This is a genomic window from Nocardia sp. NPDC051787, from assembly GCF_040681325.1.
Lineage (GTDB): Bacteria > Actinomycetota > Actinomycetes > Mycobacteriales > Mycobacteriaceae > Nocardia.
In genome coordinates this window covers 1-115,343 of record NZ_JBFAYO010000002.1, presented here as the reverse complement: position 1 = coordinate 115,343, position 115,343 = coordinate 1, and the positions used below count along the sequence as shown (strand labels likewise).

Genomic DNA, 115,343 nt, shown 5'->3' with positions numbered 1-115,343 from the left:
GGCGCGATCAACGCCCCGTACCTGATGCGCGACGTCGAGCCGTGGGGTGTGGTCACTCACCACGGCCGGTGGTACCTGGTCGGGCACGACCGGGCCCGCAACGCGGTGCGCAGCTTCCGGCTGTCCCGGATCGGCGACGAGGTGACCCCGTACGGGCCGCGCAACGCGGTCCGCAAGCCCGAGGGCGTCGACCTGCGCGCCATCGTCGACCAAGTCACCAGCACGGCGCCGGTCAGCGGAACAGCCACGGTGTGGGTGGCGGAGGGCCGCGGACGTGAGATTCGCAGGCTCGGTGAGGTGACCGGCGAGCGTGCCATCGGCGGCCGCCCGGGCTCCGTGGTGGAACTGCCGGTGCGTTCCCGTGATTGGCTGGCCCGGCTCATCACCGGTCTCGGCCCGGATGCGGTGGTGCTCGCCCCCGAGGCCCTCAGGTCGGACGTGATCGCCCGGCTGCGCTCGGTGTTCGACCACACGGAGGTGCGAGCTCGATGAGCGTGATGTCGTCATGAGTTCCCGGCTCTCGGTCCGGCTGTCGCGGCTGCTCAACATGATTCCGTACTTCATCGCCCATCCCGGCATCAGCGCCGCCGAGGCCGCCGCCGATCTGGGTGTGACCACCAAGCAGTTGATGAGCGACCTCAACCAGCTGTGGATGTGCGGGCTGCCCGGCTATGGCCCCGGCGACCTGATCGACCTGTCCTTCTCCGAGGAGAGCATCGAGGTCACCTTCTCCGCCGGCATCGATCGGCCGTTGCGGCTGACCTCGACCGAAGCGACCGCACTGCTGGTCGCGCTGCGCTCGATCGTGGACATGCCGGGCATGGTCGACCCCACCGCGGCGCACGCGGCCATCGCCAAGATCGAATCGGCCATCGCGGGCGGGTCGGCACCCGCCGAGGACGAGCGATCACGCATGCCGCCGCCCGAAGCGCCCGCCGTTGCCGCCGTGCGCTCGGCGCTGGCGGTCGGTCGCGTGGTGCGCCTGGTGTACTACTCCGCCAGCCGCGATGTGGTGTCCGAACGCATCGTCGACCCGATTCGCATCGTCCTCGTGGACGACAACAGCTATCTGCAAGGGTGGTGCAGGCAGGCCGAAGGTGTGCGGCTGTTCCGCTTCGACCGGATCGAGGCCGCGACCGAACTGGACGAGCCGGCCCGGCCGCCGAAACACGCCACCGATGCGACCGCGGGCCTCGATCTGTTCCAGGACGATCCGGCGGTTCCGCTGGCGCGGTTGCGCATCCACGCCGACTACGCTTGGGTACTCGATCAATACCCGATGCACCGGCTCGCGGTACACCCGGACGGCAGCCTGGAGGCGACCATGCGGTTCGCCACGCTGGACTGGATGGCACGGCTGCTGCTCGGTTTCGGCGCAGGTGTCACCGTTCTCGGTCCGCCGGAACTGGTCGCGGCCGTGCGCGAGCGGTCCAACGCCGCCCTGGCCGCCTACGAGGAAGCCGGATACCTGGAGGCCCGATGAGGGACAACCCAACAGCGCGCCGCCGAGCGGCGACGCACCGGAGGCTCGATGTGCGGTAGTTCGCCCGGCGCTTTACGCAGCGGTCGAGTGCCGGTCTTCCGCCGGACACGAGAGGCGGGAACGGCGTGAACAGTCGCGTGCTGGTGATCGGAGCGGGCAGCATCGGCAACTTCGTCGGCGGCAAGCTGGGCGTGGCCGGTGCGGACATCACCCTGGTCGGTCGCACGCGGATGCTCGACGAGATCACCGCGTCCGGGCTACGGCTCACCGACCTCGACGGAGGCGACGACGCGCTCACCGCGGACCGGTTCCACGTCGCCACCGAGCCAGATGACGCCGGATCGGCCGATCTGGTGCTCGTCACGGTGAAATCGGCGGCCACGGCGGACGCGGTGCGCGAACTCTGCGGGAAGATCCGGCCCGGCACCGTGGTGCTCAGCCTGCAGAACGGCATCGGCAACGACTCGGTGATCCGGGAGATCCTGCCGCAATGCGTGGTGCTGGCCGGCATGGTGATGTTCAACGTCGTGCACCACCCCGGCGGACGCTTCCACCGCGGCACCGAAGGCGGCCTAGCGGTCCAGGACGACCCGGCGCTAACGCCGTTCCTGGACGTGTTCGAGCGCGCGGGACTCGAATTGCGCCGGTATCCGGATCTGCGCCCGGTGCAGTGGGCGAAGCTGCTGCTCAACCTGAACAACCCGATCAACGCGCTGTCCGGGCGCCCGCTGCGCGAGGAACTCGCCGACCGCGACTATCGCCGCTGCCTCGCGCTGACCCAGCGCGAGGCGCTCGCGGTGATGAGCCGGGCGCGCATTCGCCCGGCGCGGTTGACCCCGCTGCCACCCCGTCTGATGGCCACGCTGCTGACGGTCCCCGACGCCCTGTTCCAGCGGGTGGCCGGGCAAGTGCTCGCCATCGATCCGGTGGCACGGTCGTCCATGGCGGACGATCTGGCACTGGGCCGCAAGACCGAAATCTCCTGGCTGTGCGGCGAAATCGTCGGGCTGGGCGCGATGGTCGGGATGCCGACGCCGGTGAATCAGCGGTTGATCGAATTGATCGTGGCCGCCGAACAGGGCGACCGGCGCGCCTGGAGCGGTCCGGAACTACTCCGGCAGTTGCGGGACGCCGCGGCGGGCGGGTCGGCCGAACACCGGGCGAACGAGCGGTGACGGCGGCGTTCGCGCACGTCACGGTCCGGTAGCATCGAGACATCACAGTCTTGGGAGGTAGATCATGGGCAGTCTGAGCATCTGGCACTGGCTGATCATTGCGGTCGTTTTCGTGATGTTCTTCGGCGCGAAGCGGATGCCGGACGCGGCCCGCAGCCTGGGCCGCTCGCTGCGCATCTTCAAGAGCGAGGTCAGCCAGATGCAGAACGAGAGCAACGCGCCGAACGCCGGCGCTGCGCAGCCCGCACCGCAGCTGCCCGCCGCGCAGCAGGCGACGCCGTCGGCGACCGAGCCCCGCAGCGAGCCGAAGTCGGTCTGAGCGGGTCCGCTCGTGCCGGAGTGAGGAAGAACTCACTCCGGTCGTAGTGCTGTTGCCGAGCCGAGCGAGGCACACCAACCCAGGGGCGATCACCAACCATGCGAATCCCGTTCGATCCGCGGCGCAGCAAGCGCAGGACCAATCCCGACGGCACCATGTCGTTGGTCGAGCATCTGCAGGAGTTGCGCTACCGCCTGCTGGTCTCGATCGCCGCGGTGATCGCCACCACCATGCTCGGCTTCCTCTGGTACGGGCATTCGTTCCTGGGCATCGAGAGCCTGGGTGAGATCCTGCGCGGGCCGTACTGTTCGCTGCCCGCCTCGGCGCGCGCGGCGCTGAGCCCGGACGGCGAATGCCGTCTGCTGGCCACCGCGCCGTTCGAACAGTTCACCTTGCGCCTGAAGGTCGGCATGACCGCCGGTGTCGTGCTCGCCGCGCCGATCTGGCTGTATCAGCTGTGGGCGTTCATCACCCCTGGCCTCTACGCCAAGGAACGCAAGTACGCGATCGCGTTCGTGTCCTCGGGCACCGTGCTGTTCACCGCTGGGGCTGTGCTGGCCTACATCATCATCGCGCACGCGTTGAGCTTCCTGCTCACCATCGGCGACAACGTGCAGATCACCGCGCTGAGCGGCTCGCAGTATTTCGGGTTCATCATCCAGTTGCTGATCATCTTCGGGGTCAGCTTCGAAACCCCGCTGCTGATCATCGGTTTGAACCTGATCGGGGTGCTGACCTATCAGAAGCTCAAGGCCTGGCGGCGCGGAATCACGTTCGGGCTGTTCGTCTTCGCCGCCATCGTGACCCCGCAGGACCCGTTCTCCATGCTGGCGCTGGCACTGGCGCTGACCGTCCTGTTCGAGGTCGCCATCCAGTTCTCCCGGATCAACGACCTGCGCCGGGCCCGCAAGGAGCGGGAAGGCTGGGGCGCGCTGTCCGACGAGGAAGCCTCGGAGTTGGGCGCGCCCGAGCCGATCGACCCGGCTGAGTCGGTCACAACTCCGCAGGAGAAATCCACACGACCAGTGTCGGACTACTCCGATACCCTCTGACAAGTGACAGATCACCGGTCGCAGACGGCCGAGTTGGCCGCATTTTCCGCCGAGCTGAAGTTCCGGCTGGATCCGTTTCAGCGCGACGCCTGTGTGGCGCTCGAGCAGGGCCACAGCGTTCTGGTCTGCGCCCCGACCGGGGCGGGCAAGACCGTCGTCGGCGAATTCGCCGTGCACCTGGCGCTGGTCGGGGGCGGAAAGTGTTTCTACACCACGCCGATCAAAGCGCTGTCGAACCAGAAGTTCGCCGACCTCACCGAGCGCCACGGCCGCGACAACGTCGGGCTGCTCACCGGCGACCAGTCGATCAATCCGGACGCGCCGGTGGTCGTGATGACCACCGAGGTGTTGCGCAACATGCTGTACGCCTCCTCGGACGCGCTGCGCGGCTTGTCGTATGTGGTGATGGACGAGGTGCACTACCTTGCCGACCGGTTCCGCGGCGCGGTGTGGGAGGAAGTCATCCTGCACCTGCCGCCGGACGTTCGGCTGGTCAGCCTGTCGGCCACGGTCAGCAACGCCGAGGAGTTCGGCGCCTGGATGGAGACCGTGCGCGGCGACACTGCGGTCGTGGTCGACGAAACCAGGCCGGTGCCGCTGTGGCAGCACGTCATGGTGGGGCGGCGGATGTTCGACCTGTTCGACACCAAGTCCACCGAACAGAAAGTGCTCGTGGACGAGGACCTGGTGCGCTTCATCCGTCATCGGGAAGCCGCCGACCGGATGAACGGATGGGGTGCCCCGCGCAACGGCCGCGGTGGACCACGGCGCGATTTTCGTCCGCTGCCGCGGCACGAGGTGCTGGCCAAGCTGGACGACGAGGGCCTGCTGCCGGCCATCACGTTCATCTTCAGCCGTGCGGGCTGCGACGGTGCGCTCGCGCAGTGCCTGCGGTCGCGCCTGGATCTGGGGCGCGCGGACGAGGCCGAGAGGATCGACGCGATCATCGAGCGGCACACCGGTGACCTGCCCAAGACCGATCTCGAGATACTCGGCTACTGGGAGTGGCGCGAAGCGCTGCATCGGGGCTTGGCCGCGCACCACGCCGGGATGTTGCCCGCGTTCCGGCACACCGTCGAGGAACTGTTCGTCAACGGCTTGGTTCGCGCCGTCTTCGCTACCGAGACGCTGGCTCTGGGCATCAACATGCCCGCGCGCACCGTCGTGCTGGAGCGGCTGGTCAAGTTCAACGGCGAGTCGCACGCGGAACTCACGCCGGGGGAATACACCCAGCTGACCGGGCGCGCGGGGCGGCGCGGCATCGATGTGGAAGGCCACGCGGTGGTGTTGTGGCAGCCCGAGGTGGACACCAGCGCGGTCGCGGGCCTGGCCTCCACCCGCACCTATCCGCTGCGCAGCTCGTTCCGGCCGGGCTACAACATGTCGATCAACCTCATCGATCGGATGGGCGCCGACGAGTCGCGTGCCCTGCTGGAACGATCGTTCGCGCAGTTCCAGGCGGACCGCTCGGTGGTCGGGCTGGTGCGCGGCATCGAGCGCAACGATGCCGCGCTGCGCAAGCTGCGTGATCAGCTCGGCGGCGCCGAAGGCGGTTTCCTGGATTACCTGGCCCTGCGCGAGCGGATCAAGCAGCGGGAACGGCAGCTGGCCCAGCAGAACCGCGCCGACCGGCGTGGCGCCGCGGTGGACGCGCTCGGCGCCTTGCGCCGCGGCGACGTGGTGGCCATTCCCTCCGGGCGCCGCGCCGGGCTGGCGGTGATCCTGGAACCGGACACGACGCCGGGCGATCCGCGCCCACTGGTGCTCACCGAGGACAAGTGGGCGGGGCGGGTGTCGGTGGCCGACTTCCCGGTGCCCGCCGAGGCGCTCGGACACATGCGGCTGCCACGCCGGGTGGACCACCGGACCGCGCGCATTCGCCGCGACCTGGCCTCGGCGCTGCGCAGCACCGGAATCTCGGTGCCGGGCAGGCCGCGGCGCGACAAGCGTTCCGCCGCGGCCGACGACCGCGAACTGGCCACGCTGCGTCGCAGCCTGCGCGCGCATCCGGCGCACACCCGGCCCGATCGCGAGCAGCTGGCCCGGATCGGCGAGCGCTACAGCCGGTTGCTCCGCGAAACCGAATCCATGCGCCAGAAGGTTGCCGCGACCACGAACTCGTTGGCGCGCACTTTCGATCGGATCCTCGGTCTGCTGGAGGAACGCGGGTTCGTCGGTGACAGCGAGGTGACCCCCGAGGGGCGCAGGCTGGCCCGCATCTACGCGGAGAGTGACCTGCTGGTCGCCGAATGCCTCCGGCAGGGACTGTGGCGCGGCCTCGGTCCGGCCGAGTTGGCCGGTGTCGTGTCGATCCTGGTGTACGAGTCCCGCCAGGAAGGCGGATATCTCGGCGCGAGCGGACCGACGGCGCCGATCCGGCGAGCCGTGGGCGCGACCATCGGCGTGTGGTCCGAACTGCGGACCGACGAGGCGCGGCACAAGCTGCCGCCGACCAGGGAACCGGATCTGGGCTTCGTCACCGGTGTCTACAAGTGGGCGCGCGGGGACGGGCTGGCCGAGTCGTTGCTCGCCAGTGGTGATCAGGGCGCACCGCTGGCGGCGGGCGACTTCGTGCGCTGGTGCAGGCAGGTGATCGATCTGCTCGATCAGATCCACAGCACCGCCGACGATCCCGAGGTCGCCGCCACGGCGGCCAAGGCGGTGCGGGCGATCCGGCGCGGTGTCGTCGCGGTGGACGCCGCCTGAGGGGTGTCGGCGACGGGTTCGGTGGCTCGCCTGACGACGGCGGACACCGCGAACGCCGCCAATGTCAACACGGCGGATTCGATTGTGATTTGATTTCTTTCGCGTACCGACCGTGGCGGAAGAGTCGTGTCATGCGACGAGGCCCGTGCGGGGGGCTACCGTGTGTACAACGATGCGAGTGGAGGCAAGCAGATGAGCGGCCCTTTCGGACCGAACGAACCCGGGGAGGGACGCAACGATCCCACCCAGCAGTGGAGTGGACAGCAGGCGCCCGGGGGCGCGGGTCCCACGCAGCAGTGGGGCGGTCAGCCGCAGACCCCGGCTTCGGCTCAGCCGACCCAGCACTGGGGTGAGCAGCAGCCGCAGCAGCAGTGGGGACAGCCGCAGCAGCAGTGGGGGCAGCAGCCGCAGCAACCACAGCAACCACAGCAACCACAGCAACCACAGCAACCACAGTGGGGTCAGCAGCCTGCCCAGGGTCAGCCGCAATGGGGTCAGCCGCAGCAGCAGGACTGGGGTCAGCAGGGGCAGCAGCAGTGGGGTCAGCAGCAGCCGCAGTGGGGCGCCCCCACGTCGCAACCGCCGCAGCAGGGCGGCAAAGGCAAGGGTTTGGTCATCGGCCTGTCGTTGCTCGGCGTCGTTGTCCTCGGTGCGATCGTCGCCCTCGTGCTCATGCTGACCGCCAAGGATCAACTGGATCAGGCGGCGGTGCAGGACGGCGTGAAGAAGGTGCTGTCGGACTCTTACGGCATCCAGGACGTCAGCGACGTATCCTGCCCCTCCGGCCAGGAGGTCAAGGTCGACGCCACGTTCGTGTGCGACGTGAAGGTCAGTGGTGAGGCCAAGAAGGTCAGCATCAAGATCACCAAGGACGACGGCACCTACGAGGTCGGTAGGCCGAGCTAGCTGTATTCGGATGGCTCGCGTCCGAGCTACCGCCGCCGGCGACTTCGTCACGGACGCGTCGGCCACTCGGCCGCGAGCCGGGCCGCGAACGGGCAGTGCTCGGTCTCGCTTCGCTCGAAAGCAGGGGTTCTTCGTATCGGGCTCAGGTGGTGCGTGCCCCGAGCGCGGTGATCAGCCGAGTCACGGGGCTTTCGGCGTTGTAGGCGGTGGCAAGGGCCCGCAGCCGGTCCGGGTCGGCGGGGTCGGTCGGGAGGACGTCGGAGCGGGAGAGCGCGACGTCGGCGTCGCGGACCACGCGGACTACCGGCGCGGCGGCCTTCAGGTAGTCCTCGGCGGCCCGGAGCCGGGCGCGTACGCCGTTGGACAGCTCGGCGTCGGGGTCCTCGACGGCCGCGCGCAGCGCGTCTAGCGAGCCGAAACGGGAGATCAGCGTGGCCGCGGACTTCTCGCCGATGCCGGCCACTCCGGGTAGGCCGTCGGAGGCGTCGCCGCGCAGCGTGGCCAGGTCGGCGTAGGCCGGGCCCGCGTTCCGCCGCGGCACACCGTATTTCGCCGCGACTTCGGCCGGGCCGAACAGTTCCGCCTTCGCCAGCCCGCGTCCGGCGTAGAGCACCCGCACGGGAGGCGCGGGCTCGTCCCGCACGAGCTGCAGCAGATCGCGGTCGCCACTGACCACGATCACCGCGTCGGTACGCTCCCGGGTGGCCAGGGTGCCGAGGACGTCGTCGGCCTCCAGACCCGCCGCCCCGCCGGTCGCGATGCCGGCCGCGTCGAGCACCTCGAGGATCATCTCGACCTGCGGTGTGAGGGTGTCGGGAACCATTTCCGCACCGGGGGCGGCCTCCGGGGACGTGTCAAGGCGGTGCGCCTTGTACGACGGCACCAGCTCCACCCGGTATGCGGGCCGCCAGTCCAGATCGAGACACACCACCAGCCTGACCGGCGCGTACTTGGTGATCAGTGCGGCCACCATGTCGGTGAAACCGCGCAGCGCGTTCACCGGCCGGCCATCGGGCGCGGTGATCTTCTCCGGGATCGCGTGAAAGGCGCGGAACCAGAGACTGGCACCGTCCAGCAGCAGCAGGGGCTCACCAGGAACAGAGGTCACCCGCTGAGGTTACTCGCCCGCACCGACACCGCCTGGCGAAGTTCGGCGTTCCTCCGGAACGCGTGGCGGGTAACGTCGGGCGAATGAGCTCGCATACGGATTCCAGGTTCGCGGCGGACGTCTACGGTGCTCGGCTGGAGCGGGCGGTGGAGCTGATCCGGGCCGCCCATCTGGATGCCCTGCTGATCACTCCCGGGCCGGACCTGCGCTACCTCATCGGGTCGGCGGCCGAATCGTTCGAGCGGCTGACCTGCCTGGTGATCCCCGCGGATGGGGCGACCCCGTCGGTGGTGATCCCGAAACTGGAGCTGGCTTCGCTGGACGCCTCGGCGGCCGGCGAATTGGATTTGCAGGTGCTGGACTGGGTGGATGGCACCAACCCATATGCCCTGGTGAAGTCCGCGCTGCACGTGGGTTCCCGGGTGGCCGTCGCCGACGCCATGCCCGCGCTGCACCTGCTGCCGCTGGCCGAATCCTTCACCGGCCTCCCGGTGTCCGCCACTCCGGTGCTGCGCGAACTGCGCATGATCAAGGACCCGGCCGAGGTGGACGCGCTGCGCCGGGCCGGCGCGGCGATCGACCGGGTGCACGCGCGGATGGGGGAGTTCCTGCAGGTGGGCCGCACGGAGGCGGAGGTCGGACGCAGTATCGCGGACGCGATCGTGGCGGAGGGGCACACCGAGGCGGCATTCGTCATCGTCGGCAGTGGCCCCCATGGCGCCGACCCGCACCACGGGGTCTCGGAGCGGCGCATCGAGTCCGGCGACGTGGTGGTCGTCGACATCGGCGGCCCGGTCGAACCCGGCTACTACTCGGACTCGACGCGCACCTACGCGCTCGGGGAACCCGATTCTGAGGTGGCCGCCCGGTACGCCGCACTCGAGCGCGCCCAAGCGGCGGCGGTCGCGGCCGTCCGACCCGGTGTGACGGCCGCCGCCGTGGACGCGGCAGCGCGAAACCCCTTGACCGAGGCGGGTTTCGGTCCCGCCTTCGTGCACCGCACCGGACACGGCATCGGACTTTCGGTGCACGAGGAGCCCTACATCGTGGCGGGCAACGACCTCGTTCTGCAGCCGGGTATGGCCTTCAGCGTCGAGCCCGGCATCTACTTCCGCGGCGAGTGGGGCGCGCGCATCGAGGACATCGTCGTCGTCACGGAGGACGGCAGCGAGTCGCTGAACAACCAGCCGCACGGCCTCACGGCACTGTGACGCACGGACGCGGTCGCCACCGTGCCGCTAAGCGGTGGCGCCGTTGCCTTCGGTAGCCGGTGCGACGAGGGTGCTGCTGGACAGGACGCGCCGGACCTGGATGGCGATCACCACCCGGGTCGGATTCTCCCTGGGCACCCGGTAGCGGCCCGCGTACCGCTCCACCGCGTCGGCGACACTGTCCGGGTCGTCGAGGACGGTCGCCGGGCCTTCCAGTGTGATCCACCTGATGCCGTCGACCTGGCTGACCGCCGCGTACCCCGAACGGCGCACGTTGCGCACCTTCACCGAGCCGTCGTTGGTGATCACGCGGGCGATCCCGGCGTCCTGGTCCCAGGTGAACCCGACCGCGACCACGTGCGGCGTCCCATCCGCCCGCAACGTCGTCAGCGTGGCCAGATGCCGCTCGGTGACGAACTCGAGGGCGGCGGTCGACAATTCAGCAGTGGTGGTCGGCATCCTCCGACCGTAGCCTCCGACCGCCTGATGGACGCAGCCGGAGGTGGTGCTGCATCGGATCGTCGAGCAGGCGGTGACAACAGGTCACCGTGGTGTACGACGCTGCGGCGGTGCAATGACAGACTGTGGCGCATGGGAACGCGTGGGTTGGTCGACGGGGCCGTGCTGCTCCTGGGCGGGCGTAGCGAGATCGGGCTGGAAGTGGCGCGGCGCTCGGCGCCGGGACGGGTGGTGATTCTCGGGGCGCGGCGCAGCGACGAGCTGGCCGAACAGTGCGCGGAGATCGCGGCTGCCGGTGCGAGCGCTGTGCACACGATCGAGTTCGACGCCGACGACACCGCGAGTCATCCCGCGCTGCTGGAGAAGGTCGCCGCTGAGCACGGGCGAATCGGTATCGCGGTGCTGGCGTTCGGCGTGCTCGGCGATCAGCGGCGTGCCGAGAAAGACCCCGCCCATGCTGTGGCGATTCTGCACACCGACTTCGTCGCGCAGGCCAGTGTCCTCACCGTCCTGGCGAACCTTCTGCGCGCGCAAGGCGAAGGGCAGCTCGTGGTGTTCAGCTCGGTAGCGGGCGCCCGAGTCCGGCGCGCCAACTACGTCTACGGGTCGGCCAAGGCCGGACTCGACGGATTCGTCAGCGGCCTCGCGGACGCGTTGCACGGCAGCGGTGTTCGACTGCTGTTGGTCCGTCCGGGCTTCGTCATCGGGCGGATGACCGAGGGCATGTCCCCGGCCCCGTTCTCCAGCACCCCCGGCCAGGTCGCCGACGCCGTGGTCAAGGGTCTGCACCGAGGCGCGGGCCGGATCTGGGTGCCCCGGGTCCTGCAGCCGGTGTTCTTCGCGATGCGCCTGCTGCCCCAACCGATCTGGCGCCGGATGCCGCGGTGAGTGCCGCAGCGCCCCTGCCGTGGACCGGGCCGCCGATCGCGGTGGTCGGGATCGGCGCCGATGGCTGGAACGGTCTCGGTCGCTCCGCCCGCGAAGCCGTCGGCGACGCCGAGATCTTGTTCGGCTCCACGCGGCAGCTCGCGCTGGTGCCCGAGGCGGTGACGGCGACGCGGGTGAACTGGCCTTCGCCGTTGCTGCCCGCACTACCCGAACTGCTCGAGCGGCACAGCGGGGCGCGGCTGTGCGTGCTGGCCAGCGGCGATCCGATGTTCCACGGAATCGGCGTGACCCTGGCCAGGCTGTTCGGAGCGCGGGCGCTGCGGGTCTTGCCGCAGCCGTCGTCCGCATCGCTGGCCTGCGCCCGCCTGGGCTGGGCACTCGCGGAAACGCCGGTGGTGAGCGTGGTGGCGCGGCCGTTGGTCACGGTTCTGCCCGAACTGGCCGACCGCAGGCGGCTGCTGGTGCTGAGCGCCGACGAGCACACGCCACCGGTGCTTGCGCGCTTGCTGGGGCGGCACGGTTACGGCGCCTCCGAGCTGACCGTCCTCGAACAGCTCGGCGGCCCGGCCGAACGTCTGCACACCGGTCTCGCGAAGCAGTGGGATCGCCCACCCGGCGACCCGCTGAACATCGTCGCGATCAGCTGCGTTGCCGACCCTGACCAGCCACGGGCCACGCGGCTGCCCGGCCTGCCGGACGAGTTGTTCGGCGGCGACGGCCAGCTGACCAAGCACGAGGTCCGCGCGCTGACGCTCGCGGCGCTGGCGCCCGCCCCGGGCGAGCTGCTCTGGGATGTCGGCGGCGGGTCCGGCAGCATCGCGATCGAATGGTGCCGCGCGCATCCGGCCAACCGCGCCGTCACGTTCGAGCGGCTCGAGCGCCGCCGGGGGCAGATCGCCGACAACGCCGCCGCTCTGGGGGTTCCGCACATCCTGATTCGCGGCGAGTTGCGCGCCGAACTCGCGCATGACACCGAAATCGCCTCGCCCGACGCGATTTTCGTCGGTGGTGGGCTGACCCAGGATGGCCTGCCCGAGACATGTTGGGCGCAGCTGCGTCCAGGCGGCAGGCTCGTCGCGAACGCGGTGACCGCCGAATCTGAATCACTGCTGCTCAGCTGGGCATCCGCCCACGGCGGCGCGTTGCGTAAGTTCCAGATCTACCGCGGCGAACCGCTGGGATCCTTCACCGCATGGCGGCCCCAGCTCCCGGTGGCGCAGTGGTCGGTGGTGAAAAAGCGCGATATCGCGCCGGGATTCCCCACCGATGGGTGAACACGTTACCGGTCACGGGGTATGGTCGGGGCCGAGTTCCGATCATGATCGGAAATCCGGTTCCTGTTGGGGAGATAGATGAAATACAAGAAGTTTGCCGCAACCGCATTGTTGGCTGTCGCCGCCACCGGAGTCACCGCCGGTACCGCCTACGCCGCGCCCGCGCCGCCCGCGGTGCAGGACCAGGCGGCCGCCGAGCCCACGGTCACCGGCACCGATCAGGGTGTCGGCTACGCGCTGCGGCTGGCCGACGCGGGTAAGTCGGTCGTCACCAGCGTGACCAGCGGTGCGTTCAGCGTGGACGCCGACAACCAGTCGGTCAGCCTGAAGAATTCCGCGGGGGAGACCGTCACCACGATCCCGCTCACCGCGACGGCCAAGGGCCAGGAGGTCCAGATCGCCGCGAACGTCGCCGACGAGGGCAGGCAGCTCACGCTGACCCCGCAGGTCGCCCCGACTGCGAACGCGCCGGTCGCCGCCGAATTCATCGGCGCACAGGAGTGGTTCTTCGCAGAGTTGCAGCGCGCCTCGCTCGGTGCCCTGGTCGGCGGCCTGATCGGCGCCGCTATCGGCATCGTCTTCTTCGGCATCGGCATCCTGCCCGGCGCCGTGCTCGGCGCGCTGATCGGTCTGGCCGTCGCGGGCGGACCGTCGCTGCTGAACGCGGGTATCGCCTACTTCAGCGGACAGCCCTGAGAATTCTGATTCTGGGCGGCACCCGGGAAGCCCGGGACCTGGCCCGCATCGCTTCCGGCGAGCGAGGATTCGAGATCGTGTCCTCGCTCGCCGGTCGTGTGCGTGCGCCCCTGTTGCCCGAGGGCGCGGTACGGGTCGGTGGCTTCGGTGGCGCCGAGGGATTGCGTGCCTGGGTCGCAGACAACGACGTGGCCGCTGTAGTGGACGCCACCCATCCATTCGCGGCGGCCATCAGTGCCAATGCCGCTGCGGCCGCGCGTGATTCGGGCGTTCCGCTGGTGCGCCTGTGGCGGCCGAACTGGCCGCAGCGGCCGGGTGATCAATGGGTACGGGTGCCTGATCTCGTCGCCGCGGCGGAGGCGGCCGCGACGCTCGGCGAGCGCGTGTTCCTGACTATCGGCCGGCAAGGCGTGGACACGTTCGCGGGGCAGGAGCGGCAGTGGTTCCTGATCCGAGCCATCGACCCGCCGGCGGGTCCGTTGCCTCCTCGACACGAAATCATCCTCGCCCGCGGGCCTTTCGCGCTCGCGGACGAATCCCGGCTGATCGCCGAGTACGGGATCGACGTGCTGGTCACCAAGGACAGCGGTGGAGATCAGACCGAAGCCAAGCTGGCCGCCGCCCGCGAGGCCGGAATTCCGGTCGTCGTGATCGACCGCCCGCCGCTACCCGAGGGCGTGGAGGCCGTGGAAACCGTTGCGCAAGTAATTGATTGGCTATCCGAGAAGCGAATCGATCGCGGGGGTTGATCCTGGCGTGCTCGTATCGGAAGAGCCGTCGCGACGCATGACGATCAACGGCCGAGAAGCTCGGGCAGGTGATCGAACCAATCCAGCACCGCCCGCTCGTAGCGGATGCCGAAATCCAGCGTGGCGCGGGCGAAGGCCGACATCGTCTCCGGATCCTCGGCGAGATACCGCGCGAGCCGCGCCTGATGGATCTCCCGGTTGGCCGCGACGATGCCGTCGAGCCGATCGCGGTCCAGATGTTCACCGAACGAGAGTGTGAGCAGCAGCGGCACCCGGATGGTCTCCCCGCCGGGATCACGAGCCACCCATTCCAGGAATGCCTCCCGCCCGGCGTCGGTGATGTGATAGGGGGTCCGTTCGCGCGCGCCGGTCTCGCCTTTCTCGACCAGTCCCGCGGCGTCCATCGCGGCGAGCTCCCGATAGACCTGACTCTGCGTGATCGTCCAGAAGTCGCCGATGCGGTCTTGCGCCGTGGCCACCAGATCCCACCCCGACATGGGGCCTTCGTGCAGAAATCCGAGCAACGACGCCGCCGTGGAGTTCAGCGACTTGCGCGTGGTCGTAGCGTTGGTCAACGACTGCTCCCTTCTGCCTAACACTCCATAGTGGAATGTTACCGGAACGGACTGGCTACGCGCTTCCGGCCATCCGGTCGAGCCGGGCAAGCACGGCGGTCATGCCCTCCTCCAGGCGCGCCTGGCCCTGTTCCAGTCGCGCCTGGCCCTGTTCCAGGCGGACCTGCCCCTTTTCGAGTACCGTGACCCGCCGGTTGAGCTCGCCGACAGTCTCGTGTAGTTCGCTGACATTCTCGCGCAGCTCGCCGACGGTCTCATGCAGTCCGCTGAAGTTTTCGCGCAGCTCGCCGACGTCCCCACGAAGCTCTGTGACAGCGTTCTCGAGGCTCTCCACGCGCTGATCGACCTTTTCCACGCGCTGATCGAGCTTTTCCACGCGCCGATCGACCCGATCGATGCCGTCCAGCGTTTTCCTGGTCAGCGCCGCGACTTCGCCCAGGACAACGCCCTGTTCATCGATTGCTTGCTCGGTCGCCGTCGCCCGTGCCTCCAAGGCTCGGGTGCGCAGCGTCAGCTCCGCCAGTGTCGCGGCCAAGTTCCCTCCCGATCTCCGGTGCGTCAGGCGATCTTACGCGTTGTCGGCCGCCGCGTCGCGTACCGTTCCATAGCGCCGGGAGGTGTAGACGCGCGTCCCGTGGCCGGTCCCGAACGCGGTCGTGGTCGACGCGCCGATGATCAGCAGTGTGCGCATGTCCACCTCGGTGGGGTCGAGATCGCCGAGCGTCACCACGCGGACCGATTCGGCCGGCCCGCCGACGTCACGCCCGACGACGACGGGCGTATCCGGCTTGCGGTGCTCCAGCAGCAGGTCCCGCATCGCGCCGACCTGCCAGGTGCGCTGCGAGGACGCCGGGTTGTAGACCGCGATGGCCATGTCGGCCGCCGCGACGGCGGAAAGGCGTTGTGCCACCATCTCCCATGGCTTGAGCCGATCGGAGAGCGAGATCATCGCGTAGTCGTGTCCGAGCGGCGCGCCGACCCGGCTCGCCACCGCGTTGGCCGCGGTGAGTCCAGGAAGCACGCGTACCGGGACCTCGCGCCACCGCGGGTCCGCTGCTTCCTCCAGCACGGCCGCCGCCATCGCGAAGACCCCTGGGTCACCCGAGGAGACCACCGCCACCCGCGCGCCCCGCTCGGCCAGATCCAAGGCCATGGCGGCGCGCTCGGACTCCACCCGGTTGTCGCTGACGTGGCGGCGCTGGCCAGGCCGTTGTGGCACCCGGTTCAAATAGGTGGTGTAGCCGACCAGGTCGGTGGCGTCGGCCAGCGCGGCGCGCACCTCGTCGGTGGTCCATTCCGGCGCGCCGGGACCCAGCCCCACGACGACGACCTCGCCGACTCGCCCGGTCGTTCCCGGGTCGGCAATCCGCTGCCGGGCAGCCGGATTCGTCTCGGCGCGGGGCAGCGGCGTGGTCGGTTCCGGGCCGGGAACGAGGGTGATGGAGAAGTAGGGGACCTCGGCGTCGTCCACCGCGTCGGCGTGCAGGACGCGCTGATCGGTCGTGCTCGCGCGCTCGACGTAGTACGCGCCGGAGAGCCGACCCGAATCCGAAAGGGCCTGGCGCACACCAGGATAGGTGCGGCCCAGTTTCATGATCGCGGCTGCGTCGGTCGCGCGCAGGCGCCGGGTGAGTTCGTCCACCGGCATGGTGCCCGGCAGTACCGTGAGCACCTGCTCGCCCTCGACCAGCGGCGTGCCCAACGCGGCCGACGCCGCACTCACCGAGGTGATGCCCGGGATGATCTCGGTCTCGAATCGGTCGGCCAGCCGGCGGTGCATGTGCATGTAGGAGCTGTAGAACAGCGGGTCGCCCGCGGCGAGCAACGCGACTGAACGGCCCGCGGCCAGGTGCGCGGCCAGCCGCTCAGCGGCCTGTTCGTAGAACTCGTCGATCGCGCCTTGGTAGCCGCCGGGATGGTCGGTGGTCTCGGTGGTCACGGGGTAGACGAGGTGCTCCTCGAGTTGGCCCTGGCGCATGTAGGGCGCGGCGGTTCGGCGCGAGATGCTGCGACCGTGGCGCGCGCTGTGGAACGCGATGACATCGGCTGTCCCGATCACCTTGGCCGCCTTGACCGTCACCAGCTCGGGATCGCCGGGGCCGAGTCCGACGCCCCACAGTTTGCCCGCGACGCTCATTCCTGCTCACTCGCAATCGCGTTCAACGCGGACGCGGTGATCGCGCTGCCGCCGCGCCTGCCGCGAACCGTGAGGTATTCGATGCCCCCGGTCGCGATCAGCGCGTCCTTGGATTCGGCGGCGCCGATGAATCCGACGGGAATGCCGAGGACCGCGGCCGGCCGGGGTGCGCCCGCGTCCAGTAGATCGAGCAGATGAAACAGCGCCGTCGGCGCGTTGCCGATCGCGACGACGGCGCCCTCGAGGCGGTCGCGCCACAGTTCCAGCGCGGCGGCGGAGCGGGTAGTGCCCATGGCCGAGGCCAATTCCGGTACGCGCGAATCGGCGAGGGTGCACACCACCTCGTTGTCGGCGGGCAGTCGTTTCCGGGTCACGCCGGAGGCGACCATGGTCGCGTCACACAGAATCGGTGCGCCAGCGCGCAGTGCCGCCCGCGCCGCCGCGACGACGCCGGGCGAGAAGGCGATGTCCTCGGCGAGATCGACCTGACCACAGCCGTGGATCATCCGCACCACCACGTGTGCCACATCCGCGGGGAACCCGCTCAGATCGGCCTCGGCGCGGATCGTCGCGAATGAGCGACGGTAGATCTCGGCCCCGTCGGTCAGGTAGCTGGCACGTACGTCGGACATACGGTCCACCCTATGGGTGCGGGTCCGGACCGGGCGGTCCGGGTTCGCGGCTACACCACCGCACCATGTTGAGCCCGGATGAGATGGCGATCAGGTTCGCGGACGCTCGAGGATCCGGGACATGACGATCGAACTCCGAGTGCGCCCGACGCGCGCGTTCTCCCGGATCCGCTCCACGGTCACCTCGATCTCGGCCATGTCGGTGGCCATTACGTGCACCAGTGCGTCGGCCTCGCCCGCGATGGTCCACACGCCGACCACCTGCGGGATCGGTTCCAGGCTCCGTTTCAATTCGGCGGGGGAGATGTTGTCGCGGTAGTAGACCTCGACGTATGCCTCCGTCTTCCAGCCCAGCGCGGCGGGGTTGACCAACGCGGTGAATCCGGTGATCTGCTTGTTCGCGACCAACCGGTCGACCCGCCGCTTCACCGCGGGCGCGGACAGCCCGACCGCGCTGCCGATTTCCTGGAACGAGGCGCGCGCGTGCCTCAGCAGTTGTTCGAGAATCCGCCGATCGAGGTCGTCCACATCACACTCCTTGGGCTTCACGCAATGATCTGTTGATTTCTGGCCTAGATAAGCAACAAATCGTTGTTTCTGCCGCAACACTAGTCAACTTAACTTCGTGTCAGCCGAAAGTCCCCGCTGACCTCAGGGAGTTCCGTTGACGTCTGTAGCCACCCTCGGAGTCGAGTCCGCCGCGCGGGGTTCGTCGCCGCGCCGGTTCATCATGTGCCGACCCGATTACTTCGACGTCACCTATTCGATCAACCCCTGGATGAATCCCGAGGAGCCCGTCGATCGTGAGCTGGCGATCGAGCAGTGGGAGACGCTGCGGGCCACCTACGAGGAATACGGCCACACGGTCGAGGTGGTGCCCGGCATCCCGGACCTGCCCGACATGGTGTTTGCCGCCAACGGCGGTCTGATCGTCGGCGACCGGGCGATGTCGGCCCGCTTCACGCATCCGGAACGCGCTGCCGAAGGCCCCGCCTACCACCAATGGTTCGCCGGGGCCGGGCTGCCGAATCTGGTGGCCGCCAGCGAATTGAACGAGGGGGAAGGTGATTTCCTGCTGGTCGGTGATCGGCTCCTCGCGGGGATGGGCTTCCGCAGTTCGCTCGAGGCGCACGCGGAGGTATCGCGCCACTTCGGTCTGCCCGTGGTGTCGCTGGAATTGATCGATCCGCGCTTCTATCACCTGGATACCGTGCTGCTTCCGCTGGACGCGCGCACCGTCGCCTATTACCCGCCCGCCTTCGCCCCGGCGGCCCGCGCGGTTCTCGCCGAGCTCTACCCCGACGCCATCGTGGCCACCGACGCGGACGCGGAGGTGCTCGGATTGAACGGTGTTTGCGACGGTGTCAACGTATTCCTCAGCAGCCGCGCGACCGATCTGAGCGAAGCCCTGCGCGACCGCGGCTTCCACCCGGTCGGGATCGAGATGTCCGAACTGCTCAAGGCGGGAGGAGCCGTCAAGTGCTGCACCCTCGAGATCCACGGAAGGTGACGCGGAAAGGCGATCATGTTCCGAGGCCGCAGACGACGATCAGTCGATGCGGTAACCCTTGTCTGTCGCGACGATATCGGTGACCTCGCCCCGGGGGCGGCCACAGCGGCGGTCGCAGCCGGACCAATGCTGACGCCCGGCCACCGAAATGTCCGTGGCGGCGATCGGCGGCCGCTCCGACACATGCTGGTGCGCAGAGTCTTCCGGCTCGGAATGCCGGTCATCCGCTCCATGCTCGATGGGGTATGCCGCGGGCAGCACACGGCCCGTGTCGACCGCGTCGGACACATCGGCCCGGACGTCGGTATGCGATTTCGCGCAACCGGGCTGCCCGGCGCAGGCGCTGACCAGAAGCCACGGCGAGTCGGCGTCGAAGATCAACCCCATCGGGGCCAGTACGCGCACGACCTGTTCGGCGGCCCACTCCTCCAGGTCGGTGACCACCAGGCCGCGCCACGGCGTGACGAAGATAGACCGCTCGACCGCGGCGAGGAATTCGGCGGTGCGGGCGGGCAGGCAGCCGAGGCGCACACCGGCGCCCAGGCTGACCAACCCGTCGTCCTGCTCCAGCCAGCCGATCGGAAGGCTGCGCGCCCCAGGTAACTCGAGCCGATCGGCGACAGGCGAGAGCCCGAGGAGATCGACCACGCGATCAGCGCCCTGTTCGATGTCGTCCAACCGCCACCGGCCCGCGTCCTCGCCGCGCAGCTCCAGGAATCCGTGCGCTGCGGCGAGCATGACGTCGACCGTGTCGGCGGCCGGGAGGCGGACACCGCTGTCGCGGCCCGCCAGCAGCAATGCGAACTCCTCGGCGCAGATCGCGTGCACACCGATGTCGGCGCCGAGCCCGCTGACGTCGCCGCGGCCGTCATCGAGGGTGAACAGCACCCGGCCGGGCAGGTCGGCCAACCGTGGCGCGGCGAGCAGACCGGCGTCCAGCGCGGGGACCAGTGCGCGCACGTCCGACAGGCCGCCGACGCGTCCGGACAGCGGCGAGGCGATGATATTGCGTACCCGCTCGTGGGTGCGGCTGGGCAGGAGACCCACGGCGGCGAGCCGGTCTGTCAGCTCCGCCGCGTCGCGAACCTGCCGCAATTGGACATTGCCGCGAGAGGTGAGTTCGATGTTTCCGTCCGCTAGGTCACGGGCGGACTCCGCCAGTGCCTGCAGCTGAGCGGAGTCCAGTCGCCCACCGGGCACCCGGATCCGCGCCAGCGGCCCGTCGGCTGCCTCGTGCAGCCGCAGCGCACCTGGACAGGAATCGGGAACACCTCGTGTCATAACGAGTCCAGCCTACGGACCTGCTGGCACGGCCCCGATGGCGCCCGCACGAGGAGCACCGAGGCACTCGTTGCGGGACGGCGGCCGGGCAGATCGGTCACTCGACGATGGAAGCCAGCCAGTCGATCACGGCGGACCGGTACTCGGCGGTGTTGCGTGCGAGATTGACCGAGTGGCCGCTACCGGGCAGCACGAAGGTGCGCAATCGTGCGGCCGGACCGAAGAACGGCGCTTCCGCGGCATGCAGCGTCTCGGCATTCGCGCAGACCGCGTAGCCAGGCCCGCAGGACAACCGGTCCGAGCTACCGTTGACGATCAGGACCGGGGCGCTGATGAAGTTGGTCATCGGCGGGAGGGTGGAGGTCAGCCCGTCGGGATATTCCGTCGGCGAGAAGACTTCCTTGGATGCTTCGTCGACCGCGAGAACCTCGGGGTCGGCGGTCTCGGGCGCGAAGAAATTGCGTGCCCGGGTTCCGGGCTGCGTGGTGAGGTAGCCGGGATCGTATCCGTGCCCGGCGAACTGGGGATCCCCGGCGGCTTGATGGTAGGTAGCGATCACGCCGAGGACTTCGGAAACGTTGAGGGCGTGGGAGAACCCGGTGAGCAAAACGCCGTCGACATCCTGGTAGGTGCTCGCCTCCAGTACGTCGATACCGGAGCTCAGCGAATGGCCACCCGTGATGACCTTGCCGAACGGGGGTGCGCCGTCCAGTCCCCGGCGCAGGGACTGCACGATGTCATGCAAGGCGCGCGCGGACACCGACGCCGTCAGCTGCGTGCTCGGCGGCCTGGTGCTCGCGCCGTTACCGAGCCGATCGACCACGAGGGTCGCGTAACCCGCGGCGTTCATCGCGCGCCGGAAGTTGTAAGTCTCCGGGGCGTAGGGAAAATCCCAGTACGTGTGGTTGTAGTTGGAACCCGCGATCAGCACCATGACGGTGTCGGTCGGCTGCGCTGCGGGAACGCATAAGGTGCCCACCATCACCCCGAGCGGTACCGGAATGGACATCGGTGCACAGCGATCCGGCGGCGTATCCTCCGCACGGCCCACCCCTGGCGTGAGGCAGAGGAGTATTGCCGCAGCGGACGCGAGAATCGACCGTACCGAGGTTCGCACGCGACGCAGGCTATGCGCGAACTATGTCAGGCGCAATACCGGCCTACTTGTCGGGCATTGGTTGCCCTTACCGGGGGGTCATCCGTAACGCACTCTCCACCAATGTCTTTCATCATGGGGCGGGACAAGTCCGTCAGATGCCACACCGGGTACATCTGCCGCAGAGGGGCCGGCTCGGCTGTATCCACCGCGGTCGTCTAGTAGGCGGCCCGTCTTGTGTCGAGGTATCCGGCGAACGCCCCTACCGCACATAATGATCCGTGGCTATCGCGGAGTAGATCCGCATGAGCGTCACCCGGCCGCCACCGACACCGCGTCGGCTGGATGCCCGGGAGGACCCGGTGAACTGAGGAGCGCGGGAACGTGGGTTCGATGGTGCAAGGGGCGGGCACGCGGGCGGTGCACTTCGTCGGAAGTTTTCCGGCCGAGAGCACGGATGTCGCGATGCGGGCGATGCTCGATGGCGCGGGTCCTCGGTTGCGTACCCTGCCGACGGGAGAGACTCGGCGGTACGAGTTCTACATCCAGCCGATAATCGCGGATCTGGTGTCCCAGGGCGTCTTGGAAGTGAAGAAACCCGGCGCGTGGCAGTCGAGCAGGGACCGCACGATCCATCGTGTCGCGCGCGGGACCGAATTGAGCGGCGCTGTCATGGATCTCGGGTATCTCCGAGAGGCCGAGGAGGCATGGCCGATCTTCCGAAAGCTGCGTGAGGAGCGGCAGTTACCCGATCTCGCCTTGCAGATCGGCATGCCGACCGATTTCACGCTGACGTTCATCGCCATGGGAGGGTCCGGGATACGGCGTTACCGGCAAGCGTTCATCGACGCCACCGTGCGCGACATCACCGCTATTCGCGAGCTGGCCGGTGACGACGTCGTTGTGCAACTCGAGGCCACCGCGGAACTGGTGCTGCTGGCCAAGGCGCAGCCGTTCCACCGCGTGGTGGACCGAATGCTGGGATTGAGCCGGGGTATCGCCGCGCTGGCCGCGGCCGCCCCTGCGGGGACTCGATTCGGGGTACACCTCTGCCTGGGCAGTCTGCGCAACAAAGCCCGCGGGAGGTTGCGTGACGCGCGGCCGTTCGTAGATCTGGCCAACTCCGTCGTCCGGCATTGGCCGCACGGGCGCGTTCTGGAATACCTGCACGGACCATTCGCGGCCGGAGACAGACCGCCCTCGTCGAGCACCGAATTCTATGCGCCGCTCGCCAATCTGTCCCTGTGCGAAGGCACCGACTTCTATGCCGGTTTGGTGCATGACATTCCGAGCGAGGCGCAACAATTGGAGACGTTGGCGGCTATCGAGCACGCACTCGGGCGCCCCGTCGACGGGGTCGCCAGCGCATGTGGACTCGGCCGCCGTCCCCGCCCGGTTGCTGACGTGCTCATGGCGCGAGCCGATGCGCTGGCGGGAGCAGCGGACGACTGAGTGCGGCAGCATTTTTCGCGTCATGATGCCAGTGCTCGCGCACTACGGCCGGGTCGCCGCCGATATCGGCTTCCTCGACATACCGCGTCACCTGTAGGTGACGGTTTGTTACGATTTGGCCGAGGATATCGGGGAGGTACGGTGTCGAGCATGGAGCGAGCACCGCGTGGCGTCGATCCGACCACGCCGAACTCCGCTCGGGTGTACGACTATCTGCTCGGCGGCAAGGACAACTACGAGGTGGACCGGGCGGTCGCCCGTCGAATGCTCTCGATCGCGCCCGACACCAGGACCTTGGCCTGGTTCAGCCGCCAATTCCTGGTGAACGCGGTCCAATTGGCGGCCGAGGCGGGCGTCCGGCAGTTCATCGATCTCGGCGCGGGTATTCCGACCTCGCCCAATGTTCACGAGGTCGCACGCAAGACCGATCCGTCGGCGCGGGTGGTGTACGTCGACTTCGACCCGGTCGTGCACGTGCACTGCAACGCTCTGCTGGCCGCTTCGGACGGTGTGGCGGCGATGCTGGGCGATGTTCGCCGTCCGGACGACATCCTGGACCGGCTGGCATCCGGGAAGCTGATCGACTTCGACGAGCCGGTTGCGATCATGCTGGTCGGCGTGCTGCACTTCGTGATGGACGATGAACACCCCGCCGAGATCGTCGCCCGATTCCGTGACGCGATGGCCCCGGGAAGCTATCTCGCGTTCACGCACGGCTCCGACAGCAGCGATCCGGATTTCATCAGTCAGTCCTCGGCGGACACCGCCAAGTCCTCGGCCCAGGTGCGGTATCGATCCGCGGACCGGGTCGCCTCGTTCTTCGAGGGCTTCGACATGCTCGATCCCGGCCTGGTTCCCTTGCAACGGTGGCTCGACGACGACCTGCCGGACACGCGGCTGGTGCTCCTGGGCGGGGTAGTCTGCAAAGCGTGACGTGCGCACGACGGCTAAGGTCGGCGTATGTCCGAAATCTCTTCTCTCGCCGACCGGATCGCCATCGTCGACGTGATCACCAAGATGTTCGTCTACACCGATCAGGGACGGTGGGAAGCGTTGGCGGGGGAGGTGTTCACGCCGAAGGTCGATTTCGACGGCGGGTTCGGCGGGCCGGTCGGGGAGCGGGCCGCGGCTGACATCGTCGAGGATTGGCGCACCGGGCTCGCGGACCTGGACGGCGTCCACCACCAGTCCGGTAACCACCTGATCGATCTGCACGGCGACACCGCGACAGTGCACGCCGACGCGATTGCCGTGCACGTGAAGAACGCCGCGGTCAACGGCAAGACGCGCACGTTCGTCGGCAGCTACTCGCTCGGCGCCGAGCGCACCGCGGAAGGATGGCGGGTCAACCGGTTCCGCTACCACCTCAAGGTGATCGACGGAAACGCCGACCTGACCTAGGTGCCCGTGCGGAATCATGGGTCCGGCCCGGCCGCCGAGCGGTGGTCGCTGCCGGGCGGCATGGCCGGGCCGGACACGCCGACGAGCCGGGCCCGGGCGGCAGGTAGCATCGGCATGCTCGGCGGGCGACGAGGAAACCGGTGGAAATCCGGTGCGGTCGCGCCACTGTAGAAAGCCAGACCCTCTCCGGCGAGCAGCGAACCCCCGATGGGCGCGTCACCCGAGGAAGGCTGCCAACCGTGATTGTGCTGTTGTCCACGTCCGACACCGATCTGCTGAGCGCCCGCGCCAGCAGCGCCGATTACCGGTGGGGAAATCCGGCCCGCCTGCTGGTCGACGACCTACCCGGTCTGCTCGACGGCGCCGATCTGGTGATCGTGCGCATCCTCGGCGGCAAGCGGGCGTGGGAGGACGGGCTGGAGGCGCTGCGCGCGAGCGGCGTTCCGCTGGTCGCGCTCGGTGGCGAGCTCGCACCGGATGCCGAGCTGATGGAATGCTCCACCGTGCCGGGCGGCGTCGCGGCCGACGCGCACAACTACCTCGCCGCCGGCGGTCCGGGGAACCTGCGCCAGCTGCACAACTTCCTGTCCGACACCGTGCTGCTCACCGGGCACGGCTTCGAGCCGCCGATCCAGCTGCCCAGCTGGGGCGAGCTGGACCGGGTCGCGGCAGTGCCGGTCGACGGCCCGACCGTCGCGGTGATCTACTACCGGGCCCAGCATCTCGCGGGCAACACCGCCTACGTCGACGCGCTGTGCACCGCGATCGAACAGGCGGGCGCGCGTCCGCTGCCGCTGTTCTGCGCGTCCCTGCGCACCGCCGAACCCGCGCTGCTCGCGACCCTGCGCCGGGCCGACGCGCTGGTGGTGACGGTGCTGGCCGCGGGCGGCACCAAACCGGCCATCGCCTCGGCGGGTGGCGAGGACGAGGCGTGGGACGTCGGCGCGCTCGCCGACCTGGACGTACCCATCCTGCAAGGTCTGTGCCTGACCACCGGCCGCGCCCAATGGGAGGCCAACGACGACGGCCTGTCGCCGCTGGACGTCGCGACCCAGGTCGCGGTGCCGGAGTTCGACGGCCGGATCATCACCGTCCCGTTCTCGTTCAAGGAATTCGACGCCGACGGGCTGTCCACCTACGCCCCCGACGCCGAGCGCGCGGCCCGCGTCGCGGGCATCGCGACCCGCTACGCCCGGCTGCGCCACATCCCCGCCGCGCGCAAACGCGTTGCGATCATGCTGTCGGCCTACCCGACCAAGCATGCCCGTATCGGCAACGCCGTCGGTCTGGACACCCCGGCCAGCGCGATCCGCCTGCTCACCGAAATGCGTGCCGCCGGTTATGACCTCGGCGCGCCCGGCGAGGTCCCCGGCCTGGACGAGCACGATGGCGACGCCCTCATCCACGCCCTGATCGCGGCCGGCGGCCAGGATCCGGACTGGCTGACCTCCGAGCAGTTGGCGGGCAACCCGATCCGCATCAGCGCCGCGGCCTACGCCGCCTGGTTCGGCACCCTGCCAGGCGACCTGCGCGACGCCGTCGTCGAGGCGTGGGGCCCGCCGCCCGGCGAACTCTACGTCGATCACTCGTCCGATCCGGACGGCGAGATCGTCATCGCCGCCTTGCGTTTCGGCAATGTGGTGCTCATGGTGCAGCCGCCACGCGGTTTCGGCGACAACCCCGTCGCGATCTACCATGATCCCGACCTGCCGCCCAGCCATCACTACCTGGCCGCGTACCGGTGGCTCAGCGCCCCCGAAGGGTTCGGCGCCGACGCGATGGTGCACCTGGGCAAGCACGGAAACCTGGAGTGGCTGCCTGGCAAGACGCTCGGCATGTCGGCCTCCTGTGGCACCGATGCGGCGCTCGGCGACCTGCCGCTGATCTATCCGTTCCTGGTGAACGACCCAGGTGAGGGCACCCAGGCCAAGCGGCGCGCGCACGCCACGCTGGTCGATCACTTGATCCCCCCGATGGCCCGCGCCGAAAGCTACGGCGATATCTCGCGGCTGGAGCAGCTGCTCGATGAGCACGCCAACATCTCCGCACTCGACCCGGGCAAGCTGCCCGCCATCCGCCAGCAGATCTGGACGCTGATGCGCGCCGCCAAGATGGACCACGACCTCGGCCTGACCGAGCGGCCGGACGAGGACTCCTTCGACGACATGCTGCTGCACGTCGACGGATGGCTGTGCGAGATCAAGGACGTCCAGATCCGCGACGGCCTGCACGTGCTCGGCCAGGCGCCCGCGGGGGAGGGCGAACTCGACCTCGTGCTGGCCATGCTCCGCGCGCGCCAGCTGTGGGGTGGTGAGCGCACCGTGCCAGGCCTGCGCGAAGCGCTCGGGCTCGACGAGTCGGGCAGCGAGGCGCGCGAGCGCGTCGACGCCGTGGAGGGCAGCGCGCGCGCCCTCGTCGCGGAATTGCAGGCGGCGGACTGGTCGCCGGACGCGGTCGACGGCATCACCGATAATCCCGAGGTCCGCCGGGTGCTGCGGTTCGCGGCCACCGAGGTGGTACCGCGCCTGCGGCAGACCGGCGTGGAGCTCGACCGGGTGCTGCACGCGCTGAACGGCGGGTTCATCCCGGCGGGCCCGAGCGGCTCGCCGTTGCGCGGGCTGATCAACGTCCTGCCGACCGGACGCAACTTCTACTCGGTCGACCCCAAGGCCGTACCGTCGCGGCTGGCCTGGGAGACCGGCCAGGCCATGGCGGAATCGCTGCTGGACCGGTACCGGGCCGACCATGGTGAATACCCGCGGTCGGTCGGCCTCTCGATCTGGGGCACCTCCGCCATGCGCACCTCGGGCGACGATATCGCCGAAGTCCTTGCGCTGCTGGGTGTCCGGCCGGTCTGGGACGAGGCGAGCCGCCGGGTCAGCACGCTCGAGGTGATCTCGCTCGAGGAACTGGGCCGTCCCCGCATCGATGTCACCGTGCGCATCAGCGGCTTCTTCCGCGACGCCTTCCCCCACGTACTGGCCTTGCTGGACGACGCGGTCCGCCTCGTCGCCGGCTTGGACGAGCCGGGCGAAGCGAACTATGTGCGCGCGCACGCCGAAGCCGATCTGGCCGAGCACGGCGACCAGCGGCGCGCCACCACCCGCATCTTCGGTTCCAAGCCGGGGACCTACGGCGCGGGCCTGCTGCAGCTGATCGACTCGAAGAGCTGGCGCACCGACGACGACCTCGCCGAGGTGTACACCACCTGGGGCGGCTACGCCTACGGCCGCGATCTGGACGGCGCGCCCGCCGCGGCGGACATGCGGGGCGCGTACCGTCGAATCGCGGTGGCCGCGAAGAACACCGACACCCGCGAGCACGATATCGCCGACTCCGACGACTATTTCCAGTTCCACGGCGGGATGGTCGCCACGGTTCGCGCGCTGACCGGCAAGAACCCGGAGGCCTACATCGGCGACAGCACCCGGCCCGACGCGGTGCGCACCCGGACGTTGTCCGAGGAGACCTCGCGGGTGTTCCGGGCCCGCGTGGTGAACCCGCGGTGGTTGGAGGCCATGCGCAGGCACGGGTACAAGGGCGCGTTCGAGATGGCGGCGACCGTCGACTACTTGTTCGGCTACGACGCCACGACCAACGTCGTGGCGGACTGGATGTACGAGAAGCTCACCGAGAGCTACGTATTCGACGACGTGAACCGTAAGTTCATGGAGCAGTCCAACCCGTGGGCGCTGCACGGCATTGCCGAGCGGCTGCTGGAGGCGGCCGAACGGAAACTGTGGGAGCATCCGGAACCGGACACGCTCGAGCGGTTGCGCCAGGTCTACCTGGAGACCGAAGGAGAACTGGAGTAGCGGGCATTTCCATCCCCTGATCGGCCGGATATGCCGCGAAATACTCGACCTTGCAAGACATTCCGGGCATCTGCAGCGTTCGGAAAATAGTCATGCGGAATGTCTATAATTGCTAGTATTTCACGGCTGTACCCAGGTAACGACAGATCGAATCTGCTGAGGATGGGATGGCTCATGAAGCTCAGAAAAGTGGTTGCGACCACGCTGCTGACCATTGCCGCCACCGGTGTCACGGCGGCGACCGCGTACGGCCAGGCCGAGGTCTCCGACCCCGCGATCAGCGGCGTCGACCGTGGTGTCGCCTATACCGCGACGGTTGCGCCGGATCGGTCGAGTGCGACGGTCACGCTCGCTTCCGGCACGTTCGCCCTGACGCCGGACGGTATTACGGTGCTGGCCCCGGATGGCGAGGTGGTCGCGTCGGTGCCGACGACCCTGCAGACCGCGATGGGCCGGCACGTCGAGGTGTCCCCGCAACTCGATGCGGCCGCCACGACCTTGACATTGACACCGGTCGGAGCCGCCATCCCGGCGCTGGGCGCGCCGCGGTTCATCGGTGACCCGCAGACCACGCTGGGGGGTTTGGCGATCGGCTGCGCCATCGGGGCGGCGGTGGGCCTCATCTTCTTCATCGTCGGGGTCTTCCCCGGTTGCGTGGTGGGCGGTCTGATCGGAGCGGCCGCGGGCGCGAGCCGGTAGGGGCTGAGCGAGAGTGTCGGCGTCGGCCGCGCTCGGTGTCCAGTTGCCGAGCGCGGCCGCTCGCGTGTCCGGCGAATGCGTTGGTACCGGCGCTATCCCTGTCCCGCGGCGCGCCGGAATCGTGCCGCGGTGGCGGCGAGGTGTTCAGCGAGGGCCGGCGCGTCCAAGACTTCGAAGTCGACGTCGGCGAGGCCCAGGTACAGCGTCAGTAGCTGGGGCGAGTCCGAACCCACGTGCACCACACAGTGCTGCGGACCGTCCGGCTCGACCTCCACCGCCGCGGGCAGGCGCGCCCGGATCGCCTGCGCCGGCGCGGCCATGCGCACACGCGCGCGATAGCGCCACGTAGCGGCGTCCACCCCGCGTTGCACCCGTTCGGCGATCTCCTTCTCGGGTACGGCACGCGGGGTGAACCGGGGACCGTTCGGAATCTTCGGCGTGATCCGGTCGACGCGGAAGGTGCGCCAGTCGTCGCGCGCGACGTCCCAGGCGACCAGATACCAGCGGCCACGCAAGTGCACCATCCGGTGCGGTTCCACATCCCGTCGCGACGAGGTCCCCGAATGGGTTTCGTAGTCGAACCGCAATCGTTCGCTCGCCCGGATCGCGCCCGCGACCGCGGTGAGCACCGCCGCGTCCACGGTCGGCTCTCCGCGACCGGGCACGTGCACGGTGGCGGAAGTCAGCGTCTCGACCCGGTGCCGCAATCGTGCGGGCAACACCTGCTGCAGTTTCGCCAGCGCGCGCAGCGATGTTTCCTCGATGCCGGTGACCGCGCCATTGGCGGCGGTGACCAGTCCGACCGCCACCGCAACGGCCTCCTCGTCATCGAGCAGCAGCGGCGGCAGCGCGGACCCGGCGCCGAGCCGGTACCCGCCCGCAACGCCGGGCGTTGCATGCACCGGGTAGCCCAGCGTCCGCAACCGCTCGATGTCGGTGCGCACCGTCCTGGTGGAGACGCCGAGCCGCTCGGCCAGCGCCGGCCCGGTCCAGTCGCGGCGGGTCTGCAAGAGCGACAGCAGCCGCAACAGGCGTGCGGAGGTTTCCAGCATTCTTCGATCATGACAGAACTCGCGGAAGAAACTCTTCCGTGATAAGGCCGGAAGCTAGCCGGTCTGTGTCATGCACGGCTCGACGGTGAAGTCGAGGCCGAAGTTGTTCAAGGTCACCGGTAGCGGCGCGTCCGGGTTCGGCCGCGGTGTGGACCGCAGCCGGAAGTCCGCTGCGGTCAGCAGGTGCGCGAGCAGCGTGCTCGTGACGAACATGACCAGGTTGCGGCCCGGGCAATCGGCCGGGCCCGCGCTGAACGGCACGAGTTGCGGGTACTGCTCGGCGCGGCCGTCGAGCCAGATATCCGGGACGAACGTGTCGGCGAAGGGGAGCAGTTCGGAGTCCCGGTGGAAGGCCGGCACCGCGATCATCAGCGCGGCGCCCGCCGCGATGGTGAAACGTTCGTCGCCGTCACGCCACTGCGTGTCGGCGGTGATGTCGCGCAGCAACATGGGCGTGGTCGGCCACAACCGCACCGACTCGAGCACGCAGGCACGCAGATAGGCACGCACCTCGACGCGCTCGGGATCGACGGCGTCGTCCAGCGCGCGGGCATGGTGCTCCGGGTGGGTGCTGAGCACCGCCAGCGCGCGGCTGAGCGCGATACCTGCCGCGTCGAAGGCGAACAGCCAGTGCGGAATCTGCCCGACCGGATCGACGGCGCCGCCGGCGGGGACCGCGGCCAGCGCACCGGCGAGACTGTCGGGTGGGGCGGATTCCACATGCCGGTAGAGGCGATTGGTGAACTGATCGCGCTGCCTGCGATGGGCCGGGGCCAGGAACGACCAGTTGCCCGCCGAGCGCAGCCGGGCGAGTTCGTCGGTGAGGACGGTGTCGTCGCGTCCCCGTTCGCCGAGCACGATTCGCCGGACAAGCCGCCACCACTGGGTGGTGAAGTGCCGCGCGTCCATGTGCCCGCGATGCAGCGCCGACACGATCATCTCCTGCGCCTCCTCCGCGATCCCCGCCGCGAAGGGGCCGGCGAGACGATGCAGCGGCTCGCCGCTGTCGAGCGCGGCCTCGTTCAACGCTCGGCGCTGCGCGCGGATCGGACCGTCGGAGAGCAGGACGCCGTGTGGCTGGAACTGCCGCAGTGCGGCGCGCTTCTCCCGATTGGCGGGGTGAAAGGGGGTCGGTGCGTCGGCGAGCACCCGGCCGACGTCTGCCGGGTCGAGAATCACCACGATGCGCCGTCCCGGCACCACCAGCTCGACCGGGCCGGAGCCGAATTCGCGGCGCAGCTGCCGCACGCGCTCGATCGCCCTGGCATCGGCGCCGGTGCGTTCCAGTAAGCCCAGCACCGGCCGCCGTCGGGCGATCACTCCGGACGCCACCGAGGCGAATCCGAGATCCGCCAATGCCGCTACCGCGGGCACCCCCACCAGTCGGTGTTCGCGGTTGTCTGCCATCCGGCCTCCTCCCGGCGTGCTCGAGTCGACACGGTGCCGACCTCCGGTCAGGTACCCGAGAATGCGTGGCTGAAACCGCAGGGATGTGTTCGCGGCGCCGCGAAGCTCAGCTCGGCGGGTGGGTCTCGTCGACTGCCAGCGCGTCCTCGACGCTGTCGAACACCGTGAGCAGCTGGTCCAACGCGGTCAGTTCGATCGGCCTGCGCGCCGCGTCGCTGGGGACGACGCGCAACCTGCCGGAACCGGCTGCTTCCGAGGCCGCCACCAGGACGCTCAAGCCCGCGGAGCCGAGGAATCCGACGTTCGACATATCCACCACGACGGCGGGCGGCGTATCACGCAGCGCCTCGTCGAGTGCCGATTGCAGGCGCGGAGCGGACGCCATGTCGATTTCGCCGTGCACGGTGACGATCACCACGTCGTCCGCGGATCGCACCTGGACCTCCAGCGCCCGGTGCGCGCTTTCGGAACTCACCATCCACCTCCCGTGCCGTGGCGTGTCCTGGAGAGTACGCCACGTCGACCTCCGCTGCGGTCGTGCCGTCGGCGTGCACACGGGCACGGCGCAGAGCGAGCATTCCGCCGGTCAACTTACCGCATCGTGTGGTTCGGTAGTCCCGTCACCGGATCGTTCGCTGAAAACGGTGACGTCGTCGTGGTCGGAGATCCGAACAATGCTGCCAACTCACCGCCGGTCGGCCAGCCGGATGGGCCGAGCGGCGCAACGTACCAGGATCAGCTGCTGCCCCTCCTGGCGATTCGGTCGAGCGATTCCTGCATGAGGCCGCGTTTCGGGCGCGGTCAAGGCGTCGGTCTGCGGCAGCACCGCGCGGAGCGTGCCGGCGGCGTTGTGAAGGGGATGAATCGCGGCACTTGGAGGAAGGTTTGCACAAACCCTTGTCCTGAACTCGCGGCGGGCTTGCGGGCATGCTACTCGGTACAACACCGGAGTCCGAGCTCGGACATACGCCCACAGAAAGCCCTGTGTAGCAGAGCTATTCGGGCCAAGTGCCCGTAAGCGAGCGGAAACCCGCCGCCCCCGCGCGATCGATCGCCGTTTTCACCAAACCGAAGACGGCGCCTTGCAGTGCTGCGGCGAACAGCACCTCGCGCCAGGAATAATTCCGCGCGGTCGCGGCGGGAGCCTTTTCCTCGCCGGTGCCCCGGGTCCACACCCGGGTGAACACCCCGCGTTCGCGACCAGGCCGCCGAGAACACTGATCAGCAGGCCGAGTGGTTTGTAGAGGGTCTTCATCGCCGCCAGCGCATGATTCGCCACACGAGCACCGCGGCTGCCGCCGCAGCGAGGGCGGCCGGGATCGGGTTCGCGCGCATCGTTCCGGCGGCGTGCTTGCCGCGCGCGAGCACCGGTGCGGGCGTCGCCGCCGCAACACGGTGGGCGAGATCCGCGGCGCTTGCCTTGGCATGCTCGGCTTTGTCCGAGACCGCGAGCGCCGCTTCGGATGCCGCGTGCTTCGTCGCCTCGACGGCGTCGTGCGCCTTGTCCTTGCTCCGCGCAGGCATATCGAGCTTGTGGCCGAGTTCTTCGACCGCCTTGACGAGTTCCTCCCTGGCGGTGTCGCGGGCGCGGCGCAGGGCCGCGCCGCCATCGGCGGGCGGCCGGGTGTTGCTCATCTTCATCTCCTGTCCTCGATGTCCTCGTGCACTCCTCGACCGACTCCGCGGTATCGGCGAAGCGGCGTTCTCCGCCTCGTCTTCCCGCACCCGCCGAGGACCGCCGGGACCGGGCGGCCTCAGCCGCGGCCGAGCGCCTTCTCCAGCTGACTCTTGGTCATCGTGGAGCGGCCCTTGATATTGCGTTTCTTCGCTTCGTTGTACAGCTGGTCCCTGGTCGGGCCCTTCGGCCCGCTGCGTCCGGAGCGCTGGCCGCCACGCTGCTGCGGGGACTTGTCGCGCGTCGAGGTCCGGCTCGCGGTCTTGGTCTTCCCCTCCTGCGCCCGGTTCTTGTTCACCGTGCGCGCGGCGATCTCCTTCGCGCGCTTCGTGCTCGCGCCCCGGCTCTTCGACGAGTCCTTGACGTGCTCGTACTGTCGCTCTTCCTTCTCCGTCCATTCCTTGGGCATGTCACACCTCCTGCATGGCGACTACCCGCGTGCAGGCGTTCCAATCGGACGGCATCCGCGCCTGCGTCTTCGGCGCTGCGGCGGTGGCGGCCCGGAGGTTCCCCGCGACACGAGTGGACGATATGCGGATTACCCAATGGCGGAGTGCTGGGCGGCGAAAGCATTGGGCCGCAGCCGAAGCCGGTGCTCGCGCTAGACGAAGTCGGCGAGCAGCGGCACCGCCTCGACCGGATGCCGCGCCCGCACACCCTTGCCGACGGTGTCGAAGTGCCAGACACCGTCGGAGCGCCGAACTCTGCCCAGTACCAAGCCGGTGTGGTCGCCGCCGCCGGTCAGGTCGTAACGGGCGATCTCCGTACCCGCGGCGCTGTCGATCACCCGGCAGTAGGCGTTGGTGATCTGCTCGAAGGTCTGCCCGGTGTAACAGGTGACGAGGAAGAGCACCGCCGTGACCTCGGCGGGAATCCGGGTGAGGTCGACGGTGATGATCTCGTCGTCGCCCTCGCCCTCACCGGTGATGCTGTCGCCGTGCAGCCGCACCGAGCCGTCCGTCGAGCTGAGCCGCTCGTGATAGACGACGTCGGCGAGCCGGTCGGCGGCGAACAGCAGCGCGGCGGCGTTGAGATCGATGTCCTTCCGTCGGCCGAACCAGCGCGATGGCGTGGCCGGGTCCCAGCCGAGCGTCACGGTGACATGGTCGAGCGGGGTGTCGCGCTCGTCGGGCAGCCTCGCGGACATCCGTGTTCCCCTCTGCATTGGCGACCGGGTCTTGCGGCGATCTCCGTGGTCCGGCGTACGGGCCGCTGAAGCCCCCCGCGACGCTCACCAGCGCACCCGACAGTGACGCATGATCGGCGCAGCCTACCCGAATCGCGGCGAATATCGCGAGGAATCCAATCCATGAGGCGGTGCGCCGCGAAGTCAAGGCATGCGGGTTGGCATAAAGCACGAGAGCCGACGCCATGGCGGGAGAGCCCGCGCCCGCGGTTCGTCGCCACCGATGTACCGGGTTCGCGAGGCAGCCGCGAAGGCGCGACCGGCGGCCGCGGATGCTCTTCTCGGCGAAGGTGGCGGATCATGACCGAGACCGAGCAGTCCCGCACCGACCTGCTCGACCTGGCCTACCCCTACGCGATGAACGCGGTGGCCGAGATCGAGCGCAGGCACATCGAAAACCGGGTGGCGAAGGCCGATTCCGGGACCGCTGCGGCATTCGCCGCCACGGTGCACCGGGCGCGGGAGACATTGGCGGCGCTGAGCGCGGTCGACGCGGTGAATCCGCCGCCGACGCTGGAGTCGAAGATCCTCCGAGCGATCGACGACTCGTGCCAGGGTGCGCGATCCCGGCGGCACGGTGCCCGATCGGTGTCAGGTCGCCTGCCGCGGGCGGCTCGCCTGGCCGTCGCCGTCGCCGTGATCATCGGCGCCGGTGCGGGCGCCGTGGTGGTCGCCGAGCGGGTCGCGGGGCATCATACCGCGCGGGTCACCGCCGAACAGATTCTGCAGCAACCGGATTCGCGGTCCCGCGTGGTCGAGCCGACGGTCGGGGGCACCCTCACGGTGAGCACGTCGGACCGGCTGCATGCCGTCGCGGTGACGTTCGACGCGGTGCCCGCGCCGCCACCGGGACGGGCCTATCAGCTGTGGGTGGTGTCCTCCACGGGTGCCGTGCGCTCGGCGGGTGTGCTGACCACGGTGCCGCAGGCCGGCGTGTCGACCCGGTTCGATCCGGCGGACGTCTTCGTTGTCACGATCGAACCGGCGAACGGTTCGCCGCGGCCGACGTCACCGCACTTGGCGACGGTCGCGCTCGGCTGAGCTGCACACCGATCCCACCGGGTCGAATTCCCGCCCGCACGACCCGCGAGCACGGGGAGCTCAGCACCCTTCGAGCGTTGCGCGAGCCACCTCTTCGACGACGTCATCGACCTCACCATGCTCCCGCAACGCTGTCAGTTGCCGGAAAGCACCGTTGCCGCGGGCGAGCAGACGGGCGAACGCCTCGTCGACGAACTCGCGGTCTCCCGCCTCCTCGAGGGCGGGGGCAGCGTAGTCGATCAGGCGGCGCAGCAGCGTGCGGATGGGCGCCACCTGGCCGTCGTGCGGGTCGACACCGTCTCCGACCAGTCCCGAACGCGCCGCCTTCCAGTACGCCGCTCGCAGCACCTCGGCGGGCACCGCGGGCGCGACCTGCCCCTCGGCCAAGGACTTCCGCGCCATGACGACGATCGCGCGCACCAGCGCGGCCAACAGCGCGGTCTCCTCGACCGTGGCGGGTATATCGCTCACCCGGATCTCGACGGTGGGGAACGACACCGACGGGCGGACATCCCAATAGACCATCTGCTTGTCCAGGATGCTGCCGCTGTTGAGCATCATCGCGACCATCGCCTCGTAGTCGCGGGCGGACTCGAAGTACGGCGGCGGTCCGGCGCTGGGCCAGCGTCGCCACAAGATGCTGCGCCAACTGGCGAATCCGGTCTCGGTGCCGCGGTAGATCGCCGAGTTCGCCGTCATCGCCAGCAGTTGCGGCAGCCACGGCCGCAGATAGTTGCTCACCTGGATCGCGGTCTCGCAATCGGGGATGCCGATGTGCACGTGGCACCCCGACAACCCCTGCTCATGTGCGAGGAGACCGTAGTTCTCCTCGATCCGCTTATAGCGCGGTGTCTGGGTGACCGGGAATTCATGCGGCACGGTCGGCGGAATGCCCACTGCCAGCAAGCGCGCGTCGTTCTGCTCGGCGCACGAGGAGACACCGCGCCGCAGCTCACGCAGTTGCCGGTGCAGCGCGGCGATATCGGTGTGGACCGCGGTGTTGACCTCCACCTGGCAACGAGTCAGCTCGAGTTGCAGGTCGATGCCGATGTCCTCGGCCGTACGCGCCACCTCGACATTGCGTGCCAACGGTGCGCCGGTACGCGGGTCGACCAGCAGGAACTCTTCTTCCACACCCACGGTCGCGCGGCCATCGTCCATGTCAATGACATACCCCAGGTCAGCATGCCTAGTCGGTGGATCGCGCGCGAAGTTGCCGTTCGGTCGCCGGTCGCGCCCGGGCTGGACCGTCGGTTTGAACGGCGTCGAGGCGGAAACTGCCGACGAGGGGGCTGCACCAATGACAGGGAGACATCGCATGTTTCGGATCGCTGTACGTTTTGTCGTGACAACCGGCTCCGCCGTGGTGGTCGCCGGGACCGGTGCGGGGCTCGCCGCCGCGGGGCCGACGCTGTCGGCGGACACCCAGGAAGAAGGCACCATCGCGGTGAGCAGCCAACCGGCGTCGGAGAGCTGGACCTGTGCGCTGGTCGGCTCAGGCGAACAGGCCGGTTTGCGGGCGGATGTCGCGCGCAACGGCGAGAGCCGCGGTGGGTTCGCGGCGGGCAGCACCGTCACCGCCGCCTGCGTCGGGCCACAGTTGCCGATGGTGGCCGTGACCACCGGGGTCACCTCACTCGACGACGAGGACTGACCTCCTCGGCCGCGTATCGAGCCCACCTCCCACGGCCGGCGCTGCGGAAACGTCACGCAAGCGGTGGAGCTCGATAGTCTCGCTCGCATGCGGATCGTTGTCCTCGGCTCGGGCATCTCGGGACTTTCCACCGCGGCGCAGTTGCTCAGGGACCGGCACGAGGTAACCGTCGTCAGCGCCACGCCGATTACGGCGACCACCTCTTTTCTCGCCGCCGCCGTGTGGTTTCCCACCGCGGCGGGCCCGGCGGACCGGGTCCGGGCGTGGAGCGACACCACCTTCGAGCATCTGGCCGCGCTGGCCGCCGCGGGCGCGCCGGGCGTGCGGATGTGCGAGTCGATGGCGCTCTATCGGGACGAGCCCGCGGTTCCGGACTGGTCACGGTCGGTGCGCTCGTTCCGGGACGCCGATCCGGGTGAACTGCCGCCCGGCTACGGCTTCGGCTTCCGTTTCGCGGTACCACTGGTGGAGATGCCGACCTACCTGCCGTTTCTCAGCGCGCAGGTGGACGCGGCAGGCGCGCGGCGCGTGCTGCGCACTGTCCACCGGCTCGACGACCTCGCCGACCTTTCGCCCGACGTCGTGGTCAACTGTGCAGGTCTGCGCGCCGCTGAACTCGTCGGCGACCCCGCCGTGTACCCGATCCGTGGCCAGATCGTACGGGTGACCAATCCGGGGCTTTCGTTGTCGATCCGGGACCAGGCCCATCCTCTCGGCCGCGCCTACGTCCACCCCAGGGCCTCGGACTGCGTTCTGGGCGGCTCACTGGAGCCGGGCGAGTGGGAGACCGCGCCGGATCCCGAGCTCACCCGGTCGATCCTGCGGCGTTGCCGCGATCTGGCTCCCGCGCTCGCCGAGAGCGAGGTGGTGGAGGCCTTGGTCGGACTGCGTCCTGGCCGCGGCGAAGTTCGCCTCGAACTCGACACCGCCGTGCTGCCGGGCATTCCCGTCGTCCACAATTACGGCCACGGCGGCTCCGGCATCACCATCGGATACGGCTGCGCGCTGGAAAGCGCCGCCCTTGTCGCCGGACTCTGAGCGTCGTCCGTTTCAGTTGGCGTAGCTGCGCGCCACGACCGAGTTCAGCGCCTCCAGGAATTCGCTGATCACGCCGGGCTCTACCCGCTCACGCTGCGCGTGGCGTTCGGGCGACTCGTTCGCGGGCAGGGCGAGGCCCGCGTCGACGCCGTCGCGCAGGACGGCGTGCACCGCTTCGATCGGGATACCGGCCTGGGCGCATCGGCTGGCGGCGTGCTCGAATCTGCCGAGGGCGAGGCTTCCGGCGGCCTCGGCCGCGTCCACTAGGACGAGGGCCAGTTCCAGACCCATTTTGATCAGCGCGTCGGGACCGGCATGGCGGGATTGACCACGATCGAAGCGCGCAGGCACCTCGGCGGTGTGCCGATCTTCTTCGTGCGGGCCGATAGTCATGGCCCTCCCTCCGCCCGACGACCCTGCTGGCACCGACGTTACGGCGGGGACCGAGAGATTTCGACCGCGCGAATGCGTGTTGTGAGCCTTCACAGACTCGGGCTGCCGATTTTCGGGCGGTATCCCCAACCCGGGGCGCGACACTCGGAAGGCCGAACCGGTCAAGTTACCGTGGAGTACTTTCCGCGATCGGGGAGGGAAGGAGTCACGATGTCCATCACCGATTCGGCAGGTCCGGATTTGACCCTGTCGGGCCGCCCGGCCAGTTCTTCGCTGCGGGATGTGCGGAATCTGTCGCGCAAAATGGTCGGCCACTTCATCGAAACCGTCGCGCACTGCCGGACGCTACCCGGCGAGGCACTCAACGGCGATATCACCAACATCACCCGCCTGTGCCTGGAACTGGCCGTCAGCATGCTCGACGGCAGCGACATCCCCGAGAAGACGATGCTGCTGCGCACCGCGGCGGCGGGCTGGGCGCGCGAGGGCATCCCGATCGACACCATCCATCACGCCGTGCACGAGGGATTCAAACTCGGCTTCGACCTGATCGTCGCGAACGCGACCGCCGCGGATTTCGACAGCCTCAAGGACATCAGCCGCCGCCTGCTGGAAATCTTGGACACCATCACCTCCACCGTGTCGCGCGCTTACGTCACCGAGTTGCGTGCCGTGGTCGGCGAACATCACACCGCGGCGCACACGCTGGCCTCCGCCCTGCTCGGCGGGCATCCCACCTTCACCATGGCGCGCGAATGCGGCATTCCGATCGCAGATTCGTATGCCGTTCTAGCGGTAGCAATTCCGCCACACCCCGAGGAGAGAAACCCGCGACTCGACGGCGCGGTGGTGGCGCGGCGAAAGCTGCGCCGCGTGCAATCCGAGCTCGCGACCCGCTGCGGCGACACGGTGTTGTCGCTGCTGAGCGTCGACGGTGGCACGATCCTGCTACCGTCCGCGTCACCGGAGGACAAAGCCCTCGACGAGCTGGTGGAGTACCTCGGCGGCGCCGCGCAGGTGCCGGTTGTCGCTACGGTGATCGCCGCGACGCCGGTCGAGGTGCCCACGGCCGCCGATCGCGCGCACGAACTGCTCGATATGGTGCAGCGGCTGCGCTGGATGCGCGGGCTGTACCGCTTCGACGACCTGGCGCTGGAGTACCAGCTCACCCGCCCCGGACCCGGACTGGAAACGCTGCGGACCCTCCTCGATCCGCTCGACGAGCACCCCGAACTCCTCGAAACGCTGAAGCGTCATATCGGCACGAACCTGAACCGCCAGCGCACCGCACGGTCGTTGCACATCCACACCAACACCGTCGACTACCGGCTCAAACGCATCGGCCAGCTCACCGGGTTCGACCCCGCCCAAGCCTCCGGGGTGTGGTACCTGCGCGCGGCACTCGTCGCGCGCAGCTATCGGGATTCCGAGGCCGAGTCCCCGGTCATCGGTGCCCGCCCGGGAGCGACGGGCGTCTCGTCGTAGACGTATCCACGCACAACGGAACTCAGCGACCGACTTCGTAGTCGCTCGTGACCCGCACGGGCTCAGTGGCCCGCCCGGAGCAGCGCATGGACGGAATCCGGGGTCCATCCGCGATCGGCGCCCGGGCGGGTGGCGAGATAGCCGGCGGTCGTCCGGATGGACCAGCCGTGCGCGGCGCGCAGACCCGCCGCCAGATACCGCAAGTAGGCCGCGGCGGGCGGGTTGCCCGGAACATCCCGGTAGCGCCAGGGCGCGGTAAAACTCAGGACCGGGTGGCCGTCGTAGGTTCCCGCGCAGACCAGCGTTTCGTACCGGCCGGTGCCCAGGGTGATCGTGCCGCGGTCGATCACCCCGGTGAGGTCGAGTTCCGCGCCGGGAGCGCGGTACATCTCCTGGGCCACGATGTCGGAGAACTGAGCGGTGGTGAGCAGATGGGCGTGCACGGCGATCTCGCCCCGGCAGCCCGGGTCGTAGAAGGCGCGGCCACCGGTCCAGGTCAGCGATTCGGTTGCGAAATACAACAGGCCGGGCAGCAGGAGAGGCGCCGATCGGATCGGGTCGGAGCGGTTCCGGCATCCAGGCAGGGTGAGCGCACCGCCGTCGGGATGCCCGCCGCGCAGGTAGGTGCGCAGCCTGGTCAAGCTCATGTTCGAGCCGTAAGCGGCATACCAGACCAAATCCGTGCGCCGGTCGCGCCGACGCGTGCCCGGATTCGCTCGGTAGGCCGCCGAGTCGGCGGCGGCACCCATTCGCCACGCCGTCATGGCACCCATTCTCGGCTCTTCGCAACGCCGTGCCCACCTCGGACGCGGCGCATGGTCGTCGTAGCGTGGACCGCTCAGGCGTCGAGATCGGCGGCGACCAGGGCGACGACCTTGTCCAAGACAGCTTGGTCGTCGCTGTCGACCACGACCGCGGTGCCCTGGGTGGCGCCGAGCGTCATGATCATCAGCGCCGAGCCCGCGTCGACTGGATCGCCGCCGACCACCGACAGGGTGACGGCGACGCCCGCCGCCTGAACGGCTTCGGCGATGATGTTGGCGGGGCGGGCGTGCAGGCCGATGGACGAGCCGACTTCGACGGTTGTCTGTGGCATGGTGGAACTCCTCGGTGGGAACGGGTTATCCGGCGGTGACGATTGCGGGGGCGGGCGCGGCGGCGCGCGGACGGACAAGTTCTTTGGCGACGGTGACGCAGAGCGCGCCGACAAGCGTGCCGGCGGCCAGCGCGGCGAGGAACCAGAGGATATGGCCGACCGCGAAGAAGACGAAGATTCCGCCGTGTGGTGCGCTGAGCGTGGTTCCGGTCGTCATGATCAGCGCCCCGGTGACGGCGCCGCCGGCCATCATGGACGGGATGACCCGCAGCGGATCGGCTGCGGCGAAGGGAATGGCGCCCTCGGAGATGAACGACGCCCCGAGCAGCCAGGCTGCCTTGCCGTTTTCACGTTCGGCGGTCGTGAACAGGCGGGGCCTGATCGCGGTGGCCACCGCCATGGCCAGGGGCGGCACCATCCCCGCGGCCATGACCGCGGCCATGATGCGCAGTGAGGCGCTGTCGGTGACGCTGAGCCCGGCGACGGCGAACGAGTAGGCGGCCTTGTTCACCGGCCCACCGAGGTCGAAGCACATCATCAGGCCGAGGATGACCCCGAGCGCTATCGCGGACGTGCCGGACAGCCCGTTGAGCCAGTTGGTGAGCCCGCTGGTGACGGCGGCAAGCGGCTTGCCGAGCACGATGAACATGGCCGCGCCGACGACCAGCGATGCGAACAGCGGGATCACCACCACCGGCATCAGGCCCCGAGCCCACTGGGGGACGGTGAGTCTCGCGATCCACAGTGCCGCGAACCCGGCGATCACACCGCCTGTGAGGCCGCCGAGGAATCCGGCGCCGACGAAGACCGCGACGGCTCCCGCGGTGAAACCCGGTGCCAGGCCGGGGCGGTCGGCGATGGCGAAGGCGATGTAGCCGGCCAGCGCGGGCACCAGGAAGCCGAACGCGAGCGAGCCGAGCTGGAACATCACCGCGCCGAGGTAGGTGGCCAGTCCGCCGTCGGGCAGCGCGCTGAGCGAGTTGTCCAGCACGATGGACTTGGCGTTGTCGGCGATCTCGTAGCCGCCCAGCAGGAAGCCGAGCGCGATGAGCAGGCCACCCGCCGCGACGAACGGGATCATGTAGCTGACGCCGGTCAGCAGGATCTGGCGCAATCGCGTGCCCCAGCCGAGGGTTTCCGATGCCCGTGCGGGAGCGGGTTCGTCGCCGGGTGCGCGGCCGCTGACCGTGGTGGCACCGGGATCGTTCGCGGCACGCAGCGCGTCGGCGATCATCGCATCGGGTTCGTTGATCGCGCGCTTGACCCCGGACGTCACGACGGGCTTGCCCGCGAACCGGTCGCGTCCGCGCACGCCGACGTCGGTGGCGAAGATGACCGCGGACGCCGCCGCGATGGTCTCGCCGCCGAGCGGAGTGCTGCCGCTGGACCCCTGCGTTTCCACGTGCACCGTGACACCGGCGCGTTTGCCTGCGGCGACCAGGGAGTCGGCGGCCATGTAGGTGTGCGCGATTCCGGTCGGGCAGGCGGTGACCGCGACGATCGTGCGCTCGGCGACCCGTGCCTCCTCGCTGGGCGGCGTGGTTGTCGCGGACGGTGCGGTCGCGCTCGGTGCCGGGACCGCATTGCTCGCAGTTGCCGTGGTCGCGCCGGCCGAGTCGGCATGAGCCTCTTTCGCCGGACTCGGCGCGTCGAGCACGCCCTCGACGAGGGCCACGACGTCCCCGGGCGTCGTCGCGGCGCGCAGGTCGGTGACGAATTCGGGTTTCACCAGCGCACGCGCCAGGCTCGACAGCAGCTTCATGTGCTCGGCGCCGGTGCCTTCCGGCGCCGCGATCAGGAAGACGAGGTCGGCGGGACCGTCCGGGGCGCCGAAATCGACCGGCGGAGCGAGCCGGCCGAACGCGAGTGAGGCTTCGGTGACGGTCGCGGCGCGGCAGTGCGGTATCGCGATGCCGCCCGGAAGCCCTGTCGCGGACTGGGCTTCCCGGGCCAGCGCCGCCTCGCTCAGTGCCGTCGCGTCCTGGGCGCGGCCGGTTTCGGCCAGGCGTTCGGCGAGAGCGGCGATCACGGACTCCTTGGCTGCGCCCAGATCGGTGTCGAGGGTGATCAGATACTCGGTGATGATCGAGTCGGCCATCTCGGCCTCCTTCAGCGGTTGTGCAGAGCGTTGAGTGCCGTGACGGAGACGGCGTCGAGATCGATGTCGTGCGGCCCGGGCACGCCGGTGCCGGGGAGCGCGGCGGCGGCGCTGCCGTAGGCGACGGCGCAGCGTAACCGTTCCGCGGGCCCGGCGCCGTCGAGGTCGGCGAGCAGATAACCGGCCAAGGCCGAGTCCCCGGCGCCCACGGTGCTGCGCGGCGCCACGGGCGGCGCGGCCGCGTACCAGGCGCCGTCCGGGGTGACCAGGACCGCGCCCGCCTCGCCCAGCGTCGCGAGTACCGTGCCGACCCCGTACCCGACCAGGGTCGCCGCCGCGTGTGCCGCGGCCAGCGGATCTTCCAGGTCGGCGGGGTCGTCGCCGGTGAGCTGTCCCAGTTCCTCGGTGTTCGGTTTCAGCAGTCTCGGTGTGACCGAGCCGAATTCGGTGGCCAGCGCCTGAAGTGGGGCATCGGAGGCGTCAACCGCGACCGGGACTCCGCGCAGCCTGCGCAGCAACGCGACATACCAGTCGGCGGGCACTCCGGGCGGCAGCGAGCCCGACAACACCACCCAGGACGCTGCGTTGGCGAGACCGTCGAGCACCCCGGCGAGGGAATCCGCACACGCGGTGGGCAATGCGGGGCCGGGCTCGTTGATCTTCGTCGTGGTTCCGTCGGCTTCCGCGACCGTCAGATTGGTCCGCGCGATCCCGGGGGTCGAGACGGCCCGGTAGCGGATGCCCGCGGCGCCGAGTTCCCGGAGCAGCGGGTCCCCAGCGTTGCCCGGCAGCACGGCGATCGTGGCGCGACCTGCCGCGGCGACTACCCGCGAGACGTTGACGCCCTTGCCGCCGGGATGCGAGCTCACGGTGGCGGCTCGGTGCACGGCCCCCCGGTGCAGCGGTTCGGTCAGGGTGACGGTGCGATCGATGCTGGGATTGGCGGTCAGCGTGACGATCATGCGGTGACCACTTCGAGTCCGGTCGCGGTGAGCTCGGCGCGCACCGACGCCAGCAAGTCGGTGTCGGTGACCAGCGCGTCGATCTCGTCGATGGCGGCGAATCGCACGAGATCCTCGCGCCCCACCTTGGTGGAGTCGGCCACCACGACGACGCGGTGCGCGCTGGCGACCATGGCCCGCTTGACCGCGGCTTCCTCGAAGTCCGGTGTGGACAGCCCGTGCGCGGGAGTCAGCGCGTTCGTTCCGAGGAACGCGACGTCGACGCGCAGTTCACCGAGCACGCGCTGGGTCTCCGATCCCACGGCCGCCTGGGTGACTCCGCGGACGCGCCCGCCGAGCAGATGCAACCGCACCGCGGCATTTCCGCTGAGCCGGGCCGCGATCGGCACCGAATTGGTCACCGCGACCAGTTCGCGGTCCGTCGGCAGGAGGGCGGCGATCCGCGCCGTGGTGGTGCCCGCGTCGAACAGCACACTGCCGCCGGTCGGCGGCAGGAAATCCAGGGCCGCCTTGGCGATGCGATCCTTTTCCGCCGCGCGGCTGTGCTCGCGTTCGCCGGTGCCGAGTTCGATCGCGGTCAGCGCCGCGGCGGGTACCGCGCCGCCGTGCACGCGTCGGATCAGCCCCATCCGATCGAGCACCGCCAGGTCGCGGCGGACCGTTTCGGTCGTGACGCCGTACTGATCGGACAGCTCGGTGACCGACACGCGCCCCCGCTGCCCGACCAGCGTGGCGATGGCCTGCTGGCGTTCCTCGGCGTACATCCGATCCTCCCGGCTTGGTGTTGGTTTATGTTGTTTTATATCTGAATGTGTTGCTTTGTCAACGGGTTGGCGTAGTCTGGATCACATCGGCAACGGGATGGGCATGGCGCCCATTCGCTCGGCACAGGCGCGGAGGTAGACGACGGATGACGGGGTCGCTGCAGGTGAAAGCGGGAACTGTGGTGCTGAACGGTACACCGGCGGTGTCCGGTGTCGCGTTCGCGCCTGCGGTCCGGCCGGTTGCCCGGCTGCGCGTCGAGGAATCGACGGATCTGGTTTCCGAGTCCGATCGGGCATCCGAGCGGGCGGCGCTACTGACGGCCGCGACCACTGTCTCGGACCGCTTGCGGGAACGTGCGGCGCGCGCAGGCGGCGCCGCGGCGGAGGTGCTCGCCGCCAACGCCGCGATGGCCACCGACCGCGGCTGGCTCGCCGCCGCCGAGAAGCTGATCGCGGCGGGCACACCCGCTCGGGCGGCGGCGGTCGCGGCCACCGACCAGTTCGCCGCGATGTTCACGAAACTCGGCGGACTGATGGCCGAGCGGGTGACGGACTTGCGGGACATCTGTGCTCGAGTCGTCGCCGAACTGGCCGGTGCGCCCGAGCCCGGCATCCCGGTACCGGCGCAGCCCGCGATCCTGCTCGCCGACGACTTGGCGCCCGCGGACGCGGCCGGGCTCGACCCGGAACTCATCGTCGGCTTGGCGACGTCATTCGGCGGGCCGACCAGCCATACCGCGATCATCGCGCGCCAACTCGGCATTCCCTGCGTTGTCGCGGTGGCCGAGCTCGACGGAGTCACGGCGGGGACAGAGGTCCTACTGGATGGCGCAACCGGGCAAATCGTGGTCGATCCCGACCCCTTGGTCGCGGCCCGGGCGATCGAGGAGTTCCGCTCCCGGGTCGCCCGCGACGCGGCGTGGACAGGTCCGGGTGCCACGGCGGACGGTCACCGGGTGGAAGTGCTGGTCAACGTCCAAGACGGCGCCGGTGCGCTGGCGGCGCGTCGGACACCGGCCGAGGGCGTGGGTCTGTTTCGCACCGAATTGTGTTTCCTGGACCGGGAATCCGAGCCGAGCGTGGCCGAGCAGGAGCGCGTCTACCGCGAGGTGCTCGACGCGTACGCGGGGGCGAAGGTGGTGATCCGGACCCTGGACGCCGGATCGGACAAGCCGCTGCGGTTCGCCCACCACCCCGATGAGGCGAATCCCGCGCTCGGCGTCCGTGGTATCCGCGTCGCCGCGCGCGACGCGGGCATCCTCGATCGGCAACTGGACGCCATCGCGCGCGCCGCGGTCGGCCGCGAGCCCGTGCCGTGGGTGATGGCGCCGATGATTTCGACCTCGGCGGAAGCGGAATCCTTCGCCTCGAAGGTCCGCGCGCGGGGGCTCATTCCGGGCGCGATGATCGAAGTGCCCGCCGCCGCGCTGACGGCGGAAGCGATTCTCCGGCACGTCGATTTCCTGTCCGTCGGCACCAACGACCTCGCCCAGTACACGATGGCGGCCGACCGCATGTCGCCCGAACTGGCCGCGCTCACCGACCCATGGCAACCGGCAGTGCTGTCCCTCGTGGCCCGCACTGCGGCGGCGGGCCTGCGCCTCGGCAAGCCCGTCGGAGTGTGCGGTGAAGCCGCGGCCGATCCAGCCTTGGCTTGCGTCCTGGTCGGTCTCGGCATCGGCTCTTTGTCCGCTGCCGCCAGCGCCGTCGCCGCCGTGGGTGCGGGCCTGGCGGAGGTCAGCCGGGAAAGCTGCGAGCGCGCCGCCGCCGCGGTACTCGAAGCCGCCGATCCGACCGCAGCTCGCGCCGCCGTCCGATCCATCCTGGGCTGGACTCCCGCCACTTGACGGCGTCCTCCCACGGGTAGGCCGGCATTCGGGCGGACGTGGGCAGTGCTCGTCGCGACGCCATGTCCACCGGCGACCGCTGGGTGCGCGGTCTCGCAGTTATACCGATCCCGTGGCTTTCTCGTACGCCACGCCCGCGTCGCGGACTTTGGTCGCGAGAAAACGCATCCGCTCAGGAGTGAGGTAGCCACCTCGAAAGGCGGTCTGGTCCAGCTCGGCCGCCACTTGGTCGAGCGCCAGCCGAGCAAACCGTGTCTGATCAGCCATGCTCAGGTTCTACCAGTGTCTGCCGGCAAATGCCGCCACGCAGACGTCGTGACGCGTGGCGGCATATCAGCGTGTGGGTACGGCGGACGCCGTACGATCCCCTGTTCATTACTCGATCGTCCTATTCGACGGTGATCAACCAGTCTTCCGGGTTGTTCAGCACATCTATATAGTGACCTTTCTCGGCAATTTGGGTGACTGTGGAGTCGTACTCGTCCCACAGCAGATCGAGCTGGCCGCCTGCACCCGGTGACTTGATGCTCAAGAACTTCTGGCCGCTCACAATGGGGTCGCCGACCTCGACGTAGACGTCCGAAACGATGAAACCCGACGGAGGGCCCTCTGCGAGACTCATTTGAACCTCCAATTCGGTGTGGTGCACATCGGAGAACTCTGCACATAAGGCGCGACGTATCCGGCGCGCATGGCGATCCGGTGACGACGCGGCCGGACCTATTTGAAGGAACTCACGTTGTTCACCTGGTTACCGCTCGTGTAGCCGCTGACGTGGTAGTACCACGTGATCGAGTCCCAACCGTTCCACGTGACCATCGTCCCCGCGCCGGATTCCGAGAACAGAATGTATATTTCGTGCCCGGCCTCGTACTGGTCGCTGGTGGCTCCGGGGGCCAGCCCGAACACGCACTTCGGCACATCCCACTCCTGCCGGTAGACCGAGACATGTCCGCTCGTATCGTTGTAGAGCTTGTACCAGCCGGGCGAGCTTCGCTCGGCGGGTTTCGGGGGCGTCGACGACGCGGACACGGTCTTTTTGCGCATTGCTATTTTGGTCGTTTCAGTCATTCGACCCCTCCTTCAGTCCGTGCGATGCGCATGCGAAGAGTCGGCGACACGAACCCGCAGCTGACGCTCGCACCGCTTTTTCGAGAAGCCCCGTCCATTCGGGTCGCGGGAAGCGACCAGCGGTGGCTTACAAGACTTTCATAGCAGTACGCAATAGTGGCCTGGTTCGCCTTTTTCGGGTGAATTGCCAAAGTTTGGTCGCTGCCGCCGAGTACAAAGGCTCCAGTTCACTACCGGAGTCCGACTGGGCCGGGGTCGCCCGATTGCGCATGGAGTGCGGCGATCGGGACCGCCACGCCGCATAGGGAAGCCCGACCTCGGCGGAGAATAAATGCGACAGGCGACTGGGTGACATCGCGACCAGGCGGGCCGCCTCACCCAGGGTGGGTGGCCCAACCGGGCTGGCATCGGCCAGTTCCATCGCCGCGAGCACCACCGGATGTGCGGCCCGCCGAGGCAACGGAAGCGCCGGAGCCCGGGACGGGGGACCGGGTGGCGTGGGGACCGCCGCCGCGATCCAGCTGTCCACGCGATCGGCAGGTCGCCCGGCGAGCCGCGCGACGGCGGCGCGTCCAGCCGTACTGGCTGGGTCGAGGTACGCCAGGAATCCGGCGGTCCCTGGCGTCGCACGAACTTCATGGCGGACGCCCGGCGGGATGATCGCGAGGTCCGCACGGCCGACAGCTCCGCTTCCATCGGTCAGCGTGAGTTCGCCACGGGTGACCAGCAATACCTGTACCGCGCCGTGCGAATGTGCCGCGGCGTCACCGATATCGCCAGTGAAGGCCATCAGACCGGGAGTGAACACGACACCGCCGAGCCATCGGTGGATCGGAGCGGTCATCGCGGGTTACCGCCGGTCGGCGGACACAGGGCGGTGTTCGACACGGTCTTCGTCTGGTTCGCCTGGATGGTAGGGATCGGGGGCGACCGCGATCGTAGTACCGGACGGATATTCCGAACATCCGCTCATGGTGTGGGCTGTCGTGATCGTGCGTGGCTATGAGGGCGTGTGCCATCGCGGGAACAGCCGACATGCAGAAAAGCCCGTCAATTCGAGATGCTCCCGACGAAAGTCCAAACAGAAGTAGCGACTACACTGCTGGCACTTGGCCTGGCGCCTCTCAAACCAAACCGAATGAGAAACGACGATTCGGCCGAGAAACCTCCAGGTCAACAAGTGTGCTCCCCGCGCCCGCGGGGATGATCCGTCCTCGCCGCGATCGAGCAGGGCCGCACGGTCGTGCTCCCCGCGCCCGCGGGGATGATCCGGTCTGTGCGGCAAACGATCGGGAACGGTGCTGGTGCTCCCCGCGCCCGCGGGGATGATCCGCCCTCGGCACCGACCCTGATGCCCTTATGCCGGTGCTCCCCGCGCCCGCGGGGATGATCCGGTGAATCCGCCGGAGTAGTTGCGGGCCTGGACGTGCTCCCCGCGCCCGCGGGGATGATCCGTACTTCTTGTGGAACTCCCGCAGCCCCAAGCCGTGCTCCCCGCGCCCGCGGGGATGATCCGCCGTCATGTTCGCCGAACTCGTCGACGAATTCGTGCTCCCCGCGCCCGCGGGGATGATCCGCGCGCTCCTGGCCCGGGTAGTGGCGGTCTTGAGAGCACACTGCTGTCTCGGCTGGTAGGGCGTTCGGGACGAACTTCGGAGGAATCCTCGCATCGCGGAAGAAACTCTTCCGCAATGGCCGACAGAGTGGTTCCCATGACGAATACGACGCAGATCCGCCCCTTCCGAATCGACATTCCGCAGAGCGAGATCGATGACTTGCGGCAGCGACTGAGCCGGGCGCGGCTTCCGCACGCGGTGCCCGGCACCGAGGGGGATTGGGAGCGGGGGATCGCGCCGCGATACCTGCGGGAGCTGGCGCAGTACTGGCGCGACGAGTTCGACTGGCGGGCGCAGGAGGCGCGGCTGAACGCTTACGACCAGTTCACCACCGAGATCGACGGGCAGACCATCCACTTCTTCCATGTCCGCTCCCCTGAGCCGGAGGCGATTCCGCTGGTGATCACCCACGGCTACCCGGGGTCGGTGGTGGAGTTCCTGGAGTTGATCGGCCCGCTGACCGATCCGCGGTCGCACGGCGGTGATCCGGCGGACGCGTTTCATGTGGTGATCCCGTCGCTACCAGGGTTCGGGTTCTCCACGCCGCTGGCTTCGGCGGGCTGGGAGCTGGCGCGCACGACAGAGGCGTTCGCGGAGTTGATGAGCAGGCTCGGCTACGAGAAATTCGTGGCGCAGGGCGGCGATGTCGGCGCCGGAGTCACCGGACGGCTGGCCGCGATGTATCCGGAACGGGTCATCGCGACGCATGTCAACAGCGATCAGGGCACGCTGGGGCTGCTGGGCGAGCAGCTTCCGATGCCGGATGGACTCACCGCCGACGAACTGGCCGAGATCGACGCCGCGCGGGCGGGCTGGGCACAGCAGAAGGGGTACCTGGTGTTGCAGAACACCCAGCCGAACGCGATCGCCGCCGCGCTCACCGATTCGCCGATCGCGCAACTGGGCTGGATCGCGGAGAAGTTCCAGGTGTGGACCGATCCGGCACGTCCGGAGGGCGCGGCGGTCGATCGTGACCTGCTGCTGACCAACATCAGCGTCTACTGGTTCACCCGCAGTGGCGCCTCCGCGGCTCAATTCCTCTGGGAGACTGCGCATTCCGGGATGGCCTGGACCGCGCCCTCGGGTGTGCCGCAGGGCTGGGCGGTGTTCAATACGCATCCGCTGATGCGCCGGGTGATGAACCCGGAGGGCCACATCGAGCACTTCACCGAATACGCCGAGGGCGGCCACTTCGCCGCTGCCGAGCAACCGGAACTTTTCCTGGCGGATGTGCGCACGTTCTTCCGCCGCTATCGCGGATAACGGCCGGAACGTGGCGGCGGCGCGGCTAGTCAGTGTCGCCGCCGCGTACCGACCGCGGCGGAGCGTCCTACGTCCGAACGCGTAATGGCGAACCGTTCCGCGGTCGGATGTTCCCGCGGGCGGACGCGCCTACCGTTCTCGATATGACGTGGAACGAGATGAGTCAGAGCAAGTTCGTCCTGCTGACGACCTTCAAGAAGGACGGAACGCCGGTCGGCACGCCTGTCTGGGTGGCGCCGGACGGCGACCGGACCGTCATCTGGACGAATTCGAAGGCCTGGAAGGTCAAGCGGATCCGCCGCAATCCGGACGTGACGCTGCAGGTCTGCGACGGGCGCGGCCGGCCGAAGTCGGAGGAGGTCTTGGCGGGCAACGCCCGGATGCTCGACGCGGACGGCACACAGCGGGTTCGCGACGTGGTCGCGGACAAGTACGGAGTCATCGGCAAGCTCGCCATTCGCGGGCACAAGCTGCTGCGCGGCGCGGACGCGTCCGTCGGCATCGCGATCGATCCGAAGACGCTGACCTAGGCCGATTCGGCCAGGCCCGCCGAGCGCCAGATATCCGCCAGGTCGTCGAGCGGGAGCGCGAGCACCTGGCTGAGCGACACGACGGTGCCGAAGGCGGGGGAGGGGAGTCGGCCGGTTTCGATCTTGCGCAGTGTCTCCGGTGAAATGCCTGCCGCCCGGGCCACTTCGCCGAGATCACGGTCGGCGCGCGCGCTGCGCAGGGCGGCGCCGAGGCGGCGGCCCGCGTCGATCTGCGCGGGAGTCAGCGGAAGACGGACCATGCGCCCAGGCTACGGCCGGTATTTAAATACCGCAAGCGGGCTGGCTGGTATTTAAATACCGATGCGGCTAAGGTGGTATTAAAATACCGGCGTAGTGGAGGAATGATGGTCGAGTTGAAGAGCCCCGCGGAGATCGCGCGGATGCGAGTGGCGGGGCGCTTCGTCGCCGATGTGCTGGGCGAACTGCGCGAACGCGCGCGGGTCGGGGTGAATCTGCTCGGGCTGGAGGCCTGTGTCCGGGAGCGCATTCGCGAGCGCGGAGCGCAGTCCTGTTATTGGGACTACGCGCCGTCGTTCGGGCGCGGGCCGTTCCGCAACACCGTGTGCCTGTCGGTGAACGATGCCGTCCTGCACGGGCTTCCGTTCGACTACGTCCTGCGTGACGGTGACGTGCTGAGCATGGACCTCGCCGTCGGGATCGACGGCTGGGTCGCCGATTCGGCGACTACCGTCGTGGTCGGCACCGCCGCGCCCGAGGACGTGCGGTTGGTTCGCGCCACCGAGGAGGCGCTCGCGGCAGCGATCGCGGTCGCCGTGCCGGGCAACCACATCGGAGACATCTCGGCCGCTGTCGCCACCGTGGCGCGGGACTACGGCTACCCGGTGAACACCGAGTTCGGTGGCCACGGCCTCGGCCGCACCATGCACGAGGACCCGCATGTGCCCAACACGGGCCGCCCGGGACGTGGCTACCGGTTGCGCCCTGGACTCACCATCGCGATCGAACCCTGGTTCGCGCGCACGACCGACCGCATCGTCACCGATCCCGACGGCTGGACCATTCGCTCGGCGGACGGTTCGCGCACCGCGCACTCCGAACACACTGTCGCGATCACGCCCGATGGTCCTGAGGTGCTGACAGCTGCGGCGTGACAGCGTGGTCATCGGCACCGCGCGGTACGTCGAACATGATGTCGCCGGCTACGTTCCGGACAGCCAGGCGGCGAGGTCGTCGGATGCGCGTAGCTCGTCGGCGACGGCGGCGCGTTCCGCGTCGGACAACTCCATCGCGCGTAGCTCGGCACGGAACTGTGCGGTGCGGTCGGGCTCGCCGGTGGCGACGGCCAGTTCGGTGAGCGCCGCCAGCGCCCGGGCCACATCCAGCCGCGGTGCCTCGAGCCGGAACCGGCCGAGACCGACCTCGAGCACGCGGAAAGCCGCTTTGTCGTCGTTCTTGAAATCGCGCAGGATCCGGGCGTTGTCCAGCACCTTGGCCAAGCCGTTCAACGCCTTCGACCCGCCGTACTCGAGCTTCATGGGTTCGTCGCGCTGGATATAGATCACCTGGTTGCCCGCCGGGTCCACCACCGTGAATCGGCTCTGCCCCGGCCGGAATCGGGTGATCCGCGGGAGACCTTTCGCGGGAACCTTGCCGTATCGGGCGCGCAGTGCCGTGGTGAACGCTTGGTGCCTGCTCGCGACGTCGTCGACCATCACCAGGCATCCGGAGCGTTCGGCGGGTATGTCGCCGTTGGGTGCGGTCACGAAATGCAGGGCGCAGCCATCGTTTTCTACGGCGCCGTAGACGTAGGGGTGGGTCTGCTCGTGGGTCACCGTATAGCCGAGCGTTGTGTAGAAATCCAGCGTGCCCGCCAGGTCGCCGGTCCAGAGCTGCGGTACCGCCGTGTCGGACATGAAGCCTCCCGAATACCGTGGTAGTCAATTTTGACTAGCTGACCGTATGGCCGTGCCCGGTGGGAAGTCAAACTTGACTACTATGGCGAGTTCCGACCGGAAGGAGTTCGCCATGTCGGCCGTACGCCTGTTGGTGCTGGGCGTGATGCGCCTGCGTCAGCCCACCCACGGCTATGCCGTGCGGCGGGAATTGCTGTCCTGGCGCGCCGAGACCTGGACGAACGTAAAGCCCGGGTCGATCTATCACGCGCTCAAACAGCTCACGCAGGAGGGCAAGCTGAGCGCGTTCGGCACCGAGAACAGCGAGCAGGGTCCCGGTCGCACGCTGTTCGGGATGACCGAGGCGGGCGAGGCCGAGTTCCGCAGGCTCATGGACGAGGCGCTGGTCAGCGTCGACATGGAGGAACTGGGCGCGGCCATCGCCTTCATGGACGCACTGCCAAGGGCACACGTGATCGAGAAACTGCGCGAACAGCGCCGCCGCAGTGAGGAAGTGCGCACCAGCCTGCTCGCCATGATCCCGAACTTCCCCGGGCGATACGAGGCGCCGCACGCGACGGATCTGCTCGAGATGTGGAGCGGCGTCTTCGAGAACCTGTCGGGGTGGACCGAGGGGGTGCTGGCGCGGCTCGAGGCGGGGGAGTACCGGATGTCGGACCAGGAGGAGACCCGATCCGGGTAGTAGCCGCGCATCCAGGACTCGGCAATGAGTTCGTTCGGTCGAACGTAGTATTCGCTGCATCTGATCCGGGCGGGCGCGACGGAGAAGCGGCCGCGGCGCTGCTCGACGCGCTCGACCACCTGATCGCCGATACGCTGGGCGTATGACGAATGCGCTGGGAGCCGTCGCTGCCGCCGACTACGTGCTGCTGACCACGTTCCGCAAGGACGGCACCCCGGTCGGCACCGCGGTGTGGGCGGTGTCCGAGAACGGCAAACTGTACGTCTGGACGGTGACCGACAGCTGGAAGGTCAAGCGGCTGCGCCGCAATCCCGCGGTCAGCCTGCAGCCCTGTAGTGCGACGGGCAAACCGCACGGCGAGGTGGTCGAAGGGACCGCCCGGATCCTCGACGCCGAAGGCACGGAACGGGTGCGCAAATTACTGCGGCGCAAGTACTGGCTCACCGGCCCGTTGATCATCCTCGGCAGCAACCTGCGCCGCGGCAAGTCCGGCACCATCGGCATCGAGATCACCCCTGCCGCCTGACCCGCCGCGGCGGACGACGCCACCGCGACAGTGTCAGGTCGCCTGGCTGACCGAGGACATGTGGAAGTCGGGGATGCGCAAGGGCGGCATGGCGGTCCGGGTGAACCAGTCCTTCCATTCGCGCGGCAGCGTGGTCTCGGTGGCGCCCGCTTCGGTCACCCGCCGGAGCAGATCCAGCGGGCTCTCGTTGAACCGGAAATTGTTCACCGCGGCGGTGACCTCGCCGTTCTCCACGAGGTACACCCCGTCCCGGGTGAGGCCGGTGAGCAGCAGCGTCGCCGGATCGACCTCGCGGATGTACCACAGCGTCGTCAGCAGCAGACCGCGCTCGGTGCGGGCGATCATCTCGTTGATGCTCGCGTCGGAACCACCGGTCAGCAGCAGGTTCTCGCCGGGAACCGTGGCGCTGGCGCCGAACTCGGCGGCCGTGGCGCGCGGGTAGATCAGCGCGGAGATCACCCCGTCGCGCAGCCAGTCGACGCGTTCGGCGGGCATGCCGTTGTCGAATACCGACATCGACTCCGATGACGCGGTCGTCGCAACGAACGGCCGGTATTCCAAGCCGGGCGCGTACGGGTCCGAGTAGAGGGTGAGCGGAAGGCCGGTCAGGCGCTCGCCGATCCGGGTCCCGCCCGCCCGCGCGAACGCCGTGTGACCCTCCTGCGCGCCGCGGCCTTCCATCGACCAGGCCAGGTAGATCATCAGGTCGGCAACGGTAGAGGGCGGCAGCAGGGTTTCGTAGCGGCCCGCGGGCAACTCGACCTTGCGCTTGGCCCAATCCAGGCGCCGGGAGAGCTCGGCGAGCAGGGCGGTCACGTCGACGTCGGTGAAGTCGGTGGTCCCCACCCCGGCCCACGCGCTGGCCAGATCCGCGTCCGCGCCGCGTTTGCCGTTGATCTCCACCGAACCCGTGGGTTGCACGAAGCGGCGGCGGACACCGGTCGAGGTGCCCAGCCAGGTGGTGTGCATCTGGTGGTGGGCGAAACCGTAGAGGCGATCGGCGCTGTCGAAACCGGCGGCCAAGTCGTGGGCGAGATCGGTGAACACGTCGATGCCGGTGCCGCTCGCCGGGGCGGACCAGCCGTCGTCGACGGCGTCCAGTTCGAGCAGTGGCATGGCGTCCTTGGCCGGCTCGGCGGTGCGCGCGGCCTCCTCGGCGGCCCGCACCACCGCGGCGATGTCATCGGGGTCCACGCTGGTCGAGGCGATCGTGCCGACCCGAGCGAGGGTGGGTCCCTCGCGGAATACCGAGATCACCGCCCAGTTGCGCGATACCGACGAACCATTGGTGGTCATCGAGTTCCCGGCCCAGCGCAGCGAGGCCTCGTGCTCGTCACGGACGATCACCATCGTTTCGTCGGCGGTCGACAGCGCGAGCGCCCGCTCCACGGTCGCGCTCGCGGGAAACAGATCGTCGGTCACTGGCCGGCCTCCGTCCAGGTGTTGAGAACGTTGATGCCGCGCACCAGGATCGACGGGCAGCCGTGGCTGACCGCCGCGACCTGACCGGGCTGCGCTTTGCCGCAGTTGAACGCACCGCCCAGCTGCCAGGTGGACGGCCCGCCGACCGCCTCCATCGCACCCCAGAAGTCGGTGGTGGTGGCCTGGTAGGCGACATCGCGCAGCTGGCCGTCCAGCTTGCCGCCGCGGATGCGGAAGAACCGCTGACCGGTGAACTGGAAGTTGTAGCGCTGCATGTCGATCGACCACGATTTGTCGCCGACGATGTAGATGCCGTCGTCCACCCGGGAGATCAGTTCCTCGGTGCTGGTGTCGCGGTCGGGGTCGGGTTGCAGCGAGACGTTGGCCATCCGCTGGATCGGGACGTGATGGGCCGAATCCGCGTACGAGCAGCCGTTGGATCGCTCCAGGCCCAGCCGCGGGGCGAACACCCGGTCCAGTTGATACCCGGCCAGGATGCCGTCGCGCACCAGATCCCACCGCTGCCCGGCGACACCTTCGTCGTCGTAGCCGACACTGGCCAAGCCGTGCGCTTCGGTGCGGTCGCCGGTCACCTGCATGATCGGGGTGCCGTAGCGCAGCGTGCCCAATTTGTCCGGCGTGGCGAACGAGGTGCCCGCGTAGGCGGATTCGTAGCCGATGGCGCGGTCGTACTCGGTGGCGTGGCCGATGGATTCGTGGATGGTCAGCCACAGGTTGGTCGGATCGATGACGAGGTCGGTCGGCCCGGCCTGCACGCTGGGCGCCTTCACCTTCTCGGCGAGCCACTCCGGGATCCGCGCGAGTTCGCCGTCCCAGTCCCAGATCCCGTCGGCGCCGGTGACGTACTCCCACCCGCGGCCCGCCGGTGCGGCCAGCGTGCGCATCGTCTCGAACACCCCCGCCGCGGAGTCCACCGTGATGGCTTCCAGACTCGGATGCAGCCGGACCCGCTGCTGGGTGATCGACGACCCCGCGGTGTCGGCGTAGAAAGTCTGCTCCTTGACCTGGAGCAGGCCGGCGGTGACGTGATCGACGCCGTCGGCGTGCGACAGCCGCTCCGAATAGTCCTGCAGCAGCGCTACCTTCTCGCCGGTCGGCACGGTGAACGGGTCGATGCCGTAGTCCGAGACCCAGCGCACGCCGGCATAGCGTGGCTCGGCGGCGAGTTCGACGCGCTCCCGATTGAGCGCGCGCAGCGTGGTGGCGACGGTGACCGCGGTGCGGGCCACTTCGGCGGCGATGTCGGGCGTGAGCGCGGCGTGCGACGCGAAACCCCAAGTGCCGTCCACGATCACGCGGACGGCGAAGCCCAGCTCGGTGCTGTCGGTGACCGCCTCCACGCGTCCGTCGCGCAATCGGATCGACTGGGTGACCAACCGGTGCACCCTCAGGTCGGCGTGCTCGGCGCCGGCCGCCGTCGCCGCGGTGAGCGCGGCGTCGGCGAGCGCGGCCAGTGGCAGACCGAGGAACTCGGCGTCCACGTCTTTGGAAGTCGCGATGCTCACCCGACCAACATAATGGGCCAACCGGACGACGTCCGCCCGCAGCCCGCGCGGGGCCGGACGCAGCAGGACGTCGCCCGCGGCGGGCCGCGCGAAGCTGAAGCAGCCACATCAATGGCGCTCGAATGGCGCAGGCGGGCGAAGTCCGTCCGCCGCGCCGGGGCGACCGTATGCGGGGCAGTTGCCCGGCCGGCTCCGCGGCGTACGCGGGATCGATCGCCGATTGCACCCTGCGCGAACGTGCATCGAGTGCCGAATTGCGTGGAATGCACGGTGGTGCAGAGTGAACGGCACGCGCGAGACCCACGCTTACCGCGTGTTGCCCGCCGGATGCCGTACTGTGCCCGCGTGCCGCCATCCGCTCTCCGTGACCGCAAGCGCGAACGTACCCGCCGAGCCATTCTCGAAGCCGCCGCCGAGCTGTTCGAGACCAGAGGCTACGAGGATACGACGGTGGCCGATATCGCCGCCGCGGCGGACGTCGGCACGCGCACGTTCTTCAACTACTTCGCCAGCAAAGAAGAGCTGCTCTTCCCGGAATCCGACGAGCGGGTGCGCGCCGCGGTGGCCGCGATCGCCAGCAGGCGCCCCGGCGAACGTCCGGTGGAGGTCTTGCTGCGCTCGTTGCGTGCCGCGGGCGACAACCCCGGCGAACACCTCATCGACGACCTTTCCGCCCGGATCGCGGCGCTGCGTGCCACGGTGTCGCGGACCGTGCCCGCGGTGAGCGGCCGCGCCGCACACGCCCAGCTCGTCGCGCAGCGCGAGATAGCCAGGCAGCTGCACGGCGCGTTCCCCGCCGAACTCGACGAGGTGGGCGCCGCCGCGCTGGTCGGCGCGGTCGTCGGTGCGGTGTCGGGTGCGTTGACCGTCTTGTTCCAGCATCCGGTGGCCGGGGTCGACGACGGTGAGCGCCTGCACGCCCGAATTCACGAGACGACTTCACGCGTCCTGCAACCCTGGCTGGCCACCCATCGCGTCGAACCGGTGGGCTGATCAGCCGAACTGCTGCCAGCCCAACCGGATCACCATCGCGATCACCACCACCAGCAGCACGACGCGCACGAATTCGGCGCCCTTCCGCACCGCCGTGCGCGAGCCGAGCACCGCGCCCAGCACGTTCGCAACGGCCATCGCGGCACCGAGGGCCCAGAGGATGTGGCCGGTCGCCCCGAAGAAGATCAGCGCGCCGAGGTTCGAGCCGCAGTTGAGCACTTTGGCCATGGCCGCCGCCCGCACGAATTCGGTGCCGAGCAGGGTGGCGAAGGTGATGATCAGGAACGTTCCTGTGCCGGGTCCGAGCAGTCCGTCGTAGAACCCGATCAACCCCGCGGCCAGCGCCACGGTGAGGACGACCTTGCGCCGCGTGGGCGGGTGAGTGGCCAACGTGACGCCGATCGACGGACGCATTGTGACGAACAACGCGACACCGACCAGCACCACCATCACGATCGGGATGAAAAGCTCGCGGTCGATCAGGGAGACCGCGGCGGCGCCGGCCGCGGCCGCCACCGCGGCGATCACGGCGGCGGGCACCAGCACCCGCCAGCGCATCGGCACCTTGCGTGCGAAGGTCGCCGCCGCGGCGCTCGTCCCGGCCAGTGCGGCGAGCTTGTTGGTGCCGAGCGCGGTCTGCGGCGCGATGCCGGGCGCCACCACGAACAGTGTGGGCAGAATGATCAGCCCGCCGCCGCCCACCACCGCGTCTACCCATCCCGCAGCCGTCGCCGCTGTCAACAGAACCGCCCAGTCACCGATCTCCACTAGGTAAGACAACCAGATCATCGGTTCATCCGCTGATCGGCGTCGGCGCCTCCGGCCAGTTCGGTGCCGTCCGCCATAGCGATCGTCGATCGCGGTGCGGAGGTAGCCGCCGAGGAAGCGGAGGTCCATCGCGGCGATCACCACACCGCCATCGGCGTCGGCGGGGTGGCCGAGGCGGAGCGGATGGTGCCGCACGCAGGTGTGGGCGCGGAGACAATTCGCGAGCTCACGCCTATGCTGCATCGAGTAGCGCGATCTGACCGGGTGATCTTCGGTCGTGGCCTTCCGCGGGAGGTGCAGCGAGATGCATGCCGGTGCGCGCTCGAAGGGGCGGCCGTGCCCGGAATCATGCGGGCATTCGGCCCTGCCTCCGTGGGGTTGCGTGGCCGCGTGCCGGGCGCACCTAGGCTGAACCCCGTGCGTCGATTCAGTCTGTGGCTTCGGGGCCAGCCCATCGTCGCCGATTCGGCGCTGGCGGCGATGCTGCTGCTGCTCGAGATCGTCAGCGTGGGCAACGCGCACAACAAGCTCGCATATCTGGCCGTTGGCGTGCTGCTTCCGCTTCCGGTGGTGCTGCGCCGGGTATACCCGCGGGCGATGGCGGTCGCCACGCTGGCGCTGTCGATGACCGCGTCGCTGGTGGGCTTCCTGACCGAGGAGGACGCCGACCACATCGCCCTGCTGTCGCAGGGCATCATCCTCTATACGCTGGTCGCCTACGTCGGGCGGCGCGAGGGACTGTGGTTCGGGCTCGGCTTGGGCGTTGACGTGGTGCTCTCGATCGTGGCGATCGACCGGCCGGCCGGGCCCGACATCGTCTTCACCGCCATGTTCTACGCGCTGTCCTGGACGCTCGCGGAGTTCATCGGCGCGCGGCACGCCTACGACGCCGAGGTCGCGGCGCGTCTGGCGGTCGCCGACGACGACAAAGAGCGCCGCGCGCACGACGCCGTCTCGGCCGAACGCACCCGCATCGCCCGGGAACTGCACGACGTGGTGGCGCACGCGGTGAGCGTGATCATCGTGCAGGCCGACGGCGCGAAATACGCGCTGCGCCGCGACCCGGACGCGGCCGAGCAGGCGCTCACCACCATCGCGAGCACCGGCCGCGAAGCGCTGCGCGAACTGCGCAGAACCGTGGCGCTGCTGCGTACCGAGCACGCGCCCGACCAGCTGCCCCAGCACGGCACCGCAGGCCTGGCCAAGGTCGTGGAAATGATGCGCGGCACCGGCCTGGCCGTGGAGCTCGAGCTGACCGGCGAACTGGACGACATCGCGCCCGAGGTCAGTCTCGGCGTGCATCGCATCGTGCAGGAATCGCTGACCAACACGCTGCGGCACGCGGGCCCGCACCCGAAAGCGTGGGTGCGGGTGCGCCGCACCGATTCCGACGTGTTGATCGATGTCACCGACAGCGGCGGCGTGCCGCTGCACGAACCGGCCACCCGCATCGAGGGCAGCGGGCTCGGGTTGGTCGGGATGCGTGAGCGGGTCGCCGTGCTGGGCGGCAGCCTGGACGCCGGCGCCGACGCGGACGGAGCCTGGCGGGTGCGCGCGAGCATCCCGCTGCGGCCAGGCCCAGCGGACTGAGCCGAGCTCCGTGCCGGTCGCGCTGCGTGAATCGCTGCGCCGCAAAGGGATTCGGTCACGGATCCGAAGTCGGGGAGCGGGGCGCCGGGATCGTCGCGCCGCGGGACGCCCGAGACGCGAATGTGCCCACGTTACATTGGGGGCGTGCCGATCACCGTTCTCGTAGTCGATGACCAGGAACTCATGCGTATGGGATTGAAGATGGTGCTCGGCGCGCACCCCGACATCGAAGTGATCGGCGAGGCGGCCAACGGCGCCGCCGCGATCGCCAGGGCGGCGGAGCTGCGACCCGACGTCGTGCTGATGGATGTGCGGATGCCCGTCGTCGACGGCGTCGCCGCCACCACCCGCATCGTGGAGGCCGGGCACGGCAGCCGGGTGCTCGTCATGACGACCTTCGACCTCGACGAGCACGCGCTCGGCGCGCTCCGCGCGGGAGCGAGCGGATTCCTCTTGAAGGACACCCCGCCGGAAGACCTCGTCTCGGCCATCCGCAGCGTCGCCGCGGGTGATGCGGTGGTCTCACCGAAGGTGACCAAGCGCCTGTTGGACCGTCTCATCGCGGAGGATCCGGCACGCACCCGCGACCCGGGCGTGCTCGACGTGCTCACCGCCCGCGAACGCGAAGTGCTCGAGCAGATCGCGGCGGGCCGCTCCAACGCCGAGATCGCCGAGCAGTTGTACCTCTCCGAGGCCACGGTCAAGACGCACGTCGGCAGGGTGCTCACCAAACTCGGTCTGCGCGACCGGGTTCAGGCGGTCGTCTTGGCCTACGAGACAGGCCTGGTTCGCCCCGGCGGCTGACCAGGGCCGATCTCAGTGTCTTATCAGGCGGCCCGGGAGAAAAACGCGCGCGCCGGACGTTGACCGGGTAGATCGTCCGAAAGGATCGCCATGGCCGGGTTGTTGTTCGTGCTGTACGTCGTCGTCGAAATCGCCGCGCTGGTCGCGGTCGGCCAGCTGATCGGCGTCATGCCGACGATTCTGGTGCTGATCGCCGGATCGGCCGCGGGCATGCTGCTGGTCGGCTCGCAGGGGCGCCGGGTTTTCGAGCAGTTCCGGCGGGCCGGGCGCGGAGAGATCGCGCCGGGCACCGCCGTGGCCGACGGCGCGCTGGTCGCGGCGGGTGGTGTGCTGATGTTCGTGCCCGGTCTGGTCACTTCGCTGCTCGGTCTGCTTCTGCTGCTGCCCCCGACGCGGTTTCTGGTGCGTCCACTGGTCACGGCGTTCGGGGCGCGACGGTTCGGCAGGATCGCCGCCGCGGTGCCCTATCGCGGTGTCGTCATCGACGGCGACGAGGTGATCGACGGCGACGTGGTGCGGCAGTGGTACGACGACGGACAGGGCGACGCTCGCCGCGCGATCAGCCCGTCCTGAGCGGGAAATCGCCGACGCCCGGTTCCGTGTGGCGCGTCGAAGGGCTATCGTGGCGCGATGGCCACCGAGCAACTCACCGTGACGGTGAGCGAGGAGCTGGCCGCCGCGGTGCGACGTGCGGCGGCCGCTGCGGGACAGTCGATTTCCGGATTCACGGCCGCGGCGCTGCGGCTGGAGCTGATCGCCGTGGAGGCGGGCTGCCGGTCCACGGCGGCGGGCGCAACCGGCGGAGCGCCGCCGGAGTACGCGGAGGTGATGACGGTGCTGGCGCAGCAGGAGGACCTGGCGCGCCGCCCTGCACTGAACGGCTGACCGAAACCGCCGGTTCGGGCATACGGCAGACTGGTGCCCCGTGAGTACCCAGTTGCTGATCGGCGGTCGTTTCTACAGCGCTAGTTCACCGGACGCCACGGCCATGGCGGTGACCGACGGGACCGTGGTCTGGCTCGGTGCCGAGCAGCCAGGACGCGCGCTGCACCCGGACGCCGAGATCGTCGACCTCGACGGCGCCTTCGTGGCGCCCGCGTTCGTCGATCCGCATGTGCACGTCACGGCACTCGGGCTGAAGCTCACCGGTCTCGACCTGTCGGGCGCGGAGTCGCTCGGACACTGCTTGCGGCTGCTGCGCGCGTTTGCCGAGACACACCCCGACGGCGTCGCCCTGGGCGACGGCTGGGACGAGACCACCTGGCCGGAGGGCCGTCCGCCCAGCGTCGAGGAGATCGACGCGGCGGCGGGCGCCGGTCGTCATGTGTACCTCTCCCGCGTGGACGCGCACTCCGCCGTGGCGTCCTCGGCGCTGCTGGACACGCTGCCCGAGCTGACCTCGGCCGACGGGTTCACCCGCGGCGAGCCGGTGCGCGCCGCGGCCCACCATCTGGTGCGCACCGCCGCGCTCGCGAGTCTGTCTCGGGCGCAACGGGATCGGGCGCGCGCCGCGGCACTGGACCACGCCGCCGCGCGCGGGATCGTCGCGGTGCACGAATGCGCCGGCCCGGAGATCGCTGGGCGCGACGACCTTCGCGAACTGCTCGAATTCGACCACGGCGTGCAGGTCCGGGCGTACTGGGGCGAGGCGGTGCGCAGCGCCGAACAGGCCCGCGCCCTGGTCGAGGAACTCGGCGTGCACGCCTTGGGTGGCGACCTGTTCGTCGACGGCTCCTTCGGGTCGCGCACCGCCTGGCTGCGCGCGCCCTACTCCGACGAGCCCGGTTGCGGCCGAAGCTATCTCGATGCGGAGGCGATCGCCGAGCACGTCCGTGCCTGCACGGTGGCGGGTATCCAGGCCGGATTCCACGTGATCGGCGACGCGGCGATGGACGCGCTCGTCGCCGGTATCGAGCGGGTCGTCGAGGAACTCGGCGGGCCCGCCGTCGCCACGCTCGGGCACCGCGTCGAGCATGCCGAACTGATCGACGCCGAGCACATCGCGAAACTCGCGCGCTGGGGCGTAATCGCTAGTGTGCAGCCGGGATTCGACGCCGCCTGGGGTGGACCGGACGGCATGTACGCCGCGCGGCTCGGCGCCGACCGCGCGGCGGCCCTGAACCCGTTCGCCGCCATGGCCGCCGCCGGTGTCGCCGTCGCGATCGGCTCCGACGCCCCGGTCACCGCCCTCGATCCGTGGGCGGCGGTGCGGGCCGCGGCCAACCATCGCACCCCGGGGCACGGCTTGTCGCCGCGCGCGGCCTTCGCCGCGGCGACGCGCGGCGCCTGGCGCGCCGGCGGGGTCCGCGACGGTGTGGCGGGCACGCTGGTACCGGGTGCTCCCGCGTCCTACGCGATCTGGGATGCCGACGAGCTCGTCGTCGCCGCTGCCGCCGACTCGGTCCAGCGCTGGTCCACCGATCCGCGGTCGCGTGTCCCGGGATTGCCTGCGCTGGAACCTGATTCACCGCTGCCGACGTGCCTGCGCACTGTGCACCGGGGAGCGACGATCTATGCGGCATGAGCGAGTCGGCGGCGAGCCGACGCCGGAACTCGCCGGTCGCCGGCTGGGCATTCCGGTGCGCGATGACGAGCGATGTTCGCGCGGATCCCGGGACCGTTCGACCGCTTGCTCGCGCGGGCGTGCGCGCAGGGCTCGAGCCGCTTCGGCGCAGCGGCTCGGGTCCTCGCATCCGCGTCCCGATCTCTGGAGGCAGTGGAAAATTGCCGGTGGCCGCGATCTCGCACGCCCAGGCGCTCGAACCACAGCACAACGGCAAGGATCGTCCGAGCTTCGGACGCCGGTCGAGCCTGCTGAGAGGCAGGCGGTAGCCGGACGGCAGATGGCGGCGACGCAGTGGATGTCGGCCGTGAAACGGCAGGCGTCCCGTACTGGGTGTCGTTCGGTGTGTGGCGGGCGTCGGTCGAGCGCTCTCCTATGTGGCATACGTCCGCCGAGTGGCATACGTCAGCCGAGTGGCATACGTCCGCCGAGTGGCGAATGGCGGAGAGTAGCCGGGTGATGGTGCGCGAGCGGGTAGCGGAATGGATGCGGTCGCTGTCGGCCGCGGTGCGCAGGCGTCCGGTGCCTGCGCGCTCGGGGGCGGCGATCCTCGCCGGACTGCTGCTGTTCGGCAGCTTTCCGCCCCGGCCGTGGTGGTTCCTCGCACCGGTGGGCATCGCTGTGCTCACGCTGGTCGTTCGCAGCGCTGGGCGCCTGCGCACGGGCTTCGGTTACGGATTCCTGGCCGGGCTTGCGTTCTTCGTTCCGTTGCTGCCGTGGACCGGCATCTACGTCGGGCCGGTGCCGTGGCTTGCGCTGTCCACCGCCTGCGCGGTCCACGTGGGCATCTTCGGTCTGCTCGCCCGGCTCGTCGGCACGCTTCCCGGCTGGCCCCTGTGGGTGGCGCTGGCCTGGACGACCGCCGAGTGGGGCCGCTCCAGCTTCCCCTTCGGCGGGTTTCCCTGGGGCCGTTTGGCGTTCGGCCAAGCCGACGGCTGGTTCCTGTCGCTGGCGGCGGTCGGCGGCGCACCGCTGGTCGGGTTCGCGGTGGCCCTCACCGGAACCGGCGCCGCGGCACTGGTGTCCCTGCTGTGGTCGCGTCGCGCACCAGGAAAGGCCGACGTATCGGCCTCCGACGCCGAGCCCGGAACGTCCGCGATCGCTGCCAGGGCGGCCCGGCTCGGGTATGCCGCGGCGGTGTTCACCGTGGCTGTCATGCCCGTCGCCGGACTGCTGCTGCGCTCCGCCTTGCCCGGCCCGGACTCGGGCGACCGAACGGTCACGGTCGCCGCGATCCAAGGAAGCGTGCCGCGGCTGGGACTGGATTTCAACGAACAACGGCGCGCCGTCCTGGACAACCATGTGCGGCGCACCGAGGAATTGGCCGTGGACGTCGCGGCGGGCCGCGCACCGCGACCGGACGTGGTGATCTGGCCGGAGAACTCCTCGGACATCGATCCGCTGCGCAACGGCGACGCCGCCGCCTTGATCACCGCGGCCTCCGAGCGAATCGGCGCACCGATCCTGGTCGGCGCGGTGCTGGTCAATTCGGATCGGACGACCACCAACTCGGTGATGGTGTGGAACGGCGCGGCGGGCCCGGGGGAGCGGCACGACAAGAAGATCATCCAGCCCTTCGGCGAGTACCTTCCGATGCGCGGCTTCTTCCGGCTGTTCTCCGAATACGCCGATCGGGCAGGCTATTTCGTCCCCGGCCACGGCGACGGCGTGGTACAGGCCGCGGGTATCGACATCGGCGTCGCCACCTGCTATGAGGTGGCCTTCGACAGGTCGTTCGAAGACGCGATGCGCGCGGGCGCCGAGTTGCTCACCGTGCCCACCAACAACGCTACCTTCGGTGACAGCGAGATGACGTATCAGCAGCTGGCCATGTCGCGTATCCGTGCCGTCGAGCACGGCAGGGCGCTGGTCGTCGCGGCCACCTCGGGTGTCAGCGCGATCATCGCCGCCGATGGCAGCGTGCGGCAGGAAACGGCGCTGTTCGTGCCCGCCGCCTTGGTCGCGGAGCTGCCGCTGCGCGACGACAACACGCTTGCCACGCGAATTGGCCCGGCACCGGAGCGAGTTTTCGCTATTCTGACCGCTGCCGCCGTACTGGCCGCGATCATCCGGCGGCGATCCACGCGCGATGACAACTCGACCGACCACTCTGGCGTGACCACACGAACGGTAGTCCAACCGAACCGGAAATAACCGAACACTCGGTATGTTCTTGCCCCCAACTTGTCCCGGAAGTAATGGGACTGTGTTGCGTTGCGCGGCGTTAGCTCGATAACTCCACTGAGCGTCGGAGTAGCATTGGACGGTCTGGTGCGGTGCTGTTTCCTTTTGGCTCGACCTCGTCGAGTCGCAATGTTTGCGGAAATGTAACCAACCAAAATGGCCTTCTGCCAAGGGCGTTGGATGTGAAACAAATCCAAAACGCTGGCAATCCGGCTGATGTGATGCTCCGAATCATAGGGCGTGGATCACGTCCCGGCTTGCGCGCGTGCGCTTGCTGTGATGGTGCTCGGGGAGTTGCGTCAACAGCGGCAGAACGGAGTGATTGATGAGTTCATTGGCCACGGATCGCGTCGACCAATGTTCATCCGGCGAGTTTTCGGCACAACCGTTTGCTCTGTCACCCGCACAGACGGCCCTCTGGTACGCGCAGCGCATCCGTCCCGACGTACCGCTGACGATTTCGCAGTACGTCGAGATCCACGGTGATCTGGATGAGGGGCGGCTGCTGTACGCGATCGAGCGCTTCGGCGCCGAGACCCAGGTCGGCCAGGTCCGCTTGGTGGAGATCGACGGCAGTCCGTACCAGCTCGTCGATCCGGTGCACCGGCCCGGCTGGGCCCGCATCGACCTGCGCTCCGAGCCCGATCCGCACGCGGCGGCGCTGCGCTGGATGCATGAGCACACGAACTCGCCGATCGACCTGGAGCGCGACCCGCTGACCTCCAACGCGGTGCTGCGAATCGGGGAGTCCGACTACATCTGGTATTCGTGCGCCCACCACATCGCCATCGACGGCTACGGCGCGATGAACGCGCTCACCCGCACGGCCGAGATCTACACGGCGTTGGAGAACCAGACCGAGCCGATTGCCTCCCGTGCGAACCCCCTGGCCGATATCTACGCCGACGAGGCTCGCTACCACGGTTCCAGCCGATTCCATAACGATCGCGAGTACTGGCTCGAGCAGCTGTCCGGGGCCGGTGAGCCGGTGACCCTGGGCGGCGCTCGGCTCACCACCACCGCGCATGACGCGGGCCGCAGGCTCGCCACCGCCGTGCTCGACGACGATCGCCACGCCGCGCTCGAAGCGGCGACCACCACGTCCGACACGACCGACGCCGCGATGTTCGTCGCGGCGCTGGCGGCCTATGTGCGATCGGTGACCGGCAACCGCGACGTGGTCTTGAGCCTGCCGGTCTCGGCGCGCACCACGGTGTCGTTGCGCCGCTCGGCGGGCGTGGTGTCCAACGTCGTGCCGATCCGGTTGCGGATGGACGACTCCACCACGGTCGCCGACCTGGTGAAAGCGGCCGAACTGCAGATCACCGGCGCCCTGCGCCATCAGCGCTACCGCCACGAGGACATCCGGCGCGACAGCGGCTACTCCCGCGACGCGCGCGGATTCTTCGGACCGATGGTCAACCTCATGCTGTTCCACAACGAGCTGCGGTTCGGCAACCTGGTCGGGTCGATCCACGTCCTGGCCACCGGTCCGGTCGAGGATCTGTCGGTCAACGTCTACAACGGAGCAGGGGACCGCCTCCGCATCGACTTCGAAGCCAATCCCCGGCTCTACAGTGACGCCGAGGTCAGCGTGCATCACGCGCGCTACCTGGTCTTCCTCGGCCGGTTCCTGGAGGCCGATCCGCAGACACCCGCCGAATCGCTCGTCGCGATCACCGACGGCGAGCGGGAACAGGTCCTGCGTGCGTGGAACGCCACCGAGACGCCCCGGCAGGACGGCACCCTCGCGAGCCTGTTCGCCGAGCGCGCCGCGGCCGACCCGGACGCGCTCGCGCTCGAATTCGGCGCCGAGGCGCTGACCTACGCCGAACTGGACGCGCGCGCCAACCGCCTGGCCCGGCTGCTCATCGCCCGGGGCGCCGGCCCGGATACCACGGTCGCGTTGTGCTTGCGTCGCAGCATCGATCTGGTCATCGGCATGTACGCGATCGTCCAGGCGGGCGCGGCGTACCTGCCGCTGGACCCGGAGCATCCGGCCGAGCGGATCGGGCAGATCCTGCGTCACGCCGAACCGCTGTGCGTGCTCACCGCGGCACGCGACGAGCTCGACCTGCCGAAGGTCGCGCCCAGGCTGGACATCGACACCGCCCGGGTAGCCGGTTTCGACGACGCGCCGATCACCGACGCCGACCGCCGCGGCGAACTGCGCCCCGATCACCTCGCGTACGTGATCTTCACCTCCGGCTCGACCGGAAAGCCCAAGGGCGTCGGCGTCACTCACGCCGCGATCGTCAACCGCCTGCGCTGGATGCAGCACGAATACCCGCTCGACCGCACCGACGCGGTGCTGCAGAAGACACCCGCGACCTTCGATGTCTCGGTGTGGGAGTTCTTCTGGCCCTTGCAGATCGGCGCGCGCCTGGTCGTCGCCGCACCCGACGGACATCGCGACCCGGCCTACCTCGCCCGCGTCATCGCGGAAAAAGGCATCACCACAGCGCATTTCGTACCGTCGATGCTCTCGGTGTTCGTCACCGAGGCCGACCTGAGCGGCTGCACCGGCCTGCGCCGGGTGTTCTGCAGCGGCGAGGCTTTACCCGCTGCCGCCGTCCGCGAGTTCTACGCGGCATTACCCACCTGCGAGCTGCACAACCTGTACGGCCCCACCGAAGCCGCCGTTGACGTCACGTACTGGCCTTGCGCACCGGACGCGAGCGGCGTGCCGATCGGCTCGCCGGTGTGGAACACCCAGACCTATGTGCTGGACTCGCGGTTGCAACCGGTCCCGCCCGGTGCGGTCGGCGAGCTGTACCTCGCGGGTCTTCAACTGGCCCGCGGTTACCTGCGGCAGCCCCGCCTGACCGCGGACCGGTTCGTGGCCAACCCGTTCACGCCCGGCGCGCGGATGTATCGCACCGGTGACCTGGCGCGCTGGCAGGTCGGCCGCTCCGGCGGCCAACCGGGCGTGCTGGAATACCTGGGCCGCAGCGATTTCCAGGTCAAGATCCGCGGCTTGCGCATCGAGCTCGGCGAGATCGAGGCCGCGCTGCTGGACGACCCGGCCGTCGCCCGAGCGGTCTGCGTGGCGCATGCCGGACGCACCGGCGACGAGCTGATCGCCTATGTGGTCGCGGCCAAGCACGCGGACGGCGATGTCCGCCTGGACACCGCCGCGCTGCTGACCGCCCTGCGGCGCACGCTGCCCGGGTACATGGTGCCCTCCGCGCTGATGCAGCTCGACGCACTGCCGCTGAACGCCAACGGCAAGATCGATCGCAAAGCGTTGCCGGCACCCGCGGTCGGCACCCGCCCGATCCGGCCGGTGGCCGAGCCGCGCACCGAGGTGGAGCGGGTGCTCGCCGGCATCTTCACGGAGGTTTTGGACACCGAGATCGGCGTCGAGGACAGTTTTTTCGAGATGGGCGGCAACTCGCTCATCGCCGCGCGTGCGGTGGCCAGGATCAACGCCGCGCTCGGCACCGCGCTGACCATTCGCGATCTGTTCGAGGCCTCGACCATCGCGGCGCTCACCCAGCGTTTCGCCATGCAGACCTCCGACGCGTCGTCGCCGCGGTTGACGCCCGTCGAGCGGCCGGACCGGATCCCGCTGTCCCAGGCACAGCAGCGCTTGTGGATTCTCAACCGGTTTTCCGAGCACGCCGCTGCCTACAACATGCCGCTGGCCGTCGAGCTCGAGGGTCCGCTGGACGTGGCGGCGCTGCGCGCGGGTCTGGTCGATGTCATCGAACGGCACGAGAGCCTGCGCACCACCTTCCCGGAATCACCGGAGGGGCCCTACCAGCTGATCCACCCCGCCGACGCGATTCCGCTGATGCTCGACCCGATCGAGGCCGCGGGCGCGGACGTGGCGGCGCTGGCAACCGAATACGCCGGATACGGATTCGACCTGCGCAGTCAGGCACCGATCCGGGTCGCGCTGTACCGCACCGGACCGCAGCAGCACGTGTTCCTGATCGTGCTGCACCACATCTGCGGCGACGGCTGGTCCATCGCGCCACTGGCACGTGACCTGATGACCGCGGTGTCCGCGCGCGCCAAGGGTGTCGCGCCGCAGTGGACGAATCTGCCGGTGCAGTACGCCGACTTCGCGCTCTGGCAGCGAGAATTGCTCGGCGAGGAGTCCGATCCGGCCAGTGCGCTCAGTCGTCAGCTGACGCATTGGCGCTCGGCGCTGGCCGGGCTGCCCGACCAGCTCGACCTACCGCTGGACCGGCCGCGCCCGCTGCACAGGTCCACCGTGGGCGGTCGGGTCGAGTTCACCATACCGGCCGAGATCCGCCGCGCCGCCGTGGAATTGGCGGCCAGCCGGGGCGTGAGCATGTTCATGGTGCTGCACGCGGCACTGGCCACGTTGCTGTCGCGGCTGTGCGCGAGCGGGGATATCGCGATCGGCACGCCCATCGCGGGCCGTTCGGACCCGGCACTGGACGATCTGGTCGGCATGTTCGTCAACACGCTCGTGCTGCGCACCGAGGTCGATCCGGCCGCGGGCTTCGACCGGATGCTGGACGTGGTCCGCGAGGCCGACCTCAATGCCTTCGCCAACGCCGACGTGCCTTTCGAGCGGCTGGTCGAGGTGGTCAACCCGGAGCGCTCGCCGTCTCGCCACCCGCTGTTCCAGGTGATGCTGTCCTACGATCACGCACCGGATCTGCGCATCGACCTGCCCGGTGTGCGAGCCAGGGTGCTGCCGATCGCCACGGACGTCGCGAAGTTCGACTTGCAACTGGTGGTGCACGACGACACCGGCGATGGGCCGCTTTCTGCCGAATTCGGGTACGCCACAGATCTTTTCGACCAGAGCACGGTGCGGTCGTTCGCCCGCCGGTTCGTCGCGGTGCTGAGCGGGGGTGTGGCCGCGCCCGAACTCGCGGTGGGTGACCTGCCCATCCTGGACCGCAGGGAAACCGAGAACCTGGTGCCCCTCGGGGGCGCACCGGCCGAGTCGCCGATCACCCTGGCCACCTTGCTCACCGGCACCGCCATGCGGCTGCCGGACGCGGTGGCGGTGCGCTACCTGGGCACCGACACCACCTACCGGGAACTCGACGAGCGGTCGAACACCCTGGCTCGCGCCCTCATCGACCACGGCGCCGGTCCTGAGACGGTCGTCGCGATCGCACTGCCACGCGGCCTGGACGCGATCACCGCGGTGTGGGCCGTCGCCAAGACCGGTGCGGCCTATGTGCCGATCGACCCGAGCTACCCCGGTGAGCGGATCGCGCACATGATCGGTGACTCCGGTGCCATGGTCGGCCTGACCGACTCCGCGAGCCTGGCCACCATGCCCGCCTGGCCGGAGCCGCAGGGCAGGCACCGGAAGTCCCAGGTCGACTGGCTGGTGCTCGGCTCCGACGAGCTGGCGGCCGAGCTCGCCGGGTATCCGGCGGATCCGATCACCGACGCCGATCGGCACCAGCCGATGCGGGTGAGCCAACCGGCCTACCTCATCTACACCTCCGGTTCCACCGGCACGCCCAAGGCGGTCGTCGTCACGCACGCGGGCATTGCCTCACTCGCCGCCGAGCAGACCTACCTGTTCGGCGTCTCGGATTCGGCGCGCACGCTGCACTTCTCCTCCCCCAGCTTCGACGCGTCGGTACTGGAGATGCTGCTCGGCTTCGCCGCTGGCGCCACCATGGTGATCGCCCCTGCCGGCATGTACGGCGGTGCCGAACTGGCCACACTGCTGCGCGAGGAGCGGGTGACGCACGCGTTCGTGACGCCCGCCGCACTGGCCACCGTGCCGAACGAGGGACTCGACGATCTCCGGGCGGTCATCGTCGGCGGTGACGCCTGCTCCGAGGAACTGGTCGAGACCTGGACCGCCGGGCATCGCATGCACAACATGTACGGCCCGTCGGAGGCTACCGTCGCCGCGACCGCGTCCGGGCCGATGGTGCCCGGCCGCCCGGTGCCGCTCGGCACGCCGGTGCGCGGCATGCGGTTGTTCGTGCTGGACAACCGCTTGCACCCGGTGCCGCCCGGCACGCCGGGCGAACTGTATGTGTCCGGCCCCGGCCTGGCCCGCGGTTACCTCGGCCGCTTCGGCCTGACCGCGCAACGGTTCGTGGCCAACCCGCACGGCCGGCGCGGCGAACGGATGTACCGCACCGGCGATCTGGTGGTCCTGGAGCGGTCGGGGCAGCTGCGCTTCCTCGGACGCGCCGACGACCAGATCAAGATCCGTGGTTTCCGCATCGAATTGCGCGAGGTCGACCACGCGCTGCGCATGCATCCCGGCGTCCGCTTCGCGCTGACCGTGGTGCACACCGACGCGCACGGCCAGGTGCGGCTCGCCTCCTACGTGACGGCCGACCGGCCGGTCGAGCCGAAGGCCGTTCTGGAGACCGTGCGCCAGCGGTTACCCGGCTACATGGTGCCCGCGTCGATCGCCGTGCTGGACGAGGTTCCGGTCACGCCGACGGGCAAGCTGGACCGGAAGGCGTTGCCGGAGCCGGTATTCGCGGCGTCCGGCACCTCCCGTGCGCCGAGCACCGAGCTGGAGTTGCAGGTCGCGGGCGTGTTCGGCGATATCCTCGGCCGCCCGGTCACCGGGGCCGAGGACAGCTTCTTCGATCTCGGCGGCAATTCACTGCTGGCCACCAGGCTGGCCGCCGCGATCCACGCGAAGTTCGGCGTGGAACTGCCGGTGCGGTCGATCTTCGAGCTGCCCACCGTCGCCGGGGTCGCCGAGCAACTGGCCGCGGCGCCCCGGACACAGCGGCCGGCGCTGGCGGTGCAGACGCCGCGTCCGGGACGTATCCCATTGTCGCTGCCGCAGCAGCGGTTGTGGTTCCTCAACAGATATGCGCCCGAATCGAGCGCGTACAATATCGCTTTCGTGATCCGCATCGCCGGTGAGCTGGACGTGCCTGCCTTGCGGGCCGCGGTCGCCGACCTGGTACGGCGACACGAAGTGCTGCGAACCGTCTTCCCGGAGGATGCCGACGGCGCCCAGCAGGTGGTGCTGCCGGTCGAGCGTGCGGTGCCGGACGTGGTGGCGACCGACATCGACGATTCCGGGGCCAAGGCCGCGCTGGAAGCCTTGGCGCACACCGGTTTCGACCTCACCAGGCAGACGCCGGTGCGTCTGTCGCTGCTGCGCACCTCGCCGCAGCGGTATCTGCTCGGCATCGTGCTGCACCACATCGCCGCGGACGGTTGGTCGCTCGGTCCGCTGACCAAGGACCTCGCAACCGCGTATGCGGCCCGGCACGAGGGCAATTCGCCGTCCTGGGCTCCGCTTCCGGTGCAGTACGCCGACTTCGGGCTCTGGCAGCGTGCCTGCCTCGGCGCGGAGGACGACCCGGCCAGTGTGGCGAGCACCCAGTTGGAGTACTGGCGGACCGCGCTGGCGGACATTCCCGACCAACTGCCGCTGTCCTACGACCGGCCGCGCCCCAAGGAGCCGACCCAGCGGGCCGGAACCGTGCGTTTCACCGTGCCGGAGCCGGTGCAGCGCAGGCTTTCCGAGATCGCCCGCGACCAGGGCGTGAGCAAGTTCATGGTGCTGCGTTCGGCCTTCGCGGTGCTGCTGCGTTGCGTGACCGGCGGCCGCGACATCGTGATCGGCACACCGGTGGCGGGCCGAACCGACACCAAGCTCGACGAACTGGTCGGCATGTTCGTGAACACACTGGTGCTGCGCTCCGACGTGGACCCGGACCTTGGTTTTGCCGACTTGCTGCGCGCCGACCGCGACACCGAGCTGGCCGCGATGGCGCACGCCGACATCCCGTTCGAGCGCATCGTCGAGGAACTCGGCCGCGAGGACCGCTCGTCGGGCCGGCACCCGCTGTTCCAGGTGGCGCTGAGCGTGCAGGACGGTCCCGTGCCGACGCTGGAGCTGCCCGGCCTCGCTCTGCGTGCGGAGCCCTTGGACATCGCGCTGGCGAAATTCGACCTGGAGCTGCGCGTTGCGAACATCGGTTTCGACACCGGAGCGCACCTCGGCGATCCGGGCAGCTTCGAATTCGTCTATGCCGCTGAGCTTTTCGATGAGTCGACGATCGAGACGCTGGCCGACCGGTTCCTGCGGGTGCTCGCCGCCGTCGTCGCCGAACCGCACGTGCTGGTGCGCGACATCGACGCGCGCACCGAACACGAGCGCCGCACGCTGGCCCCCGCGAAGGGCGGGCCGATTGCCCCGCCGTGCACGCTGGGCGACTACTTCACCGCCACCGCGCGCAGGTATCCGGACCACACGGCCCTGCGCTCGGGTGCCACCACGCTGACATACGACGAGGTCGACCAGCGCTCGAACCGTTTGGCGCGCGCGCTGATCGCGCGCGGGCTCGGGACGGAGGACCGAGTCGCGCTCGGCCTCACCCGCTCGATCGACTCGGTCGTCGCCATGCTCGCCGTGACCAAGTCCGGCGCCGCATTCGTGCCGGTCGACCCGAAGTACCCGGCCGATCGCATTCGGCACATGCTCAGCGACTCCGGCTGCTCGATCGGCATCACGGCCGACGAGCACGCCGAGCGCCTGCGGGCGAGTTCCCCCGCGGAGGTGGACATCGAGTGGCTGCTGCTGGACAGCCCCGAATTCGTCGACGAATCGGCCGGACACGACGCAGCGCCGATCGGCGACATGGACCGCGTGCGCCCCACCCACGTGTCCGACCTCGCCTACGTGATCTACACCTCCGGATCGACCGGCGTTCCCAAGGGAGTCGCGGTCACCCACGCCGGTCTGTCGAGCTTCGGCGACGAGGTCCGCGACCGCATGGGCGTCGATGAGCACTCGTGCACGCTGCACTTCTCCACACCGAGCTTCGACGCGGCGGTGTTCGACCTGTTGCTGGCGGTGGGCGCCGGTGCGGCCATGGTGGTCTGCCCGCCGGACATCTACGGCGGCGACGAGCTGGCCGCACTGCTGGAACGAGAGCGCGTCACCCACACCTTCATGACCACCGCGGCCCTGGCCACCATCGATCACGAGCACTGGTCGCTGCCGCATCTGCGTTCGCTGATGATCGGCGGCGAGGCTTTGCCGCCGGAGCTGGTGACCAGGTGGGCGCCCGGCCGCAACCTCTACAACGTGTACGGGCCCACCGAGACCACGATCGTCGTGACCGCGTCGGGCCCGATGCGGATCGGCGAGCCGATCACCATCGGCACCCTGGTGCGGGGTGCCAGGGCGTTGGTGCTCGACGAGCGGTTGCGTCCGGTGCCGGTCGGCGTGCCGGGCGAGCTGTACCTCGGCGGCTTGGGCGTGGCACGCGGATACCTCGACCGATTCGGGCTCACCGCCGCGCGTTTCGTGGCCGACCCGTACGGCCCCGCCGGCGCCAGGATGTACCGAACCGGTGACGTCGTGCGCTGGAACGCCGCCGGCGAAGTGGTCTACCTGGGCCGCAGCGATCACCAGGTGAAGGTGCGCGGATTCCGTATCGAACTCGGCGAGATCACCGTCGCACTCTTCGACCACCCGGAGGTCCGGTTCGCGCACACCGAGGTACGCCGCATCGCGGACGCGGACCGGATCGTCGCGTACATCCAGCCCGCCGACCGGAAAGCCGGCGTCGACGTCGGGGCGGTGCGTGCCGCCCTCGCGCGGCGCTTGCCCGCGCACATGGTGCCCGCGAGCATCACCGTGTTGGACACCATCCCGCTGACGCCGGTCGGCAAGCTGGACACCAAAGCGCTGCCGGAGCCGTGGCAAGTCACCGATACCGCGGGCCGCGAGCCGCGGACCGAGACCGAGCGCCTGGTCGCCGGGGTCATGGGCGAGCTGGTCGGCGTGCCCGGCGTTGGTGCCGAGGACAGCTTCTTCGACATCGGCGGAAACTCGCTGCTGGCAACACAACTCGTCGCCCGGCTGGCCGCCGCGACGAACGTGCGGCTCGCCGTGCGCACCGTGTTCGCCACGCCGACGGTCGCCGCAATCGCCGAACTGCTGGACGCGGGCGCCCACTCCGAGGAGGGACGTCCCGCGCTGGTGCGCCGGAGTCGTCCGGAGCGGATCCCGCTGTCGGCCGCACAGCGGCGGCTGTGGTTCCTCAACCGATTCAACGCCGGCGGCGCCTCTGCCGCGGACCGGTCCGCCGGTGCGTACAACATCCCGCTCGTCTTGCGCATGACCGGCCGTCTGAACGTCGACGCGCTCGTCTCCGCGCTGCACGCGGTGCAGGCCAGGCACGAAACGTTGCGCACGGTGTTCCCGGAGATCGACGGCGCACCCGTCCAGGCCGTCCTCGAGCCGGACGAGGCGGCGATCTCGCTGTACCGCGCGACGGTGCCGCCCGACCAGGTCGAGGCCGCCGTACGCCGTTTCGCCGCACCGGGATTCGACCTTGCCACCACCGTCCCGATCCGCGCGGCGCTGCTGTCGGTGTCGACCGGCGTCGCCGGCGTATCCGAGGAGCACGTACTGGTGCTGGTCGTGCACCACATCGCGATGGACGGCTGGTCGCTCGAACCGATGGCCGCCGACGTCGCCGTCGCCTACCGCGCGGCCTGCGCGGGCATCGCGCCCGACTGGCCCGAGCCCGAGGTCCAATACGCCGATTACACGCTGTGGCAGCAGGACCTGCTCGGCACCGAGGAGGACCCGGACTCGCTGGTGAGCAGGCAACTCGACTACTGGCGGCGCATCCTGGACGGCATCCCCGAGTTGCTGACCGTCCCGGCCGACCGCCCGCGCCCGCCCGCGCCGTCCTATCGGGGCGACACCGTCGAGTGCACGGTGGACCCGGTCACCCACCGCGAACTGCAGGTGATCGCGAGCAGCAACAATGTCAGCCTGTTCATGGTGCTGCACGCCGCGCTCGCCGTCCTGCTGCACCGGATGACCGCCACCGACGACATCACGATCGGCTCGCCGAGCGCGGGCCGCGGTCACCCCGCGTTGGACCGGATGGTCGGCATGTTCGTCAACACGCTCGTGCTGCGCACGCGGATCGATCCGAGCGCCCGGTTCACCGATCTCCTGCACACCGTGCGCGAAACGGACCTGGACGCCTTCGCCCACGCGGAGCTGCCGTTCGAGCGCCTCGTGGAGGTGCTCAACCCGGCCAGATCCCAGTCGCACCACCCGATGTTCCAGGTGATGCTGTCGGTCCGCAACGAGCCGGTGGTCGGGCTCGAACTGCCGCAGCTGCGGATCGAGGCGGCCGACTCGGACACCGGAGTCGCGAAGTTCGATCTCCAGTTCACGCTGACCGAAGCGCAGACCGAGCACCGCGATCCGGCCGGTATCAGCGTCGCGGTGAACTATGCGAAGGATCTGTTCGACGAGTCGACCGCGCGGCGTCTCGGCAAGCGGCTGACCCGGCTGCTCGCGGCCATCGCCGCCAACCCGACCACCGCGGTCGGCGATCTGGAACTGCTCGATCCCGCCGAATGGTCGGGACTGGCTCCGGTGCGCGGTGCGAAGCCGGACCGGCCGGTCACCTTCCCCGAGGTGTTCGAGCAGGCCGCCGATGTCGACCGCGCGGCGGTCGTTCTGGTCTCCGACGGCACCGAGGTGACCTACGGTGCGCTGGACCGCTGGACCAACCGGCTGGCGCGGGTGCTCATCCGGCGCGGCGTAGGCCCGGAAACGCTGGTGGCCCTGGGTATTCCGCGGTCGGTCGAGTCGGTGGCCACGGTGCTCGCGGTGGCCAAGGCCGGGGCGGCGTTCGTGCCGGTCGACCCGCTGTACCCACACCAGCGCATCGCGCACATGCTGTCGGATTCCGGTGCGGCGCTGGGCATCACGCTGTCGGACTACCGCGGCGAGCTGCCCGAGGGCACGGAATGGATCCTGCTGGACGACCCGCAGTTCCGTGGGCTGGTGCTCGACGCGCCGGACGCGCCGATCGACGACGCCGAACGCCCCGCGCCGCTGCGGATCGACAACCCGGCGTACGTGGTCTACACCTCCGGTTCGACCGGCACGCCGAAAGGCGTCGTGGTCACCCACGGCGGGTTGTCGAACTTCGCCGCCGAGACCGCGCAGCGATTCGATGTCGAGCCGGGCTGCCGCGTGCTGCACTTCGCCACACCGAGCTTCGACGCCGCGATGCTCGATCTGCTGCTGGCTCTCGGCGGCGCGGCGACCTTGGTGATCACGCCCCCGGGCGTGGTCGGCGGCGACGATCTGCGGCGTCTGCTCATCCAGGAGCGAATCACGCACGCGTTCATCACCACCTCGGCCCTCGGCACGGTCGACCCCACCGGGGTCACCGAGTTCCAGCACGTGCTCGTCGGTGGCGAGGCGTTGCCGCCGGATCTGGTGACCAGGTGGGCGCCCGGCCGCAACCTGTACAACGTGTACGGCCCCACCGAGACCACCATCGTCACGGTGATCTCCCAGCCGATGGAGCCGGGCGGGCCGATCACCATCGGCGGGCCCATCCGCGGCGTCAACGCGACCATCCTCGACGCGCGCCTGCATCCCACACCCGTCGGGGTCACCGGTGAACTGCACCTCGCGGGGGATGCGCTGGCGCGCGGTTACCTGAACCGGCCGGGCCTGACCGCGCAGCGGTTCGTCGCGAATCCGTTCGGCAAGCCAGGGGAGCGGATGTACCGGACCGGTGACCTGGTGCGGTGGTGGACCGGATCGAGGAACGACGGGCCAGCGGCGGATTCGGCGCAGGAGATCGAGTACGTCGGCCGCACCGATCACCAGGTGAAGATCCGCGGCTTCCGTATCGAGCTCGGCGAGATCGACGCCGCGCTCGCGCGCCACGGCGCGGTGGCGTTCTCCACCACCATCGGGCACCGCACGCCGGCGGGCGCGACCGCACTGGTGTCGTATGTGAAGCCGCGTGCAGGCGTCACGCTCACCCCGGCCGAACTGACCGAGCATCTGACCGGGCAGGTGCCGAACTATATGGTCCCGCAGTCGATCATGCTGCTCGACGAGGTACCGCTGAGCCCGGTGGGCAAACTGGATCGCGCGAAGCTGCCTGAGCCGGTCTTCACCGCCACCAAGGGCTACCGCGCACCGTCCACCCCGACGGAGGCGGCGCTGTGCGCGGCCTTCGCCGCGGTACTCGGCACGGCGTCGGTCGGCGCGGACGACGGGTTCTTCGAACTCGGCGGCAACTCGCTGCTGGCCACGAAAGTGGTTGCGCACGTCCGGGAAACGGGCATCGACCTGCCGGTGCAGCTGATGTTCGGCGATGCGACCCCCGCGGCCATCGCCGCACGCCTCGACCGCGCGGACGCGACATCGGGCGCCGCGATCGCCTCGGTGCTGGAGCCGGTGCTGCCGATCCGGCCCAGCACGGCGCCGGACCAGGCACCGCTGTTCTGCGTTCACCCCGCGATCGGGTTGGCCTGGTGCTACTCGGGACTGCTCGCGCATCTGGCGCCGGACCGCCCGGTGTACGGGTTGCAGGCTCCGCACGTCGCGGGGGAGCAAGGCTACGGGTCGATCCCCGAGGCCGCGAGCCACTATGTGGAGGCGATCAAGACGATCCAGCCCGAGGGGCCCTACCACCTGCTCGGCTGGTCGCTCGGCGGCTTGATCGCCCACGAGATGGCGGTGCAGTTGCAGGAGGCCGGTGACGAAGTCGCGTTGCTGTCGATGATGGACAGCTACCGGCTGTCGGACGAGTTGCTCGAGCACGCGACTCCGAGCATTGCCGAGATCGTCGGCGAGCTCGGCAGCGATGAACTCGGCGCGGAGATCGATCCGGAGATGAGCCTGCGCGACGCGGCCGACCTGCTGCGCGCCCGGTCCGGACCGTTCACGGCGCTGACCGTCGAGCATCTCGAGCGGCTCTACACCGGCTACCACGACGGTGCGGTGCAAGCGCACGGCTTCCAGCCCGGCGTCTTCGACGGCGACCTGGTGTTCTTCACCGCGGGCGACGACGAGATCAACCGGTCCGACCCGGACCGGCGGGCCGGCGCCTGGCAGCCGTACGTCACCGGCGCCATCGACGATCACGAGCTGCGCTGCGCGCACTCGGCGATGACCACTCCGGAAGCCCTGGCGGTGATCGGGCCGGTGTTGCGGACGTGGCTTGACACGACGGAGCCGAGCGCAGGCGAGGTGACGTCGTGAGTTTCGCGGTGGAGGTGACCGGCCTGGTGAAGAACTATGGCCGGGTCCGGGTGCTGGACGAGATCGACCTGCATATCCCCACCGGCACGGTGATGGGCCTGCTCGGACCGAACGGCGCGGGCAAGACGACGACCGTGCGGATCGTCACCACGTTGCTGAAGCCGTGCGCCGGATCGGTGCGGGTGGCCGGCGTCGATGTGCTGCGCGATCCCGCCGCGGCGCGCAAACGGATCGGCCTGTCCGGCCAGTACGCCGCCGTCGACGCCAACCTCTCCGGCTACGAGAACTTGCGCATGGTCGCGCGGCTGTACGGGATGTCTCCGCGGCAGGCATCCGCCAGGGCCGACGAGCTGCTCAGCGCGCTCGGGCTCGAGTACGCCGCGCACCGCAGGGCGGGCACCTACTCCGGCGGCATGGCCCGTCGCCTCGACCTCGCCGGCGCGCTGGTCGCCCGGCCGGCCGTGGTGGTGCTGGACGAGCCGACCACCGGTCTGGACCCACGCGGCAGGCTCGACATGTGGGGCGTCATCGGCGATCTCGTCGACGACGGCACAACGGTGCTGCTCACGACGCAATACCTGGAAGAGGCCGATCTGCTGGCCGACCGCATCACCGTCATCGACCACGGGCGCGTCATCGCACGTGGCTCGGCTGACGAGCTGAAGACCTCCATCGGCGGCGACCGGCTCACCGTGACGCTCGCCGCGGGTCAGGAGGCCGCGCCCGCCCTCGCGGTGCTGGCACAGATCGGCGTCGGCGAACCCGGTCACGAGGCCGGGACCGACCAGGTGTCGGTGGTGGTCGGCGACGGCTCGCGCACCATGGTGGAAGCGCTGCGCCGACTCGACGACGCGGGCGTCTGCGTGGTCGACGCAAACGTGCACCGGCCGAGCCTGGACGACGTCTTCCTTTCCCTCACCGGCAGACCGGGCGGCGCGCCCGCCGCGGACCCGGAGACCGACGACGTACAAGAGGAGATCATGTCGTGAGTACCGCAGTGGTCGGGGAGGCACCCACGAAGGCGGAGCCGGAGACGGAAAAGGCAGGGCGGCACCGGGATTCGGGTCCACGGCTGCGGTTGTTCCGGGACAGCGCAATTGTCGCGCACCGCAACCTGCTGACCATCCTGCGCGTGCCGACGCTGTTGGTTACCGCCACGATCCAGCCGCTGATGTTCGTGTTCCTGTTCGCCTACATCTTCGGCGCCTCACTCGGCGGCGGTCAGTACCGGGAATTCCTGCTCGCCGGTATCTTCACCCAGACGGTCGCGTTCAACGCCGCGTTCACCACCGTCGGTCTGGCGGGAGATCTGCAGAAGGGCATCATCGACCGGATGCGGGCGCTGCCGATGTCGCGGCTGGCCGTGCTGATGGGCCGGACGCTGTCGGACCTGGTGGTCAATATCCTCAGCCTGGCCGTGATGGTCGGGTGCGGATACGTCGTCGGCTGGCGCATCCACGGCAGCGTCGCCGATGCCGTGCTGGCGTTCGCGGTGATCCTGTTGTTCGCGTTCGCGATGTCCTGGGTCGGCGCGCTGACGGGCCTGCTGTCGCCGACCGTCGAGGTGGCGCAGAGCGCTGGGCTGATCTGGCTGTTCCCGCTGACGTTCATCTCCTCGGCGTTCATCTCGGCCGAGACCCTGCCCGGCCCGCTGCGCACCATCGCGGAATGGAATCCGATCACCGCGGTGTCGGCGGCGGGACGCAAGTTGTTCGACAACGGCGCCCCGCCCACCTTCGTCCCACCCACCGGCTGGGCCGCCGAGCACTGCGTCGAATACGCGGTGGCCTGTTCGGTGGCGATCCTCGTGGTGGCCGTGCCGCTGGCACTGCTGCGTTACCGCAAGGTGGCCAGCCACTGACCGCGGCACGATGACCGACAGCGAACGGCCGCCGCATCGTTCGATGCGGCGGCCGTGTCATGCCGATGGGTTTTTCAGGCGCGGCGGCGTGTCTTGAGCAGTTCGAGGCGCTCCTTGAGCAGGTCCTCCAACTCCTCCTTACTGCGCCGTTCCAGCAGCATGTCCCAATGGGTGCGCGGCGGCTTGACCTTCTTGGTCTCCTGGCTGGTGCCCTCGATCAGCACGCCTTCCTGACCGTTGCGGCACAGCCAGGTCGGCGGGATCTCGGCGTCGTCGGCGAACGGGACGTCGAATTCCTCGCCGTTGTCGGTCCGGTACCGGGCGATCCGACGCGGAGCCAGGTCGTGGTCGCGATCGGTCTCGTAGCTCACCGCTCCGAGCCGACTGCCTCGGAGTACGCGATCTGCCATGGTGTGCCTCTCCCTGTGTGCTCGAGTCTTCGTGCGCTGCGACCATGTCCGCACGAGCGGGCGCGCTCGCTGGACCTACTGTGCAACGATCGGGCCTGCGCCGATAGTTCCCGACGCGGCCGCGGTGAACCGTTCCATTGTAGTGCCACCGGCGCACTGAACTCGCCATGCCCGGCGCGGGTCGGTTCCATGGGGGTCGCTGAGCGGATCGGGGGCCACGAGCTATTAGTGTTCTGCCTCATGTCGCGAGGCCGCTTGCTGTCCTGCCTGTGGTGCGGACGGGAGATCGTGGAGTCGGAGGCCGGACGTCGCCGCCGGTACTGCCGTCAGTCCTGTCGCCAACGCGCCTATGAACATCGCAACAGCTTGAAGGGAACCGGGATTCCCGACGATTCGGTGGTTCTCAGCGCCCAGGAGGCCGCCGATCTGGCCGACCGCTGGTTCGCCGCCCGCTGCGCCGCCGAGGACGTCGCCACGGCCATTGCCGAGGGCGCGACGCCCGAGGAGTTGACGGCGCTCGGCAAGACCCTCGTCGAGCTCACCCGCGACGCGGAACGGCTGCGCTGACCGACTCCGCGGCCGGTAGCCCGGCGCGGTACCGCCGATAGACCGCGCCGAGCAGCGCCGCGACCGTCGCGGCGAGCCCGGCGGCCGCGGCCACCGTGACGCCGTCCGGGTGGACCAGCGGCTGAGCCCGCATCGCCTGCCAGAAGACGAGGGCGAGCAGGCCGGAGTAACCCGCCGCCAGCACGCCGACGACGGCCGCGCGGGCGTGTTCGGCGCGCAGCCAGCGGTAGCGCGGGGCAAGCCGGGCCAGCGCGAACGAGACGAGCAACAGCACCTGGATGCCGTGCAGTCCGACGAAGTGCGGAATGCGCAGGTCACCGCCGACGGTGCTCCAGTGCGTGATCGGCATGCCCGCGAGGCCGTCACGGGCATCCATCGAGCGGGCGGGGTCGTCCAGCACCGTATGCCCGGCGATCAGCTCGACCACCCGGCCATCGGTGTCGCGTACGAGCTGCTTGCCGGTGTATCCCATGACGTAACCGAGCGCCATACCGGCTACGGCGAGGCCGAGCCCGGCGTGGATGGCACGTGCCGTCGGACGGTCCGTGACGCGCTGCCAGGACAAGATCAGCACGATCAGGAGATTCGCGAAGAACAAGCCCGGCACGCCGGACATGAAGATGGTCTGTCCGATCCGGTTCACCGGATCGGGGTCGGCGTTGTTGAAGTGGCTGAATGTGCCACGGGCGGCCTGTACGGCGATGAAACCGACGTCGAGGATGCCGGTCACGGCGAACACCGTTCCGAGCCACCAGGTGGCACGGGTTCCCCTGTGCGGCAACGACAGCAGCCACGCCAGCGTGAGGCTGTAGAGGGCAAAGGCGACGCCGAACTTGAACGGCTTGAGCCATACCGACTCGCCGAGCAGGACGCGGTCGTCGGCGAGCATGCCGCCGAGCGAGACCACCGCGAGCGCGGCCATGACGGCCGCGGTCACCAAAAGCGGCCGATGCAGTGGGGATAGGACGCGCGGCGGATCCGGCGTCCGGCCACGGAGTGGCTCAGTGGCCGGCTTCTGGTCTCCTGCGGCGGCGAAATGTATTGAGGCCATGGATCGAACGTAGGAATCGTGGATCCCGGCGGGCGTCCCGCCGCAGCGGTATTCGTGTCTCGTACTCCGGTATCGAGAGGTCGCCGCTCCAGCTACGGGAGGACTGCCCGAGCGAATACGCCGCCGGGCCGCGAACGCGGCGTTGCGTTCGCGGCCCGGACGGGTGACGGCTGGGTCGCCGAGTCGGTTCGCGAGCCCCTCATTGTCTCGCGATGGGTCGGGTCAGCCCGGATTCCGCATGACGTCGATTCCGCGTGCGGACAGCCAGGGTGCCGGATCGATCTTTTCGCCGCTGGGCAGGTGAACCTCGTAGTGCAGGTGCGGGCCGGTGGAATAGCCGCGGTTGCCGACGGTCGCGATGACGTCCCCGGCGCGGACCGGCTGGCCGACGGCGGCGAGGATGTCGTTGACGTGGCCGTAGACGCCCACGGTTCCGTCGTCCTGCTGCACCCGCACCCAGAGGCCGAAGCCGGAGGCGGGACCGGCCTCGATCACGACGCCGTCGGTGACCGCGGAGATCGGAGCGCCGAGCGGGTCGCCGAAGTCCAAGCCCGCGTGCATCTCGCCCCAGCGCGAGCCGAAGGTGGAGGTGAGTACCCCGGCGACGGGCCGGACCGTCTTCGGGTGAGCGAATTCCTGCGCGATGTGGTTCAGGTCCCACGGCGCGGGGGCCGGAGCGGACTGCGGGGCAGGTGCTTCGTGCAGGGTGAAGGAGGCGAACCGGGCTTGGCCCTGCGCCGGAGCGATTTCGCCCGAGGCGATCTTTCCTGCGACGAGGCGGGCGGAGGCGTCGATGTCCTGGTCCTGTTGCGCTGCGGCGAGGACGCCGACCGAGGCGGTGACGATCGCGGCGACGGCCGCGACGCGGGTGGCGGCGCGATGGCGGCGGAACCGGGTCGCGCCGCGACGGATTGATAACGGCAAGGTCACGGGCATGAGACGAACGTAAGGGAGCCGGACCTACCTTCCGCAATCGTGTGGCAACTGTCACGGGTGAATAAACGCCCAGGTCACGTATTACGAAGAGATAACAGGTCCCCCCTATTGGCGGCGCGACCTGGGGAAATAGTGCGTCAGTATGAATTGACCAGGGAAACGCTACGTGATCACACTATGTGAGTGGCGACTAATGGAGTTCGCGCGCTTACCGCGCTGGCGGACCCGACCCGTCGCGCGATCTTCGAGGCGTTGCCGCAGGCGCGTTCGGTCGGGGAACTCGCGCAGGAGGTCGGTGTGAGCAGCTCGGCGGTATCGCAGCATCTGCGCGTGCTGCGCGAGGCCCGGCTGGTCATGGTGCGGCCGGAAGGCAATCGCCGACTGTACTCCCTGGATCCGCGTGGTCTCGCTGATGCGCGCGACTACCTCGAACAGTTCTGGCCGAGCGCGATCGCCGCATACTCCGCCGTACTGCGCACCGCGGCGACGGACACCGCGTGACCCAGGGCCCACCATCCTGGTCGGGCGGGGAAGACGGGTCGGGTGGTCAGCCGACGCGGCGGTAGGCAGTGCCTCGACGGTCGGTGCTCGTGCCGGGCGCGGTCCGTTTGCTCAGCTGGTTGTCGACGGCATTGATCACCTCGGTGACGCCGATGCGCAGCAAGCCCGGGTCGGGACTGTCGGCGTCCGGGTCGCCGAGTTGACCTGCCCACAGCACGGCGTGCCTGCCCAGCAGGTGCGCCGGAGGACCGCTCCACCGGGGTGGCGTGGGGCCGAAGAGCAGGACCGTGCGGGTGCCGAACGCGGTGGCAAGGTGCGCGACGCCGGTGTCCCCGCAGATCACGAGCGCGGCCTCGGCGATGGTTGCGGACAGTTCGATGAGGTTCTGTTCCCCCGCGAGGACCCGGCCGACGGGCAACCCCGCCCGCGCGGCGATGCTCAGTGCGATTTCGCGTTCGTACTCGTCGCCGGTGATCACCACGTCGCGGCCGAGCACCAGCAGGTGCCGGATCACCGCGGCGAACCGGTCGGGCGGCCAGCGGCGGGCCGGTGCGCCCGCGCCGACGTGGACGACCACGCAGTCGCGGTGGCTCGTCGTCGCCACCGGTGGAACCAGTCCGAGGTTGCGGCGATCGGCCCTGATGCCGTCGTATTCGAGCAGATGGCACCAGCGGTCGACATCGTGCATGTCGGTTTGCCAGTCGGGGCCCGACAGCTCGGGGAACGCGGCGTTGCGATAGGTGAGGATGCGTCCGGGCTGTGTTTTGGCCAGCGTGACGATACTTTCGGCACTCGAGCCGTGCAGGTTGACCGCCAGTTCGGGGGGCGGCGCGTCCCAGCGCAGGGTGCCCGGTTCGGCGGTCGGCACCAAGGCATCGACAGAGGTGATGAGGTCGACGATCGGCTTGAGCCGCTGCGGGGCCGCGAGAACGATCCGGTCGTGTGGCTTGGCCCGGCGCAGCGCACGTAAAGCCGGGACCGCGGTGAGTAGATCACCCAGCCCACGTGCCCGCAACACGAGCAGAACCGCCACCCTCTTCTCCTAGCCCCGAGCCTCACCGAAACCCGACCCACCCGCTCCACCCCAGGGGCGTGCACGAAGAGTCACTCAGGGATGACTACCCGACCGCTCGGGACGATAAACGTGAACCGCGAGCGTCGGCGCTTCGTTATCCCGGCTGCGCGCCACGGACGCACGTCAGCAAATATTCAGTAAACAGCTTGGAGGGGGCTATAGCATCACGGTATGACGACAAACAGCGTGCTAGAGGGTCCTCTGCAGTCTGTTGCCCGCCGTGCGTGGCAAACCGTCTTGGTCACCGGCATCCTCGCGGTGATCCTCGGGGTCCTGATCCTGGTCTGGCCGGATATCACGCTGCTGGCCGCGGGCATCATCTTCGGCGTGTATCTGGTGGTCACCGGCTTCATGCAGCTTTTGGCGGCCTTCGGCGCACCGGCGAGTGCCGGTCTGCGGGTCATGTCCTTCATCGTCGGCGTGCTGTCCATCATCATCGGCGTCTTCTGTTTCCGCGACGAGCTGGCCTCGATCCTGTTGCTCGGGTTGTGGATCGGTATCGGCTGGCTGTTTCGCGGTATCGCGTTGCTGATGGGCGCGATCTCCGAGCCCACGCTGCCGGGACGCTGGTGGCAGGTGTTCTTCGGCCTCTTGACCGCTATCGCCGGTGTCGTGCTGATCATCTGGCCGGTGCGGTCGGTGGCCACGCTTGCCCTCCTGGCGGGAGTGTGGCTGATCGTGCTCGGTGTCATGGAGATCGTCGTGGCCTTCGGGATTCGCAAAGACGCCAGGGCCCTGCGCGCCGCGGCCGCCTGATCACCGATCTCGCGGAGCCGGGCGCTACGCCTCGCACGCGCTGGCGTGGCGACCAGCGCGGCACGCCTCGGCCGCGTTCACCAGCGACCGGCCGAGCGGACCGCGCGGGCGCCGCTGTTCGGACCGCGCGGCCGGGCCGCCGCGGGCGGGTTGTGCGCGGCGAGGATGCGACCGCGTTTGCGGGGCGCGATGTTGGCGCGGGTGACGTCGCCGTCGTAGTGGGCCAAGACCCGGGGGTCCATGACCCGACGCCATAGGGGCGGTACGGCGGCGAGCACGATCATGGTGGCATACCCGGCGGGAAGCTGCGGCGCCTCCTGCGAACTGCGCAGCGTCTGATAACGCCGCCCGGGATTGGCGTGGTGGTCGCTGTGGCGCTGCAGGTGGAACAGGACGACGTTGGTGAGCAGGCGGTCGGAGTTCCAGCTGTCGGCCGGTGAGCATCGTGCCCAGCGGCCGTTGGGCAGCCGCCGCCGCAGCAGCCCGTAGTGCTCGATGTAGTTCACCGTCTCCAGCAGCGCGGCGCCGATCACCGCCTGCACCAGCAGGTATGGCAGGATGGCCCAGCCGAAGACGGCGAGCAGGACGCCGAACAGCGCCAGCGTCATCGCCCACGCCTGCAGGATGTTGTTCTGACTGCTCCACCAGCGCAATCCTTTGCGCTGCAGGCGTTCTTGTTCCAGATGCACGGCGGAGCGGAATCCGCCGACGACGGTACGGGGGAGGAATGCCCACAGTGACTCGCCGAGCCGCGCGCTGGCCGGGTCCTCGGGTGTGGCAACCCGGGCGTGGTGGCCTCGGTTGTGCTCGACGTAGAAGTGGCCGTACGCCGACTGCGCGAGGGCGATTTTCGCCAGCCAGCGTTCGAGATGTTCGACCCGGTGGCCGAGTTCGTGCGCGGCGTTGATGCCGATTCCCGACATGAAACCCATGGTGACCGCCAAACCGAGCTTGTCGACGACAGCCAGTTCGTCGCCGGCCCACAGGTATGCCGCGATCAGCAAAGCGATGAATTGGATGGGCAGGAACAGGTACGTGCACCACCGGTAGTACCGGTCGTTGGAGAGCGACTCGTAGTCTTCCTCGCGCGGATTGGTGCCGTCCTCACCGATCATCCAGTCCAGCACCGGGATCACGATCAGAATGATGATCGGCTCGATCCACCAGAACACCGCGGATCCGGTGTGCAGCACCAGCTGGGACGGCAGCAGCCCGAAACCCGGAGCCAGCAAGCTCAGCACCCACAGGGGCCGCTTCGGATCCGGCTTGTCGCGACGTCCGCCGAAAACACGGCTCTGCACCGTCATCGGCACCACTCCGGCGCCTCGGCCCGATGCTCGGCCGCCGGACAGGCGGCGTGGGCATGCGGTATACGTGTCGTCCGCCCATCGCCGCGGACCCTGCCCGCGGCGCCGGCCGGCGTGGGGAATGCGCACCGAGTCGATTCGACGGCAGGGTCACCGAAATCACGGTGGCGGTGAGCCAACTCCGACATTCGACCCTCCCTTCACAATTCCGAGCTAGCGAACGAACACTGCAACGGTGCATCACAGTCGATGCGATGCCACCGACCCGGCGGCTGGAGACAGCCGCGGAAACATCCGGCGGAACATTGGGGTGAATCTCGCTGGCTTCGCACGGCGGGCTATGCGATCGCCTCAGCGCGCCCGGCCGGTTCGGCCACCCGCGCGGGTCTGACCTGAGGCCGACCCGCGCCGGGCAACGGCACCACCGCATCTGCGCCGAGCCATGCTCGGCACGAGCACTGCGCGGGGGCCGTACATCCGATCGGGATACTGACGGTATCGGAGTCGGTTGTCCCTGCGCAACCGGGGGCAGGTGGGACTAGGGCAGAGCCGCGCAGTTGCTCGGGGCGGGCTGGCCCGCGAGCCGCTCGGTAATCCAATTCTGCGAGTTCGCCAGGGAGGGGAAGAAGGCGAGCACGTGGGTCACCCGCAGTCCCGTGATGACGCTGGGAATATCGGCGTTCGCGTCCAGCTGAACGGGCACCCCGCTACCGCACCACCTGGCGGCCATGTCGCGGACGGGCGGATACGGCGCTCCCTCGTCGTTCGGGCTCGAGGCGATCAGCACGGGCACCGACGGGGCGAGTGAGCCGAGCCGCTGTTCGTCGAATGCCGCTTTCAACGTCGGCGACCGATCGATCACGGCGGTGAGAGGTTCTCCGCTGGTGGTCCATTGGGACGTGAACTGATGCAGCTGGGCAAGTCCGAGCGGAACGGCGCACTTGTCCTGGGATTCGCGCAGGATCGCCTTGCCGATGTCGTTGAGTTCAGCGTCGAGCGCCGGGCGGGTTTCCGGGTAATTGGCGGCGATGCCGTTGAGGATCCAGGCGAAGGCGGGCCCCATGGCGCCGCGGCCGTCGTTGTGTCCGATGAAGTACTCGTCGTCCACCACCGGCCCGCCCACGTAGGCGCCACGCACGTTCAGTTCAGGGGCGTAGCTCGGTTGCAGTTCGGCCGCGCCCGCGGAGGCCATGCCGCCCTGCGAGTAGCCGTAGAGGATGACCGGCGAATTGGCACCGAGGCTGGTGCCGGGCAGCTGCAGCGCGGCACGTGCGCCGTCCAGTAGCGCGTGCGCTTGGGCTTTCCGGTTGAGAAAGTCGTGCACCGCGGGCGTGCCCAGGCCGTGGTAATCGGTCACCATGACCGACATGCCGCGGGCCAGGAGCGTATAGATCGCCAGCACGTCATATTCGACGATGACGTCGAGCGGAGGCTGATACTGGACGAACTGGGCGAGCAACTTCGAGGGGGCGCACTGATCGCCCTGTCCCTTCGTGCCGACCGCGTAGGAGATCAGCGGGCGCTCTCCCGGGCCGGTCCACGGCTGGGAAGCCTCCAGATACGTTCCCACCACCGCGGTCCGTGCGTCGTGGGTATCGCTGCTGACGTACATGACGCGCGTCGATGTTGCTGGGATCGTTCCGGCGATTCCAGGGACCGACAACGCCAGATGTGACGGTTCGGTGCGGATGATCGCGCCGGGCACTGACGATGGCAGCGGCACCGGCGGCACGTAGAAATCAGCGGCGGCTTCCGCGGCCGGCTGCGTCCATGCGTGTGGTGCAGAGATCGCGCCGCCTCCGACCACGAGGAGGGTTCCCGTCAGAGCTGCGGCGACTTTGCCTATTCGGCTCCTCACGATTCGATCCTTCCTGCGATTTGGGATACCGCTGGCATCTACAATCGGATACTGAGAGTATCTGAAGGGGTATCGGTTGTCTGCGAATCAGGATGAGAGTCGGCGGCTTCAGGAATATGGGCAGGTTGCCCGGCCGACTCGAGCTCAGAGCCAGGCACAGACGCGCGCGGAGTTGATCGCCACCGCCAAGCGCCTGTTCCTGGACGAGGGATATCAGGCCACGAGCATCGATAAGGTCGCCGAGGCCGCGGGTTTCACCAAAGGCGCGGTGTATTCGAATTTCCGCACGAAAGACGAGCTGTGTTTGGCCGTGCTCGACGAGATCCACGGCGAACGTGCGGCGGAGGTCGCCGACATCATCGCAGCGCCCACGACCGCGGATCGTCTGCGACGGCTCGCGGAATGGGCCGAACAGGTCATCGGTGATCCGAACTGGACGCAGCTGGAACTGGAGTTCAGTGTGCAGGCGCGGCGCAACGGCCAGCTGCGCGGCGAGCTCGCGACCCGGCTCGGTGCCACCGCCAGCATGATCGGCACGGCCCTGAAGACGACCGATGAGGTCGATACCCAGGTGCCGACTGCCGAAGCCGCCGTCGCCCTGCTGGCGCTCGGTGTCGGGCTCGGCCTGTTCCGGGCGATCGATCCCGGCATTCCGGTCACCGGAATGATCTCCGCGCTGCGCGCGATCGCCGGACTGTCTCGGGATAGTTGACACCGCCACTGGATATCCGCGCTCTCCCGTCTGAAACACCAGGTGGTCGACGCGGCATCGGCCGGAGGGCCACCATCCTCGCGGGTCAGGCCTCGAACAGCGGCTGCCCGAGATAGCCGCCCGGCGACGGCACTCCCGGCGGTATCAGGAACACCGCGGATCCGATCGGCGTGGTCCAGACGTTGAGCGCGTCGAACTCCGCGAGGCGGCGCTGGACCGGCAGGAACTGGCTGTCCACGTCGCGTTGGTAGGCGGCGAAGAGCAGACCCGAGTTCGAGATCCGGCCGGGCGCGGGTGCGTCGTCGTAGTTGTAGCCACGCCGGAGGAACCGTTCGCCGTCGTGCATGTGATGGGCACGAGCGATGTGCGACGACGGCGGGATGACCGGGATGCCGTTCGCGTCCGCGGCCGTGAAATCCGGCTCGTCGAATTCGTCGGTCCCGGTAAGGGGTGCGCCGTTGGCGATGGTGCGGCCGACGGTGAGTTCCCTTTCCTCCCGGTCTATTTCGTCCCAGGTGTCCAGCGCCATCGCGATCCGACGCAGCACGCACGAGGTGCCGCCGGCGAGCCACGGCATGGTCGCGCCGTCGTCCCACACCAGGCGGGCGAACTCCGGCGTGCCCGGCGTGAGATTCGCGGTGCCGTCCACCTGACCCATCAGATTGCGGGGCGTCGTCCCCGGCGCGGCATCGCGGAATCCGCGCTGCACCCAGCGCACGGCCACCAACGAGGACACACTGCGGCACAGCACGCGCACCGTGTGCGACACCGCGGTCACCTCGTCGGCGCAAATTTGCAGCAGTAGATCGCCACCGGTCCAGGCCGGTTCGAGCCGGTCGATGGCGAACGGCGGCAACGGCCTCAGCCAGGACGGCAGGTGTTGCTCGAGGCCCGCCACTCCGAACACGGCGGGCCCGAAGCCCACCGTGACGGTGAGCCGCGCCGGGCGCTGGGCCAGGTCGGGCTCGGTGTCGGCGAGGGCGGGGCGGCCCTGGGTGAGCCGGGCGGTGTCGTCGGTCCAGATCTGCAGCAGCCCGACGAGGTCGTCGCGCCGCGTGCCCGGCTTCAGGTCGAACGCGACGAACGCCGCGTGCGACTGCGGGGCGGTGGCGATGCCCGCTTGGTTGGGTCCGTAGAACGGTACTGTCGCGACCTCGCGCGCCATTCCGGGTTCTCGCGTCCCGGTCAGCGCCGCCGTGCCGAGCCCGATCCCGGCGGCGCCGGCCGCGGCGGCGCCGCCGCCGAGCAGACGCCGCCGGTTGATCCGTGCGGGTCGCGATCCGTTCCGCTCAGCCACCGTGCGAGGGGGTCTGCACGCCGGCATGCGGTGCGCCGCCCGCGTGGTCGGGCACGTAATTCTCCTGGTTGCCGGAGAAGTCGCGCACCTGGGCGGTGAAGGTCGTGGTCGAGCCATCGTCGAAGGTCAGCGTGACCGACGTCGCCGAGCCGGTGCGCAGCGGTCCGTGCAGATCCATGAACATGATGTGGTCACCGCCGGGCCGCAGCCGTTTCTGGCCGTGCGCCGGAATCACGAAGCCGCCCTGTTTGGGTCGCATCGCCTTCGTTCCGTTCGCGTCGGTGACCACTTCGTGCAACTCGATCCGGCTGGAGGCGGGACTGGTCGCCGACACCACGGTGCGCGGCGTGTCGCCGGTGTTGGTCAGGTCGCCGAACGCGGCCGACATCCCGCTGTCGGCCGACTTGACCCATTGGTCGGAGACGGTCACGGTGTCGGTGGACGACGCGGCCTCCGTCTTGTCGTTCGACGAGCAGGCGACCAGCAGGAAGGGCACCGCCGAAGCGGCTGCCACGCCACGCAGGACACGAGCGGTGCGCGACACGACGTGCGGTGGGTCGAAGGTAGTGGGCATGGAAAACTCCGAACATGTGAGATGTGGTGGTAGTTCCGCCGATGAGCCAGGTCCGCTCCCGTCTCGTGCCGTGTTCGGCACAGCCCGGACCGGCGGCTCGATGGCGCCGCAACGGGCTCGACAAGAGCGGTCAGTGTGTTGTCCGCACAGTGAATCGCGGGCCGTTAGGGCGCCGAATCGTCCGCGTGCGTCCGATTCCGCTGGGCCGCAGATCCTTTCCGTAGTCCCTCCGCCGAACGCGGTCACCGGACCCGTCGCCGGTCACGTGACCCCGCGACGCACCGCCCTTTCGTTCCAGGGCATAGGGCGCACACCATGATCGGCGGGCGGTGATATCCGAAATGCAGGTAAGCATGTATCGGGCGCGGGCAGCGAACGGGCTGGTTTGATACGAGCTCAGTCGTATCCGGCCGACCGGAAGTATTTGGGCGGCAACGACCTGAAGTGCACCGGCAGTGCGGGAATTCAGCGGGGGAGTGGCGGGCCACGGAGGCCGGAGCCCGAACCGAGCAGCAGGCGCCGTGCACGGGTGAGAGCCCGGTCGATCAGGGGCGAGCGGAATCCGTCCGGTGCGGTGGGACCGACCGCCAGGATGCGCGCCGTGTGCTGGATGTCGGATGCCGCTCGCAACGCCGCCCGTTCGGCGGCGTGGATGAGCAGCCCGCCGATCGGGATGGCCGCGAGATGCGCGCCGAGCAGCACCGAGGACGTATTCGCGTCGTGCTGATGCCCGGCGGTCAGAGTCAGCGCGAGGTGTGCGACGGTCTGCCCGATCGCCAGCATCGCCGTGATCTCGCCGAGCCCGCGCCGGTGCGGCCGCGCGCCGACGAGGAAGCCCACCGCCGCGCACGCGACGATCAACACCGCGATCGGCGAAGCGCCGGGGGACATCGCTCCACCGCCGAGGGCATGTGCGGCGATGCTCACCGCCCCGGCCGCGGATCCGACGAACGCGCCGCGCAGCCGCGTCGCCACTTTCGCCGGATTTCGCACCGACTCATACTACTTCGTGTCGTAGCGGATGTCCGCATCGGATCGAGCCCGCGCTCGCGGCTATATGGCGCACGTCGCGGCGAGATCCGGCCGATCCGGATCCTCACCGAGGACGCGAATGGCAGTGGAGTGTCCGACATCACGGATTCATGGCCCGCTGGACCCGGCACACGGTCGCACATATCGATCTGTCGCGATAGATGGATCGGCACCTGGCGGGGTGAAGAGCCCAAGTCGCTGATGGACTCGCGCAGCAATGAGACGGGCAGAGCGAGATGTCCTGGCGCGCGATATTTTTCGAGTATCGAGCCGATGATCCGGTCATCCCCCCTGTCGGTTCCGGGCCACGCGGAACCCGAGGTCATCGATGTGAAAGGTGGGGTGACTCTTGCGGCGGCACGAGGCGCGGCAACTGCGCGGCAGGTCGAAAGCCCCGCCGCCGCGGAACACCCGGTACGGGCCGTAGACCTCGGGATCGTAGATGTCCCAGCACCATTCCCAGACGTTCCCGATCATGTCGTAGAGGCCCCAGGCGTTCGGCGCCTTGGTCGCCACCCGATGCACCATGCCGCCGGAATTCTCGCGGTACCAGGCGATCTCGTCGATATCGCCATAGCGCACGGCGAGCGAGCCTGCACGACAGGCATATTCCCATTCGGCCTCCGTGGGGAGGCGATAGCCATCGGCCGCCGGGGCGCAGGTCACGTCGAGGGCGTCGGGATCGTCGCCGATCCCATAGCAGGGGGTGAGTCCGCTGGCATCGGAGAGCAGGTTGCAGAACCGGACCGCCTCCGGCCAGGAGATCTCGGTGGCCGGCAGGCCGGCGGTCGCCTCGTCCGGCGCCGCGATGCCGTGCACCGCGGCGAAGAGTCCGGTGGTGACCGGGTACGGCGCCAAGTCGAAAGCGGCCACCTCGACCGTTGTGCTCGTCTTCCTGCTTTCGTCGCGCAGGTCGATGCGCCCGGCGGGAAGGCCGATCATGCGGACGGGGATCGCGTCGACGCGCGTGGAGGGAACGCTCATGTCGCGGCCAGCCTACCGACCGCATCCGATGGTGCGCGGCCGGTGACGTGCCTGCGCCCCGAACGGCTCAGATCATGACGGCCGCGCGAACGAGGTTGTGATCGGACACCCCGCCCACGTCGTCGACCGAGGCCGCCGTGACGGTCGCGCCGTGCGCAACCACGTGATCGATGTACTGGGACTTCGCCCCCGACGCGCGCGGACGAGTCGGCAGTGCGCCGGCGACACACTCGGCGACTACGAAGCCGTCGCCCAACCCGTCGGCCACCGTGCCGCGATCGGTATTGAAGTCGCCGAGCAGCACGGCGGCATGTCCCGGTGCGGCGGCGGTGGCGAGTTCGGCCAGGCGGGTCAGCTGCTGCGCGCGCCGCCGGTCGCCGGTCACGTGCGTGGCGATCACCACCAGTCCGCCCGCGTCGACGACGAGCGCGCCCTTGCCCTGATCCTGCGTGAACGACTCGGCGGCGAGTTCCCTGCTCGGCTCTGCGGTGAGCACCACCAGGTACTCGCCGCCGTCGAGCAGCGAACTGGGCACGCGGCGCGGCGTCGGCAGGCGCTGATACCGCATCGCGTGAAACGTCCTGCCCGGTAAGGCCATTCGCAGGCCGGCCAGCTGGTCTCCGCTGACTTCCTGCAGCGCGATGATCCGCTCGGTGCGTTCGGCGACGCGTGCGGTGATCGCGGCGATCCGCGCGCCCTCGTCCGGCCAGCGCGTCGCCACGTCCTCATACCAGTTCTCGGCATGGACGCGATGCAGAACGTTCCAACTGGCCACCGTGATCACCTTGGCGATGGTAGGTGACGGGGGTGAAACCGGTTGCGGCGTGGGCGCGGATGGGGATCAACCCGCGCCATGGAGGTCGATGCCCTGCTGCAGTGACGCCACCGCGCGATCGAGGACGCGATGCAAAGCGGCGATCGAAGGGTCGTCGCCCAACATCCAGTGATCGAGGCCGACGCCGAATGCGGCGAAACACGCGGCGGCTGCGAGCTGTGGCCCCAGGTCGTCGGCGGACAGTCCGGCGCGCGCGGCGAAATTTCGCGCCATCGCGTGCTGGCGGCCGAGTGCTCCGATGAAGTTTTCCCTGCGTAGCTCCGGATTGCCGACCAGTAGGTGCCTGGCCCGCCGTGCGGTGTCGGCCTGGCGTCGCCGTGACGGCGCGTCCCGCTGGTCGAACAGGAAGTCGCGCAGGGCCGCTCGCAAGGCGGTGAGCACCGACTCGCTCGGCGGCCGACGGTCGACGGCGGTGAGCAACTGCGCCATGAGGTCTTCCTCATGGCTGAAGACCACCGCCATTTTCGACGGGAAGTGGCGGTGGAAGGTGCGCCGGGAGACCTGTGCGGCATCCGCGATCTGTTGCACCGTGGTCTGCTCGAATCCTTGTCGCTCGAACAGGCGCAGCGCCGCGTCGATCAATTCACCCCGCACTCGCGCTTTCTCGCGATCGCGTAGACCGTTCACGCTCGTCATGGCGCAGTCTTTCTCCGCACGTCACCACTCCTGATGTCTCAAAGTGACACTTTACGGGAAAATGCCGCTACAGTGTGTCTCGTTGAGACACCAACACCGGGAGGCGGGCGCTCATGTCGATGCGACGCGCAGGAATCACCATGGCAGCGGCGGCGCTGCTCGCCCTGGCGTCATCGACGGGGCTTGCCGCAGCCGATCCGGTCGCGCAGAGCGAAGCGCCCGGCACGGTGCTGCACAGCGTGGCGCTGCCGGAACAGCTGTGGATCGCGGGTACCGGCACGGCTCGGCGTGTGACGTACTGGACCCGCACCTCCCACGATCGGCCCGCCCTGTCCACCGGCGCCGTCTTCATTCCCACCGGTACCGCGCCCAGTGGTGGCTGGCCGGTGTTGTCCTGGGAACACGGGACGGTCGGCCTCGGCGACGAATGCGCGCCTTCCGCCGCCGGACGCAGCAAGCGCGACCTGGACTACCTTGCGCACTGGATGCGGCAGGGTTACGCCGTCGTCGCCACCGACTACATCGGTCTCGGGACTCCGGGGCCGCACGCATACCTGGATGGACGTGCCGAGGCGCGCGCGGCGATCGATATGGTCCGCGCCGCGCGCTCCGTGGACGATTCGCTGTCGTCGAAGTGGGTGGCCATCGGCCAGTCGCAAGGCGGTGGCGCCGCGCTGTTCACCGCATCGCTGGCCACGAAGTACGCGCCGGAACTGGACTACCGCGGTGCGGTCGCGACCGGTCCCGCCGCCACTGTCGTCGACGCCGCCGCGCTGCTCGGCCCGGGTGCGCCCGCGCTGGAGAACCCACATCTGACGGCCTACATCGCCTATGTGATGAACGGACTGAAGGCGGCTCGGCCGGACTTCGACATGGACAGCTACCTCAGTCCGCTCGGCAAGCAACTGGCGACCGCCGCGGAGACGCTGTGCTTCCAGCCGCTGGCCGAGCGCGCACAGGGTGTCCCGGTCGGTGGAATGTTCTCCCGTCCGCTGTCCGACGGGGACTTCGTCGCAACCGCCCGCCCGGTCATGGATGTCCCGCTCACGGGCTACGACCGCCCGCTGTTCATCGGTCAGGGAACCAACGACACGGATGTCCCCGCGCCTCTGACCGCGAAACTGGTCTCCGATCTGGAACTGCACGGCGTCCGGCCCGAGGTCCATGTGTATCCGGGCAAGGACCACAGCGCGACGATGGCCACGTCCTTGCCCGACAGCACTCCGTTCGTGGCGCGCCTGTTCGCCTGATGCCGTGAATCTCGCTCAGGTGTGCGCCACCACGGGCTCGGGGGCGACGGAGTTCCGAATCGGTGTGGCGGGCTTGCGGACCGGGATGGAAAGCGCGATGAGCGCGGCGAGTACCGCGACGCCGCAGCCGATCAGCAGGCCGAGCGCGATCACCGCACTGCCGACGACGAGCGTCATCTTCGGCCCGCGGGCCGCAGAAAGCCGAGCTCCCAGCGGTGCGACCGCCATCATCACCAGCCCGGCGGGCGCCATCCACAGGCCCATCGCCAGCATGGACTGGCCGAGTCCGTATCCGGTGGACACCGGCAGCTGCAGCAACTGCGGCACGATCAACGACTGCGCGTACATGGCGAACCCGACCACGATCGACGCGGCGTTGGTCAGCAACACCTGCTTCCGGACGGTCACCCGCAGATCGACCAGCGGGTCGGCGGCGCGCAGTTCCCACCAACCCCAGATCGCGAGGACGAGGACCGCGCCCGCGAACAGCCCGATCGCTGTGCCGTCTGCCCAGCCCCAGTCGGCGCCCTTGGACACCGCGAGCAGCAGGCACACCAGTCCGGTACTGAGTCCGAGCGCGCGCCCAGCATGTCGAAGCCGCCGCCCGCGCGCGGCGGCGTGGCGGGCACGAGCAGACAGATCAGCGTGGCCACGCCCGCGCTGAGCACGGCGGAGCCCCAGAAAAGCACGCGCCGTGCTGAACGACTGGACCGCGGCTGACGTCGCCGCGTTCGGATCGACAAGCGGCCATGGCCCCGGCCGTGAGCGCGTCCGCCGCCGGACGGGTGCACACGAAATCTCCACAATTGCCGACGGATTCCTCCACGGCCGGTGGCTAGGGTTCGGTGCATGGAACAGAGCACGGCGACCGCTCCGCAGCCGACTGCGCGGCGGATCCTGGTGGTGGACGACGAAATCACCATCGCGCAGTCGGTCGCGGCGCGACTGCGGGCCGAAGGATTCACGGTCGATCTGGCGCATGACGGCCCTTCCGCCGTCGCCGCCGTCGCGTCCGCCGAACCCGACCTGGTGGTGCTCGACGTCATGCTGCCCGGGTTCGACGGCCTGGAAGTGTGCCGACGCATTCAGACCCGCCGCCCGATTCCCGTGCTCATGCTCACCGCGCGCGCCGATGAAACCGACCAGCTGGTCGGCCTGGGTGTCGGTGCCGATGACTACCTCACCAAACCGTTCTCGCTCCGCGTGCTCGCCGCGCGCGTGCACGCGCTGTTGCGTCGGATGGAACGTGCCGCCGACCGCGACGGCGCGACAATTCTGGTCGGGGACCTGCGCATCGACGTCGACCAGCGCCGGGTGTGGCGCGCCGGCGTCGAGGCGCAACTGACGCCGCTCGAATTCGATCTACTCGCGCGCCTGGCCCGTCGCCCGCGCACGGTACTCGCGCGCGAGCGTCTGCTCGAAGACGTATGGGACTGGGCCGACGCCGCGGGTACCCGCGCGGTCGACAGTCACATCAAGGCTTTGCGGCGCAAGCTCGGCGCCGACCTCATCCGCACCGTGCGTGGTGTCGGGTACGCGCTGGAGGCCCGATGAGCGCCGAGTCCGGGCAGGACCCGATAGCTGCCCGCGGTGGGCGGTTCGAAGCGAACGACAGTATCCGGCGGGCGGAACAGACTGGCCCGGGGATCCCCGCCGCGCGACGATGGACGCGCCGGACGAGCGAGCGTCTGGCCGAGTTGTTGCCGCGGCCGCTGGACCCGGTCAAGTCGATCAAGCTGAAACTGGCGATCCTCATGTTGTGTTCCGGCGGGGTCGCGTTCGGGTTCTTCCGGTTCAAGATCGGCTGGTTGCCGCCGCGCACCACGCTCACCGCGATGGTGATCGCGCTGGCGACCTCGCAGGTTCTCGCGCATGGCATCACCAGGCCGCTACGGGAGATGACCGCGGCGGCCAAACGGATGGCGCACGGTGACTACACCCACCGGGTCCGGCCCAGTTCCCGCGACGAAGTAGGGCAATTGGCCGAGGCGTTCAACCAGATGGCCGCCGACCTGGCCGCGGCCGACCAGCAACGCCGCGACCTCATAGCGAATGTCTCGCACGAATTGCGCACACCCATCACCGCTTTACACGCGGTACTGGAGAACCTGGTCGATGGCGTCTCCCAACCCGACCCGGCGACCCTGCGCACCGCGCTGGCCCAGACCGAGCGGTTGACGCTGCTGGTATCCGAACTGCTCGACCTCTCCAGCATCGAAGCGGGCGCCTTCCCGCTCGATCGCGAAGAACTGCCGGTCGCGCCGCTGCTGGCGGACGTCGTCGCCGAGGCCGAAGTCATGACGGCCGCGCTCGGGCGCGGCGTTCGCTTCCACACCGACGTCCTGCCCGGCACCGCCCGCATATACGCCGACCGTGCGCGATTGCATCAGGTGCTGCTCAACTTGCTCGACAATGCCGCACGGCACGGACCCGCCGGTGGTGAAGTCCGCATCGCCGTGCGTGTTTCGCAGGGTGAGGTCGTCATCGATGTCGAGGACGACGGCCCTGGTATCCCGCCCGCCGAACGCGCCAGGGTCTTCGACCGGTTCACCAGGGGAGGCCGCACCGTGGGCGGCGGCACCGGGCTCGGCCTCGCCATCTCGCGCTGGGTGGTCGACCTGCACGGGGGCACCATCGCCGTCGCCGATCCCGGCTCGCGCATCCGAGTGGTTCTGCCCGAGCGCTGACCGGCCACGCCAACCGACCCGGACCCACGGGACCCGGGACGATCCCGCACGCCTACAGAAGGGGAACTTGCCATGCCCGAAGGAACCGAATCCGCGTCGTCGACCGAACCGTCGCCGGCCGGGTCAACGTCGGCGAAGCAGACGGAACAGCCGTTGCCGAAGCAGACCGAACAGGCGCCGGAGAAGAGAGCGGAGCAGGTTTCTGGTCCTGCGGGAACCGAGATTTCGGCGGGGGAAAGCAGTCCGGCGCCACCCCGCACGTCGGTGGCCGTGCAGATCCCGCGAAATCGCGTGCCGAAGTGGCGACGTGTCGTGTGTCCGCCCGGTGTGGCGCCAGCCGCGTTGATCTCCGGATCGGCCGCCGCGATCCTGATCCGGTGGGACCGGCCCGGCATCGGCTGGGTGATCGCGGCCGCCACCGCCGCAGCCGCGGTCTTTCTCGTCGACCGCAATGCGCGCCGGGGGGTGCGCAGTGCGACGTCCGGTGCGTCGGAAGACGGAAAATCCCGCCCGGCATCAACGAACGAGCAGACGCCGGCGACACCGGGTCTTCTTCACCGCAGGCAGCACCCGGGACGGCTGTGGTGGGCAAGCCTCACGCTTGCCCTGCTCGCGGTCGGGGCATTCCGCGCCGCGGGCTGGCTGTTCGCGTTGTGCGTCGTGGCGGCTGGTCTCGCGGGTTCGCTGGCTGTCGTCGGACGCCGATCGGCGAACGGCATCCTCTATGACACGCTCGCGGTGCCGCTAGAGGCATTGGCGGCGGTGCCATGGGTGTATGCGCGAACGGAACGGGCCCGCGGCGCCGACGCGACCCGCAGATGGCGGCTCGTACTGTCGGCGGCGGTCACCGTGGCGCTGCTCGCGGTGTTCGTGCCGCTGCTGGGCAGCGCGGACGCCATCTTCGCCGACCTGATCCAGAGCGTGACGCCGGATCTCGATGCTCCAGCGGTGGTGCGGTGGATCGTGTTGTTCGTACTGGCCGCCCTCGGCGCGCTCGGTGCGATATTCGTGCTCGCCGGTCCACCGCTGCCCGCCACCTCGACCGCCCGGCGACGAGGTCTGCGCCGGACCGAGTGGGCACTGCCGGTTGGCGCGCTCGCGATTGTCTTCGCGGCGTTTGTCGGCACTCAGTTCGTCGTGCTCTTCGGCGGAGACGGATACGTTCAGCGCACCGCGGGCCTGACCTACGCCGAGTACGCGCGCACCGGGTTCTGGCAACTCGCCGCCGTCACTGTCCTCACCCTCGGTGTGCTCATGATCGTGCTGCGCTGGGCGGCGCAGGACACCGCCGCCGACCGCATCTGGCTGTGTGGCCTGCTCACGGCGGTGAGCGTGCTCGCATTGATCATCGTCGCCTCGGCGCTCGGCCGGATGTGGACCTACCAGCGGGCCTACGGCTTCACGGTGCTGCGTCTGCTTGTCGAGGTCTGTGAGGTGTGGCTCGGCCTGGTCTACCTCTTGCTCGTCGTCGCCGTCGTGCGGTTGCGGCGAGCCTGGCTACCGCGCGCCGTGCTGGGTACGGCCATGGCGACGCTGCTCGCCCTCGCCGTCCTCGACCCGGAGCGGTTGATCGCCCAGCAGAACATCGACCGCTGGCAGCAGGGGAAGTCGTTGGACACGGATTATCTGGGGACCCTCTCACCCGACATCCTGCCCGCGACCGATCGGCTTCCCGAGCCGCTGCGGACCGAACTGCGCACCCGGCTGCGCGCCGATCTCGACGCGGATACCTGGCAGAGCTGGAACCTTTCCCGTGCGCGAGCACGGTGAGCATGCATGCAATACACTTGTATTATCGCTGATCGTGGGTTATAACTGGCCCGAGTGGGCACTGTTGTCGCTGGTGGGGATCGATCCTCGCGAAGTGCTGCAGGTGCTCATGGGTGCCCGCCGATGGCCTCGGCAGGCGCGTGGCCGGAACGAGCTGCCGGTCCTGACGGTGTGGGGCCGCACCGAGGCCGGCCGGCCACTCATCGTCGCTGTCCGCCGCACCGAAGGCTGGCAGTGGGACATCCTGGGCGCGGTCGAGATGACCGAGTCCCAGGTGGCCGAACTCGAGCGCTGGGAGCACGCTGATGACTGACTACCCGACGAATCCGAAGGACGTCCAGGACTTCCTATCCGGCCTCGAATACATCGACGCGCCCGTGGATCCGGCCGAACTGCCGCCCCCGCTGCACGCCGAGGATACGGTCACCGTCACCACCTCGCTGCGCATCCCGCTCGACCTGCACCAGCGGGTCAAGAAGGCCGCCGAGCAGCGCAACGTGACCATGTCCGCGCTCATTCGCGATTGGATCGAGCTGGAACTGGCCGCGCTGGAAAACGACCAGCCCATCTCCCGCGCCGACGCACTGCGCGCACTCGCCGCCTTGCACCCACTGCGCCAGTCCGCGTAGTCACCGGCTCGGCACAGGCCCGGTCCCGGTCCGGCGACGGTGCGGCGACGTCGGACGGATCCAGCCGGATCAAATCTCGGGCTCGGCGCGCCCCGCATCCTTGCCGATCCCACCGAGTGCCTGGCGGACCGCATCGGCCGGGTCGACCGCCGACGCCATCGCGGCCACGGATTGCCCGTGTGCGTTCCGAATCTCCCAACCACCCAAGGAGACAACCGGAATCCCGCCGCGGCGCCGCGCCAGCGCGATCTCCGACAGCGTGCCCCACGATCCGCCGACCACGATGACCGCGTCCGCCGACTCGACCAGGATCGCATTACGCGCCTCAGCCATGTTGGTGAACAGCACCGCCGACAAACCGGGGCAGATCGTGCTGCGATCGGTGTCTCCCCGCACCCCGATCACCAGGCCGCCCGCGCACGCCGCCCCGTCGGCGACCGCGGCCATCACTCCGGACCCGCCGCCACACAGGACGGTCACACCCGCCTGCGCCAAGAGCCCGCCCACCGCACGCGCCCACTCCGCTTCCTGCCGCGAGCACTCCCACAGCCCACATACCGCAACCTGCCGCAGCGGCGCCACCTCCCTGTTGTTACGCCGCCGAGCAATCTCTCGGCATCCGCCGCGCCTTCTTCGAACACCAGCGCGGCGGTCGGCCGCGAGCCGAGGCGGGCGAATCCGGATTCTTCTCCACACGACCGTCTACGTCAGCCGCGCTCGCAATGCGATGGCGTCGCGAGGCGCCATAACCTTCGCGTCGTTGTCGAAATAGGTGTATACATCCCCGGATCGAGCCCAGAAGCGGATCTTCTCCGCCCACATGTCCAGACCGTCGTCGGTGTAGCCGCTGACGTAGAGCTCGTCGTGCCCGTGCAACCGGACATAGACGAAATCAGCGGTGACTTCCTCGAGCAGTGGATACTTCCCCGCTGCGTCGGCGACGACGAGCGCCACACCGTGGCGGGTGAGCAGTTCCGGGAACGCCGGAGTCAGGAAGCTGGCGTGCCGGATCTCCAGCGCGTGCCGCATCGGCCGGTCGGCATCGGTGCTGGTGTGTGCGGGATCGACGCGATGATCGTGCCGTCGCGCGATCTCGGCGGCCACCTCGGTGCTGCGGGGCAGCCGGGCGAGGAAGGTGTCGAGCACGTCCGCGTCGAAGGGGAAGGTCGGTGGCAGTTGCCACAGCATCGGACCCAGCTTGGGCCCCAGCGCCAGCGGGCCGGACGCGAGGAAGTTCGCCAGCGGCTCGTCTCCGTCCCGCAGCCTTTTCATGTGGGTGATGAAGCGACTGCCCTTCACCGCGAACACGAAGTCATCCGGAGTTTGCTCCGCCCAGTTGCGATAGCTGGACGGGCGTTGCAGCGAATAGAACGAGCCGTTGATCTCGACGCTGTCGAGTTGCTCCGCCAGATAGGCCAGCTCGCGCTTGTGCCGCACGCCCGGGGGATAGAACGTTCCCCGCCAGGGCGGATATACCCATCCTGACGTGCCGATCCGGATCTGACCCACCCCTCTATGGTGGCAAACGCGGCGCACCGACAGTCCAGGATCGGACGTCGATCTCGCACGGTGCGGTGATTCCGGCGAACGGGACACAGCGCCAGCCGCGGTGATCGAGGCGCGGATGGTCGGCGGCCGCATGGTCCGGCGCCGCTTCTAGGGTGGAGAAACACGGCGGCCATCCGCAGGGCATAGGTCTGGCCTGCCGACAGCAGGACCATCTTGCCGAAGTTGATCACCTCGGCGCGGGCGGCCGGGTCGGCGACGGCGGTGTTGCTTGCCGCCCGACCGGCGGCGACGGCGGTAGCGACGAACATCATCGCCAGGAACAACAGCCCGCTGCCGAGGAATGCCGACGAGAAGAATCGGTCTTCATAGCGCCCGAATCCGTCGCGCACGACGCCGATGAACCATAGGAAGCTGATGCCGGCGAAGGACATCAGCACCGCCGCTGTGGTGATCGCCCGGTGTCGGCCCTGCAGCCACGGAGTCGAATCTTGAATACCTTCAGGCATTTCGATGCGAATCAAAATCAGCGTTGTACCGAATAGCACCGCGAATGCCACGCCGGCCAGTGCTGCGGCTCGCGGCGTTGACAACTGACGCCGAGTCGGCGCAAACTTGGCATGTTGCGGCGATGCCATGAGGCGATCCTACGCATGCGAGGAAGCCGAGAGGGGAAGTTCGGAAAAAGACGGTTTCGATGCCCGGCTCACTCTGCTGGTGAGGAAGGTGAAGATATGCCGGCGACGGATTACGAATGGAGCACACCATCGGCGATGGCCCTGCCTGCCGAAGGCTACTTCGAGGTCGAGCGGGGCAGGTACGGCCCGATTTATCCACGAACGCCGGCCTGCTACGGCTTCTCGATAATCGCGAAGGTGAAACCGGGTCGAGAAGAGGTCGTTCGCGCCTACGGTAAGCAGATAGAAGAAGCGGTCGCGGGCAGTCCGGATGTGCTGGCGCCGCTGCGATTGCATTATTTGCGGTGGGTTTTGTTCGACGTCGGCAGCGGGCTGCATTTCCAATATCAGGGCATATTCGACACCGATTTCGACAAATACACCGAGGACGCTGTGGCGCTCTTCGGTCAGACCGGTATCACCACAGTTTTTACCAACCTGGAGGGGTTCCCCGAGGATTGGAAGGAAAATCCGGACGCATTCGTAAGATTCGTCCGAGAACACCACTTTCCGAGCTTCCTCGAATACGGCGAGTATCCCTACGCCACCGCCGACGAGATCAAGAAGGCGCTGCGGCTCAAGGCGGCGTTCTCCGACATGCTCGATCAGATGCAGTGATCTGGGACGATGCTTGAACTCGACGATATTCAACACATCCTGCTGACCCGCACCCCGGCGGTGACCGGCCGCTATGAATTCCTGTCCTTCGACGACCCAGTCGGCGGCCGGGCCTGGTTGACCGCGCTGTTGGACCGGGTTCAGTCGGCTGCGGGTGCGCGGGCCACGATGGACAGTTGCGAGCGCTGGATCACGCTGGCCTTCACGTGGCGCGGTCTGCGGGCACTCGGGGTGCCGGAGGAAGCGCTGTCCACCTTCCCCGATGAGTTTCGGGAAGGCATGGCCGCCCGCGCCGACATACTGGGCGACACGGGCGCCAATCATCCGGACAACTGGGTGGGCGGGCTGGCCGGTGACGACCTGCACGCCATCGCGATCTTGTTCGCCCGCACCGATTCCGAACACCGGCGATGCACCGCCGTGCACCACGAGTTGGTGACGCGCTGCCCGGGTGTGCGCGTGCTGTCGTCCTTGGATCTGAACGCCACACCGCCCTTCGACTACGCCCATGACCATTTCGGCTTCCGAGACCGACTGTCCCAGCCGGTGATCGCAGGATCCGGCGAAGAGCCCACGCCAGGCTCGGGTGCACCACTGAAACCCGGTGAATTCATCCTGGGCTACCCCGACGAGGAGGGGCCGCCGCACGGGTTACCGCAGCCGGAGGTGTTGTCCCGCAACGGCAGTTACATGGCATACCGGCGGCTGCAAGAACATGTCGGCGCCTTCCGGAGCTATCTGCGCGAGCATGCCGACAGCCTGGAAGGGCAGGAGCTACTCGCCGCGAAGCTCATGGGGCGCTGGCGCAGCGGCGCGCCGCTGGTGCTGACCCCTGACCATGACGACCCACAGCTGGGCTCGGACCCCATGCGGAACAATGACTTCAACTACAAAGAGATGGACCCGCACGGCTACGCGGTACCGCTGGGCTCGCATGCGCGGCGACTCAATCCACGCGACACCGCCGTGAACATGAATCGCCGCAGGATGATTCGCCGCGGCGCCACCTATGGGCCGGCGCTTCCGGAAGGTGCCCCCGATGACGGGGTAGACCGCGGCATCGCCGCGTTCATCATCTGCGCCAGCCTGGTCCGCCAGTTCGAGTTCGCCCAAAACGTCTGGATCAACGACAAGACATTCCACGAACTCGGCAATGAACACGACCCCATCTGCGGTACCCAGGACGGCACGCTGGACTTCACGATCCCCAAGCGACCCATCCGCAAGGTGCTCGCGGGGCTGACTGCCTTCACCACGCTCAGTGGCGGCGCCTACTTCTTCCTGCCGGGTATTCGTGCCCTGCGGTACCTGGCCACGCTCGACAGTCGAGAGGTGGCATCATGAGCACCCCCCCGTCGGCACGCACTTACAATCAGAACCACATCCCGCGCAAACACGACGGCCGGCGGCGGATCAGCATTTATTGGACGTGGAGCTACCCTTGGGAGGCCCAACGCGATCCCGCCGAAATGTACAACCGCTTCTCCACTATGACCGAGGTCCGCAACGCACTGTGGCCGAGCTACGAGACATCCGAGTACGACGCAGCGCACTTCCTGCAAGGTATCGCCGGCACACTGGAGTTGTTCCATCGCTCGACGCTGGCGTTTCAGCGGCTGGCCGGTGAGGCGACCGGTCATCCCGTCGCGGTGTTCCAACGCATCGACCAGGCCGGCTACGAAGTGCCGGTCGACGAGCGGGTCCTGGCCGACACAGACACACTCATGGTGTTCGGGCTCGATCACATTGTCTCCGAGCAGGAAGCCGCCCCCGAAGAGATCGCCGCAATCCGGGAGTGGTTGCGACGCGAAGGCACCTGCCTGCTTTTGGCGCCGCACCACGATGTCGGCTTCAGCGACGACTATGCGCAGCGACAGATCGAATACGAGCATCACGGCGACCGGCTGGTGCCCCGCCAGCAGCGATTCGGCCAGTACACGCGCTCGCTGATGACAGCGCTCGAGGTGCCGGTACACAACGAGTGGGGCTTGCGGCCCGCGGTCGTGGACGGCACCGATGACATCGCCCCCCTGACCGGGTTCCGCGATCTGGACGGACCGCGGCTGCTGGACAACGTCACCACATTCAACTTCCACCCCCATCTGCCGCACTACGCGCTCACCGCCCCGGAGAGCGACTCGCTCCGTGTCCTGGGCCGCCAGCGCGTCGACCCCGCGCGGCCCCATCCCTTCACCGCGGGCGGTAACACGGAGTTCAACGCGCTGATCTGGATGCCACCCACCGGCCCTCGTGCCGGCGACGTCGTGCTTGTCGACTCCACCAACTTCACCACCCTGTTCGGCGGCACCGACAGCCTCCAGAACCTCTGGCACAATCTCGCCACCATGAAATGACAGCCCGAGATCAGATCCGCCGATTATTCAGCCGGAAGCGACAATGCTCGCCGAAGGTGCGTGCGCGGATCGGGTGGGGTCGCCTTCGCAGGTGACCGAGGAGCGAACGGGCGCCGCTACGGGCTCGGCACCTGCTCCCATGACCCGACCCCGTCGGGCGCGACGGCGGAGACTGCCGAAAGACCTTACCGGGAAGCCGATTTCGGTGCGGCGATCGCCCGGGCCTGTGGATGGCCGAGGCGTCTTGGGTGACCCATACGGGCGCCGTCGGCCGTCATTTGGCGAACCTGCTGCTGGGCACCGGTGATCTCGCCGTGGACCCGGCTCGTCTGGCGCCGGATCGCTTCACGTAGTGGAGCGATGAGCGGGTGCACACCACCGCGCTGGCGCACTATCGCGGGATCTACGACGCGCACTGACTGCGATGTCGGTCGAGGATGAGCACAACCCTTCCCGGCATTCCGTTGCCCGAGCCGGGATGGTCAGCCCATTACGAACGAGGCGGCGAACCACGCCAGCAGAACAAGTACCGCACCGACCAGCGCGCCGGGGAACAGCGCACGCCCGTGCCTGGCCGCCGTGGCCGACAGTGCCGCGCCGACGGCGAATCCGAAAACCCCACCACCCACCATGATCCACACGCCCGCGCTCGTATCGACCCGGCACTCCGGCTTGGCCGCGCAGATGCCGCCGGCCATCAGGAACCACGGCGCGAGGGCCACCGACATCGTGGCCAGCGCCGCGGGCAGGAACCACAGCAGCGCGCTGACAACCAGGTCCGCCTTGCGCGGCGGTTCGACCGCGCGGACTTCGGGTTCGCGCGTCGGATAGCCGGAGGGCGTGGTGCCGTGGGAGACCTGGTTCAGGTAACCGTGCATCGTGTCTCGCTATCGCTTGTCGGTGGAGTCGACCGGGCCGATGGAAGTTATACACCAGGCCCGCACGCGCCGAAGTGCTTGTGTTCCTTTCGATGCGAGCTGTCCGCCCGCGCCTCACTCACGGCGTCGGACTCGCAACCGCGCCAGTGCTCCCCCTGCGCTTCGCCCGGCGAATCGCCCGCATCGCAGGCGAATTGGGCTGGATGCGCGGATTGCTCGGTGTCGATGACCATTGGGAGCCCTGAACGTTGCGCACATGACGGTGGCAGCCATCACCACAGACCGGGCAACGGCGTCCACACCTGCAAACCGCTAGATCATGCGAATCGCGGTTGGGGCGCATCTCGACCGAGATCTATTACCGCAGGTCATCCGCTACTACCGATGCCAATCGCATACCTACGTGACCATCCTGTGTGTCGATCAGCACCGCGGTCGGGACCTCATGTCGCGCTGGTGCACCGCGGGACCGGACGACAGCGGCGTTCGACGGTCCGCGCCGAGTTCGCCCGATCGCCGGATCCGCTTCTACCGTGGGAGTCTCGCCTTGACCACGCCCCGAGATGTCGTCCCGGCCACGAAGGCCACTGGCACACATCATGGTTCACCGATCGACACTTCCGTCGAGCGGGTGTCGCTGCACTCAACGGAGTTCGCGGCCGATCCGCATCGGGCGTACCGGGACATGCGGGCCCGCTACGGTTCCCTGGCGCCGGTGGAGTTGGCGCCCGGCGTGCCCGCGACGCTGGTGCTCAGTTATCGCACCGCTGTGCGGATCCTGCACGATCCGCAGCATTTTCCGGCCGATCCGCGCACCTGGCAGGCGAACGTCCCCGCCGGCTGCCCGGTGCTGCCGGTGCTGGAATGGCGGCCCAACGCGATGCGCAGCGCGGGCGCCGAGCATGCCCGCTACCGCGAGGCGAACACCGCGGCCATCAACGCCGTGGACCTGCACGCCCTGCACGCGACGGTGGAGCGGATCGCCGTCCCGCTGATCAACACTTTCTGTACGACGGGCAGCGCCGATCTGGTCTCCCAGTACGCGTTACCGCTCGCCTTCGAGGCGATCAACGCGCTGCTGGGATGCCCACCGGAGATCGGGAAGGAGGTTGCCGCCGCGACCGCCGCGGTGTTCGACGGCATCGACGCCGAAGCGGGCAACCGCATGCTCAGCGCCGCGCTGCTGCGGCTGCTCGAACTCAAGCGCGCCGAACCGGGCGACGACATCACCACCGCCCTGCTCCGGCACCCGGCCGGCCTGGACGACGCGGAATTGATCCACCAGCTCGTCGTGCTCTACGGTGCGGGCATCGAGCCGCTGCAGAACCTGATCGTCAACAGCCTCGTGCTGATCCTGACCGACGACCGTTTCGGCGGGCACGTTCTGGGTGGGAGCCTGTCCACCCGCGATGCCTTGGACGAGGTGCTGTTCACCGACCCGCCGATGGCCAACTTCTCCGTCACCTACCCGCGTCAGCCGATCCTGATCGACAATGTGTGGCTACCCGCCCATCAGCCGGTCGTCATCAGCTTCGCGGCGTGTAACAACGATCCAGCGATCAGCGTCGAACATCACGGCGGCAACCGGTCGCATCTGGCGTGGGGCGCCGGACCACACGCCTGTCCCGCCCGCAGCCCGGCCTACCTGATCGGGCAGGATGCGATCGACCAGCTGCTGGACGCGCTGCCGGAGCTGCGGCCCGCCGTACCGGTGCACGAATTGACGTGGCGGCCAGGGCCTTTCCATCGAGCCCTGACCGCGCTTCCGGTCGTATTCCCCGAGACCCCGCCCTGGCAACCGTGACAGCGCCGCTCCGGCTCAGGATGATGCGGCCGCCGCGAACCGAGCAAGATTCGACGGCCGCTCGAAGGTGGCGGCGAACGCGTCGCCCAGCGTCGAATCGTGCTGCGCGGCCAGCATCAGCTCCCGCATCGCCGGAGGCGGGTCGAGCACGGTCGCGGTCCAGCGCGCCGCGGGGTGGGCGACGGCGGTGAGCCACGGCGCCGCCGCCCACTCCATCCAGTCCCTGTCGTACGGACCGTCGGGGGTGTGCAGGATCGCCTCCGCGTACCGGATGGCGCAGTGCACGGCATTGTTGGCGCCCTGAGCGCCGCCCGGGTCCATCCGGCAGACGACGTCGCCGCCGCCGAGCACCGGCCTGCCCGAGGGCAGGGTGCCGACCGGCCTGCGCATGGCCGGCGTCACGGCGCCGACCAGCGTCGCTCCGGCGTCGGTCAGCTCGGCGTCGCGATACCGTTCGGCGATCTCGGCGGGCAGGTGCTCGTCGATGAGCTGCTTGGCCTGCCGCAATCGTTGCGCCGGCGTGCCGTGCTGGTCGAAGACGTCGAGGGCGCCGCCCGGCCGCGCCTCGAAAAGCATCATGTCGCAATGGCGTTCCTGGCCCGGCCGACCGGTCAGTCCGGGGTAGGAGATCACCTCACCGTGCTCGGGTAGGGCAATGTAGGTGCCGAGGTGGTGTGGATCGGGCTGGACGCCATCGAGGTACAGCACCGCGAGCCGCCGCTGCGGCGCGGCGGGCACGGTCAGCGCCGGGGCGTCCTCGAAACAGGCGGCGAGTCCACGCGACGCGCGGGTCACCACGGTCAGGTCGTAGTCGGCGGCGCTACGGTCGACTTCCGGCACCGACGGGTCGGCGACGCGCAAGTCGCCACCCGCGGCCAGGAATTCGCTCAGCCAGCGTGCGAACACCGTCCGCTGGTCCACGCTCTGCGCCGGCCGGGTCAAGCGTCCGGCCCAGGCGATCACAGCCCTGCGATCGACCGCCATGGTGAACCGGATGCCCTCGATCTTCGGCGCGCTGGTGCGCCAGAAGCCCAGCCCGGCATCCGATTCCAGCTCGAGCGTCGGACCGAACTTGACCTGCGTGCTGGTCACCGTCCCCGCGAGGATCGCTTCGGCATCGCGGTCGGTCACCAGCGTGACCGAGCGACCGCCACGCAGGAGACAATGGGCGAGGGGTAGCCCGCACTCGCCCGCTCCGAGTACCTGTATCTGTCCCACCATGATGTCCTTTCGGTCGTGAGATCGACTCCGGCGATAGCGAAATCGTCGAAGAATAGGTGGGTGCGACACATCGGTAGAGACCGGGCGGACCGCCGGACCAGGCTGATTGCCCGTCCTATCGCCTGCTTGTTCCCGGAGTGTTCCGGCCCGCGAGCCGACTACGCTGCACTGCTGTGTCGGTAGGACGTGCGTCGGTTCCGGGTCTCCCGCCCGCGGCCATCAGCGATTTCGTGGGCCGCGAACGTGAGCTGGAGAAGATCGGGATGTCGCTGCTCGGCGCGACCCGCCTGGTGACCCTGATCGGTGCGGGCGGCATCGGCAAGACCAGGCTGGCGGCGGAGGCCGTGCACCGGTTCCACAAGGCGCGGCGGGTGCCGGTGCACTGGGTGCGGCTGGCCCTGCTGTCCCGCGGCGCCGACGCGGCCGCGGTGGAGGAGCAGGTCGCGCGGTCGCTGATCGACGCCGACTTCTCTGGACGGTCGGCGTGGGAGGCGGTGCTGGATACACTGCGGCGCCGCGACGCGGTCGGGCGCACCCTGCAGACGATCCTGGTGATGGACAACTGCGAGCACCTCTTGGACGGCGCGGGCCGGGTGATCGCCGACTTGCTCGACGCCGCGCCCGGGCTCACCGTGCTGGCGACCAGCCGCGAGGCGATCGGGTGGGTCGACGAGCAACTCCTGCCCGTGCCCGCGCTGTCCGAACAGCAGGCGCTGACCTTGTTCCGCGGACGCGCGGAACTGACCGGGCACACCATCGCCGACCGCGATGTCGAGCTGGCCGCCGCGATCTGCAGGCATGTGCACAATCACCCGCTGTATATCCGGCTGGCCGCCGCGCGCCTGCTGCGTCAGCCCCTGGCGATGATCCTGCGTGACCTCAGCGGGGAGGCGGGCGATCGGCGGCTGCGCTGGTCGCATGGGCCCCGGATCGGCGCCGACGCACGGCACCAGGGCATTCGCGATGTCATCGCCTGGTCCTACGACCTGTGCGGGGACAAGGAGCGGCTGCTGTTGGAGCGGTTGTCGGTGTTCGCCGCCGGTTACGACGTCGACCACGAGGACACGGAGCTGCCCGGGCTCGACGTCGGCGCCGAGCTGGAGGCTATCGAAGCCGTCTGCGCCGACGACCACCCCGGCGGCCTGGTCCGTGCCGAGGTCGAGGACCTGCTCGAGCGGCTGGCGGACCAATCCCTGGTCTCGGTCCACCTGACCGCGACCACGGTGCGCTACTCGCTGCTGGAGAGCGTTCGGGTGTTCGCCCGGCAGCGTCTGCGCGAACGCGGCGCCGAATTCGCGCGATTGACGCGTCGGCACCGTCGCTACTACCGCGACAAAGTGGTCACGGCGCAGGCGGAGTGGTTCGGCCCGGCCGAACAGGATCTGCTGGACTGGGCACGGGCGGCCTGGGACAACCTGCTGTGCGCCATCGAGGGCAGCCTCAGCACGCCGGGGGAGGCCGCGGCCGGTTTGGAGATCGCGGTCGGGCTCATCGCTTTGCGCAGCCCGTTCTTCACCGGCTCGTTGCGCGAACCGCGCCGATGGGCCGAACGCACGCTCGCCGCCAGCCGTAGCCTCGACCCGCAGCCGGTGGAGTTGCAGATCGCGGCGCTGGCGCTGATCGGGTGGATCAGCATGTGCCAGGGCGTGCACGGCGACGCCGAGCGCATGCTCGACGAGTGCGTCGCCATCTGCGTGCCGGACCCCGCCGCGCGGGCCGGGTGGCGCGAGCACCCCGAACGCGATCTCGATCTGCCCGCCGTGGTCGAGTTCACCAGAGGCAGCGAACTGATGCTGGTACGCCGCGACGTGCGCGCGATTGCCGTCCTCGCCCGCGCTCGAACGAAATTCGCCGCGCGGGGCGACCGTGGTGGCGCCGCGATGAGCGAGCTGTTCGAGGCGCTGGCCGCCGCGTTCCTCGGCGCGGCGACGCAGGCGCTGGAGATCGCCCGGCGGCACTTGGACAACGTGGAGCGGTCCGGAGCGCGGTGGGCCAAGTCGTGGGCCGAACTGGCCTGGGCGATCGCGCTGACCAAACACGGCGACCCGAACGATGCTCTGGCAGTGGGGCGTACGACGCTGACCAACCAGCTGGCCATGCGCGATCGGTGGGGCGCCGTGTGGGCCATCCACCTCCGCGCGTGGTCACTGGCGCGCCTGATCACCGACGCGGCCGGCGAGCGCTCGGACGTCGTGACGGAATGGGCGCGTGAGATCGCCCGTCTCGTCGGAGGTGCCGCGACGCTGCGGCACGAACTCGGCGTGGACATCGCCAATCTCGGACCGTTCGCGACCGAGACCGACGCCGCCGCCACGGCTGCTCGCGAAATCCTCGGCGCGGCGGCCTTCGCCGTGGCCGAGCGAGAGGGTGCGTTGCTGCGGCCCGAGCTCGGCGAGGTGGCACAGCTGGCGCTGGGCAGCCTGTCGCTGGACCGTCTGCCGGTCGGTCATCCGGTCCGGCGCGAGCGGCCCTCGCGCTGGCAGGAGCTGTCGACGGCGGAACAGGAGGTCGCCGTTCTGGCCGCGGCGGGCTGGACCAACACCGCGATCGCCGCGCGGCGCGGTAGCTCCTTCAAGACCGTGGACGCCCAGATGGCGGCGATCCTGCAGAAACTGATGATCGGTTCCCGGGAGGACATCCGCGCTCTGGTGCCAGCCGACCGGCGCGGCCAGGTGACCGAGGAAGCCGCGCGCAAGCCGCAGCGCACCCGGCGCTTGTGAGACCGCGAAGCGGATTGCGGCCGAAGGCTTTCAGCGGTCTATAGCCGCCGGTCCCGTGAAAGACCTGGTACCGAAGCGTGTCTCGGCGACCGCGGTGGAATGCTCTCGGCTTCGTCGATCGGTTTCTGGTTCCCCCGGGTTGTTTGTGGCCGCACCGTTGTCCGGCGGTGTGCGCCAACGGTCTACGCCTGCGTGTCAACAGTGGGCCAGCCGGTCGAGGCTGAGTCACGGCGTATCGCCGCGGCGACCGGTACCCTGGATACAAGGTTGCCGCACGGCCGATAAGTTATCGCAAGTTTCGTAACTAACCCGCCGATTTAATCGGCATTGTGTACCTTATGTTATTGGACGTTCACTTCGCTTGTCGGGTGAACCAGGGCCGAGGATACGGCCCGGCAAGGAGGACTCCGCTGTCTCTCGTGCGGATACATCCGTCCCGAGACACGGACGACGTCGAGGGATTGGGTGTGGCCGTATGCGTGTTTCTGCTCCGGTGACGGTCTCGGCTTTGGTGGTTGCTGGTGTGGTGGTGAGTGGTTCGGGGGTGTCGTCGGGGCCGGTGGTGGGGGGTTCGGGGGTGTTGGTGGTGTCGTCGGGTCCGGGGGTGGTGGGGGGTTCGTCGGGGGTGGTGGGGTTGTTGCCGGTGGTGGCGGAGGGTCCGCGGCGGTTGCGGGCGGTGACGCCGCGGGGGCCGTTGGTGGGTGGGGTTGGGGGCAGGGATTTTTCGTTGCCGGTGGCGGGGGGTGTGTTGGGGATTCCGGAGGTGGTGTTGGCGGCGTATCGGAATGCGGAGTTGGCGTTGGAGTCTTCGGTGCCGGGGTGTGGGTTGTCGTGGAGTTTGCTGGCGGGGATCGGGCGGGTGGAGTCGGGGCATGCGCGGGGTGGGCGGACGGATGCGGCGGGGACGACGGTGTCGCCGATTTTCGGTCCGGCGTTGGATGGGAGTCTGCCGGGGAATGAGGTGATCCGTGCGGGGGATGGGGGGTTTGTGCGGGCGGTGGGGCCGATGCAGTTCTTGCCGGGGACGTGGGGGTTGTATGCGGCGGATGGGAATGGGGACGGGGTGGCTGATCCGCATAATGTGTTCGATGC

100 protein-coding genes, 4 pseudogenes and 1 CRISPR repeat array (1 of these 105 running past the window's edge) are annotated in these 115,343 nt (G+C 69.0%); of the genes and pseudogenes, 54 read left to right on the top strand and 50 right to left on the bottom strand.

What is annotated here, in order from left to right; translation table 11 throughout:
* The 7 genes from AB0M45_RS02465 to AB0M45_RS02435 all read left to right on the top strand — a co-directional run.
* Positions 1-492, top strand: partial view of a YafY family protein gene (locus tag AB0M45_RS02465; RefSeq protein ID WP_364322566.1) — the 3' portion only. 507 nt of this gene lie to the left of the window's left edge; only the last 492 of its 999 coding nucleotides appear in the window; the start codon falls outside the window, past its left edge; the stop codon is at positions 490-492.
* Between the two features lie 13 nt (positions 493-505).
* Positions 506-1,483 carry a YafY family protein gene (locus AB0M45_RS02460; protein ID WP_364322069.1) on the top strand — a complete coding sequence of 326 codons (978 nt, stop codon included), beginning with the start codon at positions 506-508 and terminating at the stop codon, positions 1,481-1,483.
* Between the two features lie 125 nt (positions 1,484-1,608).
* Entirely contained in the window at positions 1,609-2,658 is a 1,050-nt protein-coding gene (locus tag AB0M45_RS02455; RefSeq protein ID WP_364322067.1) for a 2-dehydropantoate 2-reductase, read from the top strand.
* Positions 2,659-2,722: 64 nt separating this feature from the next.
* Complete coding sequence (gene tatA / locus AB0M45_RS02450) at positions 2,723-2,977, top strand: Sec-independent protein translocase subunit TatA (RefSeq protein ID WP_364322064.1); 255 nt, start codon at positions 2,723-2,725, stop codon at positions 2,975-2,977.
* 98 nt (positions 2,978-3,075) lie between these two features.
* A complete protein-coding gene (tatC, locus tag AB0M45_RS02445) occupies positions 3,076-4,029 on the top strand; it encodes a twin-arginine translocase subunit TatC (RefSeq protein ID WP_364322062.1) in 954 nt (317 codons plus the stop codon).
* A gap of 3 nt (positions 4,030-4,032) precedes the next feature.
* A complete protein-coding gene (locus AB0M45_RS02440) occupies positions 4,033-6,735 on the top strand; it encodes an RNA helicase (protein WP_364322060.1) in 2,703 nt (900 codons plus the stop codon).
* A 192-nt stretch (positions 6,736-6,927) separates the two neighbouring features.
* Positions 6,928-7,641, top strand: coding sequence for a DUF4333 domain-containing protein (locus AB0M45_RS02435; protein ID WP_364322058.1), 714 nt, complete (start codon positions 6,928-6,930; stop codon positions 7,639-7,641).
* Between the two features lie 142 nt (positions 7,642-7,783).
* Here the strand turns inward: AB0M45_RS02435 and AB0M45_RS02430 are convergent, their stop codons facing one another.
* Entirely contained in the window at positions 7,784-8,749 is a 966-nt protein-coding gene (locus tag AB0M45_RS02430; RefSeq protein WP_364322056.1) for a 5'-3' exonuclease, read from the bottom strand.
* 83 nt (positions 8,750-8,832) lie between these two features.
* On the opposite strand from AB0M45_RS02430, the gene AB0M45_RS02425 reads away from it, so the two are divergent.
* Complete coding sequence (locus AB0M45_RS02425) at positions 8,833-9,960, top strand: Xaa-Pro peptidase family protein (RefSeq protein WP_364322054.1); 1,128 nt, start codon at positions 8,833-8,835, stop codon at positions 9,958-9,960.
* 27 nt (positions 9,961-9,987) lie between these two features.
* On the opposite strand, the gene AB0M45_RS02420 is transcribed toward AB0M45_RS02425, so the two are convergent.
* On the bottom strand, positions 9,988-10,419 hold the full coding sequence (locus AB0M45_RS02420; protein ID WP_364322052.1) for a PPOX class F420-dependent oxidoreductase: 432 nt from the start codon (positions 10,417-10,419) through the stop codon (positions 9,988-9,990).
* Positions 10,420-10,551: 132 nt separating this feature from the next.
* Here AB0M45_RS02420 and AB0M45_RS02415 point away from each other — a divergent pair, with 132 nt between their 5' ends.
* The 4 genes from AB0M45_RS02415 (at position 10,552) to AB0M45_RS02400 (ending at position 14,026) form a co-directional block, all read left to right on the top strand.
* Positions 10,552-11,307 carry an SDR family NAD(P)-dependent oxidoreductase gene (locus AB0M45_RS02415; protein WP_364322050.1) on the top strand — a complete coding sequence of 252 codons (756 nt, stop codon included), beginning with the start codon at positions 10,552-10,554 and terminating at the stop codon, positions 11,305-11,307.
* Positions 11,304-12,581: a precorrin-6y C5,15-methyltransferase (decarboxylating) subunit CbiE gene (cbiE, locus tag AB0M45_RS02410; RefSeq protein WP_364322048.1), complete on the top strand. Its 1,278-nt coding sequence runs from the start codon at positions 11,304-11,306 to the stop codon at positions 12,579-12,581. Before AB0M45_RS02415 ends, cbiE begins: the two co-directional genes overlap by 4 nt.
* 78 nt (positions 12,582-12,659) lie before the next feature.
* Positions 12,660-13,277 (top strand): hypothetical protein, encoded by a 618-nt coding sequence (locus AB0M45_RS02405; RefSeq protein WP_364322046.1) that lies wholly within the window; start codon positions 12,660-12,662, stop codon positions 13,275-13,277.
* A complete protein-coding gene (locus AB0M45_RS02400; RefSeq protein ID WP_364322564.1) occupies positions 13,274-14,026 on the top strand; it encodes a cobalt-precorrin-6A reductase in 753 nt (250 codons plus the stop codon). Before AB0M45_RS02405 ends, AB0M45_RS02400 begins: the two co-directional genes overlap by 4 nt.
* A gap of 44 nt (positions 14,027-14,070) precedes the next feature.
* Here AB0M45_RS02400 and AB0M45_RS02395 read toward each other — a convergent pair whose 3' ends face one another.
* The 5 genes from AB0M45_RS02395 to AB0M45_RS02375 form a co-directional block, all read right to left on the bottom strand.
* Positions 14,071-14,601 (bottom strand): PadR family transcriptional regulator, encoded by a 531-nt coding sequence (locus tag AB0M45_RS02395; protein WP_364322043.1) that lies wholly within the window; start codon positions 14,599-14,601, stop codon positions 14,071-14,073.
* Between the two features lie 55 nt (positions 14,602-14,656).
* Positions 14,657-15,136, bottom strand: coding sequence for a hypothetical protein (locus tag AB0M45_RS02390; RefSeq protein WP_364322040.1), 480 nt, complete (start codon positions 15,134-15,136; stop codon positions 14,657-14,659).
* A 33-nt stretch (positions 15,137-15,169) separates the two neighbouring features.
* Entirely contained in the window at positions 15,170-16,738 is a 1,569-nt protein-coding gene (gene cobJ / locus AB0M45_RS02385; RefSeq protein WP_364322037.1) for a precorrin-3B C(17)-methyltransferase, read from the bottom strand.
* The gene (locus AB0M45_RS02380) at positions 16,735-17,370 is read right to left on the bottom strand and encodes a precorrin-8X methylmutase (RefSeq protein WP_364322034.1); all 636 of its coding nucleotides are present in this window, start codon (positions 17,368-17,370) and stop codon (positions 16,735-16,737) included. Before AB0M45_RS02380 ends, cobJ begins: the two co-directional genes overlap by 4 nt.
* A gap of 90 nt (positions 17,371-17,460) precedes the next feature.
* A complete protein-coding gene (locus AB0M45_RS02375) occupies positions 17,461-17,898 on the bottom strand; it encodes an Lrp/AsnC family transcriptional regulator (protein ID WP_364322031.1) in 438 nt (145 codons plus the stop codon).
* A 136-nt stretch (positions 17,899-18,034) separates the two neighbouring features.
* Between AB0M45_RS02375 and ddaH the strand changes: the two genes are divergently transcribed.
* Positions 18,035-18,880 (top strand): dimethylargininase, encoded by an 846-nt coding sequence (ddaH, locus tag AB0M45_RS02370; RefSeq protein ID WP_364322028.1) that lies wholly within the window; start codon positions 18,035-18,037, stop codon positions 18,878-18,880.
* 39 nt (positions 18,881-18,919) lie between these two features.
* Here ddaH and AB0M45_RS02365 read toward each other — a convergent pair whose 3' ends face one another.
* Together AB0M45_RS02365 and AB0M45_RS02360 are read right to left on the bottom strand one after the other, a co-directional pair.
* On the bottom strand, positions 18,920-20,161 hold the full coding sequence (locus AB0M45_RS02365; protein ID WP_364322025.1) for a precorrin-3B synthase: 1,242 nt from the start codon (positions 20,159-20,161) through the stop codon (positions 18,920-18,922).
* 97 nt (positions 20,162-20,258) lie between these two features.
* Positions 20,259-21,170, bottom strand: a complete 912-nt coding sequence (locus AB0M45_RS02360; RefSeq protein ID WP_364322022.1) for an alpha/beta hydrolase — start codon at positions 21,168-21,170, stop codon at positions 20,259-20,261.
* Between the two features lie 480 nt (positions 21,171-21,650).
* Between AB0M45_RS02360 and AB0M45_RS02355 the strand changes: the two genes are divergently transcribed.
* From AB0M45_RS02355 to AB0M45_RS02335, 5 genes are all read left to right on the top strand, one after another.
* On the top strand, positions 21,651-22,709 hold the full coding sequence (locus tag AB0M45_RS02355; RefSeq protein ID WP_364322562.1) for a hypothetical protein: 1,059 nt from the start codon (positions 21,651-21,653) through the stop codon (positions 22,707-22,709).
* A 150-nt stretch (positions 22,710-22,859) separates the two neighbouring features.
* A complete protein-coding gene (locus tag AB0M45_RS02350; protein WP_364322019.1) occupies positions 22,860-23,642 on the top strand; it encodes an SAM-dependent methyltransferase in 783 nt (260 codons plus the stop codon).
* A 27-nt stretch (positions 23,643-23,669) separates the two neighbouring features.
* Positions 23,670-24,110: a nuclear transport factor 2 family protein gene (locus AB0M45_RS02345; RefSeq protein WP_364322016.1), complete on the top strand. Its 441-nt coding sequence runs from the start codon at positions 23,670-23,672 to the stop codon at positions 24,108-24,110.
* Between the two features lie 239 nt (positions 24,111-24,349).
* Entirely contained in the window at positions 24,350-27,925 is a 3,576-nt protein-coding gene (gene cobN, locus AB0M45_RS02340) for a cobaltochelatase subunit CobN (protein WP_364322013.1), read from the top strand.
* A 174-nt stretch (positions 27,926-28,099) separates the two neighbouring features.
* On the top strand, positions 28,100-28,624 hold the full coding sequence (locus AB0M45_RS02335) for a hypothetical protein (RefSeq protein WP_364322010.1): 525 nt from the start codon (positions 28,100-28,102) through the stop codon (positions 28,622-28,624).
* 92 nt (positions 28,625-28,716) lie between these two features.
* On the opposite strand, the gene AB0M45_RS02330 is transcribed toward AB0M45_RS02335, so the two are convergent.
* From AB0M45_RS02330 to AB0M45_RS02300, 7 genes and pseudogenes are all read right to left on the bottom strand, one after another.
* Positions 28,717-29,676, bottom strand: a complete 960-nt coding sequence (locus AB0M45_RS02330) for a YafY family protein (protein ID WP_364322007.1) — start codon at positions 29,674-29,676, stop codon at positions 28,717-28,719.
* Positions 29,677-29,730: 54 nt separating this feature from the next.
* On the bottom strand, positions 29,731-31,083 hold the full coding sequence (locus AB0M45_RS02325) for a cytochrome P450 (protein WP_364322004.1): 1,353 nt from the start codon (positions 31,081-31,083) through the stop codon (positions 29,731-29,733).
* 106 nt (positions 31,084-31,189) lie between these two features.
* Positions 31,190-31,558, bottom strand: a complete 369-nt coding sequence (locus tag AB0M45_RS02320) for an STAS domain-containing protein (protein WP_364322001.1) — start codon at positions 31,556-31,558, stop codon at positions 31,190-31,192.
* Between the two features lie 520 nt (positions 31,559-32,078).
* A pseudogene (locus AB0M45_RS02315) lies at positions 32,079-32,338 on the bottom strand (DUF4235 domain-containing protein).
* Positions 32,335-32,718 (bottom strand): hypothetical protein, encoded by a 384-nt coding sequence (locus tag AB0M45_RS02310; protein WP_364321998.1) that lies wholly within the window; start codon positions 32,716-32,718, stop codon positions 32,335-32,337. The pseudogene AB0M45_RS02315 and the gene AB0M45_RS02310 overlap by 4 nt, the downstream one beginning before the upstream one ends.
* Positions 32,719-32,837: 119 nt before the next feature.
* Entirely contained in the window at positions 32,838-33,167 is a 330-nt protein-coding gene (locus tag AB0M45_RS02305; RefSeq protein ID WP_364321996.1) for a plasmid stabilization protein, read from the bottom strand.
* A 192-nt stretch (positions 33,168-33,359) separates the two neighbouring features.
* Entirely contained in the window at positions 33,360-33,905 is a 546-nt protein-coding gene (locus AB0M45_RS02300) for a TerD family protein (protein WP_364321993.1), read from the bottom strand.
* A gap of 339 nt (positions 33,906-34,244) precedes the next feature.
* Here AB0M45_RS02300 and AB0M45_RS02295 point away from each other — a divergent pair, with 339 nt between their 5' ends.
* Positions 34,245-34,985, top strand: a complete 741-nt coding sequence (locus tag AB0M45_RS02295) for an anti-sigma factor (protein ID WP_364321990.1) — start codon at positions 34,245-34,247, stop codon at positions 34,983-34,985.
* Positions 34,986-35,045: 60 nt separating this feature from the next.
* Here the strand turns inward: AB0M45_RS02295 and AB0M45_RS02290 are convergent, their stop codons facing one another.
* Positions 35,046-36,146, bottom strand: a complete 1,101-nt coding sequence (locus AB0M45_RS02290; RefSeq protein WP_364321987.1) for a glutamate--cysteine ligase — start codon at positions 36,144-36,146, stop codon at positions 35,046-35,048.
* Positions 36,147-36,330: 184 nt separating this feature from the next.
* Here AB0M45_RS02290 and AB0M45_RS02285 point away from each other — a divergent pair, with 184 nt between their 5' ends.
* Together AB0M45_RS02285 and AB0M45_RS02280 are read left to right on the top strand one after the other, a co-directional pair.
* Positions 36,331-36,639 carry a hypothetical protein gene (locus AB0M45_RS02285; protein ID WP_364321984.1) on the top strand — a complete coding sequence of 103 codons (309 nt, stop codon included), beginning with the start codon at positions 36,331-36,333 and terminating at the stop codon, positions 36,637-36,639.
* 87 nt (positions 36,640-36,726) lie between these two features.
* A complete protein-coding gene (locus AB0M45_RS02280) occupies positions 36,727-37,677 on the top strand; it encodes an FAD-dependent oxidoreductase (RefSeq protein WP_364321981.1) in 951 nt (316 codons plus the stop codon).
* Between the two features lie 12 nt (positions 37,678-37,689).
* Here the strand turns inward: AB0M45_RS02280 and AB0M45_RS02275 are convergent, their stop codons facing one another.
* Positions 37,690-38,070, bottom strand: a complete 381-nt coding sequence (locus tag AB0M45_RS02275) for a hypothetical protein (protein ID WP_364321978.1) — start codon at positions 38,068-38,070, stop codon at positions 37,690-37,692.
* A 210-nt stretch (positions 38,071-38,280) separates the two neighbouring features.
* Here AB0M45_RS02275 and AB0M45_RS02270 point away from each other — a divergent pair, with 210 nt between their 5' ends.
* Entirely contained in the window at positions 38,281-39,555 is a 1,275-nt protein-coding gene (locus tag AB0M45_RS02270; protein ID WP_364321975.1) for a helix-turn-helix domain-containing protein, read from the top strand.
* 62 nt (positions 39,556-39,617) lie between these two features.
* On the opposite strand, the gene AB0M45_RS02265 is transcribed toward AB0M45_RS02270, so the two are convergent.
* The 5 genes from AB0M45_RS02265 to AB0M45_RS02245 all read right to left on the bottom strand — a co-directional run bounded on the left by AB0M45_RS02265 (position 39,618) and on the right by AB0M45_RS02245 (position 44,475).
* Positions 39,618-40,319, bottom strand: a complete 702-nt coding sequence (locus AB0M45_RS02265) for a histone deacetylase (RefSeq protein ID WP_364321972.1) — start codon at positions 40,317-40,319, stop codon at positions 39,618-39,620.
* Between the two features lie 74 nt (positions 40,320-40,393).
* Positions 40,394-40,651, bottom strand: a complete 258-nt coding sequence (locus AB0M45_RS02260) for an HPr family phosphocarrier protein (protein ID WP_364321969.1) — start codon at positions 40,649-40,651, stop codon at positions 40,394-40,396.
* Positions 40,652-40,676: 25 nt separating this feature from the next.
* Positions 40,677-42,749: a fructose-specific PTS transporter subunit EIIC gene (locus AB0M45_RS02255; RefSeq protein ID WP_364321966.1), complete on the bottom strand. Its 2,073-nt coding sequence runs from the start codon at positions 42,747-42,749 to the stop codon at positions 40,677-40,679.
* A gap of 11 nt (positions 42,750-42,760) precedes the next feature.
* Entirely contained in the window at positions 42,761-43,711 is a 951-nt protein-coding gene (locus AB0M45_RS02250) for a 1-phosphofructokinase family hexose kinase (RefSeq protein WP_364321963.1), read from the bottom strand.
* Complete coding sequence (locus AB0M45_RS02245) at positions 43,708-44,475, bottom strand: DeoR/GlpR family DNA-binding transcription regulator (RefSeq protein ID WP_364321960.1); 768 nt, start codon at positions 44,473-44,475, stop codon at positions 43,708-43,710. The genes AB0M45_RS02250 and AB0M45_RS02245 overlap by 4 nt, the downstream gene beginning before the upstream one ends.
* 146 nt (positions 44,476-44,621) lie before the next feature.
* Here AB0M45_RS02245 and AB0M45_RS02240 point away from each other — a divergent pair, with 146 nt between their 5' ends.
* A complete protein-coding gene (locus AB0M45_RS02240) occupies positions 44,622-46,322 on the top strand; it encodes a putative PEP-binding protein (RefSeq protein WP_364321956.1) in 1,701 nt (566 codons plus the stop codon).
* 99 nt (positions 46,323-46,421) lie between these two features.
* On the opposite strand, the gene AB0M45_RS02235 is transcribed toward AB0M45_RS02240, so the two are convergent.
* From AB0M45_RS02235 to AB0M45_RS02220, 4 genes are all read right to left on the bottom strand, one after another.
* Complete coding sequence (locus tag AB0M45_RS02235) at positions 46,422-46,589, bottom strand: hypothetical protein (protein ID WP_364321953.1); 168 nt, start codon at positions 46,587-46,589, stop codon at positions 46,422-46,424.
* Between the two features lie 121 nt (positions 46,590-46,710).
* A complete protein-coding gene (locus tag AB0M45_RS02230) occupies positions 46,711-46,944 on the bottom strand; it encodes a hypothetical protein (RefSeq protein WP_364321950.1) in 234 nt (77 codons plus the stop codon).
* A 98-nt stretch (positions 46,945-47,042) separates the two neighbouring features.
* The gene (locus tag AB0M45_RS02225) at positions 47,043-47,393 is read right to left on the bottom strand and encodes a hypothetical protein (RefSeq protein ID WP_364321947.1); all 351 of its coding nucleotides are present in this window, start codon (positions 47,391-47,393) and stop codon (positions 47,043-47,045) included.
* A gap of 127 nt (positions 47,394-47,520) precedes the next feature.
* Entirely contained in the window at positions 47,521-48,237 is a 717-nt protein-coding gene (locus tag AB0M45_RS02220) for an AraC family transcriptional regulator (RefSeq protein WP_364321944.1), read from the bottom strand.
* 338 nt (positions 48,238-48,575) lie between these two features.
* Positions 48,576-48,970: direct repeats of the CRISPR family, unit length 29 nt; unit sequence GTGCTCCCCGCGCCCGCGGGGATGATCCG.
* Between the two features lie 135 nt (positions 48,971-49,105).
* Here AB0M45_RS02220 and AB0M45_RS02215 point away from each other — a divergent pair.
* Positions 49,106-50,272 (top strand): epoxide hydrolase family protein, encoded by a 1,167-nt coding sequence (locus AB0M45_RS02215; protein ID WP_364321941.1) that lies wholly within the window; start codon positions 49,106-49,108, stop codon positions 50,270-50,272.
* A 143-nt stretch (positions 50,273-50,415) separates the two neighbouring features.
* Entirely contained in the window at positions 50,416-50,802 is a 387-nt protein-coding gene (locus AB0M45_RS02210; protein WP_364321938.1) for a PPOX class F420-dependent oxidoreductase, read from the top strand.
* Here AB0M45_RS02210 and AB0M45_RS02205 read toward each other — a convergent pair.
* The gene (locus tag AB0M45_RS02205) at positions 50,799-51,062 is read right to left on the bottom strand and encodes a helix-turn-helix transcriptional regulator (RefSeq protein ID WP_364321935.1); all 264 of its coding nucleotides are present in this window, start codon (positions 51,060-51,062) and stop codon (positions 50,799-50,801) included. The genes AB0M45_RS02210 and AB0M45_RS02205 overlap by 4 nt on opposite strands.
* Before the next feature lie 105 nt (positions 51,063-51,167).
* Between AB0M45_RS02205 and map the strand changes: the two genes are divergently transcribed.
* Positions 51,168-51,935 carry a type I methionyl aminopeptidase gene (map, locus tag AB0M45_RS02200; RefSeq protein WP_364321932.1) on the top strand — a complete coding sequence of 256 codons (768 nt, stop codon included), beginning with the start codon at positions 51,168-51,170 and terminating at the stop codon, positions 51,933-51,935.
* A gap of 48 nt (positions 51,936-51,983) precedes the next feature.
* Here the strand turns inward: map and AB0M45_RS02195 are convergent, their stop codons facing one another.
* Positions 51,984-52,697: a glyoxalase gene (locus tag AB0M45_RS02195; protein ID WP_364321929.1), complete on the bottom strand. Its 714-nt coding sequence runs from the start codon at positions 52,695-52,697 to the stop codon at positions 51,984-51,986.
* Between the two features lie 112 nt (positions 52,698-52,809).
* Between AB0M45_RS02195 and AB0M45_RS02190 the strand changes: the two genes are divergently transcribed.
* Entirely contained in the window at positions 52,810-53,379 is a 570-nt protein-coding gene (locus tag AB0M45_RS02190) for a PadR family transcriptional regulator (RefSeq protein WP_364321926.1), read from the top strand.
* A gap of 142 nt (positions 53,380-53,521) precedes the next feature.
* On the top strand, positions 53,522-53,905 hold the full coding sequence (locus tag AB0M45_RS02185; RefSeq protein WP_364321923.1) for a PPOX class F420-dependent oxidoreductase: 384 nt from the start codon (positions 53,522-53,524) through the stop codon (positions 53,903-53,905).
* A gap of 33 nt (positions 53,906-53,938) precedes the next feature.
* On the opposite strand, the gene AB0M45_RS02180 is transcribed toward AB0M45_RS02185, so the two are convergent.
* Positions 53,939-55,255, bottom strand: a complete 1,317-nt coding sequence (locus tag AB0M45_RS02180; protein ID WP_364322560.1) for a metallopeptidase TldD-related protein — start codon at positions 55,253-55,255, stop codon at positions 53,939-53,941.
* A gap of 68 nt (positions 55,256-55,323) precedes the next feature.
* On the bottom strand, positions 55,324-56,847 hold the full coding sequence (locus tag AB0M45_RS02175; protein ID WP_364322558.1) for a TldD/PmbA family protein: 1,524 nt from the start codon (positions 56,845-56,847) through the stop codon (positions 55,324-55,326).
* A 351-nt stretch (positions 56,848-57,198) separates the two neighbouring features.
* Between AB0M45_RS02175 and AB0M45_RS02170 the strand changes: the two genes are divergently transcribed.
* Positions 57,199-57,846: a TetR family transcriptional regulator gene (locus AB0M45_RS02170; protein ID WP_364321920.1), complete on the top strand. Its 648-nt coding sequence runs from the start codon at positions 57,199-57,201 to the stop codon at positions 57,844-57,846.
* Here AB0M45_RS02170 and AB0M45_RS02165 read toward each other — a convergent pair whose 3' ends face one another.
* A complete protein-coding gene (locus AB0M45_RS02165) occupies positions 57,847-58,614 on the bottom strand; it encodes a TSUP family transporter (protein WP_364322556.1) in 768 nt (255 codons plus the stop codon).
* 417 nt (positions 58,615-59,031) lie between these two features.
* Between AB0M45_RS02165 and AB0M45_RS02160 the strand changes: the two genes are divergently transcribed.
* The 9 genes from AB0M45_RS02160 to AB0M45_RS02120 all read left to right on the top strand — a co-directional run bounded on the left by AB0M45_RS02160 (position 59,032) and on the right by AB0M45_RS02120 (position 81,606).
* Positions 59,032-60,204, top strand: coding sequence for a histidine kinase (locus AB0M45_RS02160; protein ID WP_364321917.1), 1,173 nt, complete (start codon positions 59,032-59,034; stop codon positions 60,202-60,204).
* Between the two features lie 144 nt (positions 60,205-60,348).
* On the top strand, positions 60,349-61,008 hold the full coding sequence (locus AB0M45_RS02155; RefSeq protein ID WP_364321914.1) for a response regulator transcription factor: 660 nt from the start codon (positions 60,349-60,351) through the stop codon (positions 61,006-61,008).
* 90 nt (positions 61,009-61,098) lie between these two features.
* Positions 61,099-61,581, top strand: coding sequence for an FxsA family protein (locus AB0M45_RS02150; RefSeq protein WP_364321911.1), 483 nt, complete (start codon positions 61,099-61,101; stop codon positions 61,579-61,581).
* A 57-nt stretch (positions 61,582-61,638) separates the two neighbouring features.
* Positions 61,639-61,893, top strand: a complete 255-nt coding sequence (locus AB0M45_RS02145; RefSeq protein WP_364321908.1) for a hypothetical protein — start codon at positions 61,639-61,641, stop codon at positions 61,891-61,893.
* Between the two features lie 40 nt (positions 61,894-61,933).
* Complete coding sequence (locus tag AB0M45_RS02140; protein WP_364321905.1) at positions 61,934-63,532, top strand: amidohydrolase family protein; 1,599 nt, start codon at positions 61,934-61,936, stop codon at positions 63,530-63,532.
* Between the two features lie 525 nt (positions 63,533-64,057).
* A complete protein-coding gene (gene lnt, locus AB0M45_RS02135; protein WP_364322554.1) occupies positions 64,058-65,725 on the top strand; it encodes an apolipoprotein N-acyltransferase in 1,668 nt (555 codons plus the stop codon).
* A 355-nt stretch (positions 65,726-66,080) separates the two neighbouring features.
* Complete coding sequence (locus AB0M45_RS02130; protein WP_364321902.1) at positions 66,081-79,745, top strand: amino acid adenylation domain-containing protein; 13,665 nt, start codon at positions 66,081-66,083, stop codon at positions 79,743-79,745.
* Positions 79,742-80,734 (top strand): ATP-binding cassette domain-containing protein, encoded by a 993-nt coding sequence (locus AB0M45_RS02125; protein ID WP_364321899.1) that lies wholly within the window; start codon positions 79,742-79,744, stop codon positions 80,732-80,734. The genes AB0M45_RS02130 and AB0M45_RS02125 overlap by 4 nt, the downstream gene beginning before the upstream one ends.
* Before the next feature lie 89 nt (positions 80,735-80,823).
* On the top strand, positions 80,824-81,606 hold the full coding sequence (locus AB0M45_RS02120) for an ABC transporter permease (RefSeq protein ID WP_364322552.1): 783 nt from the start codon (positions 80,824-80,826) through the stop codon (positions 81,604-81,606).
* A 74-nt stretch (positions 81,607-81,680) separates the two neighbouring features.
* Here AB0M45_RS02120 and AB0M45_RS02115 read toward each other — a convergent pair whose 3' ends face one another.
* Entirely contained in the window at positions 81,681-82,016 is a 336-nt protein-coding gene (locus AB0M45_RS02115; protein ID WP_364321896.1) for an RNA polymerase-binding protein RbpA, read from the bottom strand.
* 240 nt (positions 82,017-82,256) lie between these two features.
* On the opposite strand from AB0M45_RS02115, the gene AB0M45_RS02110 reads away from it, so the two are divergent.
* On the top strand, positions 82,257-82,583 hold the full coding sequence (locus AB0M45_RS02110; RefSeq protein WP_364321893.1) for a hypothetical protein: 327 nt from the start codon (positions 82,257-82,259) through the stop codon (positions 82,581-82,583).
* Here AB0M45_RS02110 and AB0M45_RS02105 read toward each other — a convergent pair.
* Together AB0M45_RS02105 and AB0M45_RS02100 are read right to left on the bottom strand one after the other, a co-directional pair.
* Positions 82,555-83,634, bottom strand: coding sequence for a hypothetical protein (locus AB0M45_RS02105; RefSeq protein WP_364321890.1), 1,080 nt, complete (start codon positions 83,632-83,634; stop codon positions 82,555-82,557). The two genes, AB0M45_RS02110 and AB0M45_RS02105, sit on opposite strands and share 29 nt — an antisense overlap.
* A 222-nt stretch (positions 83,635-83,856) precedes the next feature.
* Entirely contained in the window at positions 83,857-84,570 is a 714-nt protein-coding gene (locus AB0M45_RS02100) for a M23 family metallopeptidase (RefSeq protein ID WP_364321887.1), read from the bottom strand.
* A 183-nt stretch (positions 84,571-84,753) separates the two neighbouring features.
* On the opposite strand from AB0M45_RS02100, the gene AB0M45_RS02095 reads away from it, so the two are divergent.
* Positions 84,754-85,071, top strand: a complete 318-nt coding sequence (locus tag AB0M45_RS02095; protein ID WP_364321884.1) for a metalloregulator ArsR/SmtB family transcription factor — start codon at positions 84,754-84,756, stop codon at positions 85,069-85,071.
* Positions 85,072-85,117: 46 nt separating this feature from the next.
* Here AB0M45_RS02095 and AB0M45_RS02090 read toward each other — a convergent pair whose 3' ends face one another.
* Positions 85,118-86,104: a glycosyltransferase family 9 protein gene (locus tag AB0M45_RS02090; protein WP_364321881.1), complete on the bottom strand. Its 987-nt coding sequence runs from the start codon at positions 86,102-86,104 to the stop codon at positions 85,118-85,120.
* A gap of 213 nt (positions 86,105-86,317) precedes the next feature.
* Between AB0M45_RS02090 and AB0M45_RS02085 the strand changes: the two genes are divergently transcribed.
* A complete protein-coding gene (locus AB0M45_RS02085) occupies positions 86,318-86,902 on the top strand; it encodes an HdeD family acid-resistance protein (protein ID WP_364321878.1) in 585 nt (194 codons plus the stop codon).
* A gap of 77 nt (positions 86,903-86,979) precedes the next feature.
* Here AB0M45_RS02085 and AB0M45_RS02080 read toward each other — a convergent pair whose 3' ends face one another.
* On the bottom strand, positions 86,980-88,209 hold the full coding sequence (locus AB0M45_RS02080) for an alkane 1-monooxygenase (RefSeq protein WP_364321875.1): 1,230 nt from the start codon (positions 88,207-88,209) through the stop codon (positions 86,980-86,982).
* Between the two features lie 538 nt (positions 88,210-88,747).
* Positions 88,748-90,067 (bottom strand): lipase family protein, encoded by a 1,320-nt coding sequence (locus tag AB0M45_RS02075; RefSeq protein WP_364321872.1) that lies wholly within the window; start codon positions 90,065-90,067, stop codon positions 88,748-88,750.
* Positions 90,068-90,239: 172 nt separating this feature from the next.
* Between AB0M45_RS02075 and AB0M45_RS02070 the strand changes: the two genes are divergently transcribed.
* Positions 90,240-90,779: a helix-turn-helix domain-containing protein gene (locus tag AB0M45_RS02070; RefSeq protein WP_364321869.1), complete on the top strand. Its 540-nt coding sequence runs from the start codon at positions 90,240-90,242 to the stop codon at positions 90,777-90,779.
* A gap of 85 nt (positions 90,780-90,864) precedes the next feature.
* Here the strand turns inward: AB0M45_RS02070 and AB0M45_RS02065 are convergent, their stop codons facing one another.
* From AB0M45_RS02065 to AB0M45_RS02040, 6 genes are all read right to left on the bottom strand, one after another.
* Positions 90,865-92,103 carry a Dyp-type peroxidase gene (locus AB0M45_RS02065; RefSeq protein ID WP_364321866.1) on the bottom strand — a complete coding sequence of 413 codons (1,239 nt, stop codon included), beginning with the start codon at positions 92,101-92,103 and terminating at the stop codon, positions 90,865-90,867.
* Entirely contained in the window at positions 92,069-92,650 is a 582-nt protein-coding gene (locus tag AB0M45_RS02060) for a copper chaperone PCu(A)C (RefSeq protein WP_364321863.1), read from the bottom strand. The genes AB0M45_RS02065 and AB0M45_RS02060 overlap by 35 nt, the downstream gene beginning before the upstream one ends.
* Before the next feature lie 465 nt (positions 92,651-93,115).
* Complete coding sequence (locus AB0M45_RS02055) at positions 93,116-93,643, bottom strand: hypothetical protein (protein ID WP_364321858.1); 528 nt, start codon at positions 93,641-93,643, stop codon at positions 93,116-93,118.
* Between the two features lie 321 nt (positions 93,644-93,964).
* The gene (locus AB0M45_RS02050) at positions 93,965-94,666 is read right to left on the bottom strand and encodes a formylglycine-generating enzyme family protein (RefSeq protein ID WP_364321855.1); all 702 of its coding nucleotides are present in this window, start codon (positions 94,664-94,666) and stop codon (positions 93,965-93,967) included.
* Between the two features lie 67 nt (positions 94,667-94,733).
* Complete coding sequence (locus AB0M45_RS02045; protein WP_364321852.1) at positions 94,734-95,450, bottom strand: endonuclease/exonuclease/phosphatase family protein; 717 nt, start codon at positions 95,448-95,450, stop codon at positions 94,734-94,736.
* A gap of 57 nt (positions 95,451-95,507) precedes the next feature.
* The gene (locus AB0M45_RS02040; RefSeq protein ID WP_364321849.1) at positions 95,508-96,137 is read right to left on the bottom strand and encodes a TetR family transcriptional regulator; all 630 of its coding nucleotides are present in this window, start codon (positions 96,135-96,137) and stop codon (positions 95,508-95,510) included.
* Positions 96,138-96,250: 113 nt separating this feature from the next.
* On the opposite strand from AB0M45_RS02040, the gene AB0M45_RS02035 reads away from it, so the two are divergent.
* Complete coding sequence (locus tag AB0M45_RS02035; protein WP_364321846.1) at positions 96,251-97,387, top strand: lipase family protein; 1,137 nt, start codon at positions 96,251-96,253, stop codon at positions 97,385-97,387.
* A gap of 15 nt (positions 97,388-97,402) precedes the next feature.
* On the opposite strand, the pseudogene AB0M45_RS02030 reads toward AB0M45_RS02035, so the two are convergent.
* A pseudogene (locus tag AB0M45_RS02030) lies at positions 97,403-98,064 on the bottom strand (MFS transporter); the annotation flags it as partial.
* Between the two features lie 172 nt (positions 98,065-98,236).
* Here AB0M45_RS02030 and AB0M45_RS02025 point away from each other — a divergent pair.
* From AB0M45_RS02025 to AB0M45_RS02005, 5 genes are all read left to right on the top strand, one after another.
* Positions 98,237-98,941, top strand: a complete 705-nt coding sequence (locus AB0M45_RS02025; protein ID WP_364321843.1) for a response regulator transcription factor — start codon at positions 98,237-98,239, stop codon at positions 98,939-98,941.
* Entirely contained in the window at positions 98,938-100,074 is a 1,137-nt protein-coding gene (locus tag AB0M45_RS02020; RefSeq protein WP_364321840.1) for an ATP-binding protein, read from the top strand. Before AB0M45_RS02025 ends, AB0M45_RS02020 begins: the two co-directional genes overlap by 4 nt.
* A 72-nt stretch (positions 100,075-100,146) precedes the next feature.
* Complete coding sequence (locus tag AB0M45_RS02015; RefSeq protein ID WP_364321837.1) at positions 100,147-101,844, top strand: DUF4173 domain-containing protein; 1,698 nt, start codon at positions 100,147-100,149, stop codon at positions 101,842-101,844.
* Between the two features lie 34 nt (positions 101,845-101,878).
* On the top strand, positions 101,879-102,157 hold the full coding sequence (locus AB0M45_RS02010; protein ID WP_364321834.1) for a hypothetical protein: 279 nt from the start codon (positions 101,879-101,881) through the stop codon (positions 102,155-102,157).
* Positions 102,150-102,473, top strand: a complete 324-nt coding sequence (locus AB0M45_RS02005) for a CopG family transcriptional regulator (RefSeq protein ID WP_364321831.1) — start codon at positions 102,150-102,152, stop codon at positions 102,471-102,473. The genes AB0M45_RS02010 and AB0M45_RS02005 overlap by 8 nt, the downstream gene beginning before the upstream one ends.
* 69 nt (positions 102,474-102,542) lie before the next feature.
* Here the strand turns inward: AB0M45_RS02005 and AB0M45_RS02000 are convergent, their stop codons facing one another.
* The 3 genes and pseudogenes from AB0M45_RS02000 to AB0M45_RS01990 all read right to left on the bottom strand — a co-directional run.
* Complete coding sequence (locus tag AB0M45_RS02000; RefSeq protein WP_364321828.1) at positions 102,543-103,055, bottom strand: LOG family protein; 513 nt, start codon at positions 103,053-103,055, stop codon at positions 102,543-102,545.
* 120 nt (positions 103,056-103,175) lie between these two features.
* Complete coding sequence (locus tag AB0M45_RS01995) at positions 103,176-103,982, bottom strand: DUF72 domain-containing protein (RefSeq protein WP_364321825.1); 807 nt, start codon at positions 103,980-103,982, stop codon at positions 103,176-103,178.
* A 155-nt stretch (positions 103,983-104,137) separates the two neighbouring features.
* A pseudogene (locus tag AB0M45_RS01990) lies at positions 104,138-104,617 on the bottom strand (hypothetical protein); the annotation flags it as partial.
* A gap of 96 nt (positions 104,618-104,713) precedes the next feature.
* Between AB0M45_RS01990 and AB0M45_RS01985 the strand changes: the two are divergent.
* Genes AB0M45_RS01985 through AB0M45_RS01975 form a run of 3 tightly spaced genes read left to right on the top strand, consistent with a single transcriptional unit; the run spans position 104,714 to position 107,628 of the window.
* Positions 104,714-105,274: a hypothetical protein gene (locus AB0M45_RS01985; RefSeq protein WP_364321822.1), complete on the top strand. Its 561-nt coding sequence runs from the start codon at positions 104,714-104,716 to the stop codon at positions 105,272-105,274.
* A gap of 9 nt (positions 105,275-105,283) precedes the next feature.
* Entirely contained in the window at positions 105,284-106,618 is a 1,335-nt protein-coding gene (locus tag AB0M45_RS01980) for a peroxidase (protein ID WP_364321819.1), read from the top strand.
* Positions 106,615-107,628 (top strand): hypothetical protein, encoded by a 1,014-nt coding sequence (locus tag AB0M45_RS01975; RefSeq protein WP_364321816.1) that lies wholly within the window; start codon positions 106,615-106,617, stop codon positions 107,626-107,628. Before AB0M45_RS01980 ends, AB0M45_RS01975 begins: the two co-directional genes overlap by 4 nt.
* 482 nt (positions 107,629-108,110) lie before the next feature.
* Here AB0M45_RS01975 and AB0M45_RS01970 read toward each other — a convergent pair whose 3' ends face one another.
* On the bottom strand, positions 108,111-108,506 hold the full coding sequence (locus tag AB0M45_RS01970; protein ID WP_364321812.1) for a hypothetical protein: 396 nt from the start codon (positions 108,504-108,506) through the stop codon (positions 108,111-108,113).
* Positions 108,507-109,053: 547 nt separating this feature from the next.
* Between AB0M45_RS01970 and AB0M45_RS01965 the strand changes: the two genes are divergently transcribed.
* On the top strand, positions 109,054-110,310 hold the full coding sequence (locus tag AB0M45_RS01965) for a cytochrome P450 (protein ID WP_364321809.1): 1,257 nt from the start codon (positions 109,054-109,056) through the stop codon (positions 110,308-110,310).
* Between the two features lie 15 nt (positions 110,311-110,325).
* Here AB0M45_RS01965 and AB0M45_RS01960 read toward each other — a convergent pair whose 3' ends face one another.
* On the bottom strand, positions 110,326-111,531 hold the full coding sequence (locus AB0M45_RS01960) for a styrene monooxygenase/indole monooxygenase family protein (protein ID WP_364321806.1): 1,206 nt from the start codon (positions 111,529-111,531) through the stop codon (positions 110,326-110,328).
* Between the two features lie 173 nt (positions 111,532-111,704).
* On the opposite strand from AB0M45_RS01960, the gene AB0M45_RS01955 reads away from it, so the two are divergent.
* Both AB0M45_RS01955 and AB0M45_RS01950 read left to right on the top strand, forming a co-directional pair.
* Positions 111,705-114,251, top strand: coding sequence for an AAA family ATPase (locus tag AB0M45_RS01955; RefSeq protein ID WP_364321803.1), 2,547 nt, complete (start codon positions 111,705-111,707; stop codon positions 114,249-114,251).
* Between the two features lie 475 nt (positions 114,252-114,726).
* Positions 114,727-115,343, top strand: a pseudogene (locus tag AB0M45_RS01950) (lytic transglycosylase); the annotation flags it as partial.

Coding starts and splice junctions, on each gene's coding strand:
- AB0M45_RS02325 (WP_364322004.1), bottom strand. CDS start 31,083: ATGGCAGACAACCGCGAACACCGACTGGTGGGGGTGCCCGCGGTAGCG.
- AB0M45_RS02235 (WP_364321953.1), bottom strand. CDS start 46,589: ATGGCTGATCAGACACGGTTTGCTCGGCTGGCGCTCGACCAAGTGGCG.
- AB0M45_RS02255 (WP_364321966.1), bottom strand. CDS start 42,749: ATGGCCGACTCGATCATCACCGAGTATCTGATCACCCTCGACACCGAT.
- AB0M45_RS02460 (WP_364322069.1), top strand. CDS start 506: ATGAGTTCCCGGCTCTCGGTCCGGCTGTCGCGGCTGCTCAACATGATT.
- AB0M45_RS02260 (WP_364321969.1), bottom strand. CDS start 40,651: ATGCCACAGACAACCGTCGAAGTCGGCTCGTCCATCGGCCTGCACGCC.
- AB0M45_RS02195 (WP_364321929.1), bottom strand. CDS start 52,697: ATGTCCGACACGGCGGTACCGCAGCTCTGGACCGGCGACCTGGCGGGC.
- AB0M45_RS02105 (WP_364321890.1), bottom strand. CDS start 83,634: ATGGCCTCAATACATTTCGCCGCCGCAGGAGACCAGAAGCCGGCCACT.
- AB0M45_RS02065 (WP_364321866.1), bottom strand. CDS start 92,103: ATGCCGGCGTGCAGACCCCCTCGCACGGTGGCTGAGCGGAACGGATCG.
- AB0M45_RS01980 (WP_364321819.1), top strand. CDS start 105,284: ATGCTTGAACTCGACGATATTCAACACATCCTGCTGACCCGCACCCCG.
- AB0M45_RS02020 (WP_364321840.1), top strand. CDS start 98,938: ATGAGCGCCGAGTCCGGGCAGGACCCGATAGCTGCCCGCGGTGGGCGG.
- tatA (WP_364322064.1), top strand. CDS start 2,723: ATGGGCAGTCTGAGCATCTGGCACTGGCTGATCATTGCGGTCGTTTTC.
- AB0M45_RS02085 (WP_364321878.1), top strand. CDS start 86,318: ATGACGACAAACAGCGTGCTAGAGGGTCCTCTGCAGTCTGTTGCCCGC.
- AB0M45_RS02230 (WP_364321950.1), bottom strand. CDS start 46,944: ATGAGTCTCGCAGAGGGCCCTCCGTCGGGTTTCATCGTTTCGGACGTC.
- AB0M45_RS01970 (WP_364321812.1), bottom strand. CDS start 108,506: ATGCACGGTTACCTGAACCAGGTCTCCCACGGCACCACGCCCTCCGGC.
- AB0M45_RS02130 (WP_364321902.1), top strand. CDS start 66,081: ATGAGTTCATTGGCCACGGATCGCGTCGACCAATGTTCATCCGGCGAG.
- AB0M45_RS02420 (WP_364322052.1), bottom strand. CDS start 10,419: ATGCCGACCACCACTGCTGAATTGTCGACCGCCGCCCTCGAGTTCGTC.
- AB0M45_RS02005 (WP_364321831.1), top strand. CDS start 102,150: ATGACTGACTACCCGACGAATCCGAAGGACGTCCAGGACTTCCTATCC.
- AB0M45_RS02335 (WP_364322010.1), top strand. CDS start 28,100: ATGAAGCTCAGAAAAGTGGTTGCGACCACGCTGCTGACCATTGCCGCC.
- AB0M45_RS02270 (WP_364321975.1), top strand. CDS start 38,281: ATGTCCATCACCGATTCGGCAGGTCCGGATTTGACCCTGTCGGGCCGC.
- AB0M45_RS02280 (WP_364321981.1), top strand. CDS start 36,727: ATGCGGATCGTTGTCCTCGGCTCGGGCATCTCGGGACTTTCCACCGCG.
- AB0M45_RS02310 (WP_364321998.1), bottom strand. CDS start 32,718: ATGAGCAACACCCGGCCGCCCGCCGATGGCGGCGCGGCCCTGCGCCGC.
- lnt (WP_364322554.1), top strand. CDS start 64,058: ATGCGGTCGCTGTCGGCCGCGGTGCGCAGGCGTCCGGTGCCTGCGCGC.
- AB0M45_RS02190 (WP_364321926.1), top strand. CDS start 52,810: ATGTCGGCCGTACGCCTGTTGGTGCTGGGCGTGATGCGCCTGCGTCAG.
- AB0M45_RS01960 (WP_364321806.1), bottom strand. CDS start 111,531: ATGGTGGGACAGATACAGGTACTCGGAGCGGGCGAGTGCGGGCTACCC.
- AB0M45_RS02355 (WP_364322562.1), top strand. CDS start 21,651: ATGGTGCAAGGGGCGGGCACGCGGGCGGTGCACTTCGTCGGAAGTTTT.
- AB0M45_RS02180 (WP_364322560.1), bottom strand. CDS start 55,255: ATGGTGATCGTCCGTGACGAGCACGAGGCCTCGCTGCGCTGGGCCGGG.
- AB0M45_RS02360 (WP_364322022.1), bottom strand. CDS start 21,170: ATGTCCATTCCGGTACCGCTCGGGGTGATGGTGGGCACCTTATGCGTT.
- AB0M45_RS02350 (WP_364322019.1), top strand. CDS start 22,860: ATGGAGCGAGCACCGCGTGGCGTCGATCCGACCACGCCGAACTCCGCT.
- AB0M45_RS02300 (WP_364321993.1), bottom strand. CDS start 33,905: ATGTCCGCGAGGCTGCCCGACGAGCGCGACACCCCGCTCGACCATGTC.
- AB0M45_RS02035 (WP_364321846.1), top strand. CDS start 96,251: ATGTCGATGCGACGCGCAGGAATCACCATGGCAGCGGCGGCGCTGCTC.
- AB0M45_RS02060 (WP_364321863.1), bottom strand. CDS start 92,650: ATGCCCACTACCTTCGACCCACCGCACGTCGTGTCGCGCACCGCTCGT.
- cobJ (WP_364322037.1), bottom strand. CDS start 16,738: ATGAGCGTCGCGGGCAAACTGTGGGGCGTCGGACTCGGCCCCGGCGAT.
- AB0M45_RS02015 (WP_364321837.1), top strand. CDS start 100,147: ATGCCCGAAGGAACCGAATCCGCGTCGTCGACCGAACCGTCGCCGGCC.
- AB0M45_RS02250 (WP_364321963.1), bottom strand. CDS start 43,711: ATGATCGTCACGCTGACCGCCAATCCCAGCATCGATCGCACCGTCACC.
- map (WP_364321932.1), top strand. CDS start 51,168: ATGGTCGAGTTGAAGAGCCCCGCGGAGATCGCGCGGATGCGAGTGGCG.
- AB0M45_RS02415 (WP_364322050.1), top strand. CDS start 10,552: ATGGGAACGCGTGGGTTGGTCGACGGGGCCGTGCTGCTCCTGGGCGGG.
- AB0M45_RS02290 (WP_364321987.1), bottom strand. CDS start 36,146: ATGGACGATGGCCGCGCGACCGTGGGTGTGGAAGAAGAGTTCCTGCTG.
- AB0M45_RS02220 (WP_364321944.1), bottom strand. CDS start 48,237: ATGACCGCTCCGATCCACCGATGGCTCGGCGGTGTCGTGTTCACTCCC.
- AB0M45_RS02365 (WP_364322025.1), bottom strand. CDS start 20,161: ATGACACGAGGTGTTCCCGATTCCTGTCCAGGTGCGCTGCGGCTGCAC.
- AB0M45_RS02145 (WP_364321908.1), top strand. CDS start 61,639: ATGGCCACCGAGCAACTCACCGTGACGGTGAGCGAGGAGCTGGCCGCC.
- AB0M45_RS02185 (WP_364321923.1), top strand. CDS start 53,522: ATGACGAATGCGCTGGGAGCCGTCGCTGCCGCCGACTACGTGCTGCTG.
- AB0M45_RS02330 (WP_364322007.1), bottom strand. CDS start 29,676: ATGCTGGAAACCTCCGCACGCCTGTTGCGGCTGCTGTCGCTCTTGCAG.
- AB0M45_RS02150 (WP_364321911.1), top strand. CDS start 61,099: ATGGCCGGGTTGTTGTTCGTGCTGTACGTCGTCGTCGAAATCGCCGCG.
- AB0M45_RS01975 (WP_364321816.1), top strand. CDS start 106,615: ATGAGCACCCCCCCGTCGGCACGCACTTACAATCAGAACCACATCCCG.
- AB0M45_RS02425 (WP_364322054.1), top strand. CDS start 8,833: ATGAGCTCGCATACGGATTCCAGGTTCGCGGCGGACGTCTACGGTGCT.
- AB0M45_RS02265 (WP_364321972.1), bottom strand. CDS start 40,319: ATGACGGCGTGGCGAATGGGTGCCGCCGCCGACTCGGCGGCCTACCGA.
- AB0M45_RS02225 (WP_364321947.1), bottom strand. CDS start 47,393: ATGACTGAAACGACCAAAATAGCAATGCGCAAAAAGACCGTGTCCGCG.
- AB0M45_RS02080 (WP_364321875.1), bottom strand. CDS start 88,209: ATGACGGTGCAGAGCCGTGTTTTCGGCGGACGTCGCGACAAGCCGGAT.
- AB0M45_RS02405 (WP_364322046.1), top strand. CDS start 12,660: ATGAAATACAAGAAGTTTGCCGCAACCGCATTGTTGGCTGTCGCCGCC.
- AB0M45_RS01985 (WP_364321822.1), top strand. CDS start 104,714: ATGCCGGCGACGGATTACGAATGGAGCACACCATCGGCGATGGCCCTG.
- tatC (WP_364322062.1), top strand. CDS start 3,076: ATGCGAATCCCGTTCGATCCGCGGCGCAGCAAGCGCAGGACCAATCCC.
- AB0M45_RS02115 (WP_364321896.1), bottom strand. CDS start 82,016: ATGGCAGATCGCGTACTCCGAGGCAGTCGGCTCGGAGCGGTGAGCTAC.
- AB0M45_RS02435 (WP_364322058.1), top strand. CDS start 6,928: ATGAGCGGCCCTTTCGGACCGAACGAACCCGGGGAGGGACGCAACGAT.
- AB0M45_RS02380 (WP_364322034.1), bottom strand. CDS start 17,370: ATGTCCGACGTACGTGCCAGCTACCTGACCGACGGGGCCGAGATCTAC.
- AB0M45_RS02025 (WP_364321843.1), top strand. CDS start 98,237: ATGGAACAGAGCACGGCGACCGCTCCGCAGCCGACTGCGCGGCGGATC.
- AB0M45_RS02040 (WP_364321849.1), bottom strand. CDS start 96,137: ATGACGAGCGTGAACGGTCTACGCGATCGCGAGAAAGCGCGAGTGCGG.
- AB0M45_RS02240 (WP_364321956.1), top strand. CDS start 44,622: ATGACGGGGTCGCTGCAGGTGAAAGCGGGAACTGTGGTGCTGAACGGT.
- AB0M45_RS02295 (WP_364321990.1), top strand. CDS start 34,245: ATGACCGAGACCGAGCAGTCCCGCACCGACCTGCTCGACCTGGCCTAC.
- AB0M45_RS02305 (WP_364321996.1), bottom strand. CDS start 33,167: ATGCCCAAGGAATGGACGGAGAAGGAAGAGCGACAGTACGAGCACGTC.
- AB0M45_RS02345 (WP_364322016.1), top strand. CDS start 23,670: ATGTCCGAAATCTCTTCTCTCGCCGACCGGATCGCCATCGTCGACGTG.
- AB0M45_RS02205 (WP_364321935.1), bottom strand. CDS start 51,062: ATGGTCCGTCTTCCGCTGACTCCCGCGCAGATCGACGCGGGCCGCCGC.
- AB0M45_RS02275 (WP_364321978.1), bottom strand. CDS start 38,070: ATGACTATCGGCCCGCACGAAGAAGATCGGCACACCGCCGAGGTGCCT.
- AB0M45_RS02110 (WP_364321893.1), top strand. CDS start 82,257: ATGTCGCGAGGCCGCTTGCTGTCCTGCCTGTGGTGCGGACGGGAGATC.
- AB0M45_RS02100 (WP_364321887.1), bottom strand. CDS start 84,570: ATGCCCGTGACCTTGCCGTTATCAATCCGTCGCGGCGCGACCCGGTTC.
- AB0M45_RS02210 (WP_364321938.1), top strand. CDS start 50,416: ATGACGTGGAACGAGATGAGTCAGAGCAAGTTCGTCCTGCTGACGACC.
- AB0M45_RS02245 (WP_364321960.1), bottom strand. CDS start 44,475: ATGTACGCCGAGGAACGCCAGCAGGCCATCGCCACGCTGGTCGGGCAG.
- AB0M45_RS02050 (WP_364321855.1), bottom strand. CDS start 94,666: ATGAGCGTTCCCTCCACGCGCGTCGACGCGATCCCCGTCCGCATGATC.
- AB0M45_RS02215 (WP_364321941.1), top strand. CDS start 49,106: ATGACGAATACGACGCAGATCCGCCCCTTCCGAATCGACATTCCGCAG.